Source organism: Advenella kashmirensis WT001, from assembly GCF_000219915.2.
Taxonomy (GTDB): domain Bacteria; phylum Pseudomonadota; class Gammaproteobacteria; order Burkholderiales; family Burkholderiaceae_B; genus Advenella; species Advenella kashmirensis.
Genome location: NC_017964.1, coordinates 979,248 through 1,094,590, shown reverse-complemented (window position 1 = coordinate 1,094,590; position 115,343 = coordinate 979,248). Strand labels below are relative to the sequence as shown.

Genomic DNA, 115,343 nt, shown 5'->3' with positions numbered 1-115,343 from the left:
CGGTGCAACTCCAGATCGGGCTGTTCGACCGCCAGATCCGCCTCGTCGGGCAGGCCGGCGGCTTCATCATTTGCTGTGTACTTGGCAATATTCCAGGCAGCCTGGACCGTTTCGCGAATGGCCGCGGCCGACAGGTCGGAGGTAGAGGCCGAGCCACGGGCATTGCCGGCGTACACGGTTACGCCCAGCGAGCGGTCCTGCGTTTTTTCAACGGTTTCAATATTGCCCTTGCGCACCGAGACAGACAAACCGCCTGATTCGGACACTTCGGCAGCAGCATCGCTGGCGCCCTGTTTTTTGGCATGGGACAGCGCCAGTTGGACAAGTTCTTCGAAGTCGGGTTGAGTATGGGGCATGGAGGATTTCGGATTCAATCGGGAATTCATTATGACGGCTTCACATTAGGCGGTTATCATACTGACATATTAACCATTTTATTGATAGCGATGTATGCAGAATGCAGATCAGAGCGATGACGGACCGCTTTACGACCGTCCCAGCAAATCCCAGGTAAAGCGCGAACTGCTTGCCATACTGGAGCTGGGCAAGCAGGTGGTGGAACTGCCGCTGGAGAAAGTCAAGCAACTGGATCTGGACGAAAAAACGTTTGAAGCCATTCGCATGGCGCAAAAAACCACCGGGCGCGAAGGCCGGCGCAGGCAGATTCATTATGTCGGCAAACTGCTGCGCACCGCCGATACCGCCGCCATTGCAAAAAAAATGGACGAATGGGAAAACGGCTCGCGCGAACAGACCGCAAACATGCACCGCATGGAAACGCTGCGCGATCGCTTGATTGATGAAGACGAGGCGCTGACCCGCCTGCTCAATGACTATCCTCAAGCCGACGCCCAGGCCCTGCGCACCCTGATTCGCGGCGCACGCCGCGAGCGCGATCAGAACGCTGCGCTGGCAGCCGGACACGAACCGCAGCGCAAACACTATCGGGCGCTGTTTCAGGCCATCAAGCTGTTGCTGACCAAGGAATGAATCGAATGGAACAATTACTGGACTGCGTGCAAATTGAACACGGCAGCGACAAGACTGCTGCGCCCACTCATTCGGTTATCTGGATGCATGGGCTGGGCGCCGACGCCAATGATTTTGTGCCGGTCATCCCCGAACTGCGTCTGCCCGCAGACAGACGCATCCGTTTTGTGTTTCCCAATGCGCCGGTACGCCCCGTTACGATCAATAATCAGATGCCAATGCGCGCCTGGTATGACATCATTGCGCTGAGTAATGTCAGCCGTGATGTCGACGAGACCGGACTGCGCGGTTCCCAGGCTGCCATTGAAGCGTTGATTAACCGGGAAAACGAGCGCGGCGTGCCAACTGAAAACATTATTCTTGCCGGTTTTTCCCAAGGCTGCGCGATGGCCTATCAAACCGGCTTGCGCTCGCAAAAAAAACTGGCCGGACTGATCTGCCTGTCGGGCTATCTGCCCATGGCGGACAAAACCGTCGCAGAGCATAACACCGCAAATCTGGACATGCCAATCTTCATTGCGCATGGCACCTATGACCCGGTCGTCGATATCCGCTTTGCCCAGCAAACGCGCGAGTGGCTGCTGGCGAACAACTACAGCAATACCGAATGGCGTACCTACCCCATGGCACACTCGGTCAATCTGGATGAGATCAACGATATCTCGGCATTTCTGCAAAAAATCACGCAATAGTATTCTTGCCCGCTGCAGGCCGCCGCACATTTCCTGCAGGAAAAAAATTGCCGTCAATAAATTTTATTGACGGCAATGAGAAACAATAGGAGCGCGCCCTTTTATCCGGCGGACCATTGTCTGGTTCAAAGATCATTTCAATTGTCATGGCCAAAACGGCCAACAGTTGCCGCCGGCAACATGGGGCGCCATTTCTCTTCGAAGCCCACCGAGACCGCCTGCCACTGGTCTGCAGCCGCGAACAATGACCACTACATATACACCCCAGGCCAGGATCAGGCCGATTCCGCCATGGTCAGCGGCAGCCAGACTCGACGCATCGACGGATCTTCCGCATCTTCTTCGTTAATGAAACCCAGGGAGGTCATCAAATGCAGCATGGGCCGGTTGCTTGAGAGTACCACGCCCTCAAGATAGCTCAGTTGCTGCTGGCGGGCAGCCATGATGAGCGCTTCCATGAGGCTGCTTCCGAGACCGCGTTTTTGCCATTGGTCGCTGATGACCAGAGCATATTCCGCGCCCACGCCGTCAGCATTGCGCAGGTAATGCGCCAGGCCGATAATGATCTCCTGCGGTAAACCACGGTTGGCAGGATTGGGGATTTGCGTGGTCGCCACCAGGGCAAGTTCGCGATGATAGTCCACATACGTATAGCGGGTGAGCATCTTGGGCGTGAGTTCACGCATCATGGACACAAAACGCATATAGCGTGATTTTTCAGAAAGTCCGCGAATGAATTCCTGCAACGCATCGGCATCCTCGGGGCGGATGGGGCGCAATATCCAGGGCGAACCATCTGTAAAAACACGATTCTGAACCAAATGCGTCGGGTACGGATAAATGGCCATATGACTGAAGCCGGTTTTCTGCGGGATCAACGCAGGCAGCGACTTGGCCAGACGGATGCGGATTTCGCGGACATGCAGGTCGCGATAGCCAAGGATGATCGGATCCAGCTCCATGGCCTCAATGGCCGGCAACTCGCTGACCATTTCGCTGATCGTTTCCAGCAACCCCTGCAACTTGCGCAGGATCTGCGGCTCGACATAGGACTGCAGCTCCTGACGCCAGACCCGGCTGCGCTCGATCAGCTTGCCTGCCAGGTTCAGATTCAACGGCGGCAGATCCACGCCCCGATCCGAGGCGGAAAAGCGAACCATATGCCCGCCCTCTCCGAACCAGATCCACGGCCCGAAAACCGGATCGCACCTGACGCGGATCATAACGGAAGGCACATCATCCAGTGAACTGAAGCGCTCATCTTCTTCGTCGCGTTCCCAACGCACATCCGGATGAAAGCATTCGACCAGATCAATGCATTGCTGGCGGGTAAGCTCGCCTGCTGCAACACTGCCTGCCGCCTCCAGAATCGCGCGCGCCTGCTCGAGTTCAGCCGGCCGCTGCCCGGAATGCACATAACGGGTTTGCTGCAACAGTTGCTGGTTATAGTGATAAGAAGTGAGCGACAAAACGGCACTAAGCGCTGTTTCAGGCGTGCGAAAGGCGGGCATGCCCGCCTGATCAAGCAAGCGGCGCAAAGGGCGCATTTTTGCTTCCCCCAGCAGGCAGGTCACAATCGGCTTCTTCGCGCCAGGTGCAAATGCAGCCAGCGCCTTGACCACTTGCTGCATATCGCAAAACTCGTCCGGCGCCAGAATGACCATGACGGCATCCACCTGACTATCTGCTATCAGGCACTGCAAGCCATCGATCAGCGCTTCGGGCGTCAGGGGAACATAAGGTATGACCGGATTATCAACCAGCGTACTGACGCCAAAAATTTCACTCAGACACTTGACCGTGCCCTGCGTAAGCGGCGCCATCGACATGGAACTGTCCGCAGGTATCGCATCCTGCACCAATTGCGCCGAAGCGCGACCATTGGCAAGCATGGCAATTTTGCCACCTCGGGGCCTTCTGGCATACGACATGGCCTTGATGGCCGCAAACAGTTCGACAAAATAATTCACGCGGATCGCGCCCGCGCGCCTGAGCGCGGCATCCAGCACCACGTCGCTCCCGGATAAATCCGGGTCGGCCCGACCGGCACGCAATACGATCACCGGCTTGACGCTGGAAGCGGCTCGCAATGCACTAATCAGCTCCCGGCCCGAAGTGAGCTTGTCCAGGTACAACGCAATACTGTCCGTGCGGGGATCGGTTGCCAGGTATTCGACCAGCTCCGGCAGATCGACATCGGTCACTTCCCCCAGTGATACGGCAGCCGACAGTCCGAGATTGACATCTTCGGCCCAGTCGATGATCGAACGCAACAGCATTCGCGATTGTGATATCACGGCAATCCGACCTGCGCGTGGCTGCATCTGTGCCAGGCTCAGGTTCAGATTCAAATGCGGGCGATAAATACCGAAGGCGCGTGGCCCCAGCAGCATGACTCCATGTTCCCGGCACCAATCCTGGATCAAATCACGAGTGTCCTGCGGCGCCTGATCAACTACCTGGCCGGGCAACAACAGAACAGCGCGCGGGGGTGCCACCGCCATCTGCTGCAAAACGGCACCCAACAATCCGGACCGGACACATATCACAGCAAGATCACGGCCGGGCGTCATCGTCCAATGCCGCAATTGCTGCTGCGCCGAGCTCAGGTCGTCTGGCAGTGGCAACAGATCGGTGGAAGCTTTCAGGTAGGCGGGAACCTGTGCGAAAACAGCAAGCTCAGTGTCCGCTATGACGCAGAGCGAGCGTGGTTCAAAAAATGCCGCGAGTCGGTGACGCAACATACATCCTCTTGGGGTTGAATGATTTGAACGGGCCAGATCTTTTTATATAAACAGCTGATTCGTTTGCTCTGGTCATTCATAACATTTTAAACTGACTCTCTTCTGATTTATCCAATTGCCGAGCAATCACAATGAATACGTCCCAATCTGCCCGACAGCAGTTCGCACCCGGTTCGCGCCCTCTCCTACCGGCTATCTTCACCTGGGAGGTGCACGCACCGCCCTGTTTTCGTGGGCCTTCGCCCGCCATCACAACGGCACATTCGTGCTGCGCGTCGAAGATACCGACGTGCAGCGCTCTACGCCGGAAGCGGTGCAGGCCATTCTGGACGGCATGAAATGGCTGTCACTGGATGCAGACGAAGGTCCCTTCTATCAGATGCAGCGAATCGATCGCTATAAGCAGGTGCTGGCATCCATGCTGGAAGCAGGCACGGCCTACTACTGCTACAGTAGCCCGGAAGAAGTAGAACGCATGCGTGAAACGGCCAAGGCGCAGGGACGCAAGCCAAAATATGACGGCACCTGGCGGCCGGAGCCAGGCAAAACCCTGCCGCCCGTGCCGGAAGACCGCAAGCCGGTTGTCAGGTTCCGCAATCCACTTGAAGGCGCAGTGACCTGGAACGACATGCTCAAAGGTCCCATTTCAATCGACAATGCCGAGCTTGACGATCTGATCATTGCCCGCCCCGACGGTACGCCGACCTACAATTTCTGTGTGGTGGTAGACGATCACGACATGCAAATTACTCATGTGATCCGTGGAGATGACCATGTCAACAACACGCCCCGCCAGATCAATATTCTGAAAGCGCTGGGCGCCACGGTACCTGAGTATGGACATCTGCCGATGATTCTTGGCCTGATGGCCAGAAACTGTCCAAGCGCCACGGTGCAGTCAGCGTCATGGAATACGATGTGCAGGGCTATCTTCCCGAAGCCATGATCAATTATCTGGCCAGATTGGGCTGGAGTCATGGGGACCAGGAACTGTTCACACGCGATCAGTTCGTGCAGTGGTTCGATACGCGCAATCTTTCAAAATCTGCCGCGCAATGGGATCCTAAAAAACTCAATTGGGTAAATGCGCACTACATCAGGGAACTGACCGATGACGCATTGGTCGCCCATGTTGCGCCGCGCATTGCCGCTCGTGGCGGCAACACTGCCGGCCTGGATCTGGTCGCCATTTTGAATCTGTTCCGCGATCGGGCAGAGACACTTGAACAACTGGCCGATAACGCGATGCTCTTTTGCGCCCCGTATCAGCCGGCAGATCCACAACTTGCCGCGACCGTGCTGACCGAAGAGGCACGTGCAACGCTGAAGAAATTCGCCGCAGCAGCTGCCGCGCTGGAGTCATGGGATGCACCTGCACTGGCCGCACTGGTCAAACAGTTTCTGGCCGACAACAGCTTGAAAATGCCGCAACTTGGTATCCCATTGCGGGTTGCCGTCACAGGCCAAAAACAAACGCCCGCCATTGACGCGGTCCTGGCCATTCTGGGTCGCGATCTCGTTCTACAACGGCTCGATAAAGTTTAACGTTCGCTGCAAACCTGGCAGATTGATGTGATGCCAAAAGAAAAAAACGCTGCTTCATTTGCAGCGTTTTTCTTTTAAGCGCGCATCTTGTTGCGAAAATGTTGGTTTTTAACAAAACCGCTCACAACACATAAGCCGATGCTTTTACTGTTTGAGCAAAGCCGTGTCGGGCAAGCGCGCAAGCAGTTGAATGCAGCGAGACCAATTGGGATAATCGAGCGTATCCAAACAACACGCAAGCGACGCCGGTTTACATGCCATGCGTTTTTTAAATTTACACGAACGGCGCAAAGCGTTGCAAACACTGGCTTTGCGAAACACGGCATGAATTTTAAACAAGCAGAATGGCGACGATGCACCATCCGGGATCCACCGATCATGCACTTGCGATTGCAATTAAAAAACACAGTTGAAATGGATATCTGCAATTTGAAAAATCACTGCGCATGCTCAAGATGAAAATTTCAGGTGAATACAAAACACCCGATCAATCGCCCCGAGAGCTTAATAAATTGAGTTAAGCCAATAATATCAATAAGAAATTCTTTCGTTATACGACGTTATGCGTTACCCTTACGCTTATGATGGAATTTGAATTCATTTCATCAGATCCATTTGAGATGTTTCGCACACAGCGTGGGGAACATATCAAATGGTAGTTAAGCCAAGCTCTTTCGTTGCTTGTCTTGAATTATATCTACGTAGATGTATTTTAAATTTGTGATTAGGACCCTTTCTAAGGAGCAATATCATGCTACTACCGCCAAGAAAGCTGTAAAGAAAGCTGCAGCAAAACCTGCAGCCAAGAAAGCAGTTGCCAAAAAGGCCCCTGCCAAAGAAAGCAGTTGTGAAGAAAACACCTGCCAAAAAAGTCGTTGCTAAAAAAAGCAGTCGCTAAAAAAACAGTTGCCAAAAAAGCACCAGCCAAAAAGGCAGTTGCCAAGAAAGCCGTAGCTAAAAAGACAGTCGCTAAAAAAGCACCTGCCAAAAAAGCCGTTGCCAAGAAAGCCGTTGCTAAAAAAGCACCTGCCAAGAAAGCGGTTGCTAAAAAGGCCGTAGCTAAAAAAGCACCAGCCAAGAAAGCCATTGCTAAAAAAGCCGTAGCTAAAAAAGCACCGGCCAAAAAAGTTGTTGCCAAAAAGGCGCCTGCCAAGACAGTAGCGAAAAAGGCACCTGCAAAAAAGCCGGTCGCTAGGAAGGCACCTGCTGCCAAAAAGCCCGTCGTGAAAAAAGCGCCGGCTGCCCCAGTAGCAGAAACAGTGTCCGCCGATGATGCAAAAACCGCAAGCAATACGTCTGCAGCATGGCCATTCCCAACGGGTGGTCGTCCTTAAGACGCGGCACCAGTCCGGTTATAATGATGTTGCCCTCTCGGACAGCACATTGATATCCGTAACGCAGGGAGTCCCGGTGACCCCCTGCGTCGCCGCTTCGATCAAGTTCGAATGTTTTGATCGAAGCGGGCCGCAGCAGTATTGATCAAGCCGTCCGGCCTTTGGTTGGGCGGTTTTTTATTTTGTCGGGCCCGTAAATCATGATCTCTTCCATACTCACTTTTCTGATCTCGACAGTATTTTCGCTGCTGATTTCCGTATTCCTGCTCAGAGCCTGGATGTACTGGGTACGAATTCATCCGTTCACCCCGTACGCGCGCCTGATCAATAACATCACCGATTGGGCTGTCGTCCCCTTGCGCACGATCCTGCCCACGGGGAACAAGATCGATAGCGCCTCTTTACTCATGGCGTTTATTTGCGCCGCGGTGGAACTGCTGCTGATGATGTCGGTTAGCGGTTTTGGATTTGCAGACGGACTGTTACTGCGCCTGCCGGTTGTTGCCCTGCTGATGACTGTGAAATGGGCGCTGAGCCTGGCCACCATGGCTACTGTATTTTTCAGGCGATCCTGTCCTGGATCAACCCCATGCAGCCGGTGATGCCGGTGCTCAACACGCTGCTGGCCCCGCTGCTTGATCCGATTCGCCGCTTTATGCCCCGCACGGGAATGATCGATTTCTCACCCCTGGTGCTGATTCTTATTCTGCAGGTATTACAAATCGCACTTGCCAGCCTGATGCCTTTTTAAGCTCTATTTGGCCACACTATACACTGCCAGCCCAGTTAAATTGGGCTGGCATTTTTTTATCAGCCTGCATTCGCAGGCAGTTGCAGGCCGTAATTGGCCTGCAGCAAGCCCGAAATCTCATCCCGTGACGGACTGTGATTTTGCGGCCCCTGGGAGGCGATTTTGATGGCGCCCATAATGCCACCCAGTTTGCAGGCGTCTTCAAATGACCAGCCCTGTGTCAGTCCATACAGCAAGCCGCCCCGATGCGCGTCGCCACATCCCGTAGGGTCGTTCACGGCGACAGCCTTGCAAGGCGCAATGGCGCGCCGGCTGCCGTTTTCGTACAGCGTCGCCCCTTCTGCGCCGCGCGTCACAATGATGGCTCGCAGCCCGTCAGCCAGCTCATCGATCGATTTTTCCATGCGCTGCTCTACCACGGATGCTTCATAGTCGTTGAAGGTCCAGACATCTGCCAACGCATGCATGTCTTCAAGATCCTGGCGATCAAACAGGGGCATGGCCTGACCCAGATCGAAAATAAACGGAATCTTTGCAGCATGCATGGCACGGGCATGCTTGAACATCCCGTCCTTGGCGTCGGGAGCAACAATACCCCAGGCCGCAGACTCGCCGCTTACATCGTTTTCAGTGGAGCGCGTCATGGCCCCCGGGTGGAAAGCTGCGATCTGATTACCATCCAGATCGGTAGTGATATGGCATTGTGGCGTGAACATATCATCGAGCACACGCACCAGACGGGTCTCAATGCCTTGGCTGCTCATGCGCGCCAGATAGTCGCTTGCATCCGGCCCCACAGTGGCCACAGGCACCGGGTTGCCGCCAAGCAGTCTGAGGTTGTAGGCAATATTGCCCGCGCAACCGCCAAATTCCTTACGCATCGTGGGTACAAAGAAGGACACGCTCAGTGACTTGATATTGCCCGGCAGGATATGATCCTTGAAATGACCCTCAAAGGTCGTGATGGTGTCAAAGGCCACCGAACCGCAAATAAGAACTGCATTATTCATTGAAAAACCTTCAGGGATAAAACAAACTTAATTCGAAACCGGCCACGTCTGTACGACTGACCTGTATCGGTAAATTAATGGAGATCTCGTCATTTGGCTGGAAAGCGCGCTTTTGCGCGTCGGGCAACAAATACTCTTGCGGTTTAATAATGCGGCGGGCAGAAACGGATTCGGACGCATCTTTCAGACTGAGCACCAGCGACGGTAACGGCTGGGCGATCGTATCGTTATTTTTGATGACGGCATGCAGGCTGAAAGCGCGGGTCTCGGGCGCAGGCGACGGCGTATTCACCTGGCGCAAGGCCGGCTTCAGAATGGCCAGATGTCGCACGGAGCGCGTATAACCGACCTGACAGCCAACAAAACTGCACAGCTGTACCAGTTTGGGTCGCAAGGTTGGCGCTACGCTGACGATCTGATTACGAAAGACAATGGCGCCCTGGCCGAACAGAACAATGAGAGCAAACAATACGGCCAGAAACCAGATCAGACCACTGCCGCTGCTGCGCTCAGGATCATCGTATTCCGTGTCGCGCTGAACGCGACGGCGATACTGCCCTTCCACATGTACCTGGGACGATGCGCCCCGCTGGTCCTGATAATAGGCGCCGCTACCCGACAGGCTGGGCGCGCCCACGACAAAGCGCTCGCCCGCTCCCCGGTCTGTGTCCTGAGCCCTGCGTATTTGCGGCGCCGGCCCGTCGTCTTCCAATTCCCTATGGTCCTGGTCATCCTCATCGTCCAGCGTCGGCTCAATCGCTCGATCCATGCGTGGATCCGCTGCAGCTGCACGATATCGCCCCGCCGACTCAGGCAATTTATCCGGGCGATCGCCGGCGCGCGCGGGATTATGATATACCGGTCCTGACTCAGAACGGACAGCGAACGCATCCGCGTCCGTCTTGTCAGCCTGCAATACCGGAAAATCGGGATCATCATCCACTGCGTGATCAAAAGCATTGAAAACAGTGGAGCAAACGCCGCAACGCACCTTGCCGTTACGCACATTCAGCTGCGCCGGCGTCACATCAAAGCTGGTACTGCAATCTGGGCAACGCGTTTTCATACAAGTCTCTCAGGTCTTCTTGCGGGTGCCGGCCAGGCATACCCAGCCCTCATGGCTGCGCCACACCGACATGTCGATCCAAGGCGCATAGGCTGCGGCAACTTCTTGCGCCTGGCGCTCCAGAACACCCGACAGAATAAGCCGGCCAGCTGGTGCCACGCGGCCGCACAGCATGGGCGCAAGCACTTTCAATGGATTTGACAGAATATTGGCTACCACCACATCAAAGGTGCCAGCCGCAGCCCATCGGGCAGGCAGGCGGCGACCTGCACCCTGTTGTTCTGGGCATTGTACTCAGTAGACTGCACTGCCTGCTCATCGATATCGACGCCGACAACATCGCGGGCGCCAAGTTTGGCTGCAATAATGGCAAGAATCCCGGAACCGCAACCGTAATCGAGCACCGTTTGCTGATTCTGCAGATTGGCGGCAAGCCACTGCGCGCACAAATGCGTGGTTGGGTGACTGCCGGTGCCAAACGCCAGCCCCGGATCCAGTTCAATCAGAATGGGATTGCCCTTTCCATCGGCACTGGGCACCTGGGGATTTTCACGGTGCCAGCTGGGTACGATCCAGATCTGATCGGTAATGCTGATAGGTTCAAACTGCGATTGCGTCAGCCTCACCCAATCGGTGTCTGCAACTTCACGCAGCACGGCCGAATCGGAGTAGTCTTCGCCGCTCTGCTGCTCAAGCGCTTCCAGCAACGTTTCAGGTGCTATGTCGTCAGGCAGCAGGGCAACAACACGATTGTGATGCCAGGCCTGAACATCGGGCTCTCCACCCGGCTCTCCGAAAAGCGGCGTTTCGCGCTCGGTACCCGAATCGGCGTCCTCGACAGACACCGACAGCACGCCAAGTTCGAGCAATATGTCCGACAGCGCTTCCGCCCGGTCTTCCGAGCATGATAAAACAAGTTCCCGCATGGCCTATCCTCTTGCGTCATTGCGAAAAAAGGTCCGAAGACCTTTTCTGCTGACTCGATTATTTTGCTCGCTGTTCGAGTTTGTGTTCCAGATAATGGATACTGGTTCCACCCTCGGCAAAACGTGCATCGGTCATGAGTTCGCGATGCAGTGGGATGTTGGTCTGAATACCTTCCACGACCATTTCAGACAGAGCCAGGTTCATGCGGGCGATGGCCTGCTCACGCGTGTCGCCGAAAGTAATGAGCTTGGCGATCATAGAGTCATAGTTGGGAGGCACCCGATAGCCATTGAATACATGCGAATCGATACGAATGCCCGGGCCACCGGCCACATGCCAGTTGGTGATCAGACCTGGCGATGGCATGAAGGTATACGGATCTTCGGCATTGATACGACACTCGATGGCATGCCCTTTAAAGGTAATGTCACGCTGGCGCAGCTTGAACGGTTCGCCCGCAGCGATAAAGATCTGCTGCTGTACCAGGTCGATGCCGGTGATGCATTCGGTGATGGTGTGCTCAACCTGAATGCGGGTATTCATTTCAATGAAATAGAATTCGTCGTTTTCGTACAGGAACTCGAAGGTGCCAGCACCGCGATAACCCATTTTGCGGCAGGCTTCGGCGCAGCGCTCGCCTATGCGCTCGATCAGCTTGCGCGGAATGCCGGGGGCCGGCGCCTCTTCAATCACTTTCTGGTGGCGACGCTGCATGGAGCAATCGCGCTCGCCCAGCCAGACGGCGTCTTTTTTGCCGTCTGCAAGGATCTGGATCTCAACGTGACGTGGATTTTCAAGATATTTTTCCATGTACACTTCGGGATTATTGAATGCTGCCTGCGCTTCCGCCTTGGTCAGATTCACCGCGCTCACCAGGCCGCTTCAGTGTGGACCACGCGCATGCCGCGCCCGCCACCGCCACCAGCGGCCTTGATGATGACCGGATAGCCCACCTTGCGTGCCGTTTCCAGCAGGAAGGCCGGATCGTCGGGCAACGCGCCTTCGGAGCCTGGCACCACCGGTACGCCAGCGGCGATCATGGCCTGCTTGGCGCTGACCTTGTCACCCATGACGCGGATGGTTTCCGGACGAGGACCAATGAACACAAAGCCGGAGCGCTCCACACGTTCGGCGAAATCGGCGTTTTCTGCCAGGAAACCATAGCCTGGGTGAATCGCCTCGGCATCGGTGACTTCTGCAGCAGAAATAATGGCCGGCATATGCAGATAACTCTGCTGGGCCGGCGCTGGGCCGATACATACCGACTCGTCGGCCAGGCGTACGTATTTGGCATCACGGTCGGCCTCAGAGTGCACGACCACCGTTTTGATACCCAGTTCGCGGCAGGCGCGCTGGATACGCAGGGCAATTTCACCCCGGTTTGCAATCAGGATTTTTTCAAACATACTCACGCAATCACGAAAAGTGGTTGGCCAAACTCAACGGGTTCGCCATTTTCAACCAGGATTTCCCGAATCACACCGGATTTATCCGCTTCGATTTCATTGAGCAGTTTCATGGCTTCAATAATGCACAGCGCATCGCCTTCGGCAACCGTGGCGCCCACTTCAACGAATGGGGGCGAACTGGGGTTGGGCGCGCGGTAAAAAGTGCCGACATGGGTGACTTGACAATATGGCCGGTAGGCGCTGCCGGTGCGGCAGGAGCAGCGGCGGCGCCTGCCGCGGGAGCTGCGGCGGCGACAGGTGCCGGCTGTGGCTGAGCCGGAGCTACCGGTTGCAGAGTCTGGGAGAACTTGACAATGCGGACCTTGCCTTCACCTTCGGTGATTTCAAGTTCTGCGATGCCAGATTCGGCAACCAGATCTATTAACGTTTTCAGTTTTCTGAGATCCATATTAATTCCATGCTTCAAGTTGATTGTCAGACAGACACCGTTTTCCGGGCCTGTTTAAAATGATGTTTTATCGCGTATTGCAAGGCTGCCATGTAACCATCGGCCCCAAGCCCGCAGATGACGCCAACGGCCTTGTCTGCCAGATAGGAGTGATGCCGGAAAGATTCGCGCTGATGTACATTGGAAATATGTACCTCTATGAACGGAATGGCCACGGCGCCGAGGGCATCGCGCAAGGCGACACTGGTATGGGTGTACGCTGCGGCATTGATGACGATGAACGCGGTATTGTTACGCGCGGACTGGATTTTTTCGACCAGCTCGCCTTCGTGGTTGCTTTGGAAGCATTCGCATTGCACACCGGCTTCGCTTGCGGCAAGCATTAATGCTTCGTGAATGTCCTGAAGTGTCTGCCGACCGTAGACATCCGGTTCGCGCGTACCCAGCAGATTCAGATTAGGACCATTAAGAACCAGTACCTTTTGCGTCATTGAGCGCCAGTCTATAAGCAAATAAACTCGTATTTAACGGCAATTTCATGCTTTTGTCTATTAAAATCTACCAATCTGTCAGTCTTGGCGCCGCCTCAGGCATGCTGGCGCGCGAATGCAGCCAGCCCATCCATCTCAATTTCACCCAGGATCGTGGCCAGCGGTCTGGCCTTGCCGTCCAGTACCAGTGTAAATGGCAGCCCGCCCTTGGCGTTGCCCAGCTTGCGCATTAGCGCGATCTTACCTGCACCTGCCGTCAGTAACGGGTAAGATACCGGCGTTTTACGCGCAAACGCTTCAATATTGGCAACAGTATCAAGTCCGAGACCCACGACACTGACCGATGGCTGTTTTTTATGCAATGCGTCCAGCGCGGGCATTTCCCGGATACACGGGGCACACCACGAGGCCCAGAAATTGACAATGGCCAGCCGGCCATCTATTGCCTCACGCAACGATACGGCCGCGCCACTCAGATCGGGCAATGACAGGTCCAGCAGCTCATTGAGTGCCGCCCTGTCCACGATCGACACGTCCTCATTCAGCTTCGCGCCGGCCCGCGCCGGTCGGGTCATTAACAAAAAGGGCAGGACCAGGCCCGCCCCAACTAACTGTCTACGATTCATCCTGTATTACTCATTCTGTTTTAAACGTTGTATGAAAATAACAGCACGGCTGGGCAGGAACGGGACTAGCCACGGGTTCCGGCACTCGAAACCATGTACGCTATAACAACTGCTATATGACATACGTATTGCTAATTCTACCTACTGAGCGACGCAATTGCCGCGATGTGACTGATTCCGCTTAAAATACCGCTCAGGAGAAATTTATGCATTTACATATCTTGGGCATTTGCGGCACTTTCATGGGCGGTCTGGCCCTGATTGCACGCGCAGCCGGACATCAAGTCACAGGCTGCGATAGCGGCGTGTACCCTCCCATGAGCACACAGTTGCAGGAACAGGGTATCGAATTGATCGAAGGATTCGATGCCGCCCAGACTCGCCTTAAACCCGATCTGTTTGTGATCGGCAACGTCGTTACGCGTGGCAACCCCCTGATGGAAGCCATTCTTGACCAGGGGCTGCCGTATGTGTCAGGTCCTCAATGGCTGGGAGATCACGTCCTGCAACATCAGCACGTGCTTGCCGTAGCAGGCACGCATGGCAAGACGACCACCAGCTCCATGCTGGCCTGGATCCTGCAGGATGCGGGACTGGAACCCAACTTTCTGATTGGCGGCATTGCCACCAACCTAGGCATTTCAGCGCGTTACAATCAGGCGCAACGCTATTTTGTCATCGAGGCCGACGAATACGATACGGCTTTTTTCGACAAGCGTTCAAAATTTGTGCACTACCATGCCCGCACGGCAATCCTGAATAACCTTGAATACGATCACGCAGATATCTTCCCTGATCTTGCTGCCATCGAAACGCAATTTCATCATCTGGTCAGGACCGTACCGCAAAGCGGCTGCATTATTCACCCGCCACAGGATCAGGCGCTCTCACGGGTAATACAGCGCGGCTGCTGGTCACAACAGGATCAGTTCGGCCCGGGTGGGCGCTGGACCTTCGACGCGGAACAGGCCGACATGGGCAGTTTCACTGTCCTGCATGACGGCCAACCCCAGGGACAGGTCAACTGGACGCTCACGGGCGCGCACAATGCCAATAATGCCTTGGCTGCCATTGCCGCTGCCAGCCATGTCAATGTGTCAGCGGCCACCGCCATTGCCGCGCTGTCTCGGTTTTCCGGCATCCGCCGTCGTATGGAACTGCGCGGCACCGTTAATGGAATCCAGGTTTTTGACGATTTTGCCCATCATCCCACCGCCATTCAAACAACGCTGGACGGCTTGCGCAAGCAAGTTGGATCGCGCCGCATTCTTGCCGTACTCGAACCCCGTTCCAACACCATGAAACTGGGCACGATGGCTGCCAGACTGCCGCAGGCCCTGGCTCTGGCCGACCGTATTTACTGTTTCGGTGCCAGAACCGGCAAGCATGCGCTCGGCTGGGACCCGGCCAACGTCTTTGCCGACAGCCCCGTACCCGCCCAGGCTACGACGATCTGGACTTGCTGGTTCAGGACGTCAGCCGGCAGGCACAGCCCGATGACGTGATTCTGGTCATGAGCAATGGCGGCTTTGGCGGCATCCACGAAAAACTGCTGCAGGCACTGCAACAGACGGCCACGCAAACTGTCTCATGATTCTCTATCTGCACGGCTTTCGTTCGTCTTCTCTTTCCGCCAAATCGCAGCAATTGCAACAAGCGATGGCTGCCGCCGGTCGCTCGCAGGAACTGGCGGCGCCCGATTTGCCGGATGATCCGCAAGCCGCCATTGCATTGGCCATGGCGCATGCAAAGCAGCTGTGCCCGTCTGGTAATATGCAGGACCTGACAGTGATCGGTTCCTCGCTTGGCGGCTACTACGCCACCTGGCTCAAGGAGGAATTGAACTGCAAGGCAGTCCTGATAAATCCGGCCATATACGCAGTACGTGACCTGTCCACGCAACTGGGCCACACCACCAAATTTCACAGTGATGCGTCTTTTTCATTTACGGCGGCGTCCGTACGGGCGCTGGCCAGTCTGTATCGTCCCGTTCTGACCAACATGCAGCGCTATTATCTGCTTGCCTGCACTGACGACGAAGTGCTGGACTGGCAGGAAATGACTCATCGCTACGATGGCGCACGCCTCACACTGATACAGGGAGGGGATCACGCATTTTCCATGTTTGAACGCTACCTTCCTGCCATTCTCGATTTCACCGCCTCCAAGTAGGAACTCATATTCATGTACGTGGTTTTTGAAGACGACGGCAGCTTCAAGGCTGAAAAAATTCATTCCGAAGCCGATTCGACGCTACAGGTCGAATCGGCCAGCGGTAAACGCAGCAAAATCAAGCGCAACGCAGTCATCTTTACCTTCGATGGCATTGAACCACAGGCCATGCTCGAACAGGCACGGGCGATGAGCGAAGAGCTTGATCTGCAATTTCTGTGGGAATGCGCACCGCAAGATGAATTTTCAGCCCAGGATCTGGCTCGCGATTATGTCGGACACGAACCGTCCATTTCCGAGAAAACGGCCATTCTGTTGCGCCTGCATAGTGCACCTGCCTACTTTCATCGCAAGGGCAAGGGCCATTACAAGGCAGCGCCGGCTGACATTTTGCAGGCAGCGCTGGCGGCACTGGAAAAGAAACAGCGTCAGGCCGAGCAGCAACAGGCCTGGACCGATGCCATGCTGGCCGGCGCACTGCCCGAAGAGCTACGCGAAGCCGCGCGTACATTCCTGATTCGCCCGGACAAAAACACACTGCAGTGGAAAGCGTTTGAGAAGGCGCTGGCCGAAAGCGGCAAGACCGCTGAAACCCTGTTGCTGGAGCTGGGCGTCTATCCGCATGCGCTGGCCGTGCATATGGATAGATTTCTCAAGCAGCACTTCCCCAAGGGAACGGCTGTGCCCGAGCTGGACATCCCGCCCATACCCGAGTTGCCAGCCAGCGACGTCGTGGCCTACTCCATTGACGACATCAGCACGACAGAGATTGACGATGCGCTGTCGGCAACGCATATTGAAGGCGATCTGTACCGGATTGGCGTGCATATTGCCGCCCCGGCACTGGTGGTTACGCGGGATTCGGATCTGGACAAACTGGCTCGCAGTCGCATGTCCACGCTTTACATGCCCGGCGATAAAATTCCCATGCAAAGCGATACGCTGATCAGCATGTTCTCGCTGGATGCCGGCAAGCAGGTGCCTGCCCTGTCCCTGTACATCACAGCCAATGTCGCCACCGGCGAAATCCAGGAAACCGTCACGCGTGCCGAAACCATCACGATTTGCGAAAATCTGCGCATCGACGATTTGGTGGCGCAGGTAACCCGCGAGGCGCTCGAGGAGCAGACTGCCGCCCTTCCCTACGCCGAGTTATTCCGGCCGCTCTGGAAGCTGGGACAGCACCTGAAGACAGCGCGCGAACAGGTACGCGGCAAACCGGAAAACAACAACCGCACGGAATACACGTTTCGTCTGCACGGGCCGGCCGATGATCCCGATTCAGTCATTGAACTTATCCCGCGACAACGCAATGCGCCGCTTGATCAAATTGTGGCCGAGTATATGATTCTGGCCAACACACAGTGGGGCGGATATCTGAATGAGCACGGCTTGCCCGGCATATATCGCTCCCAACAGATGGGGCGGGCGCGCATGTCCACCCATCCATTGCCGCACGAATCTATCGGCGTACCCCAGTATGCATGGACCACATCGCCACTGCGGCGTTATGTCGATCTGGTGAACCAGCGGCAGATTCTTGCCGCAGCCGAACACGGCGTGTCTGCACGCCTGGTGGCGCCGTTCAAACCCAAGGACGCCGATCTGTACGCCATCATCGGCGCCTTCGATTCCCAATACATGCTCTGGCACGAATTCCAGAGCCGGCTTGAGCGCTACTGGTGCCTGCGCTGGCTCACCCAGCAGTCACGCACGCGGTTGCACGGCAGTTTCATCCGCGACAACCTGGTTCGTCTTGAAGAAATTCCGCTGGTAATCGAAGTCAATGGGTACCCGAGCTTGAACGCAATGATCGCGTTGCCATTAATGTACGCGGCACCGATGAGCTGTCACTGCACATTGACGCCGAATATGCCGGGCTCGCCCAACCAGACGTAGAGGCAACTGCATCATGAACACGCCACGCAAATTCGCCGTTCTTGGCAACCCGATCAAACATAGTCTGTCGCCGCGCCTGCACGCCCTGTTTGCCCAGCAGACAGGCCTGCTGATCGAGTACAGCAAGCAATGTGTAGAACCGGCGCATTTTTGCGACCACGTCAAGCAATTCTTTGCCTCCGGCGGCAGTGGCCTGAACATTACACTGCCCTTCAAGGAGCAAGCCTACGCATTGGCGCAATCCCGCATCTCCAACCGGGCCAGGGCTGCCGGTTCGGCCAATACATTGTGGCAGGAAAACGGCGAAATACACGCCTGCAATACCGATGGCGTCGGGTTGGTCAATGACATGCTGCGCCAGCACATCATACTGCGTGACAGTCGTGTTCTCTTGATCGGCGCCGGCGGAGCAACGCGCGGCGTCATGCCGGCGCTATTGCAAGCCGGATGCGCCCATCTGCATATTGTCAACCGCACCGAAGAAAAAGCCCATGTGCTGGCCGCACAGGCTGTGGCGCTAGCGGACCGGCAAACACAGGTAACGGCGTCGGCTTTTTCCACACTGCAGGGCTCCTGGGACATTATCGTGAATGCCACTGCCAGCAGTCTGTCGGGCCAGATACTACCCCTGGCTGACAGCCTGTTTCGCACTGACAGCGTAGCCTACGACATGCTCTACACCACAGACGGCGACACGCCATTTCTGCAGCAGGCACGCAACGCCGGCGCCACCCATACCTCAGACGGCCTGGGTATGTTGGTCTACCAGGGTGCCGAGAGCTTTCGCATCTGGAACCAGATTGAGCCCGACGCGGCGCCAATTCTCACAGCGCTGCGCACGGAACTGACGAGGTCAATCTGATGCTCGAAGCAGTCGGACGTATTGCCAGCGAGATCGTGATCGCCATCGCCGAACGTGTGCGCGCGCAGTCGATAGCACGTTCAATGATTGATCTGGTTGCCCTGCTGATCGCAGTCATTATGCTGTATCAGATTTATCTGTTCGCCTGGGTACTCTGGTACAGCGTCTTCAATCCCGGCGGCAGTGCCTATATGCGCGAACAGGCCAGCCGTCTGGCGGCCCTGGATCCGCCCGTGAGTATTCAATATGAGTGGACACCCTACGAGGCCATCAGCCGGCCCTGAAAAAGGCAGTCATAGCCGCCGAAGATGCACGCTTTACAGAGCACGGCGGCGTAGAATGGGAGGCCATCCGCAAGGCCTGGCGCTACAACGAACGCCAGGAGGAAGCCGGTCGCAACCGCCGTCGCGGGGGCTCCACGCTTACGCAGCAACTTGCCAAGAACCTGTTTCTATCGGCTGATCGAACCTATATTCGCAAGGGTCAGGAACTGGTCATTGCCTATATGATAGAAGCGGTCATGTCCAAGCGGCGAATCCTGGAACTGTATCTGAATGTTGTGGAATACGGCAACGGCATCTTCGGCGCCCAGGCTGCCGCCCGCCACTATTTCAACGTGGATGCAGCGCGCCTGTCCACGTATCAGGCCGCGCGCCTGGCCGCCATTCTGCCAAATCCAAGGGTCTATGGAAAGAACATGCAATCGCGCTATGTGCAATCGCGCGGCCGGACAATTTCTGCCCGCATGCGTAATGCCGAGCTGCCTGATTAAATCATGACGTCAACTGACCATGTGTGCCTGCATCACACCTGCAATAATGGTATCCCCGGTTATCAACCCGTTACCTTATCCCTCGACAATCGACGTTAAAATGCAGGAGAAAGAGATTCGGAATGCGCATGACCAGGCAGCCATGCACGCCGAATCAGGAGCATTTGCACGGTGTGCAACAGGACTCACAAATTTATTGGGCATAAGCTGTTATGCTGGATCAGGCCTGCAAACAACAGTAAAATCAACGCTTCTGAGGCCAGCCGCAACACTGCTGCGTCTGACTGGACACTAACAAGACACATGCGCACAGCAAGAAAATATCTAGGGACAGAAATCTACCGCTCCACCGTGGCTGTACTGGTGGCGCTCGTGGGTTTGTTCACCTTTTTTGCCTGATTGACGAACTGGACAGCATCAGCGATCAGTTTCCGTTGCTCTCGCTGTTGTATCTGCAAGTATTGCAATTGCCAACGCGTTTGTATGATCTGTTGCCCATCGGCCTGCTGATCGGGTCGGTGCTGGCGCTGGCCAGTCTGGCACAGCGCAACGAATTGGTGATACTGCGCGTTTCAGGCGTCAGCAGCATTTCCTTGCTGCTTATGCTCTGGACTATTACCATTCCGCTCATGGTGGGCGCATTCGTCCTGTCGGAATTTGTCACGCCGCGCGCCGAACTCATGACCAGTGAAGCCAGCCTGAAGTATCTGGGCAAAGCCAGCGGCGGACAGATGAACTCGGGCCACTGGTTCCGTGAGCCGGATGAAGAAGGCAATATCCGCACCATCAACATTGCACGACTACGCGACCAGGGCAGTGTCGAGGACATCCGCATCATTACCTATAATGCGACCGAGAGCCGGTTTATTTCTCTTGATCACGCCAAAACGGGGCATTTCAGCAAGAACACGCTCACCCTGACCGATGTGGTGCACATCACCAGTCTGATCGATGCCAAATCCGCCCTGGCGGACCCGAATAAGCCGGTTGCCGATGTCGCCAGGCGCTCGGTATTGCCAACACTGGAACTTACAACCACGCTGACGCCTAATCGCCTGCTTGCCGGTCAGATGCAACCAGACCGTATGTCGACCGTTTCGCTGCTTGATTACATTTCATATCTGGAAGAGAACAAGCTGCAAACCAACCGCCAGGTTGTCGCGCTGTGGCGCAAACTGAGCTATCCATTCACGCTGCTGGTCATGATTACCATTGCCGCGCCTATCGGATTTATGCAAACCCGCAAGGGCGGTGTAGGCGGCAAAGTGTTCCTGGGTATTTTACTGGGCGTTGCGTTCTATATGATCAACCAGCTTGCACTGAACGTAGGCATGTTGAAGAATCTGCCGCCATGGCTTACGGCGCTCATGCCCAACACGATCGCCATGCTGATCGCCATGCTTGCGCTCTATCTTATGGAAGCCAGGCGGACCCCGCGTATGCAGCGTGCACCACTTTCAGGGAAGGCTGTAACGTAATGAATATCTGGGCTGTAGGAGATTTACAGGGGTGTTGTGGTGCACTGGACGAATTGCTCGACCATCCATTGATTCAGGAAGATGCCGATTGCCGATTCTGGTTTGCCGGCGATCTGATCAATCGCGGACCCCAGTCATTACGTACCTTAAAGCGCATTATCAAACTGGGTGACCGCGCTGTCAGTATTCTGGGCAACCATGATCTGCATATGCTCGCTGTACATGCCGGCATACGCAATGAAAACAAATCGGATACGTTCGATGCGATCCTCAAGGACAAGCATGCCGATGAGTTGATTGACTGGCTGCGGCATCGCCCGCTGGCTCATTACGAAGCCGGGCATTTGATGGTCCATGCAGGCGTCATGGCCAAATGGGATCTGGACAAGACCCTGGCGCTGGCCGAAGAGGCGCATCAGGCGCTGATCAGCGACAAATGGAAAAAAAACCTGCAGAAAATGTATGGGAATGAGCCCGTTCAGTGGAAGGACAAGCTATCGGGTGCAAAACGGCTGCGGGTGATTATCAATGCCTTTACCCGCATGCGACTATGCACGATGCAAGGTGAAATGGATTTTGCATCCAAAGATGCACCCGACAGCCATCCGGGGCTCGTACCCTGGTTTGATGTACCTGACCGAAAAACAGCCGATATCCCCATAATCTTCGGCCATTGGTCAACATTGGGCTTACTGATTCGCAAGAATCTGCTGGCCCTGGATACCGGCTGCGTATGGGGCGGAAAACTGACTGCGCTTCGCCTGAGCGATCGCAAGCTCATCCAGATAGATTGCAAACAGCACGGCAGGTAATCAACGACCCCGCAAACGCGGCGGCGCTACCCGAGCCGACACGGTTCGGGCTATCCTCTTTTGCCCAAACCGATATATCTGTTCAGTCCTGAACTACCCTGGCCCGAATGGCATCACGCACCTGTGCCGCCAGCTCGGCGCGGCCCAGCGCTGAAGGCTGGCCATTTTGCGTAACCGCTGGCAGGCAATAAACTTCTACGCAGACATGGCTTGCGCTGAGCAGAACCCAGATATTGCCGATCAACGTCTGGTCGCCAATAAAAGCCATTTTCCCGCTGCGCTGACCTTCATACCAGAACACCAATGCGACCGGCTGAATTGCCACCTGGGCACGCATGCAGGCTCGAACAGACTAGTACTAAATGGCTTGACATCCAGGCCATCGGAGGTGGTGCCTTCGGGAAACAAGCCAACGCAGATATTGCGCTCGAACAGCCGCTTCATACTCTCGCTGACACGACTGATGGCCTGGCGCTGCCCCCTTTCGATAAACACCGTGCCCACCCTGGCCACCAGCCAGCCGATTACCGGCCATCTGCGAATTTCCTGTTTGGCAATAAATGACGTAGCCCGCCAGCTGTTCAGAATAAAAATATCAATCCACGACACGTGATTGGCAACCCACAGGACCGGCCCGCTCATGATCGGCGTGCCGTGACGCACCACTTTGACGCCACAAACCAGCATCAGGCAGCACGACCAGGCTTTGGTCACCGCATCCTGCACCGGCCGGTTCATGAACGGCAAGGCGATAGCGGCGGTCAGCAGTCCCGAGAGCAACAACAGAATCAGAAAGATCGCCCTGACAACAAACCGTAAATACGCGATCACACAGACTCCCATACGCTGCGACCACTGACCAGGGTCATGACAATCTTGCCGGGAAGTTCGTAACCGACAAACGGCGTGTGTGCACTTTGGCTCAGCAACGTGTCGCGACCGACTGTCCAGGCAGCGTCGGCATCCGCAATCGCGATATCGGCGGGCGCGCCTACAGACAGCGTACCGCAGCCCGGCAACGACGGCGCACCGGCCTTCAGAATAGCGGCAGGTCCGGTCGTAATGAGTCCCAGCGCCTGCACCAGCGACAGCTTTTCTTCCTGCGCCCATTTAACCACCAGAGAGAACAGCAACTCTACGCCCGTTGCCCCGGGCTCTGCCTCTGCAAACGGCATCAGCTTGCCATCGTCGTCTACTGGCGTGTGATCAGAGCAGACGGCATCAATCGTTCCGTCGGCAAGCCCGGCGCGAATTGCATCGCGATCACGCTGGCCGCGCAAAGGCGGATCCAGCCGATAATTGCTGTCGAAGAAACCAATATCCAGGTCTGTCAGATGCAAGTGGTTGAGCGACACATCGCAGGTCACAGGCAGGCCCTGTGCCTTGGCCTGACGCACCAGTGCAATCCCGGCCGCGCTGGACAGGCGGCAGATATGCAGACGCGTACCCGTGACTTTTTGCAATTCGAACAGGGTATGCAGCGCAATGGTTTCTGCCTGCTCCGGTACGCCGACCAGCCCCAGCCGCGATGCAAAGGGCCCGCTGGCCGCCACGCCCTTGGACAGGGAGGCCTCCAGCGGCGTGAGCCACAAGGTATAGCCATAGGTTTTGGCGTACTGCATGCTGCGCAGCAGGACACCGGTATCGATCAACGGCAGTGAGGCCTGGGAAAAGGCAATGCAACCGGCTTCGGTCAGCTCGGCCATTTCGGTAATGATTTTGCCTTCCAGGCGATTGGTCATTGCGCCCAGGGGATACAGGTTGGCCTGATGCAATTGGCGGGCGCGATGTTTAAGCATTTCGACCAGGCCGGGTTCGTCCAGTGCCGGTTCGGTATCGGGCGGCAACACCAGGCTGGTCACCCCGCCGGCAAGCGCCGCCTGCATCTCCGACTCCAGCGTTGCCCGATGTTCAAAGCCGGGTTCGCGCAAGCGAACTGCCAGATCGATCAGACCCGGAATGACCAGCTTACCGGTAGCATCGATGGTGCGTGCCGATTCAAATCCATCCGGCTCCTGCCCCATGCCAACGATGCGTCCGGCTGCGATATAAAGATTACCGGTCTGGTCTGTACCGGAAGCCGGGTCAAGCAGCCGGCCACCTTTAATTACTATTTTCACTGAGAAGCTCCAGCTACGATGCTCATGACTGCCATTCTTACAGCAATCCCGAACGTTACCTGATTGAGAATAACCGCCTGTGGTCCGTCAGCGACGGCGGAATCAATTTCAACCCCGCGATTCATGGGGCCCGGGTGCATGACGATGGCATCCGGCTTGGCATAAGCCAGCTTTTCGTGCGTCAGCCCGTAATGCTTGAAATATTCCTGTGAAGACGGCAGCAACGCACCCTTCATGCGCTCATTCTGCAAACGCAGCACCATGACCACATCTACATCCCGCAGGCCTTCGCGCATATCGGTGAACACCTTGACGCCCATTTGTTCAAGCCCGCCCGGCAGCAGCGTGAGCGGACCGATGGCGCGCACTTCGGCTGCGCCAGTGTGGTCAGTGCATGTATGTCGGACCGTGCGACCCGGGAATGCAAAATATCGCCCACGATGGCCACCGTCAGTCCGGAAAAATCCTTCTTGAAATGACGGATGGTGTACATATCCAGCAAGCCTTGCGTGGGATGCGCATGGCGCCCGTCCCCGGCATTGATAACGTGGATATGGGGCTCGACGTTGCGGGCAATAAGATAAGGGGCGCCGCTGGCTTCATGCCGCACGACAAAAATATCGGCCTGCATGGCCGTCAGATTGCTGATGGTATCGAGCAGCGACTCGCCTTTGGCGGTAGACGATACGTTGATGTTCAGGTTATAGACATCCGCCGAGAGCCGTTTGGCGGCTATTTCAAATGTGGTACGGGTGCGGGTGGAGTTCTCAAAAAACAGATTGAAGACGCTTTTGCCGCGCAGCAACGGCACCTTTTTGATGTCGCGCTCAGCCATGGGCACGAATGTCTGGGCCGTGTCCAGGATGTGGGTCAGAATGTCGCGCGGCAGCCCCTCGGTAGATAGCAGATGAGTCAGCTCGCCATGCCGGTTCAATTGCGGGTTAAACATAGCGGGACTCCTCTTCCATGGTCAGGGTAAAACGTGAATCATCATCGGCAGCCAGAACATAATTGCTGCCGCGCGGCAACGGCAGAACGCCGCCGCAGATGTCGGGCGCAATGGGCAGTTCGCGACCGCCCCGGTCGATCAGCACACCCAGACGAACCGAAGCGGGCCGGCCATAATCGTACAGTTCATTGAGCGCCGCGCGAATCGTGCGGCCGGTAAAGAGGATATCGTCGATGAGAAAAATGTGCGCGCCTTCGACTTCGAACGGCACGTGACTTGGCTGGGTTTGCGAATGCAGCCCGATTCGGCTGAAGTCGTCGCGATGCAGACTGGTATTGAGGGTGCCCGGCTGATTGGGCAAATTCAGATCCGCGCAGAGTCGCCGTGCCAGCCAGGCGCCCCCTGAATAAATACCCACTAGATATGTATTGGCCGGATCGGTGCCCTGGAGCTTTTCGCTCAGGGCGTTTTTCAGATGCGCGTAAAGTTCTTCGGCGCTGGGCAGGCTGCCTGTCATGGTTTTCCTATCCTGTTAGCAAAGGTGCCGTTATCAAAAGTGCCGTTATTTTAAGCTATCCAGATAGCGTTGAAGAATAACTGCGGCTGCCACGGCATCATCTTCTTCATTGTTGCCAAGAAGTTCCTGCGCTTCCATGCTTGAACCGCGTTCGTCCACCAGCTCGACGTGCAAGCCGAAACGGCCGTGCAGCTGGTTGGCAAAGCGTCGGGCAAATTTGGAAGCCGGCTGTTCGTCGCCGGCGCTGGTAAGCGGCAGTCCCACCACCACCCTTTCGGGTTGCCATTCATGCAGCAGCGCAGCAATGCGGGCAAAGCGGCCATCGCGCGTGACCTCGCGGATAATGCACAAAGGGCGCGCCTGTCGCGTCAAGGTATTGCCCAGGGCCACGCCGGTTTTTTTCATGCCGGCATCAAACGCCAGCAGGGTTTCTTCAGGCATGGCCGGCATCACCGGACAATGCAGCAGGTTCGATGCCAAGCAGCGCCAGCGCCGCCGTGTAACGGTCAGCAGCTCGCTTGTTGAAAATGATATTACGGTCTGCGCTGACATTAAGCCAGGTATTGGCGGCGATTTCCTGTTCCAGCTGACCCGCAGACCAGCCGGCATAACCCAGCGTAATAAAGATTTGCTGCGGCCCTTCGCCTCGTGCCAGATCTTCCAGCACGTCACGCGACGTTGTAAGCGCCATGTCGCCAAGCACGACACTGGAACGGTAATGGCCAGCCGGGTGGTGCAGGACGAACCCACGATCGGTCTGGACAGGCCCGCCATAAAAAACGGTCTGCGCAGCCAGGTCGGCATTCACTTCCAGTTCCAGGCGCTCCAGCAGCTGTTCCACCGACAGATCGGTAGGCCGGTTCAGCAACAGGCCCAGCGCACCGTCTTCGGAATGTTCACACACATATACCACGCCACCTTCGAAAATATCGGCTGTCTGAGAAGGCATGGCCATGAGGAACTGGTTCGCCATACTGACAAATTCAGATTCTTTTTTGTCTTCGTGTTCGGTCATGGTCCTTCCTTTTTAGGATGCGCGTCAGATTTCCATCATTTCAAAGTCTTCCTTGCGCGCACCGCATTCAGGACAGACCCAGTTGGGGGGAACGTCTTCCCATTTGGTACCCGGCGCAATTCCTTCTTCAGGAACGCCGGTTTCCTCATCATAAACCCAACCACAAATTAAACACATCCAGGTACGCATAATACGGTTATTTCCTAACATTCAAATGTAACTTCACGAATCGGATGGAATCGGCCCATCGGGCTTGTTCCCGAAAACATGCCTGCGCACGCTTTAGTACCCATTTTAATTTAAAATGATACCTTTGGCCCGTTTTCCCAAAAACCGCGCCGTGCTTTTTTTATGCACCGGCAACTTTCACCGCTTTTGTTTTTTGCTTAGTACGCCTCGTGTCCCCTGATCATGCCCTGCAGTGCTGTTTTTCAACCATCTGGATCCAACCGGACGTTCCGGGCTCGTCGGCGATGTTCTGACCGCCACGCACTTTGATTGCCAGGCGGTCACCGCGCTCACTGCCATCACGGTGCAAGACACCGGTGTCATAGAGGAAATCCATCCCGTTTCCGACGAAATTCTGGACAATCAGGCTCGCTGCCTGCTCGAAGACATTCCGGTGCATGCCATCCGTGCCGGCGGGCTGTACAGCCCGGACCATGTCAGTATCATTGCGCAGATCGCCGCCGACTATGATAGTGTCCCGCTGGTTCTGTATCTTGGGCCGCAATACGCGTCGGTGATCGAAGACAGCTCCGATGACGAGATCGAGGCCCTGCTGCAGGCAACCTGGGAAACCCTTATACCGCAAGCCAGCTGCGTTGTCGTCGATTGCAGTTACCTGAATTTATGGGCGCCGGAAGACGATCATAACGACGAGAACCCGATCCCGGTGGTGCTCGAAGCCATTCTGGCGGCAGGCGCAAAATCCTGCCTGGCGCTGTTTTGCCCTTCGCCAGACGACGCCCATCAGCATGTTTTGCTCGAAGGCGGCGATCGCAGCCATGCTTTTGGTTTTTTTCCGCTAGCCGGACAATCTGAAGCGGGTGATATGATCAGTGCCGCCCTGGCCTGCGAACTGTCGCGGGGCCAGACCATGCCCCAAGCCTGCGAGCATGCCATTACTTACGCGCACAAGGCACTTGCTGACGGGCGCAAGCTGGGCATGAGCAAGCTGGTAGCACAACGACTGCAGAAGCCCTGATCCGCTGCCTGATACAGCCTTGCGGACAACCGCGAGCGCTTTCTCGCTATACTTCTATTGATATCTGTACTTATTCAGGCATAACAGCGCAATGACAGCAAACACCTTTCCGTCCGGTCTATACGGCATTACGCCCGAATGGCATGATGCCCAGCGCCTGCAGCAGGCCGTTGCGCTGGCCTGCGAAGGCGGCATGCGGGTGCTGCAGTGGCGCCAGAAAACCATGCCGCCAGCGCAGGCGCGCGGCGTGGCGGCATCTGTGCGCGACATCTGCCGTGACGCAGGCGTGCTGTTTATCGTCAATGATGACTGGCAACTGGCATTGGAACTGGGTGCCGACGGCGTTCATCTGGGTAAAAACGATGACGCCATCACGACCGTTCGCGCACAGCTGCAACAACGGCACCAGGCGCCTTTGCTGATCGGCGTCTCTTGCTATGACAGTCTGGCGCTGGCCGCTAGCGCCTTGCAAGCGCAGGCCGATTACATTGCCTTTGGCGCACTTTTTCCCTCCATGGTCAAACCCGATGCAGTTCGTGCACCCCTGTCGCTGTTTCAGGCAGTCGAAAAACCGTCAGGTACCCAGCGCATGCCGGCACTGGTGGGGATTGGCGGAATCAACAGGCAAAATGCCCATCTGGCGGTAGAAGCCGGCGCCGATAGTATCGCAGTCATCACCGGTTTATTCGGTGAGCCGGACATCCGCAAAGCCGCCGCCTACTACGCCTCGCTGTTTGACCCGCGCCCGTCGCCGTCGTCATAATTGCTTTTCCCCGCCCGGTCATGTCAGCAGCGCCGCCGGCTACGTGCCCGCAACAAGCCCTGACTGAACCGGCCTCTTTTCACTTATTTTCAGATAAAAAATTCATTATGTCCCAGAACGAAGTTCTCTTTAAACGCGCCCTTCAATCCATTCCTGGTGGTGTCAATTCGCCGGTGCGAGCATTCCGCTCGGTAGGCGGCACGCCCCGCTTCATCAGCAAGGCAAAAGACGCTTATATCTGGGATGCCGATGGCAAACAGTATATTGATTACCTGGGGTCCTGGGGGCCGGCCATTGTCGGCCATGCGCATCCCGAAGTGGTTCAGGCCGTGCAGCGGGCAGCAGAATCAGGCCTGTCTTTCGGTGCGCCGACCGAGGCCGAATCTTTGCTGGCCGAAGCGATTATTGCGCGCATCCCGTCCATTGAAAAGGTCCGTCTGGTCAGTTCAGGTACAGAAGCCACCATGAGTGCCATCCGCCTGGCCCGTGGCGCCACTGGCCGCAATAAGATCATCAAATTCGAAGGCTGTTACCATGGCCATGCCGATAGCCTGCTGGTCAAAGCCGGCTCGGGCCTGCTGACCTTCGGCAACCCGACCTCTGCCGGCGTCCCTGCAGAATTCGTTGCGCATACATTGGTGCTGGACTATAACGATCTGGACGCAGTCAAGGCCGCATTTGCCGAATTCGGTGCCGATATTGCCTGCATTATTGTTGAACCGATAGCCGGTAATATGAACTTGATCAAGCCGGTAGAAGGGTTCCTGGCCGGCCTGCGCGCATTGTGCTCCGAATATGGCGCACTGCTGATTTTCGACGAAGTGATGACGGGCTTTCGCGCCGGCCCACAAGGTGTACAGGGCCTGTCGGGCGTCACGCCCGATCTGACCACGCTGGCAAAAGTCATTGGCGGGGGCATGCCCGTAGGCGCCTTTGGCGGTCGCGCCGACATCATGGACCAGATTGCACCGCTGGGGCCGGTTTATCAGGCGGGCACGCTTTCGGGCAATCCTGTGTCCGTTGCCGCCGGCCTTATCACACTTGAAATACTGTCGCGCCCCGGCTTCTATGAGCACCTGCAGACACAATCTGCCAAACTGGTTGCCGGCCTGCAGGACAAGGCCCGTGCCGCAGGCGTCGCCTTCTGCGCCGACTCGGTGGGCGGCATGTTCGGCCTGTATTTCCGCGAAACCGTTCCCACTACCTTCGCAGAGGTGTCCGACATCAACCATGAGGCCTTCAAGGTCTTTTTCCATGGCATGCTGGACAATGGCGTTCATCTGGCGCCATCGGCGTTTGAAGCCGGTTTTGTCTCGGCCATGCATAGCGACGAGATTCTGGAAAAAACACTGGACGCCGCCGGCCGCGCATTCGCACTACTGTAATAATAACCGGCACCCGATCGCCTGTGCGCCCTGCGCTATCGATCCGGTGCCGATGCCCGGCAGCATCTGCTGCCATGGCCTTGCGCCGGAGAAACGCTATAACAGGCCGTGTAAGAATTTTTTTCCAGATATCCCGGTTTTCTCAATGTGAAATAAAAAAGACGCTACACTCAGGGTTATCCATAATATGTTAAAGGTGTTGAAGCTGTATGGCTGTAAACTTAAATATACCTGACGAATCAGCTATTTATCCGGTAGCAGGGGTTGAAATTGGCATTGCACAAGCCGGGATCAAAAAGCCCGGCCGTGATGACCTCACATTATTCAAATTCACGCCAGGCACCTCTGTAGCCGGCGTTTTCACGCGCAATCGTTTCAGAGCGGCCCCGGTGCAGATCTGCGAATCTCGCCTGGCCAAGAGCAATGCCATGCGTGCCCTGGTTATCAATACCGGCAATGCCAATGCCGGCACCGGCGCCGATGGTCTGGAACGCGCCTTTGAGACCTGCCGTGTGCTGTCCAAGGAACTGGGCTTGCTGGAAGAAGAAATCCTGCCTTTTTCTACAGGCGTGATTCTTGAACCACTTCCGGTCGACAAAATTACGGCAGCATTGCCTCAATGCATCCGGTCCCTGGAAAAAAATGCCTGGCTCAAGGCTGCACACAGCATCATGACCACCGATACCCTGCCAAGATCTGCTCCAGGCAGCTGACACTGGATGGCGTAAAGTGAGCATTACCGGCATCAGCAAAGGTGCCGGCATGATCCGCCCGAATATGGCCACCATGCTGGGTTTTGTCGCAACCGACGCGGAAATCGCTCCGGCGCTGCTCAAGGAACTGGTCAAGGATATTGCCAACCGTTCTTTTAACCGTATCACGGTAGACGGCGACACCTCCACCAACGATTCATTCATCGTAATTGCCACCGGTCAAAGCGGCATACAGGTACAGGACACGCAAAGTCCGCATTACCAGACCATCAAGGCTGAGTTGATTGAAGTTGCCCGCGAGCTGGCCCAAAAAATCGTACGTGATGCCGAAGGCGCCACCAAATTCATCACCATCCAGGTCGAAGAGGCAGAAAGCAGCCAGACTGCGCTGAAAATTGCCTACGCGATTGCACACTCCCCGCTGGTCAAAACCGCTTTCTACGCATCCGATCCGAACCTGGGCCGCATTCTGGCCGCCATTGGTTACGCCGGTGTTGATGACCTGAATGTAACAGCCCTGCGCTTGTGGCTTGACGATGTGCTGGTTGCCACTGGGGGCGGCCGTAACCCTGACTATCTGGAAGAAGATGGCCAGCGCGTCATGCAGCAACCCGAGATTCTGGTGCGGGTAGCACTGGGTCGCGGCAATATATCGGAAACGGTATACAGTTGCGACTTCTCACATGAGTACGTCAGCATCAACGCCGACTACCGTTCCTGAGATAACACCTGGCTTGCGGCTGCGCAGCCAGGCCTGGCATGATCTTCACTGGTTGACGCATGCGCCGGATCTGCTGGCGCCGGCTGCCGGTCTGCCACTGGCAAGCTGGCCAGCCACTGCGCTGTGCGAGATTGACCGCTGGCTGGCGCACGAAGGCCAGCAAGACAATGCGTCCACGACCCTGACCAGCGACTTCAGTGCACCGTATCGCCGGCTTGGGCTCTATGCCGAAGCCCTGTTGCGTACCGCCCTGCAGCACGCCGCCAGCATTGAACTGCTGCGCACCATACACCTATCCATATCACCGCTACCCAGCGCCAAGGCGGCGCCCGGCAAACCATTGGCGAGCTGGACTACATCTGGCGCGATCAAAGCAACCACAAGGTGTGGCACTGGGAACTGGCCGTCAAATATTATCTTTATGTGCCGCAGGCAGCCGGACCCCGGACGCCGATCGTTTGATAGGCCTGCAACAGCGCGATACGCTGGCCCGCAAAACCACGAAATTGCGTGATCAGCAACTGCCGCTGTCCGGCCTGCCTGAGGTCACACAGCAATTGGGCGTCTGCGTCGATAGCGCCGCAGCCTATATGAAGGGCTGGCTGTTCTACCCCTTGCAGGGCGAGCGCTGGGACGATTACGTCCTGGCCGAACCGACCACCCGGGCAATGCTCAACCCGCAGCATTCAAGGGGCTGGTGGCTGACGCAAGCCGATTTTGCGCAGCGCCTCGCACGGTCGATCAGGACAGACGCAGGGGCCGGTGAACTGCGCTGGCGCATTCTATCGCGCATGCAATGGCTCTCGCCGCAACAGGCCGATGTCGCCGACACACTTGAGGCAGCGGCCCTTCTGGCACAACTTGAATCGTGGTTCGGTTCAGGCGCGGCCGTCACCGGACCGCGACCCGGACTATTGATCGTCGCACTGGCGCCCTCGGGCGTCGCTGCCCCCTTAAGCGCCGTCAGCGCACAGGCAATGGCTACTGCGGCGCCGGCATCTGGCGCAACTGTACCCGCGACCGGGCAACCGCTGCCGACCGCTTCAGGCCAAGTATACACGGAGGTGCACCGCGGCTTTGTGGTCGCCGACGATTGGGTCGACGCAGTATTGTGATGGCCTTGTCGTTGACTTGTGTCGGCACAAATACCACATTTTTTCCGGTTTCGCCCCCTCCCTGACAGGTTTTCCTGAAACAAGCGATTGATTCTTTTGACTTTTTATGAGTTTTCGCAGTAGAATGATGGGCTTAGCGTTTAAATATGCTAATTCCAATTTATTTTTAGAGGTTAACCCATATGTACGCGGTCATAAAAACCGGAGGCAAGCAGTATCGTGTTGCCGAAGGTCAAAAACTCAAGGTAGAACAGATACCAGCAGACATCGGGCAAGAAATCTCGCTAGACCAGGTTCTGTCAGTAGGCGAAGGTGAAACACTCAAAGTGGGTGCTCCCCTTGTCGAAGGCGCTGTGGTTAAAGCCAAAGTTCTTGCACATGGACGTCACGACAAGGTGAAAATTTTCAAAATGCGCCGTCGCAAGCATTATCAGCGGCACCAGGCCATCGCCAGAATTACACCCAAATCGTCATCGAAGCAATCTCTGCTTGATCCGTTCGTTAACAGCACAACAGGAGCTTAAACATGGCACAGAAAAAGGGCGGCGGCTCAACCCGCAACGGCCGCGACTCGGAATCCAAACGACTGGGCGTAAAAGCCTTTGGCGGTGAAGTTATTCCAGCCGGTTCAATCATTGTTCGTCAGCGTGGCACACGTTTTCACCCGGGAACCAACGTTGGTATCGGTAAAGACCACACTCTGTACGCACTGGTAGACGGCAGTGTTTCCTTTTCACATAAAGGCGCACTCAACAAGCATACCGTTTCCGTAACAAAGGTAGACTAAACCTTTCCCCGGACATCATGCAGTGCCGTTCACTTGTCGCCAGGTGAACGGCATTTTTTATTCCGCGACGCACTCTGATATGATCAGACCTGCCCGCGTGAATGATAATAAAAGCACTTACACGGCGACTCCATTTATTATTACAGGCCACAGGAATCCATCATGAAATTCGTTGACGAAGCGACGATCGAAGTCATTGCCGGCAAGGGCGGCAACGGGGCGGCGAGTTTTCGTCGCGAAAAATTCATCCCCAAGGGCGGCCCCGATGGCGGCGATGGCGGACGAGGCGGCAGCATTTACGCGATTGCCGACAGAAATATCAACACCCTGATTGACTTTCGCTATGCCCGCCTGCATCGCGGCAAGAATGGCGAAAACGGCCGCGGCTCAGACCAATACGGCGCCGCTGCAGTCGATATCACACTGCGCGTCCCGGTCGGCACAGTCATCTATGACGCCGAAACCAACGAACAATTATTTGACCTGAATCATCATCAGATGCAGGTCACGCTGGCTGCCGGCGGCCAGGGCGGCATGGGCAACCTGCACTTCAAGTCCAGCGTCAACCGTGCGCCGCGCCAGTTCACCTATGGCAAGGAAGGCGAACAGCGCAAACTGCGTCTGGAACTCAAGGTGCTGGCCGATGTCGGGCTGCTGGGCATGCCCAACGCCGGCAAATCCACGCTCATCACGCGTATCTCCAACGCCAAGCCCAAGATTGCAGACTACCCTTTCACCACCCTGCATCCGAATCTGGGCGTGGTGCGAACCTCGCCCTCACGCAGTTTTGTCGTCGCCGATATTCCCGGGCTGATCGAAGGCGCCTCCGAAGGGGCCGGACTGGGCCATCTTTTCCTGCGTCACCTGTCGCGCACTCGCGTCTTGCTGCATCTGGTGGACGTTGCCGGCCTGGATCCGGACCAGGATCCAGTGCAAGTCGCTGCCCATAATGTGCGCGCCATTGCCGAAGAACTGCGCAAGTATGATGCCGAACTGCATGCCAAGCCTCGCTGGCTGGTGCTGAACAAGCTGGATATGGTCAACGATCCGCAAGACATACAGCAACGACTGTGCAAGGAACTGCAATGGGACGGACCGGTCTTCGCCATTTCGGCCCTGTCGGGCGATGGCACCCAGGCATTGATCTGGGCACTGCAGGATTATCTGGACGCAGAAAAACGCCGCGAAATGGCCGAACAGGACAAGGCGGCCGAGGCCTATGTACCGGAAGATCCGCGCTTTGACGAATCCCGTCGCAACCTGAACGACGTCGAAAAATAACGGTTCTGCGCCCTATTACTCTTTCGTTTCCCTCTTCTGGATTTTTTGCAACATGAGCGATTTCGTTTCTTCAGTGGCCACGGCAAGGCGTATCGTCGTCAAAGTGGGCTCATCCCTGCTTACCAACAATGGTCAGGGCCTGGACCCGCAGGCCATCGGAGAATGGTCATCGCAAATCGCCACCCTGTGTCGCCAGAACAAGCAAGTGATTCTGGTGTCCAGCGGCGCCATTGCCGAAGGCATGGCGCGCCTGAAGTGGAAAACCCGTCCCAAAGCCATGAGCGAGCTGCAGGCTGCTGCCGCGGTGGGCCAGATGGGTCTGATCCAGGCCTATGAATCAGCTTTCGCTGCGCACAATATGCGCGCGGCGCAAATCCTGCTGACCCACGAAGATTTGACCGATCGCCTGCGCTATCTGAATGCGCGCTCGACCATCTTTAAACTGCTCGAACTGGGTGTGATCCCGATCGTCAATGAAAACGATACGGTGGTCACGGACGAAATCCGCCTGGGGGACAACGACACGCTGGGCGCCGTAGTCAGCAATCTGATCGAAGCGGACGCGCTGATCATTCTGACGGATCAGCGCGGGCTATACGACAGCGACCCGCGTAACAACCCCGACGCCCGCTTTATCCATCTGGCCACGGCCGGTGATCCGGCGCTGCAGAAAATGGCCGGGGGTGCCGGCAGCCATATCGGCACTGGCGGCATGCTGACCAAGGTTCTGGCCGCTCAACGGGCCGCCAGTAGCGGCGCTACCACCATTATCGCGTCCGGCCGCGAGGAGCGCGTCCTGGAGCGACTGGGCCAGGGCGAAGCCATCGGCACCGAATTGCGTGCCTCGCCGTCTTTGCGCTCTGCACGCAAGCAATGGATGGCCGACCATTTGCGCCTGCCCGGCAAGCTGGTGCTGGACGAAGGTGCATGCAAAGCGCTGGTCGACCAGGGTAAAAGCCTGCTGGCTGTCGGCGTGACCGATGTCATCGGTGAATTTGAGCGCGGCGATGTCGTGGCCTGCACCGATCAGCAGCATCGTGAAATTGCGCGCGGACTCACCAATTATTCTTCGGCCGAAACCCGCCGGATCATGCGACACCCGACCCGTGAAATCGAAAGCATTCTTGGCAATTGCCGCGACGAAGAACTGATCCACCGCAATAACATGGTGCTCGTTCACCCGCCGCAAAATACCACTTCCGATGCTTCCCAAATTTAAAGATCAGCTACAGCGTTGGCAGGGCAACGACAGCGAAAAGGCAGACCGCCACGCTGCGGCCTGTCATTTACCACTTGCAAGCGCCGCGCTTGTAAATTACCTAGGGGCCCCGTCGGTGCAGAGAGTCAGTCCGGCATCACATGAACCTGCTTTCTGCCGGTAACGGCCTTGTACTGACGCAGGCCTATTGCGAAACACACGAGCACAGCAGCCGCAGCGAATGCCCCTGCCAGCCGCAGATTGGCTGACAGCCCAAGCCAATCGACCATCTGACCGCCCAGCCAGGCTCCCAGCGCAATACCGACATTGAAAGCGCCCACGTACAGTGCGGTGGCCGCTTCTACAGCGCCTGCTGCAACTTTCATCATCCAGGTCATCAGACCCACCGACACACCGCCATAAGCCAGTCCCCAAAACAGTAGCGTCATGCCGCCCCCCATTGGAGAGCCCCCGACAAGCAGAAACAGAACCGGCGTAAGCAACAGTCCCAGCGCGATCGCCAGCAGCGTCTGCTCCGTATAGCGAGCAGCAAGAATGCCCATCAGAAAATTGCCGACAATGCCCGCCATACCGTAAGCAAATAGCAATCCTCCAAGCCATTGCACATCAAAACCCGAAACAGACAGCAACAAGGGGCGCACGAACGTAAAGGCCATGAAGTGACTGGCCACCAATAGCAGCGTTAAAACCAGGCCAACTTGCAATTGACGATTAGCAAGCTGCACGCCAAACTGACGCACCGATGCCGAACCGGCCACCGGCAATGCGGGAATGACCACAAGATGCAGCGCCAGCACGAGCCCGCTTAGCACTGCCATGCCACCAAAAGCCCAGCGCCAGCCCCACATCTGGCCGACCAGTGCGCCTAGCGGCACACCCAGCACAGATGCCGCAGCAACCCCGCCAAAGATGATTGAGGTCGCCAACCCGACTGCATGTTCAGCCACAAGCCGACGTGCCAGGCCGGCAGCAATGGCCCAGATGCCACCTATACAGAAACCGACCAGAATGCGGGCTGCCAGCATCCACGACATGCTGGGGGCCAGCGCCCCTGCAATATTGGCAATCACCAGCAAAGCCAGCAACCCGCACAATATCCGGCGCCGATCCGTACCGCCGGCCGCCATGACCACCAGCGGCGCAAATAGCGCGGCCAGCAGTGCGGGCAGCGAAATCATTAAGCCGGCTGTTCCGGCAGAGGTATCCAGCGTCTGGGCAATCGGCGTCAGCAAGCCGACCGGCAGCATCTCGGTCGTCACCACGCTGAAGGTCGCAAGGCCTACAGCGACGACTGCCAGCCAGGGATGCCGGGCACCCGCGGGTGAAGAAAAAGTTGGCGAGGCGTTCATATTATTAATCCTTGAATAGGTATAAAAATTCCTGCTGTCACTACGCGACTTCGGATGCGGACAGGCACAGACCAGATGCGCGCAGTCGCAGATACCCCAGAAGCGACAGCAACAACACAAAAAACCCAGCACCCAGCGCAACCGCAAAACCGGCCAAAGCGTCTGCTGCATCCACCACCTGCCCCGAAGCAACCGCGCCAAACGCTACGCCCACATTCAGGCCCGCCAGCAGCCAAGTCATTCCTTCTGTCAGTTGATGCTCCGGTACCAGACGCTCCACCAGCGTCATCGCCACAATCATCGTTGGCGCGAAGAACAAGCCAGCTACCAATACCGTCGTGGCCAGTGCGAAAATACTGTCAGCCAGCATCAGGGGAAGCGTGGTTATGGCCGTTGCCAGCCCGCCCAGCAGCAATAAGCGATGCAAGGGAGTTGTCAATTTCATTGCGCCAAAAAGCAGGCCCGCCAGAAACGATCCGACAGCATAAGCTGCCAGTACCAGGCTGGCCGCCGCCGGTTGCCCCAACTGCTCGGAGAGGGCCACACTCACGATGTCCACGGTGCCGACGACAATGCCCATTGCCACCATCAGCAGCGCCAACAGGCGCACATTGGCCAACCGGATGACCGACCCTGCGCCATCTGTGTCTGACCGCAGTTGAACCTGCGGTTCTGTACCATGCTGGAGGGTCAGCGCCCCTATGCCAAGGACAAGCAGCACGAGCGCTGCCAAGGGGCCTGCCTGGGGAAACGCCGTTACCGATAATCCAACCGACAACGCAGGCCCGATAATATAGGTGGCTTCATCAAGCACCGTCTCCAGGGAATAGGCGGCGCTTAATTGAGGCTTACCGCGATAAATCGCCGTCCATCGCGCCCGCAACATCGCCGAAATACTGGGCATGAAGCCGGACAGCAAGGCACCAGCGAACAAAATCCAGTCCGGTGCCGACCAACGGGATGCGGCAAGCAAAACCAGCATGCCAATAGCACTGATCATTGTCGCTGCGGGCAACATCCGGCTTTGTCCGTGGCGGTCTACCAGGCGAGAAATCTGTGGCGACAACAATGCGTAGGTCAATACGAACGTAGCAGACACGGCACCTGCCAAGGCATAGCTGGTACGCAGTTGCGATAGCATGGTGATGATGCCGATTCCAGTCATGGGCAGCGCAATACGCGCCAGCAGGCCTGCCAAAGCGAAGTGCGTGGCGCCAGGCGCAGCGAACAGTTCTCGATACGGATTAACCATTTCATTCCCCAGAGTGCGACCTGCTTGCCATGACAGCATTGCACGGTGATAATACATACAACACGTATGAATAGAATTATATATTCATACGCCGTGAATGTAAATAATCATACGAAGCGTATGAAAGGAGATACACAAATGGTCCGTCGAACCCGCGCCGAAACGGAAGAAACGCGCGCTATGCTGCTGACGACGGCAAGAAAGGTTTTCACAGAGCGTGGCTTTGCCGACACGTCGATGGACGAGCTCACGGCGCAGGCAAACCTGACCCGCGGCGCACTCTATCATCATTTTGGCGACAAAAAAGGGTTACTCGCAGCAGTGGTGGAACAGATCGATGCCGAGACCGATGCCCGCCTGCGAGTCATTTCTGAGTCGGCCCAGGACCCATGGGAAGGATTTAACAATCGCTGCCGCGCCTATCTGGAAATGGCGCTGGAGCCCGAAATGCAGCGCATTGTGCTGCGCGATGCCAAAGCGGTGCTGGGTGGCCCTTCGCCTGACTCGCGCCGCCATTGTCTGAACACGATGCAGCAATTGATCGAAAACCTGATGCAAAGGGAGCTTGTGGTCAAAACCGACCCGGCAGTGCTGACTGCACTCATTTACGGCGGCCTAGCCGAAGCTGCCGTCTGGATCGCACAAGCCGAGGACGGCCAGGGGCGATTAAAGCAGGCCAAGGACACCTTGCAATTGCTGCTTCAAGGCCTGTTGATCAGGCATAGCCCAACAACACCCAATATAGTGCACCGGGAAGATTCATATTCCGATACCGATATTAGTGTCCTATTACTGACCTGATATGACTGACGTTATATCATGGACGTGATATAGCATATTTGATACCAAGAAAGTAATTGCTCTTTGATGATAGATCGAAAAAATGTGAATTTGACGCTATCGGCGCCGCCAAACATAAAGAATCGAAAATTTCGACGAAAAATTCGTCAAAAAGTGATAATTGTTAAAGCAAAGCGTGGAAACCCGGCTATTATTGAAAATTGTTATTTACTACTTGTAACATTTTTGGTCTCTCTGATATGGCTACTCGAAAACATTATGAATCCCTGCCCGACCTGCGCGCAGCGGCAAAACTGGGCACCTTCGCCGAGCGGCTGCACTTTCTTCGCAAAATTCATCACGGCATGAATCAAAACGAACTGGCGCTGGAACTCGGTGTGTCCCAAAGCACGATCGCCAATTATGAAATGGGGAATCGTAAAGTCAGCCCGTCTGCGCAAATTGTCAGCCGGCTGGCTGTATTCTTTGGCGTCAATTCCGATTGGCTGATCAACGGCACATTGCCCATTCTTCCCGAAAAAAGTTTCGTTCCTCCGGAAGTGGCCGCCCGCGACGCCTTATTCAAATCACTGACACAAAAGGAAACGGCTGCGCTTATTGCCCTTACCGGCAAACAGCGCAAAGAGCTGACAGCGCACATCAAGTCATACTTGAAAAATGCCTGATCAGCCCGGCTGATTTGCTGCCCGGAACCCACAAAAAAGCCGTGTGCGTTATACATTGCACACGGCTTTTACCGTTTTTGCAGGACCTGTTAACTAAAGTCCTTGCCCTGCTCCGATACGCTCATCGCATGCATCAATCATCATTGATCGCGGCATGACGGCCAGAGCACGCTGTCGTCATCTTTATTAAACGATTGCTGCAGCGTCGGGCACCTTGCTGGCATCATGAAAGTCTACTGACGGATTCACTACCGGCTTGATAAAACCGGTACGAATCAGATAATCGCCAAAACCTTCCTGATCCTGCCGTCCGGCAGCCCAATGACCGATCTGTTCATCCAGGATGTCCAGAATCTGTTCTTCGGTAATATTTTCCTTGTATAGCCTTGGAATACGAGTTCCTACGCGATTGCCTCCCAGGTGCAGGTTATAGCGCCCGACCGCCTTACCGACCAGTCCCACCTCGGCAAGCATGGCTCTGCCACAGCCATTCGGACAGCCCGTCACGCGCGTGACAATAAAGTCATCCTGCAAGCCATGCCGCGCCATGATGGCATCCATCTTGTCAATAAAAGACGGCAGGAAGCGCTCAGCCTCTGCCATGGCCAGCGGACAGGTGGGCAAGGCCACACAAGCCATTGAATTTTCCCGCTGGACAGTTACGTTGTCGTTGATCAGGCCATGGTCGCGGGCCAGTTTTTCTATCACGTCCTTGTCTGCCGCATCCACGTTGGCCACGATCAGATTCTGGTTCGCCGTCAGACGAAAATCACCTTTGTGAATTTTCGCAATCTCACGCAAGCCGGTTTTCAGCGGCCGGCCAGGATAGTCCAGTACGCGTCCGTTTTCAATGAACAGCGTCAGATGCCATTTTTTATCAATGCCGTGAACCCAGCCGATCCTGTCTCCTCTATCGGTAAATTCATAGGGGCGGATCGGCTCAAAAGCAAAGCCCATGCGTTGCTCCACTTGCTCCTTGAATGCCTCCAGACCCACACGCAAAATCGTGTAGCGTGTTTTGGCCGCTTTCCGGTCGCTGCGATTACCCAGGTCGCGTTGCGCCATTACGACCGCTGCGGCGGTGTCCAGCGTTTTCTCCAGGGGAATGAAACCGAACTCATACGCCGTGGTGGGAAAGGTCGCGGTGTTGCCGTGCTCCATGGACAGACCACCACCGATCAGCACATTGAATCCGATCAGGCTGCCTGCCTGCTCTATCGCAACGAAATTCAGATCATTGGCATGCAAGTCCACATCGTTCTGCGGCGGTATGATCACCGTAGTTTTGAATTTGCGCGGCAGATAGCTTTTACCCAGAATCGGCTCAAGGGTATCGGTATCGGTGCTTTGCACTTTTTCATCCATCCAGCCAGATTTCCGCGTAAGCCTGGGTCTTGGGCAGCAGATGCTCGGAAATTTTCTTGGCCCATTCCCAGGCTTGTACATGCAGCTCGGACTCTACCGGATTGGACGTACACAGCACATTGCGATTGACATCGCCCGCCGTGGCGATCGAATCCAGGCCCAATTGATGCAGCCACTGGTGTACCGGACGAATATTCTGCTTTAATACGCCGTGATACTGAAAGGTCTGGCGATTGGTAATGCGGATGCTGCCATACATTGTATGACTGGCGGCAAACTCGTCAATGCCCAGCCACTGGGCCGGGGTAATGACACCGCCGGGCATCCGGCAGCGCAGCATCACGTTTTTCAGCGGTTCCAGTTTCTGCTCTACGCGTTCGGCGCGAATATCACGATCATCCTGCTCATACATGCCGTGAAACCGGATCAGGTTGAAATTATCGCCGCGAAAGCCGCCGCTCAACGGATCCTGGAGATCCTCGACGATGGTGCCGCGCAGGTATTTGCTGTTGCTTTTCAGACGTTCGTTATCCGACAGCTTGCCTGCCGGTGCCTTGATGTCACTCATGATCATTCCTCAATATACGTCGCGTTGATAGCGATGCGACTCGCGCAACTCATCCAGATAGGCATCGGCATCGTCAGCACTGAGCCCGCCCTCGCTGGCGATCACCTCAAGCAGAGCCGCTTCAACGTCTTTGGCCATACGACTGGCGTCACCGCACACATAAAGATGCGCGCCCTTCTGCAACCACTGCCACAGCTGCGTACCCTCCTGCAGCAACTTGTGCTGGACGTAAATTTTTTCCTGCTGATCGCGCGACCATGCAAAACTGTAGTGCGACAAACGTTCTGATTTGGCCAGTTGCTGCCATTCGAGCTGATAAAGAAAATCATCCTTGAAAGACTGGTTGCCAAAAACAAGCCAGTTGGCCCCTTCCTGGTCTTCGGCATCGCGTTTTTGCATAAAGGCGCGAAACGGTGCGATGCCGGTACCGGCTCCGATCATGATAATGGGCGTTTGCGCATCCTGTGGCAGGCGAAAGTGCGCTGATGGTTCAATAAAAATATCCACTTCATCGCCAGCTTCCAGACGACGATTCAGGTAACCGGAAGCTCCACCCTGATACTGTACCGTATCCTGCTCATACTCCACCAGGGCTACAGTGATATGCACTTCCTCACCCACCTCTTCCTGCGCCGAGGCAATGGAATACAGGCGCGGGGTAAGCGGTCGCAGCAAATCAGATAACTGCTGGGCGGTAAGCACCTGCGGCACCCTTCTGAGCACCACATCTATAGGCGTATCGGCGATATAGTCCTGCAGCGCCTTGGTGTCGGCAATCAGTTCCAGAAGACCTGGGTCCTGGGTAATTTGTGCATATCCCTTCACAAAGGCAGGCGTGTTCTGAGTAATTTCCAGATGATGAATCAGTGCATAACGAATGCCCACCTGGGTTTTGCCGTCAGACAGGGTCACATTGGCGGCGCCATCGACACCGGTCGAGGACAAAATGGAATCGGCCAGCGCCGGGTCATTGCGAAACCAGACTCCCAGCGCATCGCCAGGCTGATAACGAATGCCGGAGTCGCCCAGATCAAATTCCAGATGCCGTACATCCTTGAGCGAATCGCGACTGGTGATTTTCTGGTTGGTCAATATGGTGGCGGTAAACGGTTTTTCGCGCGTGTAAATTTGCGCATGCACCTGCGGTTCATTGACCAGGGCACTGACACTGCCGGTTGTCGACGTGGCGGTCGTATTGCGGCTTTCGTGTTCGATCAGCCAGGCTACTGTTTTTTCAACCCACTGATCAGCCGTTGCCTGGTAATCCAGGTCGCAGTCTACACGTTCAAATAGACGCTGTGCGCCCAGTTGCTCCAGACGCGAATCGAAGTCCTTGCCCGCCTGGCAAAAATCAGGATAGGAACTGTCGCCCAGCCCCAGCACCGCAAACTGCAGGGACTTGACCTCAGGCGGCTTTTTGCCGAACAGAGCCTTGTGCAATGTTAGTGCTTCTTCTGGCGGTTCGCCATCACCCTGGGTGGAGGCGACAATCAGGACAAGCCGCTCTGAAGCGAGTTGCCGGCTTTTGTAATCGCCCGCATTTTTCAGTACCGATGCCACTCCGGCAGCCTTCAGTTTATCCTGCAAAGACTGGGCCACCCGGCGCGCATTGCCGGTCTGGGACGCCGATAATATCAGCACCGGACTGGCCTGCTCCGGCGTGCCCGGCGCAGCGGCTGCACCGGCGCTTACGGCAACAGGCGCATCCATCTGCTGGCTGCGTGCCCACAGATAGCCGGACAGCCATGCTGTCTGCAACGGATTTAACCCCGAAAGGTTTTTCTGCAATTCAGATAGCGTATCCGAATTGATCGGCAACCCCGATAGTGGTGGATAACTCATTTGTCTGATTTCCCTGCTTACGGACAATACTCACCCAGTAGAAGCTGGTCATCAGACCCGTGTCCTGGGCGGCTTGTCGCTCGTTGTTTACTATTTATGTGGACTATTTACTATTTATACGGGTTTCATCCTAGCAACGATTGCGCAGTGCACGAACAACAGATATGTCATTTCAACATTACCTCTATCTATATAAGCCTGCAGGGTATGTGGTACCTTCTTATTACTGGAAGATCTAAGCTACAAGCAGATATATATTTTTCGATTATTTGTAAAAACACTACGATTACAGTTGTAATAACCATATAACCGCTCTTCTTTCACATTTGGCCCGAAACATCATGCAGACCTTTCCCTTATTTGCCAATCTCACAGGACGCCCCGTACTGGTGATTGGCGGTGGCACGGTGGCCGAGCGCAAGGCTCACGCCCTGCTTGATGCCGGTGCCAGGTACACCTGGCCGCCCCGGAGCTGACACCACAACTGAAATTATGGGCAGAACAGGGCAAAATAATATTGCGCGGGCAACAGTTCGAAGCCAGCTGGCTTGACGAGGTATTCCTGGTTGTGGCGGCTACCGACGATGCCGTAGTCAACCAGGCCGTCTCGGATGCCGCCCAAGCGCGTAAAAAGCTGGTTAACGTCGTGGACAACCCAGAACTGTGTTCATATATCGTTCCTTCGATCATCGACCGTTCTCCGGTACAAATTGCCATTAGCAGCAATGGCACTGCCCCGGTGCTTATCCGACAATTGCGCCAGCAACTGGAAACGCTGATTCCTCAGCAGTTCGGCAATATGGCACAAATAGCCGGACGCTGGCGCGGCAAAGTCAAGCAACAGCTGGGCTCGCTTACGGAACGACGACGCTTCTGGGAAATGCTATTCAGCAGTCGCTTTGCCGAGGCCGCGCAGTCCGGCGACACGGCAGGTGCCGAAGCGTTGCTGCAGGCACAACTGGCCAGCGGCGTACCGCAACAGGGCGAAGTCACACTGGTGGGCGCCGGCCCGGGCGATCCCGGGCTGCTGACCCTGAACGCCCTGCAAGCCATCCAGCAGGCCGATATTGTCTTTCATGACGCACTGATTTCAGATGAAATCATGGCACTGATCCGTCGCGATGCCGAGCGGGTGCCGGTTGGCAAACGTGGCGGCTATCACTCGGTGCCACAGGAGCAGATTAATGAGCTGCTGATCAGCCACGCCAGAAAAGGCCTGCGCGTGGTTCGGCTCAAGGGCGGTGACCCCTTTATTTTCGGACGTGGCGGCGAAGAGATGCAGGCAGTCACGGATCAGGGGATCGCCTGTCGGGTGGTCCCGGGTATCACTGCCGCACTGGGGGCCTCTGCCTATGCCGGCATTCCGCTGACCCATCGCGACCATTCGCAATCGGTTCTGTTTGTTACCGGCCACACCTGTCGCAACGAAAATGCAATTGACTGGGATACCCTGGCTCGACCACGCCAGACCATAGTGGTCTACATGGGCACCGTCAATGCCGCAAGAATTACCCGCGAACTGACACAGCGCGGCCGCCCCGCCGACACACCGATTGCCGTGGTCAGCCATGCCACACGTCCTTCACAAAAAGTGTACATCGGCACATTGGCCGATTTAAACGACCTGGCCTCGCAGGCCGCCGCGCCGGCCCTGTTCATCATAGGGGAAGTCGCTGCAGTACAGCATGAATCCCGGCTTTCAGACGCCAACAGCCTGCGCGGCGACATAAATACGGTTATTGCAAACGCCGCCTGAACATGTTGCGCAGCAACAGTAAACATCGCAGCTGCGTGCAGCATGCCGGCGGCGCTTGTCCGGCAACCCATTTCAATTGCTTGCGTAATTGCTGGATCCATCGGATTTACTTGTCTGGATCCGCATAAGCTCCTATACTTCCCAGTTCAAGCAGGGGTACTGCGCCTTTGGCGTGGTTGAGAGAGTCCCTTTGTACCAGTACGGATAATGCCGATGCTGGGAGATCATTCGTCTACACGAAGGCTGTCCCGTATTCGGCTCCAATTTCAATTGTTTTGGAGCAAACATGAGTGCAAACCCAAAATTCCTGGCCGCCACGGCGCAGGTCGATTCCGCCGCCATTCAGGCGCTTCCCCAGTCACGCAAAATTTATGAACAGGGTTCTCGCCCGGACATTCGCGTGCCATTTCGTGAAATTAGTCAGGATGACACGCCTACGCTTTTTGGCGGGGAATCCAATCCGCCGCTGACCGTGTACGATGCCAGCGGCCCGTATACCGATCCTACGGTGAATATTGATATCCGCAAGGGCTGCCCGAGGTTCGGCGCGCCTGGATCGACGAACGGCAGGATACAGAAGTGCTGTCCGGCCCCAGTAGTGTCTATGGGCAGGAACGCTTGACCGATCCGGCCCTGACTGCCATGCGATTCGAACTGCAGCGCCCGCCCCGGCGTGCATTGGCAGGCCGCAACGTGAGCCAGATGCACTACGCGCGCAAAGGCATTATCACACCGGAGATGGAGTTTGTAGCCATCCGCGAAAACATGCGGATCGAGCAGTACATCGAAAGTGTGCGTCAAAGCGGACCAGACGGTGCAAAACTGGCCGCACGCATTCTGCGCCAGCATCCAGGGCAGTCCTTTGGGGCTTCCATTCCCAAGAAAATCACCCCCGAATTCGTGCGGGATGAAATCGCGCGCGGGCGCGCCATTATTCCGGCAAACATCAATCATCCGGAAATTGAGCCCATGGCCATCGGCCGCAATTTCCTGGTCAAGATCAATGCCAATATCGGTAACTCAGCGCTTGGCTCAAGCATCAATGAAGAAGTGGAGAAAATGACCTGGGCCATCCGCTGGGGTGGCGATACGGTCATGGATTTATCTACCGGCAAGCATATCCATGAAACCCGCGAATGGATCATCCGCAACTCACCGGTTCCCATCGGGACCGTGCCGATTTATCAGGCTCTGGAAAAAGTTGATGGCAAAGCCGAAGAACTGACCTGGGAAATTTTCCGGGACACGCTGATCGAACAGGCAGAACAAGGCGTGGACTATTTCACCATTCATGCGGGCGTGCGCCTGCCATTCATTCCCATGACAGCCGATCGCATGACCGGTATCGTGTCGCGGGGTGGTTCCATTATGGCCAAATGGTGTCTTGCCCACCACGAGGAAAGCTTCCTGTATACGCACTTTGAAGATATTTGCGACATCATGAAAGCCTACGATGTCAGCTTCTCACTGGGCGATGGACTGCGACCCGGTTCCGGTTACGACGCCAATGACGAAGCCCAGTTTGCCGAACTCAAAACGCTGGGCGAACTGACCAAGGTGGCGTGGAAGCACGATGTCCAGGTCATGATCGAAGGCCCGGGCCATGTGCCCATGCATTTGATCAAGGAAAACATGGATCTGCAGCTGGAACACTGTGATGAGGCGCCCTTCTATACCCTGGGCCCGTTGACTACCGATATCGCCCCCGGCTACGATCATATTACGTCCGGCATTGGCGCTGCGCTGATCGGATGGTATGGAACAGCCATGTTGTGCTACGTTACCCCGAAAGAACACCTGGGGCTGCCCAACAAAAAAGACGTGAAGGACGGCATTATCACCTATAAAATTGCCGCGCATGCTGCCGATCTGGCCAAAGGTCATCCCGGCTCGGCCATCCGTGATAATGCACTGTCCAAAGCCCGCTTTGAGTTCCGCTGGGATGATCAGTTCAATCTTGGCCTGGACCCGGATACTGCCAAGGAATTTCACGACGAGACGCTACCAAAGGACTCGATGAAAGTGGCTCACTTCTGTTCGATGTGCGGACCGCATTTCTGCAGCATGAAGATTACCCAGGATGTACGTGAATATGCCCAGAAGCAGGGACTGTCGGCTGATAAGGCGCTGCATCAGGGCATGCAGGAAAAATCGATCGAGTTCATGAAAAAAGGCGCCGAGCTGTATCACAAAACCTGATGGCAAGCAGCCGCAAAAGCGTGCTACCCAATCCAACAGTACGAGGTTGGGTTGGTAGTATGTGTCGTGCAGTGTACGTATGCCTGTTGTGATGCTGTCGGTAAAACTACCTGCGCAGATAATTGACAGCCAGGGAGATATTTTGTAAATTAAAACCTGAAACAGGTGGCGTCCTAGCCCACCGGTCCCTGATCAATAAGCTGGTGTGCTATAGGCTAGCAACACCAGCACTATACCGATCAGGATAAGTTGTAATACGATTCGCTTCATCGTATCCTCCTTATCAGGCAGGGCCCGGCTTCGGTCGGGCCCTTTTACCGTCTGCGCTGACCATCAGCACAGCGCAGATATTCTGCATTTATCGGAGGCATGTTCAGACCGGGTTTGATTCAAATGATCGCTTCGTAATCGCCGACAGTTCCATTCATATTGACGATCTGCGGGCGAGCTTCGCCTCTTTACCTTATTGACTTCAACTACATCGCTTTATTTTCAGTATCTGTAATGCAGGACGGTATGTTTATCTGAAAAAATGAGCATCGTAATCAAGGTCTCTTTGTACCCTCGGAAAATACTAGGTTGACATACGAAACACGATTAAGTAAATTGAAACCTGAAACCGGTGGGGGCTAGCCCACCGGTTCCTGATCAATAAGCTGGCGCGCTATACGCTAGCAACACCAGCGATATACCGATCAGGATAAGATGTAATACGATATGCTTCATCGTATCCTCCTTATCAGGCAGGGCCCGGCTTCGGTCGGGCCCTTTTACCGTCTGTACCAACCATCAGCACAGCGCAGATATTGTGCATTTATCGGAGGCGTGTTCAGACCGGGTTTGATTCAAATGATCTCTTCGTAATCACCGATAGTTTCGCTTTTTAGGTCGGCACGGGCCTCATTTCTTCATTTCTTCATTTCTTCATTTCTTCATTTCTTCATTTCTTCATTTCTTCATTTCTTCATTTCTTCATTTCTTCATTTCTTTTGATTCTTTGACTTGTTGACTTCTGCTGCATCGCGGTGTTTTTCTATCTGCAATGCAAACCGATACGTTTACTGAGTGGAATGAACACGACAGTTCAGTCAAAAGCACATGTTTACCCTCGGAAAATACTAGGTTGACATACGAAACACGATTAAGTAAATTAAAACCTGAAACCGGTGGGGGGGTGCCCCACCGGTTCCTGATCAATAAGCTGGCGCGCTATACACTAGCAACACCAGCGATATACCGATCAGGATAAGTTGTAATACGATTCGTTTCATCGTATCCTCCTTATCAGGCAGGGCCCGGCTTCGGTCGGGCCCTTTTACCGTCTGCACTGACCATCAGCACAGCGCAGATATTCTGCATTTATCGCGGGGGTGTTCAGACCGGGTTTGACTCAAATGATCACTTGGGAATTCCCGTTGATCTGTGCCAGCAACATCAACACTGATATCTAAAATACGCACTAAATGTCTGCATCAGCAATGACAGCAGAGCGCACAGCAGCACGGTTTATTCGCGGCAATATCCACAGATTGGCACGTAAGGGCGTCCTGCGTGTGCAGTGCTTATTATTGTTCCCGTCTCGCTGCATGCGAGCACGCACTATTTTGAAATAGGAGACATTCGAAGCGCCTGATTCACAGCCATGCCGCTTGAACGGTCATCGCGTCAGGCATGCCTTGCGCCGCACATTTTGCTTGCGCCGGGGCCGCTACCCGATGCGCCACCGCCCTGCCGATAATCAGCAACGCGGGGCTGCCCAATCCAGCTGCGTTAATGTCTGCCGACATGGTTTGCAGTGTCGTAAACAGACTGCGTTCATTCCGACAGGTCACGCGCTCGACCACAGCGACCGGCAGATCACAGGCAAAACCGGCCTGCAACATATCCTGTTGCAGTTGTTCCTTTCGACTCATGCCCATATAACAGACCAGTGTAAGCTCACTCTGCGCCAGAGCCCGCCAGTCGGGCGCAGCGCCATCGGCGGTATGGGCAGTCACAAAAACCACGCCGCGCGCAATCGCGCGATGAGTCAAGGGCAGGCCCAACGCGCTGGCCGCAGCCAGGCCGGCTGTCATGCCGCCGACCGCTTCGGCGGCAATTCCCTGTTCGGCAAGCCACGCCAGCTCTTCGCCGCCACGACCGAAAATAAAAGGATCTCCGCCCTTGACTCTGGCTACCTGCAGGCCTGCCCGGGCATAGCGCGCCATCAGGCGCAAAATAAAATTTTGCGACGTGGACGGACAGCCCCCACGCTTGCCTACCGGCACGATGCGCACATGGGTGGGGGCCAACGCCAGAATATCCTCGCTGATCAGATCGTCTACCAGCCAGACATCGGCGCCTTGCAATATCCGATAGGCCTTTAGTGTAAGTAACTCTGCATCGCCCGGGCCGGCGCCGACCAGCCAGACCTTGCCGGTGGCCGCGTCGTTGGCTGAAATCCGCTTTATTGTATTTGTCATAATGCCTCCGTACCGGCATACCGGTTGATCATTTGATTGATTTGCACGATACAGGACCCACACCCTGTACCGCAATTGAGGTGCTGCTTGAGCGCAGGCAAATCCATGCCGCTGCGAATACCGTCTGCGATCTGCATATCTGTCACGCCATTACAGGCGCACACCATGCGTGCCCGTGATTTCATTTGTGATTTGCCCAGTAGCACCGGCAGCAGTGGTTCGGGCCGCACCCCCGTATCGGCCCAGTCGTTCAGGGCATCCTCTGCATTCAGGACAGAGCCTGCCAGGCAATAGACGACCACCCGGCCGTCGATACAGCGTACCCGCCGATAGATGCCTCGCGCAGGATCGTCGAATGCCACATCCGTATCGGCAATCCCCAGATCCACCAGCAGCTGTTCCAGTCGCGCCCGTTCGGGTACGGCTCTGGCGGCCAGGCGCAGGCGCAACCCACCTCCACCGGTAGCCACGGGCACGGCAATGGCGTAATCAAATTCATTTAGCCAGCCCGACAGGGTACGCTGCAGGGCGACTGCATCGCCACGTAGCCATACTACCGCCTGCCACTGCGGTTGGTACAGTTCAACGCCAACGACGCAGTGCTTGAGCTCAGGCTGCCCTGAATCCGGATCGGTTGCGCCATGGGTCAGCCCGTTGATACCGACTCCGGCCATAAAACGACTGCCCCAGTGCATCGGCACAAAGGCGCAACCGGGTTTTAGCGTGTCGTCGGCTTGCGCCGGCAGCACCAGATGGGTACGCCGCGATTTGATTGTTACCAGGGCCTGGCTGCCGATGCGATAACGCACCATATCGGACGGATGCAGATGAATCACGGGCTCTTCCACGTGACCAATCAGTGTCTGCGACAAGCCGGTACGGGTCATGGTATGCCAGTGATCACGCAGGCGCTGTCGTCAGTCGCAGCGGGTAATGGGCGGAGATATTTTCGACCGGCGCAACATAGCCCACATCGGCGAAGCGGGCCCGCCCATTTGCCGTCGCAAAAACATTATCGGCATACAGACGGACGGTACCCGTTTTCACGAACGGCCACTGCACCGGGCCAAGCTGCTCCAGCAAAGCAAAACTGACTGCGCTGTAGTCCAGATCTCGACCAGCAGTCAGCGCCGCATGCTCGGCGAAAATTTGTGCTTCGTCAGCATAATTGAAAAGGGCCTCCTTGGCCGGTGCAATCTGACGGGCCACGCGCTTAGCCACCTGTTGCACAATTTTCCAGTCTGCCAGCGCGTCGCCGGGCGCCGAAATGGCAGCCCGTACACGGCTGATCCGGCGCTCCGAATTGGTGACCGTGCCTTCTTTTTCAGGCCAGGTCGCAGCCGGCATAATGAGATCGGCGTAGGCCAGCGTTTCCGAATCGGCATACGCTTCCTGCACAATCACAAAGTCTGCATTCTGCATCGCCTTGCGCACCCTGGCCTGATCGGGCATAGACTGTGCCGGGTTCGTGGCTGCGATCCAAAGCACCCGAAGCCGTTTTTCCAGCAAGGCATCAAACATGGCTATGGCTGGATATCCTGGTGCCGCCGGTAAACTATCGGTCCCCCACAAGGTGGCAACCTCCTGACGATGCGTTGCATTCATCGGATCACGATGTCCTGGCAACAGGGTCGCCATGGCGCCGGCTTCGCGCCCGCCCATGGCATTGGGCTGACCTGTCAGCGAAAATGGACCTGTGCCCGGTCGGCCGATATGACCGGTAGCCAGATGCAAGTGAATCAACGACATGTTCTTGGCCGTACCACTGCTGGATTGATTCAGGCCCATGGTGTACATCGACAATGTGGCGGCGCTTTGGGCAAACCATCTGGCCGCAGTCACAATATCGGCGGCGGTAACACCACACACCTGCTCCGCTGCTGCGGGCGTAAAGTCCCGAATGCGATCCTTCAGCGCCGGGAAACCTTCCGTGTAGCGTGCGATATAGTCATCGTCTATCAGGTTTTCCCACACCATGACATTGAGCATCGCGTGAAACAGTGCCACGTCTGCACCCGGCGTCACCGCCAGGTGCAGGTCGGCCGCCTGTGCCGTGTCCGTATTACGCGGGTCGATCACAATAATTTTCATATGCGGGCGTGCCTGCCGTGCCTGCATCAGTCGCCGAAACAACACCGGGTGCGCATAGGCCATATTCGAGCCGGCAATCAGAACCGTGTCGGCCAGCGCGATGTCCTCATAGCTTGCCGGTGGCGCGTCGGCGCCAAGCGTCATTTTGTATCCGGTCACGGCACTGGACATGCACAACCGCGAGTTGGTGTCGATGTTATTAGTCCCGACCAGCACACGGGCCATTTTGTTGAAGATGGCGTAATCTTCGGTCAGCAGCTGACCCGACAAATAAAAACCCATGGCCTGCGGGCCAGCTTCACGCACAGTGCTGCTGATCACCTTTGCCGCAACGTCAAAGGCCTCGGACATATTGATCTCACGGTAGTTGCCCGTCTGCCTGTCGCGCAGACGCGCATGCAATACCCTTGTCGTATCCCGTCGTATCGTGCCGGGCAGCGCCATGCCTTTGCTGCACAGCAGTCCCGCGCTGGATGGATGATCCATATCTCCTTCCACAGACAATACATGCTCCCCCTTGCTGTGAATGCGTACGCCGCAGCCGGTGCCGCAATAGCAGCAAATCGAACGGGTAACGCGTATCTCATCTGTCATATTCTGAACCAGCTGGATGGGCACCGGGGCATTCATGGCTACTGTCCTTCACCCAGATCCAGGCAGACCCGGTCCTGATCGATTTTGACGGCAATTGTCCTGACACATCCCTCGTCCGGTGCCTGCACTTGTCCCGTGGGCAGATCAATGACCATGCCATGCAGCGGGCAGGTAACCGAGGCGCCATGCACCAGTCCCGCCGACAGGGGACCGCCTTTATGAGGGCATTTATCGACGATGGCATAGACAGCGCCTTCGCCGCTACGGAACACCGCAATGTCGTCAAGGCCGTGACGGCGAATCACACGCGCGCCGCGTGCGGGAATCTCGTTAGTGGCGCACACAGGCGTCCATTTTTCACAGACTTTCATCGTGTCCTCACACATTCAGGGTTTCAAGTTCGGGCGCCGCAATCCGCTTCTCTACACGGTCCTGCCAGGGGTCCTGTTCGAAGGACAACGCAAAGCGCAGCCGCTCATACAGCGCCGCGCGATTCGCGGCGTTGCTGATAACCTGCTCTTTTGCATGTTCCAGCCCAACCCGCGCCAGATAATGAACGGTGCGTTCCAGGTAATAGGCCTCTTCACGATACAGCTGCAAAAAAGCCCCGCAGTATTGCAGCACGTCTTCCTGTGTTTCGACCTTGACAAAGAACTGCGCAACTTCCGTTTTGATGCCGCCATTGCCGCCGACATAGATTTCCCAGCCGGAATCGACCGCGATAATGCCCACATCCTTGATTCCCGATTCGGAACAATTGCGTGGACAGCCGGACACGGCGAGCTTCACCTTGTGCGGGCTCCACATGCCGACCAAATCCTTTTCAAGTGCAATACCCATGCCGGTGGAGTCCTGTGTCCCAAAGCGACAGAATTCGCTGCCTACGCAGGTCTTCACGGTGCGCAGGCTCTTGCCATAGGCATGACCTGACGGCATATCCAGATCCTTCCAGACACTGGTCAAATCTTCCTTGCGCACGCCAAGCAAATCAATCCGCTGCCCGCCGGTCACCTTGACCATGGGAATGGCGTATTTATCTGCCACATCTGCAATTCTTCTGAGCTCTGCCGGATTGGTTACCCCGCCCCAGATGCGCGGCACAACGGAATAGGTGCCGTCTTTCTGAATATTGGCATGCATGCGTTCGTTCACCAGGCGCGAGGCGCCATCATCAACGGCCTCGCCTGGCCAGGTGGATCGCAGATAGTAGTTGAGCGCAGGCCGGCATGTTGCGCAGCCATCAGGTGTTCGCCATTCCATAAAATGCATGGCGTCTGCAATGGTGGTCAGATGTTGCTGGCGAATCACTTTGCGCGCCTGTCCGTGCGTTACATCGGTGCAGCCACAAATGGGTCGTGCCGATTTTGGCTTTACATCGGCAGCGCCACCGACACAATTGATCAGGATCTGCTCGACCAGCCCGGTGCATGACCCGCAGGAACTGGCAGCCTTGGTATGTTTTCTGATGTCATCAACGGTAAACAGGCCCTGTTCGCGAATCGCCTTGACGATGGTACTCTTGCACACCCCATTACACCCGCATACCTCGGCGGTATCGGGCATGCCCGCCACCTTGTTCTCGCCGGCGTGCCCGGTATCGCCCACCGCCCCTTCGCCAAACATTAACTGGTCGCGAATTTCATGAATTGATCTGCCTTCGCGAATCAAGCGGAAATACCAGGCACCATCTGCCGTATCGCCATAAAGGCAGGCGCCCACCAGCTTGTTGTCCTGCACCACCAGTTTTTTATATACGCCGCCTTCAGGATCGGCCAATGTAATGCAATCGGTTTTGGCATCGCCCATAAAATCGCCGGCAGAAAATACATCAATACCAGTCACTTTCAATTTAGTGGAGGTCACACTGCCTTCATAACGGGCAATGCCATACATGGCCAGGTGATTGGCCGCCACCTTGGCCTGTTCAAAGAGCGGCGCAACCAGACCGTAAGCAGTGCCGCGATGGCTCACACACTCGCCCACCGCGTAAATACTCGGATCATATGTCTGCATGGTGTCGCTGACCACAATCCCGCGATCAACATGTAACCCGGCGTTGGCAGCCAGTGCCACGTTGGGACGAATACCCACAGCCATGACCACCAGATCGGCGGGCATTTCATGGCCGTTGGCAAAACGGATCGCCCCGACCCGTCCATGGCCATCATCGATGATTTCGCTGGTTTGATGTGCCATCAAAAATTGCAGGCCACGTGCTTCCAAACTGGTGCGCAGCATGTTGGCTGCCTGTTCATCAAGCTGGCGATCCAGCAGCGTGTCACCCAGATGCACCACGGTGACCGCCATGCCACGCACGGCCAGGCCATTGGCCGCCTCCAGTCCCAGCAGACCGCCGCCAATGACCACCGCATGGCGCCGCAAGCCTGCCGCTTCGATCATCAGGTTCACATCGTTGATATCACGGAACGTTACGACGCCATCCAGCGTATTGCCGGGCACCGGCAGGATAAACGGATTGGAGCCTGTGGCCAGCAGTAGCCGATCGTAAGGAACCACTGTGCCATCTGCGGTATGCACCTGTCGACGTACCCGGTCAATGGTGGTGACCGACTGGTTCATCAACAAATTGATATTATTGTTGTCATACCAGGACTGATCGTTCAGGATAATATCCTGGATAGTCTGTTCGCCCGTCAATACGGGTGACAACAGAATCCGGTTGTAATTGGGATAGCTTCGCTGCCAATAATGGTAATGTCATACAGCTGATCGTCCAGTTTGAGCAACTCTTCGATGGTGCGAACTCCCGCCATCCCATTGCCGATCAGTACCAGTTTACGTTTTTTCATGATATTGCCTGTATTCATTTGTGATTGATCCCGGGGTCTAAGCGACAATTGCACTGTCCTGTTCCAGCGCGGCCTGTTCGGCCTGCTCGGCGTCAACCAGCGCAAGACGGGTGCCCTGCTCAGGATTCGAATAGCGTTGATGTAAAAATTTCATCACTGCAGCGCGGTATTGCAGATAGCGCGGATCGGCAGCCAGTGCTACACGGTCACGACGGGCCGGCAGCTGGATCGCCAGGATCTGGCCTATCGTGGCAGCCGGCCCGTTGGTCAGCATCACAATCCGGTCCGACAGAAGCACGGCTTCGTCCACATCGTGCGTCACCATCACGACCGTGCTTTGCGTGCGCTTGACGATGCGCAACAGGGCATCCTGCAAATGCGCGCGTGTCAGCGCATCCAGGGCGCCAAAGGCTCATCCATCAGCAACACCTTGGGTTCGATGGCCAGCGCCCGCGCGATCCCTACCCGCTGCTTCATGCCGCCTGATATTTCACGGGGATACTTGCTGCTGGCATGGGCCAGATCTACCAGTTCCAGTGCCGCCGCAGTGCGCTCACGCAGGCGCGCTTTGGTTTCGCTGGCGCCGAAAACGCGTTCCACCGCCAGATAGACATTCTGAAAACAGGTGTACCACGGCAGCAGCGAATGATTCTGAAACACCATGGCCCGATCGGGCCCCGGTCCGGCTATTTCGCGCTGATCACAAATAAGCACGCCGCTGCTGGGCTTGTTCAAGCCGGCAATGAGATTGAGCAGCGTGGATTTGCCACAACCCGAATGCCCGATCAGAGAGACAAACTCTCCCTTGCGGATCGCCAGATTAATATTGTTCAGCGCCGTGAACGGCCCATGAGCAGTATCGAAAACCTGACTGACCGATTCAACTGCAACATACTTTTCCATGCGTTACTCCTCGGTAAAGGCAAAGCGTCTGGCCACAGCCAGCAAAGCGGCATCAAGCAGCAGGCCGACCAGGCCGATAATGAAAATGGCGATAATGATGTGCTGCACATTCAGGTTGTTCCATTCATCCCAAAGCCAGAAGCCGATACCGGTGCCGCCGGTCAGCATCTCTGCGGCCACGATCACCAGCCAGGCGGTCCCGATAGACAGGCGTACACCTGTCAGCACATAAGGCAGAACCGAGGGCAGAAGAATACTGGTAAGCACTTTGCGTTCAGACAGATTCAGCACCCTGGCAATGTTCAGATAGTCGGCAGGCACCCGCGCTACCCCGTCTGCCGTATTGATGATCATCGGCCAGATGGAGCAGATGAAGATGGCCCAGATGGCTGCCGGCTCGGCGGCCTGAACATCAACAATCCCAGCGGCAACCAGGCCAAGGGCGAGACAGGGCGTAGCAGGCTGATCACCGGCGCCGTCATTTTGCGTATCGGCGCATAGCGACCGATAATGAATCCCGCCGGAATACCGACCAGCGCCGCCAGGCCAAACCCAACCCCGACCCGCCACAACGAAGCCAGCACGTTCCAGCCGATACCTACATCATTCGGGCCGTTGCGATAGAACGGATCCTGGAATAACGTGACCGCGGCCATCAAGGTGGCCAAGGGCGTGGGGATGCCGGCGATTTTTCCGGCAACCATCTCCCAGACAATGACAACTGCCATCAGCCCGATGAGCGGATAGCCCAGCCTGGTCAGCCATGCCATGACAGGCCAGTCGGTCCATGGCTGCGTAGTTACTGCTTTAGTTGCTGTGTTCATCTGTTTCTCCCGCAATTACACATGAACGGCAAAGCTGTCGGCATAGGCCGCCGGATCGCTGCCATCCCAAAGCACGCCATCGATCAGCGTCGAAGAACGGTTTTCGCTGGCCGGCAACGGCGTGCCACTGGCCTGGGCGGCCGCCTTGTAGATGTCGATACGATTGATTTTTTTTGCCACAGCCAGATAGTCGGGATGCGATTTGAGCAAGCCCCAGCGCTTTTGCTGGGTCAGGAACCACATGCCATCACTCAGATAAGGAAAGGTTGCTGCCCCGTTGCCATAAAACCGCATGGGATGCGCGCTGTCTGCAATCTTGCCGATGCCGTTGTCGTACTTGCCCAGCATGCGGCCGATAATCACATCGGCCTGCGTGTTGACATAGGACTTGGCGGCAATCACCTTGGCCGTTTGCTCAATATTGGCCGGCGAGCTGTCGATCCACCGGCCGGCTTCAAGAATGGCTGCCGTCACAGCCCTGGCGGTATTGGGATACTGGTCTGCAAACCGGGCCGTGGTACCCAGCACTTTTTCCGGATGATCCTGCCAAATTTCCTGTGTAGTCACGGCGGTAAAGCCAATTTTATCGATCACCGCCCGCGCGTTCCATGGTTCACCCACGCAGTACCCATCCATATTGCCGATCATCATATTGGCCACCATTTGCGGCGGTGGCACGGTAATGACACGAACATCGTTAAATGGATGAATATCATGCGCAGCCAGCCAATAATAAAGCCACATGGCATGCGTGCTGGTGGGAAAGGTTTGTGCGAAGGTCAGTTGCCGATCCAGCGTTGCCATGGCTTTTTTCAGTGATGCGCCGTCTGATACGCCGCGCTCGTGCAATGCCTTGGCAAGCGTAATGCCCTGCCCGTTCTGATTCAGCCCCATGAGCACGGCCATGTCGGTTTGCGGACCACCAATCCCCACCTGCAGGCCGTAAATCATGCCGTACAATGCATGCGCGCAGTCCAGATTGCCATTGATGAGCTTGTCACGCACGGCGGCCCAGGACGCTTCCTTGCTCGGAATAATCTTTATTCCGTATTTTTTGTCGATGCCCAGCTCGGCCGCCATGATCACCGAGGCGCAGTCGGTCAGGGGAATGAAGCCGATCCTGACCTCGGTCTTTTCCGGTGCGTCCGACCCGGCGGCCCAGGCGCCATGGCGCAAAAAGGGATCTGCCAGGCCAAGTGCACCCATGCCTGCAGCCGAGCGCGCCACTGACAGCATCCATTGCCGCCGATACACGCTGCCCGGCGCAATGGCGTCCTGTGCCGCCTGCTTGCGGGAACGAACCCCGTCCGAATTGCCTGTTGCGTCCGTTTTCTTCCGACTGTTCATCATTACCCCAAAATAAAAAGCGTCCTGCGGATACGTTTTAAAAACGTACCTGCAGGACGCCGTTGTCCTGAATGCTGTCATTGCTGATGACGACCGCCATTGGTCCTCACGAAAACCTAAGCAAGTTGCATGCCAGTTTACCGTCCATAGAGTGACAGAATGCGTTGACTAACTGCGGTAACGAGTGTTTTTGACTGCGACCGGGCTGGGCGAGCGCGCGGGCGCCATTGAGAGTAAGCAATTGAATGATGCAGCGCACAACATCGGTGCATGTCTCGCTTGCCGTCGCCGATCCGCCACATCGCCGGGAGCGGGACGCACTCAAAACGAGCATCACCGGCGGTACAGTCGACAAAAAGCGGCACGCCTTTTGCTTTGTATGTACCAAGAGGAAAGAAAAATGCTGAATGTGATGTTGATCCGTGATGAACAGAACGATACCCTGCGCGACAAGCTGCAGGCTGCCGGCATTCACGTCGTGGCCGAATTATCGCCGCTGGCCGATTTTGCTGCTGCGCTGGCGGGTATCAAACCCGACGTCGTACTGGTCAGCGCAGATGCCTCGTGTCGCGATACGCTCGAAGGCCTCTGCATGCGCTCACATGACAGTGCATTGCCGGTGGTCATGTTTACCAATGACAATGATCGCAGCTTCATGCAGGCCTCGATCAGGGCCGGCGTTGCCGCTTATGTCGTAGGCGAAGTTCCTGCGGCCCGCCTGCTCTCGTTGCTGGACGTGGCCATCGAACGCTTCTCGCTTGAACAGGCGCGCCGCCTGGAGCTTGATGACACCAGGCAACGACTGGCTGAACGCCAGGATGTTGAAAAAGCCAAAGGCATTTTGATGAAAATGCATGGCGTGGACGAAGACCAGGCCTACCAGATGCTGCGCAAAAAGGCCATGCAGACTCAGCGTCGGATCGGCCAGATCGCAGCGGCATTGATCGAGGCGCATACTTTTCTGTAGGCCATATTGATGCAGGCTATATGGGTGCAAACCATAGCCGCTTGCTGCAGGACGCATCTGCGGCTGCCCGCTGCACAATTGACCTAGACAGGCAACTGACCCGTCGTTACCTGCTTTTGCAACTGGGAAAACGAACAGATATGACCTGCCAGCGCGCTGGCCATGACCGTGGCCGGGCTACCCAGCCAAACCTTGCCCGGGCCGGAACGTCCCGGAAAATTGCGATTGATCGCGCTGATGGTAATCTGGTCGGTGTCGGTCGACGAACCAGGTCCGCAGTTGGCGCAGGCCCCGCAGGACGGTTGCAATATTGTTGCGCCCATGCGTTCGAATACCTGGTCATAGCCTTGTTGCACGCAATAGTCGCGGACCGCCGTGGTGCCATACTGCAAATACAGTTGCACATGGGGCGCCACATGCAGGCCTTGCTGCAACCCCCAGGCCAATACGGCGTGATACTGATCGAAATCTTCGCGCTTTCCGGCAGTACAGGAGCCGCCATAGGCGATGTCTATGGCAATCGTTTCTCCCAAAGAAGCCACCGGCCGCCCGTTGCCCGGATCGCCGGGAGCTGCCACCAGCACATCCAGCGCTGAACAATCCACTGTAATCTGTTGTTCATAGCTGGCGCCCGGGTCACTATGCATCCAGTCAGCCAGCTCAAAGTCCACGCCCCGGCGTTCCTTCAGAAACTGCACGGTTCGGGCATCGGGAGCAACAATGCCGGTAAAGCCACCCAGCTCCGCACACATATTGGTCAGCGTCGCCCGTTCATCCACCGACAGGTCGTCGATGACTTCGCCAGTGAATTCGAACACCCTGCCCACGCCCTTGCCGGCACGAATTTGCGGCAGCGCCAGCAGATGCAGGACGATGTCCTTGGCCGCCACGCCTGCCGGCAGGGTGCCCTGCAGTCGCACCAGAATGCAAGGCGGCATCGTAATGCGGACGGCACCGGTCATAAAGGCATTGGCCATATCGGTTGTGCCCACCCCGAAGGCGACACAACCCAGAGCTCCGCTATGCGGGGTATGTGAGTCTGTGCCGACCACCACTTGTCCGGGAAGGGCATAATGTTCGGCCATCATTGCATGTGAAATACCGGCTACGTTGCTGCCGTCATCCTGCAGGGCTTCGCCCTCAGTCAGCGTGCGATGCCAACGCAGGCCGGTTGCTTTCACAAAATCGCGATGAGCCTGACACATGCGCAGCATGTTCGGCACCAGCCCCTGGCGCAAATGCGCGGGACTCTCGTGCATGTAGGACGTGTGGTCCTCGAAGGCAATCACTTTTTCAGTATCAAACAATTGCAACGGCGCGGTATAGGTCTGGTACAGCATATGTGCCGCCATGCCGGTGTAATACTCGTGGATGAAACGCCAGTCGGCACGCAGAAAGATACCTGTGCCTGGCGTCAGATCGGTACCAGTCTGCTCCGTGCGCAAAACATGCCGGGCAATAATTTTTTCAAACAGCGTCTGCGGCTTGTCACTGTCGGCAACGGTCTGCGGACGACTTCTGGCAAGATAGCGTTTGCCATAATTGAGCAGTCCGCCGCTGCGCAAAATGGCCTGGGTCAGTACATCGCGCTCTTGCAGGACCTGTTCAAGCGTAATGCTTTGGCCGGCTCGCAACTGCGCCAGCAGGGCAAAATTGGTGGACGTCAGCAATCCGATATTGTCGGCATTCTGCCGATAGATCCGCTCAAAGCTGCGCGCAAACACCAGGCGCACGCCGGCATGCTTTTCAGCTGCCGGGCTATGCTCGCGCGACGATCCCTTGCCATAACGGTTGCCCGCCACGACCACCTGTATACCAGCCTGCCTGACTGCATGCCTGGCAATAGGCGTGCGCCCGCCAGCCTGTACCCCGGTATAGGCAAACCCGCCAAGCTTGTCGTCATAGTGCGACATGATGGCTACCGGCGTGATTTCATCGGTAGAAATATCGTCCCGCAACGCGATATCGACGTGGGCCGGGGGCAATACGGGTGCATCCGGATGCAGACAGGCTTCAATCACCTGCGGGTCGTTGGCAAGATACAGAAAGCGATCAAAGGCGAGAGAGGCGATCGTGGACTCATTCATCACTGCAATTTCCTGAGGGTTACGCACTATTATTGTCAAAGTCCATTATCGCGCATCGCGCGGGCAATGTGAGGCCGATCGCGCGACCGCTGCCGCTTTTGTCCCTTGTTCAGGGGCGACTGGGGGTGAAGTCGTCAGCGCTTTTTTTTCAATTGCAATAGACCCCATATTGGCCGCGCGCGCGCAGCAGGTAGAATACAAAAGGTCATAGAACCGGATTGACCGCTTTATGATGTCTTACATGATGGATTACATTATCTGCACTGCCGCCGCCCCTGAGGAAAGTCATGCATTTTTACAATCTGCTGTTCGATATACCCATCTTTCTGGTCTGGGCCCTGTGCATTGTTTTTTTTCTTGCTCTGTCCGGCCTCATCGTCCTGATTATTCGCCGGCAGCGCAGCAATAGCACGTCCCCGCGCAGCAGCGCCCTGAGCCATACGCTTATTTCAGGTCTGCTGGTGCCCATTGGCCTGAATATGGCGTTCATGGCCAGTGACGTATGGAAGGAAAATGAGAAAGGCCAGGCGGCCACAGAGCAGGAGGCTGGTGCAGTTCACGATGCGCTCAGGGTGCTCAAGCATATGCCTGAGCAGATCAATACAGACTTGCGCGCCCGCCTGCTGACCTATGTGAATGCTGCCGTTCAGGATGAATGGCCACGCATGGGACGCGACCAGCTCAGCGAGCAGACCGAATCGGCGCTGGATGTCCTGACCATTAATGCGGCAAAAACCGCCATCGAGGTCCGCGATGACCCCTATGTCAGTTCACAAATGGCGCTGGTCAGTACGTATCTGAAACAGGTCCGGGAAGCCCGTGACGAGCGGCTCAATGTGGCCACTTATCACATCAATATGCAGAAATGGCTGGTGCTGCTGATTCTTCTGAGCGTCTGCATGTATGTGATATACGATATTCATTATCACACCCGTCATGAGCTGCGCAAAGCCGTCGTGCTTATTTCACTAAGTTTCGCCAGCATCTCGTTCCTCATTCTGGTCAACGACCGGCCCTTTACCGGCAAGAACATCATCGAACCTGAGCGTCTGCGGCAAATCCAAAAAGATGCAGTTTCAGTAAACCGAATACGGCACCCAGAAAAACCCCCTACAATTAAAATGACTCAATCCCTTCAACCAACCGGAACAAGAGATAACGTGGACAACGCAAGCACAGACAGAAATGAAATGCAGCAGGACATCCGCCTGCTGGGCAGGATCCTTGGGGCCGCCATTCGTGAATCGGAAGGCCAGCCGATTTTTGACGTCATTGAGACTGTGCGCCGCGCTGCGGTACGCTTCAAGCGAGAAGGCCTCCAGCAGGAACGCGATACGATGATCGAGAAGCTGACGGCCTTGTCCGATGACCAGGCCAATACTCTGTCGCGTGCCTTCAGTTATTTCCTGCACCTGGCCAATCTGGCTGAAGACCGCGATCAGCAAAAGCGCCAGCGCCGCCGGTTGCTCAGCAGCAACGACGCCCAGATCGGCACCCTGGGACACACGCTGACAGAACTGGAACGCCATGGTGTGCAGCGCGGTCAGGTTCGCGAATTTCTGGCAAAAACCATGATTGTCCCGGTGCTGACAGCTCACCCGACGGAAGTACAACGCAAAAGCACGCTGGATCTGCATCGACACATCAGCCAGTGCCTGGTGGCCATCGACAGTCGCCTGACCGAAGAAGAAAGCCATCAACTGGCGCTGGAGCTGACCGGCTATATCAAAACGCTCTGGCTGACGCGCATGCTGCGCTTTAACAAGCTGACGGTCAATGACGAAATTGAAAATGCAGTCGCCTATTTCAGCACGACCTTTCTGAAAGCCATTCCTAACCTGTACACCACATTTGCTCGCAGTCTGGGTGCGCAACCGGACAATGCGGCGCTGATGCCTACCTTCCTGAAAATGGGTTCCTGGATTGGCGGCGATCGCGACGGCAATCCCAACGTGAACGCCGACACCCTCACACATGCGATGAACCGCCATGCCACCACGCTGTTCGAATATTACCTAGCGCAGGTGCATCTGCTGGGCTCCGAACTGTCGCTAAGCACCTCGCTAACGCAGGTCACGCCAGAACTGGCCAGCCTGTCGGAGGCCAGCCCGGATCAGTCACGCCACCGCCTGGATGAGCCCTATCGCCGCGCACTGATCGGCGTGTACGCGCGCCTGGCGGCAACGGCAAAACAGCTGACTGATCATGACCTGGCTCTGCGCAATACAGTACCGGCCGATCCCTATGATGATCCAGCCGCATTTGCGGCAGACCTGGCGGTCATTGCCCGATCGCTCTGCGACAACCATGCCGGCGCGTGGTGCCCTTGCGTTTGCAGGAGCTGCAACAGGCGGTGGCCGTGTTTGGATTTCACCTGGCTGCGCTTGATCTGCGGCAAAGCTCGGACGTACACGAGCGCATTCTGACCGAACTGTATCAGCGTGCAGCGATCAAGCATAACGGCAAGCCGGTCCAGTATGACCAGCTGGATGAAGAACAGAAAATCGCTGTGTTGCTGGCCGAACTGGACGATAGTCGCCCCCTGGTTTCGCCCTGGCAGCAGTACAGTGAAGAAACCCGCAAGGAACTGGCCATTTTGCAGGCTGCCGCTTCTGTACGGCGCCATTACGGGAACAATGCGATTACCCAGTATATTGTGTCCCATACCGAAACGCTCAGTGATCTGCTGGAAGTGCTGGTACTGCAGCAGGAAACCGGGCTGATCTCGCAACAGCGTGACGATGCGGGCCAGCGCATGCCTGTGGCGCCAGGCGATGGCCTGATTGTGGTTCCGCTTTTTGAAACCATCCCCGATCTGGAGGCCGGCCCGGCCATCATGGACCGCTGGCTGTCGCTGCCCCCGGTGCGCGAGCGCGTCACCCATGCCCAGGACGATATCCAGGAAGTCATGCTGGGCTATTCGGACAGCAATAAGGATGGCGGTTACCTGACCTCCAACTGGTCTTTATATAACGCCGAATTGCAATTGCTTGAGGTATTCCGTCGCCATGACGTACGTCTGCGGCTGTTTCACGGCCGCGGCGGTTCTGTCGGCCGTGGCGGCGGCTCCAGCTTCGATGCGATCCTGGCGCAACCGCCCGGTACGGTCGACGGCCAAATCCGGCTGACTGAACAGGGCGAGGTGATCCAGAGCAAATACAAAAATGCCGAAAGCGGACGCATCAATCTGGAACTGCTTGTTTCGGCAACGCTACTGAGCAGCCTGGCGCCGCACGAGGAAACGCGCAAGGATGCCGACACAATGCGGCGCTATACGCAGACCATGGCCTGGCTCTCGGATACCGCCCAGCATGCCTACCGCCGGCTGGTGTATGACACCCCGGGCTTTGTTGATTATTTTTTTGCCGCCACGCCCATCAATGAAATTGCAGGCTTAAATATCGGCTCGCGCCCTGCCTCGCGCAAAAAGGGACAGCGCATCGAAGATCTGCGCGCCATCCCCTGGGGCTTTTCCTGGGCGCAATGCCGGTTGATGATCACCGGCTGGTATGGCGTGGGCACGGCAATCGACACATTCATCCGCCTGGGCACCGGCACGGACGACGGCAGCACGCAGCAATCACGTACGCAATTGCTGCGTGACATGGCCGAGCACTGGCCGTTTTTCCAGACCGTGCTGTCCAATATGGAAATGGTCCTGGCCAAAACCGATATGGACATCGGACGCCAGTACAGCGAACTGGTTGCCGACGAACAGATACGCCGCAGCATTTTCGGGATGATCGAACAGGAATTCGGATTAACGCGTGATGCGCTGTTTGCCATCAAACAGCAGGATTTGCTGGCGGACAACCCCACCCTGAAGGCCGCCCTGCAGGAGCGCTTTGCCTATACCGACCCGTTGAATTATCTGCAGGTCGAGGTCATCCGGCGCCAGCGTGCATTGGAAGATGCCCAGGAAGAGCCGTCCAAGCTCGAACAAATGCGCAGCCAGCGCACCATCCATCTGACCATCAACGGCATTGCCACCGGCCTGCGCAATTCGGGTTAGCCCAGACAGGCGGCAGGCGCGACGGTGCCGCCGCTTGGCCTGCCTGGATGGGGATTGCTACAGCACTTTGGTAAACAGGCTACGGCGGCTGATAACTTTGCCGGCCACCATGAACACGCCGTCACCGGTATAGTGCAGTGTTTCCGGTGTGCCGGCCGAGCGGCGACATGCGCCTTCACAATCTCGAAGACGAAGTAATTGTATTTGTCGACCAGCACGTCGTCATGCAGTTTGCATTCAAACGCGGCATGGCATTGCTCGATAATCGGCGCGCTTACCCATTCTGCCGGGCTGGCGGTCAGGCCAAATTCGGCAAATTTGTCCACCGCGCTGCCACTGCAATTGCCAATGCGGCAGACAATATCAGTGAGTACAGTGGTAGGCAGGTTGATAACGCATTCCCCGCTCTTTCTGATCATATCGAAACTGTGATTGCCCGATGAAATCATGCAACCGAACAATGAGGGCGCAAATTCCAGAATGCAATGCCAGCCCATGGTCATGATATTGTCGCGCCCCTGCCAGTGCGAAGAGACCAGCACGATGGGTCCCGGTTCCAGGTAACGTCGCGCCTGGCTCACCGGAAAGTCCCTTTTGCGAGGTTTGCCCAGCCGCGTGTTGGCTGAGGGGCGATCATGCAAGCGGTCACCGGCTTCCCGTGCCGCCAGATCGGCGCGCTTGTCGCTGCGCCCGGTCCGATCTGCGTCCCGCCTGCCTGGCCGGGGCTTTGTCTTGCTATCGGCTTTTCCGCTATCTGCTGCTTTGTCTGCCTTTGTCATACGTGTCTCTCCTGGTTTGTGAATACAACAGGAAAAAATGCGCAACAACAGTGACTGCCGGTACAAAGAATAACGGCCGGATAAACCGGCCGCATGGGTGCTTCACTTTATTTTATCAGTTGACTGATGTCGCGCACTGCGCCGCGATCGGCCGAAGTGGCCATCGCGGCATAGGCTTTGAGCGCCTGCGATACATAACGCTCACGATGTACCGGATGCCAGGCGCTTTGGCCGCGATTTTCCATCTCTGCACGACGACGCGTCAGTTCGGTTTCATCCACCGCCAGGTTGATTGTGCGGTTTGGAATATCGATCTCGATCACGTCATCATCATGTACCAGGCCTATGGTGCCGCCTTCTGCCGCTTCCGGAGAAGCATGGCCGATCACCAGGCCTGAAGAACCGCCCGAGAAACGACCGTCGGTGAGCAACGCCGCCTTGGCACCCAGTCCCTTGGATTTGAGGTAAGACGTGGGGTACAGCATTTCCTGCATGCCCGGGCCCCCTTTTGGTCCTTCGTAGCGAATAATGACAACGTGACCTTCCCTGACCTTGCCGCCCAGGATGCCTTCGGTCGCATCTTCCTGGCTTTCGAACACAATGGCCCGGCCGGTAAACTTCAGGATACTTTCATCCACACCGGCAGTTTTGACAATACAGCCGTTTTCCGCCAGGTTACCGTACAGCACCGCCAGACCGCCATCCTGCGAATAGGCATGAGCTTTGTCGCGGATACAGCCTTCGGCGCGATCCAGATCCAGTTCGGCAAACTGCCGGTCCTGGCTGAAGGCCACCTGAGTGGGCACCCCGCCGGGAGAGGCTTTGAAGAATGTCTTGACCTCGTCCGTGGCATGGCCGCTGTTGATATCCCACTGTTCAATGGCTTTGCCCAGCGTCCCGCTATGCGCATTACCAGCGTTTAAGTCCAGCAGGCCTGCGCGACTGAGTTCGCCCAGAATGGCGATCACGCCGCCGGCGCGATGCACGTCTTCGATATGAAACTTATTGGTCGCAGGCGCCACTTTGCAGACACATGGTACATGACGCGATATGCGGTCAATGTCGGCCATGGTGAAATCAACGCCCGCTTCCTGGGCCGCAGCCAGCAAATGCAGCACGGTGTTGGTAGAACCGCCCATGGCCACATCCAGTGTCATGGCGTTTTCAAAGGCAGCCTTGGTCGCGATGGAGCGCGGCAACACAGAGGCATCGTCCTGTTCGTAATAGCGCTTGCACAGTTCAACCACCAGATGGCCGGCACGTTCAAAAAGCGCGCGACGGCGGGCATGGGTAGCCACGATCGTGCCATTGCCCGGCAGGGACAGGCCCAGCACTTCGGTCAGGCAGTTCATGGAATTGGCCGTGAACATGCCGGAACAGGAGCCGCAAGTGGGGCATGCGTTGCGTTCAATTTCTTCGGTTTCGGCGTCCGATACGGTCGGATCGCCCGCCTTGATCATGGCGTCGACCAGATCCAGCTTGATCACCTTGTTGGTTTCCGGGGCAAGCACTTTCCCGGCCTCCATCGGACCGCCAGAAACAAAGACCACCGGAATGTTCAGCCGCATGGCAGCCATAAGCATACCCGGGGTGATCTTGTCGCAGTTGGAAATACAGACCATGGCATCGGCGCAATGCGCGTTGACCATATATTCGACCGAATCGGCAATCAGTTCGCGCGAGGGCAGCGAATACAGCATGCCGCCGTGCCCCATGGCAATACCATCGTCAACCGCAATCGTATTGAATTCCTTGGCCACACCACCGGCCGCCTCAATTTGCCGCGCAACCAGCTGCCCCATGTCCTTCAGGTGCACGTGCCCCGGAACAAACTGGGTAAAAGAGTTAACCACGGCAACGATCGGCTTGCCGAAATCGCCGTCTTTCATGCCTGTGGCGCGCCACAAGGCACGCGCACCGGCCATATTACGACCGTGGGTCGAGGTTTTGGAACGATATTGGGGCATTTCTGACTACTTCCTGGAAAAAACGGGGGGAACCTTGTAATTTACACCACATGCTGCAGAAAGTCTTTCAAACGCTGGCTTGGCGGTGAAGACAGCAGCTCTGCCGGTTTGCCGTCGTGGGCAATTTTGCCGTTATCAATAAAAAGCAGGCGACTACCGACCTTCCTGGCGAAATCCATTTCGTGCGTCACCACCACCATCGTCATACCCTCTTCGGCCAGATCCTTCATCACTTTGAGCACCTCATGGCGCAACTCCGGATCCAGTGCCGAGGTCGGCTCGTCAAACAGCATCAGTAGCGGCCTGACCGCCAGCGAACGGGCAATGGCCACCCGCTGCTGCTGGCCGCCGGACAGCTCGCTCGGATAATGATTCATTCTCTCGGCCAGCCCGACCTTATCGAGCAGCGCGATGGCTTCGGTGCGCGCCTGTTGCTTTGACACGCCGCGCGACTCCAGCGGACCGAACATGACATTTTCCAGCGCGGTCAGTTGCGGGAAGAGGTTGAACTGCTGAAACACCATGCCCGCTTCGCGACGCAACTCGCGCACCTCGGCCTGGGTGCCGCGCACACTGAGCTCGCCCACCCGGATATCGCCTTCCTGGATGGTTTCCAGGGCATTGATGCAGCGCAGAAAGGTGGATTTTCCCGAACCCGAGGCCCGACCACCACTACCACTTCACCTTTTTCAATGCTCAGGCTGATGTCATTCAAAATCGTATTGTCGCCAAATTTTTTGACGACATTTTCAAAGGTAACCATACTCATACGTTACGCATCCTGTGTTCCATGATTTTCAGAGCCAGTGCAATCAGGCCGTTCAGAATCAGGTAAATGACGGCGACAGCGCCCCAGATTTCCACCGCACGAAAGTTGGCGGCCATGATTTCCTGTCCCTGGCGGGTCAGCTCGGCCACGCCAATAACGATAAAGAGCGATGAGTCCTTCAGGCTGATAATGCACTGATTGCCCAACGCGGGGATCATCCGACGAAACGCCACCGGCCAGATAATCTTGAGCAGAATCCTGTGAAAGGACAGACCCATCGACTGCCCGGCCTCGAACAGGCCCTTGGGCACCGACTGCAGCGCGCCGCGCACAATTTCGGCAATATACGCCCCGGAATTGATGATCAAGGTAGCAATGGCGGCCGACATGCCGTCCACGCGCAGGTCCATAAGCAAGGGCAGGGCAAAATAAATGAACATGACCTGCACCACGATGGGCGTGCCTCGCACCACCAGCACATAGAGCTGGGCAATCAGGCTCAGAAGCGGGCCAAGAATGCCGGCAACCGGATTGCGGCGAATGGTTTCGGCGCAAAACAGGGACGGAATGTAGGCCCTGATCACGCCCGTAATGGCCCCGAGCAGCACCCCGCCAAAAAGCCCCCAGAATGTAATCTTGATGGTGACCCAGGTACCTGCCATGAGGCTGGGCAACGCGTCCTGGACAACGGAAAAGTCAAAATCCATGTGTGAATCCTGTTTGAATATTGTGACCGCAAAAAGCAAAATCCGGTGACTGTATCCGCATGGAGACAATCACCGGATCGCTATTTCCGGCGATGCAGCACCCACGATGTATGGTCATACACGGGGAGCGCAGGCAATTACTTCACCGCCTGACCAAACCATTTGGTATAGATTTTGTCGTATTCGCCATTTTCTTTCAGTTTCTTAAGTGACGCGTTAACTTTCTCGATCAGGTCGCTGCCCTTGGGAAAAGCAATGCCATAGAAGTCGCCGCTTTGTACGGAGCCGGTTACCACGACTTTGCCCTTGCCGCCGGTATTGGCGTAATACTGTACATTGGGGGTATCGTGCACGACCGCATCGACACGGCCGGTGGCCAGATCAAGAAATGCGTTGTCGATATTGGGGAACAGTTTGACCTTGGCATCCGGCACTTCCTTTTTCAGGAAATCGACCGTCGCGGTTCCCGTTTTTGCCGCCACGTCCTTGCCGGCCAGATCCTTGGCTGTCTTGATCGTGTCCTTGTTCTTGACCGATGTCAGGATGGCAATACCGCTCTCGTAATAAGGATCAGAGAAATCGATGACCTTTTTGCGCTCATCCTTGATGGTGATGCCCGCGAGCGCCACGTCTATATTCTTGGTCTGCAGACCGGGAATGATGCCATTAAAATCCATGGGCTGCAGGCGGTATTTGACGCCCATGTCCTTGGCCAGCGCGTCCCACAATTCAACGTCAAAACCCACATATTTGCCGTCCTGCTTGAATTCGAAGGGCACAAAAGCGGTATCGGTGGCAACCACAAGCTCTTTGTCCTGTGCTTGGGCAACGGTAGTTACCGGCACAGCCAACGTGATGGCAAATCCCAGTAAGGCTGCTTTCAGTTTGCTCTTGATCATCTTGAACCTCAAAAAAATTATTTTTAAATTCAGGCCGTACGCCGCTGCGCTGGCCGTGAACACGGTTTTACCAGACAACTATAACCCAATTTTTTATCAGGCGCGCGCAGGCAGATTCGCGACTCAGGTAAACCCTGAGCGGCAGAATCAAGACCAATAAGCAGAATGGAGCTACCGATGCGCGGATGGCATCGGCCCGGATCAACGGTCGCGTTCGGTAGCGAATGTACAAAACGCCAGCAACGATTCGCGGAATTCGGAATCAGGGAACGCCTGCAGCGCAGCGCGGGCTCGTTCAGCCTCTTCGCGGGCCACCTGCCGGGTGTACTCCAGGGCATCGGTGTCGTTGATGGCGCGGGCCACCTCGGCAAAATCGGCCTCGCCGGTTTCAATCGCCTTGTGGATGAGGGAACGCTGCTGCGGCGTTCCCACCTGCATAACGCGGATCAGCGGCAGTGTCGGTTTGCCCTCGCGCAGATCATCACCGACGTTTTTACCCAGCGATTCGACGTCGCCAGTGTAATCGAGCACGTCGTCAATCAACTGAAACGCCGTGCCCACGTAGCGACCATAGTCGGCCGCCGCAGTTTCCTGCGCCGGCGTGGCCCCGGCCAGCAAGGCGCCGGTCTGCATGGCGGCCTCAAAAAGCTTGGCCGTTTTGTAGCGGATAACCTGGAGGTAGCGTTCGACAGAGACGTCCGGGTCGTGCACGTTGAGCAACTGCAGTACTTCGCCTTCGGCGATCACGGTGGTTGCGGCGGATAGCACTTGCATGATTCGCATGGAATCGAGCTCGACCATCATTTCGAATGACCGGGAATACAGATAGTCGCCCACCAGCACGCTGGCGGCATTGCCGAATACGGCGTTGGCCGTATCGCGGCCGCGGCGCAGATCGGACTCATCAACGACATCATCATGCAGTAGCGTGGACGTGTGGATAAACTCTACCACCGCAGCCAGCGTGTGGTGAGCCAGCCCCTGATAGCCAAAGGCACGGGCTGCCATGAGCACCAATGCAGGTCGCATGCGTTTGCCGCCTGCCCCGATGATATATTCACCGATGGTGCGGATAAGAACAACGTCAGAGTCGAGTTTCTTGCGGATTACGCCATCCACGGCGCGCATATCATCGTTGATGGGACGGATAATCTCTGGGAGGTTCAAGGCAGATCCTGAAGCAGAAAAGGGAATTAACTCACGGCAAGCTGTGATTATATTCCAGCCCGCAACAAGAAACAGACAAAGGCCTTTTTTTGATGATAATGTATGCATTTTGACCGCTATTGACCACATAGGACCCGCAAGTGAGCAGCCCCGATTCCCGTCCCGACCTCTCCTCCCTGATCGAACGTGCCGACCAGGTCCTGCGCCAGCTGGCCGCCTGGCTGCCGCCGGCGCCCCCGCCGATAGACTGGAGCGCCCACGCTTTTCGCTGGCGACGCAAGGGATCAACCGGCTGGCTTGAAGCGGTCAAGCATATTTCCACTATCCATAAGGATGACCTGCTGCATATCGAACGCCAGCGGGACACCATTGATCGCAATACGCGTCATTTTCTGCAGCAGAAACCGGCCAATAATGTGCTGATGACCGGCGCCCGCGGCACCGGCAAAAGTTCTCTGGTCAAGGCCATGCTGGCCGAATACGCGCCGCAGGGCCTGCGTCTGGTGGAAATGGACAAATCCGACCTGGCCGACCTGACCGATCTGGTCGATATTGTTGCCGGCCGACCGGAAAGATTCATCATTTTCTGTGACGACCTGTCGTTCGAAGAAGGGGAAGCCGGCTACAAGGCCCTCAAATCAGTGCTGGATGGCTCCATTGCCTCGGCGGGCGATAATGTGCTCATTTATGCAACATCCAACCGCCGGCATCTGATGCCTGAGTATATGAACGAAAACCTGTCCACCAAACACCAGTCCGACGGAGAAATCCACCCCGGTGAAACCGTGGAGGAAAAGATTTCGCTGTCCGAGCGCTTTGGTATCTGGCTGTCGTTCTACCCGTTCCGCCAGGATGACTACCTGGATATTGTCGCGCACTGGCTGCGCGAATTGGGCTGCCCGCCTGAGTCGATCGCTGCAAGCCGGACCGAGGCCCTGCAATGGACACTGGAGCGCGGCTCGCGCTCCGGCCGTGTGGCCCGGCATTTTGCCCGCGACTGGGCGGCCAGACAGATGACTGCAGCAGCCGACGCGCAGGCTGACAGCGGAGCCGCCCAATGAACGCGACAAAACCGTATATCAAAGTCGTGGTAGGCGTTATCCTGAATGAGCAAACCGGAGAAATCCTGCTGGGCCAGCGCCCCAAAGGCAAGCCCTGGGAAGACTGGTGGGAGTTTCCCGGAGGCAAAATCGAAGACGGTGAATCCCAGAAGCAGGCGCTGGTGCGCGAACTCAAGGAAGAACTCGGTATAGACGTGCATGCCTGCACGCCATGGGTCACATTTACCTATGAATACCCGAAAACCATTGTCAATCTGGCCTTCTGGCGGGTGACCGGCTGGGAAGGCACGCCCAGATCGCTGGAAGAGCAGCAACTGGCCTGGACGACACCCGCAGATGCGGGCAAGCTGGGCGAGTTGCTGCCGGCCTCCCTGCCCCGCTGCGCTGGCTGGCCCTGCCGGAACACTATGCCATTTCGAATATTCAAACGCCTGAGAATGGCCAAGCATGGCTGGCCGGCTTGCAACAGCAACTGGACAATGGCTTGCGGCTGGTGCAATTGCGTGAACCGGGCTGGCCCGACGGTCCGGCGGCAGCCAATCTGAAAGCCATCTTCGAACGCGCCATTGAGTGCTGTCATGCGGCCGGTGCCCGGGTGCTGGTCAACAGCGTGCATCCCAAAGCCTGGTGGAAGCTGGCAGACGGGGTGCAATTGAGAGCGCAGGACGCCCTGCTCGCAGAGGCCCGTCCACTGCCAGAGGAAAAGTATCTTGTCGGCGTCTCGGCACACAATACCGCCGATGCGCTGTATGCCCAGGTCCTGGGTGCAGATTTTGTGCTGCTGGGGCACGTACTGGAAACGCCGTCTCATCCGGATCAGCCACCGCTGGGCTGGGATGGTTTTGCCAGCATCGCAGGCGAAGCGGGCCTGCCGGTGTATGCCATCGGCGGTCAATCGGCAGCGACGCTGAACGTGGCGCGTGAACACGGTGCGCATGGCATTGCCGCCATTCGAGGCCTGGCCGGCTGATGGGCCGTAGCTGACCGGCTGACGGCCTCGTTGATGATCTACTCATGGGCGGATACGGATCCGCTCAATGATCAGCTAAAGAACCCGTAAAGTTTCGCCGGCCAACCATTGCCCTGTCCCCTTTGCCATGCAAGGCGCGCAACGCGCAGTAGCGGGAAATAAAAAAGCCTGTATGATTTTGTTCATACAGGCCTGGCACCGGCATTGAGCCGTGGTGCGATTTAATCACAGTTGCCGTTGAACAACGCTTCCTTGTTACTGGAGGATGCCTGACGCACGAAACAGCCCGGGGCCACATCATGCGTGAGCCATACGTTGCCGCCCACCACAGCACCCTTGCCAATGGTCACCCGACCCAACACCGTTGCGCCGGCATATATGACGACATCATCCTCAACAATCGGATGACGGGCAATACCCTTGCTCAGATCGCCGTTGCTGTCGGTTGGAAAACTCTTGGCGCCCAGGGTCACGTTCTGATACAGCCGCACCCGTTCGCCGATAATCGCGGTTTCCCCAATGACCACGCCGGTGCCATGATCAATAAAGAACCCGGCGCCAATTTGCGCCCCCGGGTGAATGTCAATGCCGGTCTGGCCATGCGCCAGCTCGGCGGCAATGCGCGCCACCAGCGGTACCCCTAGCGTATACAGGCAATGGGCCAGCCGATGGTAGACCATGGCCAGCACCCCGGGATAGCACAACAACACTTCATCCACACTCTTGGCGGCCGGGTCACCGGAATAGGCTGCATAGACATCGGTATCCAGCAAGCTGCGTACACCGGGCAACTTGCGTGCAAATTCCCGCACAATCCCGACTGCCTTCTCTTCCAGTTCTGCCGGATCAGTGACGTCGTTGCGATGCTGGTGACGCACTTCAAGCCGCACCTGGGTCAACAGTGTGTTCAGCGCAACGCCAATGGTGTGGCCGACATAGAAATCTTCATTTTCCTGCAATAAATCGTTCGGCCCCAGGCGCATCGGAAACAGCGCGCCGATGACCAGCTCCAATGCCCCGTTGATGGTATGCGGCGACGGCAGATGGCGTCCGCCCATTTCCTTCAGGCGGTTCTGGTCTGCGCGCCATTTGAAGCGTGCTTCGCGCAGCCCCATCACGATTTCATCAAGCGGGAAAGTCTGGGGATTGACCGAGGAAGACTCACATTTGTAAATTGGCATAGCAGTAGAACCTGTATGAAAGCTGCGATAAAACAGCAATAAGAATATAACTATTTTTACCACACAATTTAGATCGCGCCGGAAGAACCTTGTGGCATCAGGCATTTACGATCACATCATCAACCCTGACGATTTATCCGATAGGCCCGACATCGCCGGGTGCTGCCAACAGTCAGGCGCCGGTCGATGGCAGAAGCCGATCCTGGATTGCACCAGCGCGTCCCTGGCTGTCGTCGTGACGCCCGATTGCCTTTATGGCGCCGCGCTGGCCTGCAGCGCCTGTTTGTCCCAGCCCCCGCCAAGCGCGGCAATCAACTGCACGCTGGCCTGCAAGCGCTGGCTTTCCAGTTGCAGCGCAGTCTGCTCTGCCGAGTAGGCGGTTGACTGTACCTGCACGACGCTCAAATAATCGACCAGTCCGGCCAGATACTGGTTCTGAGTAATGGCCAGCGACTGGCGAGCGGCGGTGAGTGCGCGCATCTGTGCCGCCTGCTGTCGTTCCAGTACCCGCAGCGTACTGATGGCGTCTTCCACTTCCTGCAGTCCGGTCAGCACGGTTTGACGATAGGTTGCCACTTCGGCACGATAGGATGCCCTGGAGGCATCTACCGCCCCGGCGCGCGCCCCGCCATCGAGCACAGTCATGGCCAGCGCCGGGCCAAGCGACCAGAACTGCAATGGCGATGCCAGCCACTGCGCCAGTGTGGCCGTGGTATTGCCAACAGAACCACCCAAGGTCAGATCAGGAAACCAGGCCGCCTGGGCCACGCCAATCTGCGCGTTGGCTGCTGCCACCCGTCTTTCAGCGGCGACGATGTCGGGACGCCGCAATAGCAGCGTAGAGGGCACATCCACCGGAATCGAAGGAAAATTCACATCGTAGGCTTTCGCTTCGATGGCAAACGAAGCAGGCGGCTGACCGACCAGCACGGCAATGGCATGTTCCAGCACATTGCGATCCGCTTCAATGGCAATGGCCGAGGCGCGCGCACTCTCCAGTTGCGCCTGGGCGCTGACCACATCGGCACGGGCAGCCACACCCTGCTCGTAACGGTTCTGGTTAATCTGTACCGAGCGCTCGTAAGCGCGCACATTGGCCTGCAGCAGGCGCTTGCGTTCGTCGAGCATGCGCAGGGCAAAATACTGCTGAGCCAGGGTCGATTGCATGCTCAGACGCGCGGCAGCCACATCAGCCCTGCTGGCCTGCTCATCGCTGCTGCTGCTCTCATACTGCCGGCGCAGTTTGCCCCATAAATCAGCTTCCCATTGCAGGGATAAGGAGCCGTTCACCGAGTTGCCGATGCCGGTGGCTGATCTGGCCCGGTCGCCCGACAGACTAAAGCCGACCGTGGGAAAAAAGGACGAGCGTGACTGCGCAGTTGCTGCCACCGCCTGATCGTAACGCGCCACGGCCTGGGCCAGCGTCTGATTGGACACATTCAGGCGCCCGATCAATTCGTTGAGCAGTGGGTCCTGATAACGCTGCCACCAGCTATCGCTGGCTAGCGGTGCGCCCGGCCGGGCCTGCACCCATCCCTGGGCAGATTTGAAACTGCCCCGGTGTCCTGCTGCGGGACAACATAATCAGGGCCCACCGCACACGCAGCCAGCAAAAGCAGCGCCGCCGCCGCGGTGCCCAGGCGCAGCGATTTGAACAGAAGGCCCTCGACGTAGCTGATATTTTTCATAAAAAACAATTCAAAATTCACGATGGTTATTGGCCCCGATGCGGTGCGATATCACTGCCATCGGCAGGGGTGCTTTTGTTTTTGCGGCGTCGCTCAAAAGTATGACGCAACCGGTCAAGGTAAATATACACGACCGGTGTGGTAAACAGCGTGAGGATCTGGCTCAGGACGAGGCCTCCCACGATTGCGACACCCAGCGGTTGGCGCATTTCCACACCGGCGCCCGTGGCCAGAATCAACGGCAGTGCCCCGAACAGGCCGCCATGGTGGTCATCATAATGGGCCTGAAGCGGACAATGCAGGCGTCATAAATGGCCTCTTCCGGCGGGATGTTTTTTTTCGCGTTCCTGTGCCAGCGCGAAATCCACCATGATGATGGCGTTTTTCTTGACGATACCGATAAGCAGAAAAACGCCGATCAGGGCGATGACGGTAAATTCCATGTCGACCATCAACAAGGCCAGCAGCGCGCCCACGCCGGCAGACGGCAGGGTCGACAAAATGGTAAGCGGATGCATGTAGCTTTCGTACAGCATGCCCAGAATCAGATACATCACCACCAGCGCCCCCAGAATCAGCAGAGGCTGCCGGGACGACGATTCCTGAAATAGCTGTGCATTGCCGCCAAATCCGGCCTGAATCTCATTGGCCGGCAGGCCAATGCGCGCGACGGCATTTTCAATGGCGGCGCTGGCCTGTTCAAGCGACACGCCTTCGGCCAGTGAAAAAGATACGGAGTCCGAAGCCATCAGCCCTGATGAGACACCGATAGGGGCGAGGTGCCGATCTTGAACGAAGCAAAGGCCGACAGCGGCACCAGCTTGCCGTCCGACGCAATAATCTGCACGGTTTTGAGTACTTCGGGATCCTGGGCATATTTGACATCAATACCCATGACAACCTGGTATTGATTGAGCGCACTATAAATGGTGGAAACCTGGCGCTGACTGAACAAATTATTCAACACACCGGCAATCGTAGACATCTCCACATTCAGACGCGTCGCACTCTCGCGGTTGATGATCAATTCGACGCGCCGCCCTTTTTCCTCGGCTTCGGACTGGACATCCACCAGCTCGGGCAGCGTCGCCATGGCTTGCCGCACTTGCGGTACCCATTTGCGCAGCGTCTCCAGATCGCCCGACAATAGATCATACTGATACGATCCGGCTGAATCTCCGCCCCGGCCGGCGCGAATATCCTGTTGTGGCACCAGCGACAGCCTTGCCCCCGGGATTGTCGGCAAAGACTTTCTCATGTCATTGATAATCTCCGTGGCCGATTGTGTCCGCTCGGCGAACGGCTTGAGCTGAATCAGAAAGAAACTGCTGTTGCTGCCGCCGCGCCCGCCCGAATAACCCGAGACGGTGTCGACATTGGGGTTTTGTACAATCGCCTTGCGAAAGGCTTCCAGCTTGGGCACGGCAGCGGCAAAAGAAGTGCCCTGGTCCGCCCGGAAAAAACCCTGGATCATGCCGGTGTCCTGTTCAGGGAAGAACCCTTTGGGGACGGCAATATACAGATAGACGTTCAGGACCACGGTGGCCAGCAGTGTGAGCAAGGTCAGAAAGCGAAAGCGAATGGCAAAACGCAGCATGCGGCCGTAACCACTGACAAGCCGATCAAAAAACGCATCCCATATCCGCTGCACACGGCTCTTGCGACGCTTCGGCTCATGTCGCAGCAGTTGTGCGCACATCATGGGCGTGAGCGTGAGCGAAACAATCAGCGATATGCCGATGGCCACTGACAGCGTCATGGCGAACTCAAGAAACAGCCTGCCGATCAATCCGCCCATAAACAGCAGGGGTATAAATACCGCGACCAGTGACACACTCATGCTGACAACCGTGAACCCCACTTCGCGTGCGCCCAGCAGTGCGGCGCGCATGGGATGCATGCCACGCTCAATGTAACGCATGACATTTTCCAACACGACGATAGAGTCATCCACCACAAAACCGGTAGCCACAATCAGCGCCATCAGCGAAATCGTATTGAGCGAGTAACCCAGGAAATACATGACGATGAACGTGCCAAGCAGCGATATGGGTACCGAGATGGCGGGTATCAGGGTGGCGCGGATCCTTTGCAGAAACAGCATGACCACCACGATCACCAGCAACACCGCAATCACCAGGGTAAGCTCGGCTTCGTGCAGCGCGGCCCGAATACTGGGGGTGCGATCCTGCGCCACATCCAGTCTGACCTGCGGCGGTAGTAGCTCGGCAAGGTCCGGCAGCATCTCTTTGACCGAGTCAACCGTCTGGATGATATTGGCATCGGCCTGACGGCGCACCAGTAGTACCACCGCCTGCTCGGTATTGTAAAACCCCCTGTTGTACAGACTCTCGGTCGAATCGTAGACATGGGCAACATCGCGCAGACGGACAGCGCTGCCGTTATTCCAGGCCACAATCAGGTTTTCAAAATCCCGGGCATAGCGCAATTGCCCATTGGTCGCCAGTTGCCACTGGTATTCGTTATTGTCCAGAAACCCCTTGGGCCGGACTGAATTGGTTGCAGCCAGCGCGTTGCGCACGGTATCCAGCGACACGCCCATGTTGTTGAGCATATTTGGGTTCAAATCCACGCGTACGGCCGGCAGGGAGCTGCCCCCTACGGTGACCTCCCCCACCCCGCGCACCTGCGCCAGTTTTTGCGCCAGGATCGTGGAAGCCAGGTCATATAATTCGCCCTGGCCAAGCAGGTCCGAAGTCAGGGCCAGCACCATGACCGGTGTCGAGGACGGGTTCACATTACGGTAAGTGGGCGGCTGCTTCATGCTGCTGGGCAGCAGCGGCCGGGCCGCGTTGATGGCCGCCTGAACCTCGCGGGCAGCCGTGTGCACGTCCTTGTCCAGGTCGAATATCATGAAAATGGAGGTGGACCCCTCCGAACTGCTGGACTGCATCAGGTCTATGCCGGCAATATTGCCCAGCGAGCGTTCCAGCGGCGTGGCCACGCTGGAGGCCATGGTTTCCGGACTGGCACCCGATAATGACGCGCGCACCACAATCACCGGCGAGTCCAGCGTAGGCAAGGGTGAGACCGGCATCAGGAAAAAGGCGACCATACCCATCACCGCAACCGCCAGCGCCAGGAGTGACGTTGCTACCGGCCTAAGGATGAACGGGCGGGACAAACTCATATTTCTGCCTGCGCTGCCACATCAGATGGCTTGGGTTTTTTAACCAGCCGATCAAACATGAGGTAAATGACCGGAGTAGTAAACAGGGTCAGCAACTGGCTGCAGATCAGCCCCCCACCATGGTCAGCCCCAGCGGCTGCCGCAATTCGGCGCCGGTACCCGTAGAGAACATCAGTGGAATCGCGCCGAACAGCGCCGCCAGCGTGGTCATCAGGATCGGTCGAAAGCGCAGCAACGCGGCCTGATGAATCGCCTTGACTGGCGGCAAGCCCTGGTGGCGCTCGGCATCCAACGCAAAGTCGATCATCATGATGGCATTCTTCTTGACGATACCGATCAGCAGAATAATCCCGATAATGCCGATCATGTCCAGCTCGTTGCCCGAGAGCATGAGCGCCAGCAGCGCCCCTACTGCAGCCGAGGGAAGCGTTGACAGAATGGTCACCGGATGGATATAGCTTTCGTAAAGTACGCCGAGCACAATATACATGGTGAAGATCGCTGCCAGCAGCAGCCAGAGCGTACTGGACAGTGAAGATTCAAACGCCTGCGCCGCCCCCTGGAAACGCATTTCCACGGTCGGCGGCAAAGCGATATCAGCCTTGATCTGGTTAACGCGCTGCACCGCTTCCGACAGCGACGCCCCCGGCGCAAGGTTGAAAGACACCAGCGCGGAGGGGAACTGATCGACCCGCATGATCTCCAGCAACTCCTGACCGAGCACGATCTGCGCCAGTTGCGTCAGGGCAATCGGCGCGCCGTCGGCGGTCTTGATATACACGTGTTCAAGGTCTGCAGGATTATCGCGGAAATGTTCGGCGACTTCCATCACCACCCGGTATTGCGCAGACTGGGTAAAGATCGTGGAAACCAGGCGCTGACCAAAGGCGTTGTACAGGGCATCATCAATCTGCGTCATGGTAATGCCATAGCGCGCCGCGGCATCCCGGTCCACTTTGACCAGGGTCTGCAGGCCATTGAACTGAAAATTGTCCGTCACGCCGGCCAGGGTCTTGTCGGCCGCCAGATGTTCAACGAATACAGGAACCCATTCGCGCAACTGCTCGGCATCCAGGCTGGACAGACTCAATTGGTATTGCGTGCGCGACACCCTGGCATCAATGGTCAGGTCCTGTGAGGACTGCAGATATACTTTCATGCCCTGGACCGTCGACGCCCGTTCTTGCAGCCGTTGCATTACCTCTGTGATATTTTCACGATAGGCGGTGGGCTTGAGTTCAACCTGCATCCGTCCGGTATTAAGGGTGGCGTTAGAGCCATCCACACCGATGAACGACGACACCGAAGCGATCGCCGGATCGGCCTTGATTGCCCGGGCAATCTGCACCTGGCGCTCGGACATCATTTTGAAGGAGGTCGATTGCGGCGCTTCGGTAATGATCTGAATCATGCCGGTATCCTGCTGAGGAAAGAACCCCTTGGGTATCCACAGATACAGCAGGACCGTTAGCACAAAAGTAGCCAGCGCCACCAGCAGCGTCAGCGTCTGGTGCCGCAGCACCACGGTGAGCATGCGATCGTAGCCATGAATAATACGGTCAATGGCCTGACCCATTGTGCGATGCATGCGATTGCCCTCGTACGCCGACTCGGGCTTGAGCATGCGGGCGCACATCATCGGCGTCAGCGTCAGAGATATGATAAGTGAAATAATAATGGCGGTGGCCAGCGTAATGGCAAATTCGCTGAACAGCCGGCCGATCACATCGCCCATGAAAAGCAACGGAATCAGCACGGCAATCAGCGAGACGGTCAGCGATATCAGGGTAAAGCCGATCTCAGCAGCCCCCTTGAGCGCCGCCTGCATGGGGGTTTCGCCATCCTCAATGTGACGGGCGATATTCTCGATCATGACAATGGCATCATCCACCACGAAGCCGGTGGCAATGGTCAGCGCCATCAACGTCAGATTGTTCAGGCTGAAGCCCAGCAGATACATGACCCCGAAGGTGCCGATAATGGACAACGGCACCACAATAGAAGGAATCACGGTGGCGCTGAAACTGCGCAAAAAAGCATAGGTCACCACGATCACCAGCAGGATCGCCATCAGCATTTCATTTTGTACGTGGCTGATGGACTCACGAATGGTCTCGGTGCGATCAGCCACCATATCCACCTGCAGCGAGGCCGGCAACGCCTGGCGCAACTGCGGTAAAATTTTCTTCACATTGTCAACGACATCAATCACATTGGCGCCGGGTTGACGCTGGATATTGAGCAAAATGGCAGGTTCATCGTTAAGCCACGCGGCCTGCCGCACATCCTCGGCCGACTCGATCGTATTGGCCACATCCTTCAGGCGCAAGGGTGCGCCGTTGTTATAGGCAAGGATCAGGTTGTTGTATTCGGCAGCGGTTTTAACCTGGCTATTGGCGTAAATGGTCGTGCCCCGGCGCGGACCATCAATGTTGCCGGTGGGCTGGTTAACATTAGCCGCGGTAATGGCGCTGCGTACATCGCTTAAGGCCAGGCCGTTGGCGGCCAGGGCCGTGGGGTTCACCTGGATGCGCAATGCCGGCCGCTGCCCGCCTGCGATACTGACCAGCCCAACGCCCGATATCTGCGACAGTTTCTGCGCCATGCGGGTCTCGACCAGATCGCGTGCCTCATGCAAGGGCATGTTTTCCGACGAGATGGCCAGCGTGACTACGGGCCGGTCTGCCGGGTTGACCTTGTTGTACACCGGTGGCATAGGCATATCCGAAGGCAGCAGGTTCGATGCGGCGTTGATCGCCGCCTGCACTTCCTGTTCGGCCACGCTCATTTGCACATCCAGCCCGAATTGCAGTGTAACCACCGAGGCGCCGCCCGAGCTGGACGACGTCATCTGCAACAACCCTGGCATCTGGCCAAACTGGCGCTCCAGCGGCGAGGTCACCAGCGAAGCCATGGTGTCCGGCCCGGCGCCCGGATACAAAGACACAACCTGAATAGTCGGATAGTCGACCTCAGGCAGGGCAGAGACTGGCAGCAGACGATAGGCCACCAGTCCGCTCAGAAATATGGCAATCATCGCCAGCGTTGTCGCCACCGGCTTCAGGATGAACGTGCGCGAGATGTTCACTTGACGATCTCGACTTTGGCCCCGTTGCGGAGGCGATCTACACCTTCGGAAACCACCTGCTCGCCTTCGGTCAAGCCCTTGATAATCTGGGTATAGCCGCTATCGACAACGCCCAGTTCGATCTGGCGGGTCTCTACCGTATTGTCTTTTTTCACTACATATACATAAGGGCCACGCGAACTGTTCTGAATGGCATCGGACATAACCACCAACGCATCGGACACCTCGCGCACCTTCAATTCCGTATTCACAAACTGGTTTGGGAACAGCGTTTCGTCTTCATTGGCGAAGGTGGCCTTGAGCCTGACCGTGCCGGTTGTCGTATCCACTGCGTTATCCATGGAGGCAAGTTCGCCTTCGGCCAGTTGCACCTTGTTATCTCGATCACGCAAAATGACCTTGAGCTTCTCGCCTTTGTAGAGCGGGCCGGCCACATCAGGCAACCAGGACTCCGGGATGGAAAACACCACCGCAATGGGCTGGACCTGGGTAATCGTGACGATGCCATCAGTGGATCCCGCAGACACCAGGTTGCCCACATCTACTGTACGCAGGCCCAGACGACCACTGATGGGCGCGCGCACTTTGGTATAGGTCAGCGATAAACGGGCATCATCCACGGCAGCTTTATAGTTTTGCGCCTGTCCCTCATACTGACGCACCAGAGACTGCTGCGTATCGACCTGCTGGCGGGCTATCGAATCCTGTTTGAACAGGGTCTGATAGCGTTGCAGATCCCGTTTGGCATTGGCAAGCAGCGCGGCATTCTGCGCCTGCGTGCCCAGCGCCTGCTGCAGCGCCACTTCGAACGAGCGCGGATCTATCTGCACCAGCAGATCGCCTTCTTTGACCTTCTGGCCTTCGGTAAAGAGAATTTTCTGAATCGGGCCGTCCACCCGGCTGCGCACCGTCACTGTATTGAATGCAGTGACCGTTCCCAGGCCGCTGACACTGACGGTCAGCGCTTTTTTCATGGCTGGAACAACGCTGACCGGTGTGGCGACGCCTGCTGGGCCGTTGCGCCCACCTCTTGTCCCGCCACGCGCACCCTGTGCCGGTGTCGCTGTCGCCGACGCGCGCCCAGCCGCTGCTTTGTCTGCCGATTCCTGAGTGGTGCTGCGCTGCCAATAGTAATAGCCGCCACCAGCAAGCAAGAAGATAATAATCAGGAGCAGCAGTTTACGGGACTTTCTATGGGTGCTTGTGGGAGCCGACATGGGTGTGACAACGCTTCTTATTCATGAAGCCCCTATTTTTACCTATTTACCTTTGCAGGACATCTCTTTTGCCGGCACCTGTAATAAATCGCAACAGACCAGTTGTAACAGAAAGGGGCATGCAATCACGTCCTGGCGCGGCAACCGCCGCATTCAAACATTGCAGAACGACATTTTGAATGCCGTCGGCGTTGTGATCAGTTGCGTTTTGTATTGATTGTCCAATTCGGAAAACCGCACCCATACCACATATTTGTTGGCGCTGATTTCCGGATAGATCAGACGTTCGCCCGATACCCAAACGCGCACCATCTGATAAATCTTACCGCCAAGCATTTCCTGAAATACGCCACCTTCCTGCGTGCTGGCATCGACCGGACTACCCGATTCACGCAGCATTTTCAGAACGACGCTGACGCCGTCAAACAGCGGCATAAAGGGCTCGACCCATTGGGTGATTGCACGCTGGCGATTTTCTTCGGCCGACAATTGCCAGGCATGATAGGACGGAATATCGATCTGCGAAGTGCCGCCGGGCACTGCAAACCGGTTCTTCAGGCTCATGAGCCATTCGTTTTCACGCGCCGCCTGGCCAATGCGCCCCTTGCCCATGAGGGCGGCCGACACGCGATTCAAATCGGCAATGGCCGAATCGAGCGCATTCAGATCAATGTTCGGATGATGGCGGTAGTTTTCAAGGTTGGCTTTCTGCCGGTCAATATCCTGCAGGATGCCCGAGCGCACTTCCGCTCGATCGCAGGTATCCATAATTTCAAACAGCAAGGACAAAGCCACATGCTGATGCATGGGACTGGTACCACTGATAAATGCAAACAATCGCTTGAACAGATATTCAAGTCGCATCAGGGATCGGATACGCTCATTGATGGGATATTCGTATAAAACCAATTGACTGACCCTTTTGTTTTTTTGATATCACATTAAGCAGGCGCTACATGCCTGCTCACTGTTGCGGTGGATGAGGCGCTAGCGCATTCCTGGCGCAGCCGTGCTGCGGCGGCAGATGCCCACGCTTGCCGTCCTGCTATTGTGCATTCTGTTGCCCGATCAACTGCAGCCAGCTCTCGTGCACCTGCCGGACCCGCTCCTCGAGCATGACAAGTGTAATACCGATACCGTTGAAAATCACATCATCGGCTGCGGCCAGCCGTTGCTGGCGCGACGCCTGGGTACTCATGATTTCCGTGACGGCCTGTACCGAAAGACCACTGCGTGCCTGCACGCGCGCAATCTGTTCCGTTTCTTCACAGTCTACCACACAGATCCGGTCCATTATCGGGCGATATCTGGCCAGCGACTCAACCAGCAGCGGAATATCGTAGACCAGATAAAGGCCGGTAGCCGCCGCAGCCGCCGCCTGCATAGCCTGACCGATAAGCGGATGCAATATTTGTTCAAGCTGGCGGCGTTTATCAACATCCTGGAAAACCTGCTGGCGCATATAACTGCGATCCATCGCACCGTCCACCTGCACTGCCCTGCTCCCAAATGTCCGGGCGATGGCAGGCATGGCCTGGCCGCCGGGCTGAGTCAGGGATCGCGACAGTGCATCGGCGTCAATCACGCTGGCGCCCCAGGCAACCAGCAATTGCGCCACGGTGGATTTACCCGAGCCGATCCCCCTGTCAGACCTATCTTGTACAACGCCAACTCCCGTGAAAAACAAGGCCGGGCGCGCAGCGCCTGGCCTGATCATGCAATATGTGCTGCCGTTTTCTGCCCGCAGGCAGTCGCAGGACACATGCACCGCCAGCGCACCCAGAGCCAGACAGGGCCAAAAGCAATTGTCCGCAGGCGCGCACCGGTCATGCATCGTATCATCAGAATGTACACCAGTCCTGCGAAACTGGCCACAAATAACACGACAGGTAATTGATTGTAAGGAAACCAAATCGTCAGCACGGCAATCAGCTTAAGGTCGCCTGCAGCCAGTCCTGCTCTGCCACCACCGGCTTGAACGAACATGCAAAACAGGGCGACCATCGCCGCGCCGACAAAAGCCGGCAGCGCAAAATGCGGCGGCGGCATGTGCGGCAGGCCGGCCGCCAGTGCGAACAAGCCGACTACAAGCAGCACAACCAGCAAGTAATCGGGCAACAGGCGCATCTGTATATCGGCCAGGGTCAGCAACGCCAGCAGATAAAAGAACACCAGCCAGTGCTGTGTCTGGCCATGGACAAGCAGGTGCAGAAAAACCGGCACCGCGACGCCGACCATAAGCAGGCGCATGCACACAAAAGCCTTGTTGCCCGCCACAATACAGTCCGCCACGGCAGCACGGCCATAGCGCCAGCGCAAAATGGCGCACAGCAACGCATACGCAGGCCAAAGGCTAAGCGCCACCAGAACGCTGAACAGAAATTGATTCATACGGCAGTTGCGCCCGGTCGCTGTTCAAGAACAGCACAAGACTGCGATATGCAGGAGGCAGTTGCACCCAACGGGCCACCACCACAAGACTAGCGGCGATCCGCAGCGCACGATTAACCGAGTGTCGCCACCACGCACTTGCCCTGTTCGGATACGAGCGGGCTCAACAGGAGCGGTGACAACCTGGCCTGCTCCTTCATTCGTGATGGGGTCAGCCCCTTCGGAAATCCGATGGTTTGGTCCGAACCGGTGGCCTGGCCGGACATGGATAGCATCGTGGTAATATGCCGCTAGTTCGGTATCCGTCCAGCCCTGTGGTGGCGTCACCCTGGCTTTACCTCGAACCGGGCCTTCGGTCCCGTTTAATAGGAAAAAAACTGTCATGCCTTCTGTTCCATTCCGTTTTGCGCCGGCACTGCTGTCGGCTTCCCTTCTGGTCATGCTTGCAGGCTGCAGCAGCCCGTCGCAACAGGCAAGCGTCGATACCGCGGCAACTGAGCGCGAGGCAAGGCCAATACCTGCTTATAAACCTGCTTATAATGGCGGCGGACAGATCCAGATTCCCTTTGGCACTTCGGAGCCCACACAGGCCGAGCTTCGTGCCGAACGTCAGCGGCAGTCTACGACCCGGGGGCTGATTCCGGAAGGCAGAACCTATCTAGGCTCCATCCCCTGCGAAACGGCAACGTGTACAGTACAACGCGTCACCCTCACACTGCTGCCCGACGGCCGCTGGCGCCGGATATCGCAGCCACTGGTTCCCGCCGGTTCTGCGCGGACAGATGCCGGCTGCTGGCGATCAGAACCCGGCACACGCCCGTTAATTCACTTGTTACCGGCCAGCGGCAGTAGCAGCGGTGCCAATGTGGCTTCGTTCAGTATGCAAAGCCCCGCCGTGCTCAATGTACAGGCACTTGGGGCCAAAACCCTGACCAGACGCTATACACTCAACATACAGGCCGATACGGAATCGACCAGCGCATTGCAGAACGACACCTCGTTTTTCTGTCCGGCGCGATAATGACCCTGTTGTAACCGCCTGGCACAGGCCGTAAATGGCGTGTGCTCTCACGACTCAAACCTGATGATGGTCAGAAATATGTGGATTCAGGCGGGTAAATACCTGTCGCGCAAGCTCTGTGGCGTTGCGTACATTCATTTTGCGAAAAATTCGGGCCCGGTGCGCTTCTATGGTCCGTTGCGACACGCCCAGCTCGGCGGCCGCAACCTTATTCGGCAAGCCGCGGGTGATAAAAAAGAAAACCTCTTTTTCTCGCGGCGTCAGGCACTGTATGAGGACATCCAGCCCCGGCATGTTTTCCACTGTTCCCATCTTGATTCCTCGTATTGCTTGTGAAGAAGGGATAAATTATAGTGATCATGCCTGTGGCTCAGAACTATCAGTATTGACAGTCTATGGTTGATATGCGAATTCCAGGTTATCAATCAGGCGGGTTGCCCCCAGTTTGGCTGCGGTCAGTACGACCAGCGGCTCGTTGGCAATAATCTCCTGCTCCGACGGCGGGTTCAGATCGTGCTGGCGACGTACCGACACATAATCCACCTCCCATCCTCGGTCAGCCAGCCTTTTGCGACCGAATGCTTCCAGAGATTCCACAGAAGCATTGCCTGCCTGCAACTGGTCGCGCACCGCCTGCAGCGTCTGATACAGCACCGGCGCTTCAGCGCGTTCACTGTCAGACAGAAAACGATTGCGTGACGACAAGGCCAGCCCGCTGTCCTCACGTACGGTTTCATGGGCATAAATGGTGACTGGCAACTGGAACTGGCGGCACATTTTGCGCACAATCATCAATTGCTGGTAGTCTTTTTTACCGAATACGGCCACCTTGGGCTGCACACAGGAAAACAGCTTGAGCACGACGGTCGATACGCCGGTAAAAAAACCCGGGCGGAATTCGCCCTCCAGAATATTGCCCAGGCCGTCGGGTGGCTGCACCTTGAAGCTTTGCGGCTCCGGATACATTTCCTTGACCGCAGGCGCGAACAGGACATAGACATCCCGCCGCTCTTCCAGCTTGCGAATATCTTCTTCCAGGGTGCGCGGGTATTTGTCGAAATCTTCATTGGGCCCAAACTGCAGGGGATTGACAAAAATACTGGCCACAACCGGATCGCCATGCTGGCGGGCCATTTTCATCAGGGCCAGGTGACCCTCATGCAGATTTCCCATGGTAGGAACAAAAGAGGCGCGTAACTGGCCGCGCATCTGGTCTCTGAGTTCTTCAATGGTATGTACGACTTTCAATCTTGTTCCTTTGGCAGGTCAGGCCACGGCCTGGCTGCTGTATGAGAGGCGAATATAAATAGGGGCGTAGGGTTCTGCCTGCGTGATTTCCAGTAGTGTTTCGCGGGCCAGCTCCAGCATGGCCAGGAAATGCACCACCACGACAGCCGCCGGCTCGCCCGCTTCCACCCGTTCAAGAAACAGGTCCCGAAACTCCATGAAACGCACGTCCGACAGGCGACGCAGAATATGGGTCATGTGATCGCGCACCGACAGCTGTTCGCGTGTAATGTGATGATGCGCGTTCAGCTTGGCCCGTTTCATAATGTCCAGCCAGGCCAGGCGCAGATCTTCGGCATTCACCTCGGGCAGCGCCCGCTCGGTACTCAGATCCATATAGGCGCGGGCGCGCTCAAAGTCGCGACCCAGCTGCGGCAGTTCATTGAGCTTGGCGGCAGCCAGTTTCATCTGCTCGTACTCCAGCAGGCGACGAACCAGCTCAGCACGCGGATCTTCCACCTCTTCGCCGGTATCTGATTTCTTGACCGGCAGCAACATGCGCGACTTGATCTCGATCAGCAGTGCCGCCATGAGCAGATACTCGCCAGCCAGTTCCAGATTGTGCTGGCGAATCTGATCCACATAGTTCAGATACTGCCGGGTCACTTCCGACATGGGAATATCCAGCACATTGAAGTTCTGCTTGCGGATCAGATACAGCAACAGGTCCAGCGGCCCCTCGAAGGCCTCCAGAAAGACCTCCAGCGCGTCTGGCGGGATGTACAGATCCTGCGGAATATTAAATAGCGGCTCGCCGTACAGGCGAGCCAGTGCGACCGAATCAATGGTGTCGGGTGTGGAATCCACTTCAGGAGAGACCAGCGCGTTGAGCTGATCGGCAGGCACCGTCATTCGGCTGTTCAGCTATTGTTCGAATATACGTAGGGCTTCTGGGGCACTTTGGCCTTTTTGAACCCTTCAAGCAGGTCGGCATCCAGTGTTTTATCCCACAGGAGTCCGCGACCCTGCCGCTGCCGCTCTTCAGTGCCAGGATGTTCGTCCTTGAACTGTTTGATGAACTTGGTGATATCGGATTCGAAATTTTCTGCCATGATTTTGTAACCGTTGGTGTAAATAGCCGTAAACGGCTGCGTGGTGCCGCCATTTTACACCGGAATCCAGACCGGCATCCCGGCCCGGGCATTAGTGCAGAATCTGATCCAGGAAATGACGCGTGCGTTCGTTCTGTGGGTGATCAAAAAACGCATCCGGCGTGTTCTGCTCCACAATGCTGCCCTGGTCCATGAACACCACGCGATCGGCCACCTTGCGTGCAAAACCCATCTCATGCGTGACGCATAACATGGTCACACCCGACTCCTCGGCAAGATTGACCATCACGTCCAGTACCTCCTTGACCATTTCCGGATCCAGCGCAGAGGTTGGCTCATCAAACAGCAGCACCTTGGGATTCATACACAGCGAACGGGCGATGGCAACCCGCTGCTGCTGCCCTCCTGACAGCTGGCCGGGGAACTTGCCGGCCTGGTCCGGTATGCGCACGCGCTCAAGATACTGCATGGCGCTGTCCCGGGCCTGTTGCTGCGACTGCTTCAGGACCCATATAGGTCCCAGCGTCAGGTTTTCTAATACGGTCAGATGCGGGAACAGATTAAAGTGCTGAAATACCATACCCACATTCTTGCGCACCTGTTCGATTTTTTTCAGATTATCGGTCAGCTCTGTACCATCAACAATGATCTTGCCTTCCTGGTGGGACTCCAGCGCATTGATGCAGCGTATCAGGGTAGATTTGCCTGAACCCGATGGCCCACAGATCACGATACGCTCACCTGTGGCAACAGCCAGATTGATGTCGCGCAGGACATGAAACTGACCGTACCACTTGTTGACGTTTTCCATAAGGATGATAGTTTCTGACACAAATAAACTCCAGAGTCTGGCGGCTAACGCGAATATCCCGTATCCAGCTGTGTTTCAAGCCGTTTTGAATAGCGGGACATGGCAAAGCAAAACAGGAAATAGATCAGGGAAATGAACAAATAGGCTTCAATACTGAACCCCCGCCACACCGGGTCCGACAACGACGCCTTAGCCGACAGCGTCAGATCGTAAATACCGATAACGACCACCAGCGACGTATCCTTGAACAGGGCGATGAAGATGCTCACCAGTGGCGGGATCACGATCCGCAGCGCCTGCGGCAATACAATTTTGCGCATGGTCTGCCAATAGTTCAATCCGATAGACTGGGCTCCTTCGAGCTGCCCCGGGGGATTGCCTGCAGTCCGCCCCGCACGGTCTCTGCCACATAGGCAGAGGCGAACATAATGATGGCGATCTGCGCCCGCAACAGCTTGTCAAAAGACATCCCTTCAGGCAGAAACAGCGGCAACATGACAGACGACATAAACAGCAGGCTGATCAGCGGCACGCCACGGATGATCTCAATATAGACGACGCACAACGCCTTGATAACCGGCATATCCGAACGCCGCCCCAGCGCGAGCACCACGCCGATAGGAAAGGCGAAGGCAATACCAAAGGTCGACAGGATCAGCGTGAGCGGCAGGCCGCCCCAACGGGTATTTTCTACATAAGTGAGGCCAGCAAAGCCGCCCACATCAGGCAGGCAACCACCGCCAGCCCGGCAGTCCAGATGACAAACAGCCACATATTCCAGAAGCGGCGCATCGCACTGCAGACAATGACCGTCAACAGCACCAGCGTGGCCAGCAAGGGGCGCCACTGCTCGTCATAAGGATAGGTGCCGAACAGAATAAGTCGATACTTCTCCCGAATAAAGGCCCAACAGGCGCCGCCAGGGCCTGCGCGGCATTCCTGGGCGTTACTGGCGGTGAAATTGGCTTTGAGCAGGGCCCATTCGACAAGAGGCGGCAGCCCCATCAGCAACAGCCACACGATAAGTATGGTGATCAGGATATTGAGCGGCGAGGAAAACAGACGCATTCGCAACCAGCCGATAACACCGCTTTTTCCCTTGGGCGGCGGCAATGCCGCTGCCACATCCGGCTCTGCAGTCGTGATATTCATGGCTATCGCTCCACCAGCGCAATACGCCGGTTATACCAGTTCATGAACAGGGAAATGGACAGGCTGACGGTCAGATAAGCCGCCATGACAATGAGGATCCCCTCTATGGCCTGCCCTGTCTGGTTCAGCGTTGTATTGATGATAGAAACGATATCCGGATAGCCGATAGCCACCGCCAGCGAACTGTTTTTCATCAGGTTCAGGTAAGTGCTGGTCAGCGGTGGAACCATGATCCGCAGCGCCTGCGGCAACACTACCAGCCGCAGTGCGCGCCGACGGCTCAGCCCCACAGAGCCGGCCGCTTCCCACTGGCCGCCTGGCACTGCCTGTATCCCGGAACGCACAATTTCTGCAACAAAGGCCGAGGTATAGATCACCAGGCCGCTTAGCAGCGCAGTCAACTCCGGTGAAATACTGGCGCCTCCGGCAAAGTTGAACCCCTTGAGCTCAGGAATGCTGAAGGCCAGTTGCCCGCCACCGAAAAAAAATCCGGCCACCGGCAACAGGATAAAAAGCGCAAGCCCTATCGGCCACAGCGCCGTTTGAGTGCCTGTCTGGATTTGCCTGCGGCGCACATACCGACCCGCCGCCAGAGTCAGCAACAGCGCCACCACGGCGCCGACCACGATCCACGTCAGGCTCTCGCCTTGCGCGGCGGGGAAGCGCAGGCCCCGGTTCGACAGAAATACGCCAGGCACCGGATGCATGGCCTGGCGTGGACCGGGCAAGGTCTCCACGATCAGCGCGTACCAGAAAAAAAGCTGAATCAACAACGGAATATTGCGCAGCACCTCAACATAGACAGCAGCCAGCTTTGCGATCAGCCAGTTTTTTGATAACCGGGCAACGCCGACCACCACGCCCAGGAGCGTGGCCAGCACGATGCCTGCAAGGGAGACATAAAGGGTATTGAGCAGGCCCACCAGAATGGCGCGCCAATACGTATCGGTCGGCGAATAATCAATAAGCGACTCGCCGATGGCAAACCCGGCCTCGCGTCCCAGGAAATCAAAGCCGCTGCGAATATTGCGCACTTGCAGATTATGCATGGTATTGGAAACCAGATACCAGACGCCGACGGCCACCAGTCCGAGCACGATCACCTGATAGACGATCGAGCGAAATGTTGGATCACTCCAGGAAAAGGCCAGGCCTTTGGATTTGTTTTTCTTCATGCGTTACAGTGTCAATCGAAGCCAGCATCAGCCGGCTCCGGTTCCTGCGATCAGGTGCGAATCAAAAGGTCGAAACAACATCGTACCTGTTTTTGGCGTTCAGCGAACCGGCATGGCGTAAAGAATGCCACCATTGTGCCAAGTATTGTTCAGGCCGCGTTCCAGTTTAAGCGCGCTGTCGGCCCCCACATTGCGGGCAAAGCTCTCGCCATAATTGCCCACCGTTTTAATGATGTTGTAGGCCCATTTTTCATCGACGCCAAGATTTTTGCCCATGCCAGGGCTGGTGCCCAGAATCCGCTGGATATTGGGATTGGGCGATTTGGTCATCTCGTCCACATTCTTGGACGTAATGCCATATTCTTCGGCTTCGATCATGGCATTCAAGGTCCAGCGGATCACGTTGAACCACTGCTCATCGCCCTGGCGCACCATCGGCCCCAGCGGCTCCTTGGAGAAATTCTCTGGCAGGATCTCGTATTCATCGGGTTTTTCCATCGTGGTCCGCACCGAGGCCAGACCGGACTTGTCGGTCGTCAGCGCATCGCAGCGTCCCGAGGCGAAAGTGCGAATCACTTCGTCAAACTTGTCGATAACAACGGGCTTGAACTCCAGCTTATTGCTACGGAACCAGTCGGTCAGATTCAACTCGGTAGTCGTGCCCGGTTGCACACAAATGGTCGCGCCGTTCAATTCCTTGGCGCTTTTGACGCCCAGGTCTTTTTTGACCATGATGCCCTGGCTGTCATAAAAATTAACGCCTACCCCCATCAGGCCCAGGGTGGTATCGCGGGTCAGGGTTTGCGTGGTGTTGCGTGTGAGCACGTCGATCTCTCCCGATTGCAGTGCCGTAAAGCGCTGCTGGGTACTGAGGGGCGTGAGTTTTATTTTACTGGCGTCGTTGAACATGGTGATCGCAATCGCCTTGCACAAATCGACATCCAGCCAGATGCCTCTCCCTTGCTGTCTATGATGGAAAACCCCGGGATACCGGTGCTGATACCGCACTGAACAAAGCCCTTGGCCTTGACGGCATCGAATGTCTTGCCGGCCTTTGCTGGCGTTGCGATGACTGTAAAAGCGCCTGCAGCCAGCAATGCCGCTGTCCTGATCATTTTCATATTCATCCCCTGGTTAGGAAACCGTTTCCCGTTGATAAAGCCGCCGTGTACTTGATGGGAAAAGGCTACTGTCGATTTTTTTATCTGACGGTTTTGTCTTGCGGTATCCTAGATGATCCATTCGTGCATTGACAATCGTAAATACCCTAATGCGTCGGCAATTACTCTAAAATGCGCATTAACAGAACCGAATTTCAAGTAACCGGATCCACATGATTCAATTCCAGCATGTCTTCAAATCTTACGGACAGGGCGCGAATATCCTGGCTGATATCAATTTCAGTATTGCGCCGGGCGAATTCGTCTTCGTCTCCGGCCCGTCCGGTGCGGGTAAATCCACGCTGCTCAAGCTGATCGGCGGACTGGAAGCGCCGACGCGCGGTTCCATTATCGTCAAGGGCCAGCGTATGGACCAGATCGGTCACCGCGCCAGACCCTACCTGCGTCGCGCCGTTGGCGTCATCCTGCAAAACATGCACCTGCTGTATGACAGGACTGCTTTCGAAAACGTCATGCTGCCACTTGCGGTCATGGGCCTGAGCTCGGACAAGGCGGCCGCGCGCGCACGTGCCGCAATCGAAAAGGTGGGACTGTCCGGTAAGGAAAAACTTAACCCAATCGCGCTATCCGGCGGCGAACAGCAGCGCCTGGCCATTGCCCGCGCGATCGTCAACAAACCGGCCATTCTGATCGCTGACGAACCCACGGCCAACCTGGATCAGGCCAGCGCCCAGAAAATTCTTGAAGTCTTCCGTGACTTCAATCGCGTCGGCGTGACCACGCTGATTGCTTCACATGATCTGGAACTGCTGCGCCGGCACGCCAACCGCACCTTGCTGATCGAGCCGGGCCGCTTCAAGGATCTGGGAACACACGCATGAAAACCTGGATAAGACATCATTTTTACGCCATGCACATCGCCATCCGGCGACTGCTGGCCACGCCATTTTCATCACTGACCAACATCGCCGTCATCGCCCTTGTGCTGGCGCTGCCGCTGCTGGCCAGTTCCATTCTGGTATCCATGGAACCGGTTGCGCGCAATGTCTCGGTCAACCCTGCCATCACCCTGTTCATGAAAGCAGAGGTACCATTGGCGGAAACACGCGAGCTGGGCGAGCAATTGCAGCAGGAAAATCAGGCTTATATAGAAAAACTGGAAGTGATCGACAAAAACGACGCGCTCGCAGGATTGCGGGCGTCGGAATCCTGGTCCAACGCCCTGAAGGTGCTGCCGCGCAATCCCCTGCCCAATTCGATCGTGGTAACTATCAAGGCGACTAACGATCAGGCCAGCAAAGCCCAGGAACTGGCGCAGGCATGGAGCAGCCTCCCCAATGTAGACACGGTGCAGTTCGACAGCGCCTGGGTTCAGAAGCTGGACGCCATTCTTTCCTTTACCCGCGGCGTCCTGCTACTGCTGGCCATCGGTGTGGCCGTGGTGGTCGTGGGTACGGTATTTAACACCGTGCGCATGCAGGCCCTGGTGCAACGGGAAGAAATTGCCGTCGCGCGCCTGGTCGGCGCCACCGAGTCATTCGTGCGCCGTCCGTTTTTGTATCTGGGCGCCCTCACCGGCCTGGTTGCCGGCGTTTTATCGCTTTTGCTTACCACATTCGGCCTGGCTTCGCTCAATGGCGCCATCGCCCGGCTCTCGCAGAGCTATGGTACGGATTTCGTCATCCGGCTACCCGATGTCACCTGGCTGGCCACCGCCATTGTACTGGTAATGATTGTCGCCGCGCTGGCGGCCCAATGGTCCATGACCCGGCATTCACGTTTCTGATCTATGTCATTTGCCAGTACCGTCATTGATTGGCAGCGTGAACGCGGCAGGCACGACCTGCCGTGGCAGGGTAGTCGCGATCCCTATCGCGTCTGGCTCTCGGAGATCATGCTGCAGCAGACGCAGGTGGCGACGGTTATTCCGTACTACGCCCGCTTCCTGTCCCGGTTTCCCACACTCAAGGCATTAGCCCGGGCCAGCCAGGAAGAGGTTATGCCCTATTGGGCGGGGCTGGGCTACTATGCCAGGGCGCGCAATCTGCATCGCTGCGCCAGGGTCGTCATGAATGACTGGCATGGCGCTTTCCCGGAAAACGCCCAGGATATTGCCAAGCTACCGGGCATCGGACCGTCCACGGCCAACGCCATTGCCGCTTTCTGCTACAACGCACGCCAGCCTATCCTGGACGGCAATGTCAAACGTGTTTTTTGCCGCTATTATGGCATTGAAGGCGATACGCAGAAGAAGGCGACCGAAAGCGTCTTGTGGGAACGGGCCTGGCAGCATCTTGAGCGCGCCCCGGACACTGTCGATATGGCAGCCTACACGCAAGGCCTGATGGACCTGGGCGCAACCCTTTGTACACGCAGCAGGCCCGCCTGTGAGCGATGTCCGCTGGCTGCCGATTGCGTGGCCCGGCGCGAGGGTCGGCAAGCGCAACTGCCCACGGCACGCCAGCGCAAGACGGTCCCGCAACGTCAGGTGTGTGTATTGATTCTGGAGCACAATGATCAAATCCTGTTGTATCGTCGCGCGGACAAAGGCATCTGGGGAGGGTTGCTGACGCTACCTGAATTTGTCGACCACCAAGCCTGCGCCAACTATCTGCAGCAGACACTCGGCGAGCATGCGTTGCCCGTACGCCTGGCGGCATTTGAACATGTATTTACCCATTTTCGACTGCATATCGAACCGGCGCTGCTGCATGCGGCTGAGCAACCCGTCGTGCTGCCACCCGCGGGCGATGATGCCGGCCAGCCGGGCCGCTGGCAATGGGTTGCACTGGACGCGCTACCCGATGCGGCGCTGCCTGCGCCTTGCGCAAACTGCTCACGGGTTATTTTGACGAACACAGCAGTCACGCAACCCACACGCCCCGCCTGTTCTGACTCGACTGCAGGCTGGCAGCCCGCAGCGCGCCCGCGATGATTATTCCTCGGCACGCGCCGACTTGCGGCTGGGGACGTAATTGGAAATGCTCATGAGCAAACCGCAGGCAAAACCCAGTGTCACCAGCGCCGTACCGCCGTAGCTCATGAAAGGCAGCGGCACACCCACCACTGGCAGAATGCCCATGACCATTCCCATGTTCACGAACACATACATGAACAGCATCATGGTCATGGCACCTGCCAGCAAACGGCCGAACTGCGTGCGGGCCCGGATGGTGATCAGAAAACCGCGCAACAGCAACAAGGTGTACAGCAGCAACAGGGTCACGCCGCCATAAAGCCCGAACTCTTCGGCAAAGACGGCGAAGATAAAGTCAGTGGTCCGCTCGGGAATAAAATCAAGATGCGTCTGGGTGCCCAGCATATAGCCCTTGCCATATAAGCCGCCCGAACCGATTGCAATCATGCCCTGGATGGTATGAAAGCCCTTGCCCAGTGGATCGCTGCCCGGATCCAGCAACGTGCATACTCGATGCTTTTGGTATTCGTGCAGAACAACCCAGTCAAAATCCGGACCACACAGCACCGGCTCGTAATACAGGATCAGGCTGATGGTCACCACACCCAGCACAAACACCGGCACAATCAGCTTGAATGACAAGCCGGCAAAATAGATGATGAAAAAACCGGTGCTCAGCACCAGCAGCGCGGTCCCCAGATCAGGCTGCCGAATGATGAGCATAAACGGCACCAGCAGCAACACACCGGCAATCAGAAAATCCACCACCCGCAGCTCGGAGCGGTGTTTATCGAAATACCAGGCAAGCATCAAGGCACGATGATTTTCATCATTTCCGATGGCTGAATGACCGTCACACCGATGTTGAGCCATCGCGTTGCACCCTTGTTGGTAATGCCAACCAGCAACACCGCGATCAGCATCAGTACGCCAACGACATACAGCGGAATGGCGAACTTCATGATGCGTGACGGTGGAATTAACGCGACAAACCACATGACAAAAAAAGCCAGCAGAAAATTGCGCGCCTGGCTGGCAAAACGCCAATCGGTTCCGCCAACAGCAGAGTGCATCACCGTCATGCCCAACAGGCAGAAAATGACCAGAATCAGCAGCAGCGGCCAGTCAAAGGCGCGGAAAGCCCGCAGAATCCAATCCATCAACTTATTCATTATTCCGCCTTTGTTCGGCGCCATTGCCGCCACCGCCATTGCCTACCGGTGCAAGAATGTCGGGCAGATGTTCCGGTGCCTTGTCTTCGGGATTGGCCGGCACTTCTTGCGGCACCATCACATCGGGTGACGTATCTTCGGCAGGTTCGTCGCCGTCCAGCTCCAGTACGGGTACGGAATCGACCTGAGCCGAGCGGGTTGGCGAGAGCCAGTAATCAAAGACCTTGCGTGCAATGGGCGCAGCAACGCTGGCGCCCCAGCCACCATTTTCGACAATCAGCGCCACGGCGATTTTCGGCTCCTTGGCCGGCGCAAAACCCATATATAGCGCGTGATCCCACAAGTTGCGCTTCAGATTGCGCGAATTGTATTTTGACCCCTTCAGGCTGAACACCTGTGCAGTACCGGTTTTGCCGGCCGACTCATAAGCGGCGTCGGCGAAACTGCGTTTGGCCGTTCCGCGGCGGGTCACATCGACCAGCGCATCCTTGACCAGCCGAATGGACGCCGGGCTGACCGCGATCTGATAGTCGGGCTGCTTGACCGTGGGCGTGCGTGTCTTGCTGATGGTATTTTCCATTTCACTGACCAGATGCGGGCGAATATATTTGCCGTCCGCCGCCAACGTAGACGTTGCCTGCGCCAGTTGCATGATGGTAAATGAATTATATCCCTGGCCCACCGCCACCGAAATCGTCTCGCCGGGAATCCAGCGCTGTTGGCGCGGGTCCTTAAAAGCCTTCTTCTTCCATTCGCGCGAGGGCAGAATGCCGATTTTCTCGTAGTTCAGATCAATCCCGGTCTTGCGCCCGAATCCGAACATCAGGGAAAAGTCATGCAGCGCATCCACGCCGATCAACGGGCCCAAACTAAAGAAATAGGTATCGGAAGACACGACCAGCGCCCGATGCATATTGGTCGGCCCATAGGCCGCACCACCCGCATTGCGAAACCGCTGGTTGCCGTATTCGAAATAACCGGGATCGGGAATGCGGGCATTCGGATCGCGCACACCCAGCTTGAGCGCCGCCAGCGCCACAAACGGTTTGTACGTGGACCCGATAGGAAACGTGCCCGACACCGGACGATCAATCAGGGGATGCTCGGGCGAATCGGCCAGCCTGCGCCAGTTTTCCACATCAATGCCGTCAATGAACAGATTCGGATCATACGACGGGGCCGACACATAGGCCAGCACCTGTCCGTTGCGCGGATCGATGGCAACCAGCGCACCGCGTTCGGGTACACCTTCCTTGACAAAGCCTTTGCTGTATAGGTCTTCGACCATTTTCTGCAGACCAAGGTCAATTGACAGATGCAGCGTATCTCCCGGTATCGGATCAATGCGCTTCAAGACCTGCACCGGCTTGCCCGATGCCGCCACTTCTACTTCTTCCCAGCCGGTCTTGCCATGAAGCACCGCTTCGTAACTGGCTTCAATCCCTTTTTTGCCGATGACATCGGTGCCACGATAGTTACCCTCGACGCCATCGCGCTCCAGACGCTCCTGATCTTTCTCGGAAATGCGGCCGACATAGCCCACGACGTGCGCGGCCGATTCGCCCTGGGGATACTCGCGCACCCAGCGGGCACGCAGATTGACATCCGGAAAACGAAAGGAATGGGCAGCAAAAATGGCCGCTTCATCATCGGTCAGATTACCGCGCAGCATGACCGACGCATAGCGAGTAGTCTGCCCCATACGCCGCTTGAAGCGGCGGATATCCAGGGGCGTTAGCGGAATAACCTTGCTGATCTGGCTGATCAGTTCGTCCATATTTTGTACCTGGGCCGGTACGATTTCCAGCGTATAGTCCCGATAGCTGCGCGCCAGCACCGTCCCATTGCGATCAACGATATCGCCACGACGCGGAGCGATAGGCACCAGTGCAATACGGTTGCGATCGGCGCGTTCGGCCAGCCCCTGGTAGCGTTCAACCTGAAGTACCCACAGCCGGTCAATCAGCAGCCCGAAGCAACCGAGCACGAACACCAAGGCTACCAGTACGCGCAACCGGATTTTCTTTTTTTGTATGGTGGAACGCTTGCGGAATTCGAACATAGCCCGGTTCCAGTCAGTTCAGCGTTTCGTTATCGTCTACCGGCCGTAGCGGCAGCTTGAGAATCAGATCAGCCACCACCACATCACACCTGTAATCAATCCCGACAGCAGCCAGGTCCAGCCGCCCCAGGCGCCTGCAGCCACGCATTCAGCAAATGACCGGGAAAGGGGGCCAGAAAAAAGACGGGAAGCATCTGCAACATCTGGCTGATAAAACCGAACTGCACCATCCTGCGCCGAAACACCAGGCGCCGAAGATCACCAGCACATAGCTGAGCGCGTGCTCGCCCATGACATTGACATCATGCACGTCCATCAGTAAACCGAAGATCAGGGCGCTGGTCAGACCGACCCCGCGCACCTGTTGTACGCACCAGAAGGCCAGCACCAGGATCAGAATATCGGGCGCCCCCTCCCATTCGCGCCAGGGCAGCAGCGAGGCCAGCCAGGTCAGCACGATCGTGATCCAGGCGTAAATGGGGCTTGAACCATAGAAGTAATTGGTCCGTTGCAGTGGCTCAAGCGAGGTCAGGCTACGTTTGACCATCTCAGTTCACCCTGCCTGGCACGGCGCTGTGCGAGGTATCGGTCAGCGATGCCGGGATATCGGGCAGATTGTCTGTAGGGACCAGCAGCACGAGAAAGTGACGATAGCGCTCGGGATGCGCCGATGGTACGGCACGTGCACGCATAAAGCCTTCTGCTGAGTTATTGTCCACTGCCGCAATTTTTCCGACCGACAGGCCTTGCGGGTAGATGCCGCCAATACCGCTGGTCACCAGATCGTCTCCAGGACGAATATCGGCGCCCAGCCCCAGATAGCGCACATCCAGCCGGCCTGTCTGTCCCGAGCCGAATGCAATGACCCGCAAGCCGTTGCGCAGCACCATCACGGGGACAGAAATTTTATTATCGGTAATCAGGGTTGCCTCGGAGGTCATGGGGGTCACGCGCCGGATCTGGCCGACCACCCCACCCTCGTCAATGACCGGCATGCCCGGGCGAATCCCGTCATTGCTGCCCTTGGTAAGCACCAGGGTCTGGTTCAGCGGATTGACCGAGGTATACAGAATTTCTACCGCTACCGAAGGTGTCTGCACCGTTGTCTTGACAGCGAGGAGGCGTCGCAACTGGGCGTTTTCTGCCGCCATCTGCGCAGCGTGCGTCGACAACTGGGCCAGTTCGATACGTTGCCGCTGAACCGCCGCGCTTTCCTGTTTGGCAATGGTAATGGCATTGGACCAGTCGTACACCTGCGTGACCGCATCGCGCGGCCACATCGCGGTTTTCTGGAACGGATAAAGCATCACGGACACCACTCTGCGCACCGGCTCGATATAGCGGGTTTGCGAGTCAGCGATCATCAGGCCCACGCAAAAAATAGCCAGAAAAAAAAGTCTGACCTCTGCAGCTGGCCCGTGAGTGAAAAAACGTAATGAACTGTTTTGCTGCATAGGGCAACCGTAAACGGGAACGGAACGATCAGGAAGACAACAGCAGAATAGGATGCAACGCAGTGCGCTACATCCCTCAGACGGTGTTAGTCGTCAATAAAAATCTGGCCGAGCTTGTCAATATGTTCCAGCGCTTCGCCACACCCGCGCACCACGCAAGTCAGCGGATCATCGGCAACCACCACCGGAATGCCGGTTTCTTCCTGAAGCAGACGATCCAGATCCTTAAGCAGCGCACCGCCACCGGTCAGGGCGATACCCTTGTCGGTAATGTCGGCGCCCAGCTCGGGCGGGGTCTGTTCCAGCGCGATTTTTACAGCGGATACGATCTGGTTCAGCGGCTCGGTAAGGGCTTCGAGAATTTCGTTGGAGGACACGGTAAAGCTGCGCGGCACACCTTCAGACAGATTGCGACCCTTGACTTCCATTTCCCGCACTTCGGTGCCGGGAAACGCAGAGCCAATCGTTTTCTTGATTGCTTCGGCAGTGGGCTCGCCAATCAGCATGCCATAGTTACGGCGGATATAGTTCATGATGGCTTCATCGAACTTGTCGCCGCCAACGCGCACTGATCCCTTGTACACCATGCCGCCAAGCGAAATGACCGCCACTTCGGTGGTGCCGCCGCCGATATCGACGACCATCGAACCGCTGGCATCGGACACATTCAGGCCGGCGCCAATAGCTGCCGCCATGGGTTCTTCAACCAGGAATACCTGACGGCGCGCTGCACCCTGGCCGATTCGCGAATAACCCGGCGTTCCACCTGGGTCGAACCGCAAGGCACGCACACGATGATGCGCGGGCTCATGGTAAACAGACTGCGCGGATGCACAATGCGAATGAACTGGCGCAACATCTGTTCGGTTACCGAATAGTCGGCGATCACGCCATCTTTCATGGGCCGGATGGCCTCGATATTGCCGGGCACCCGGCCCAGCATCTGCTTGGCGGCATGACCGACGGCCTGAATGATCTGGCGACCGTTGGAACCGCCTTCGGTGCGAATGGCGACAACCGAAGGCTCATCAAGCACAATGCCTTTGCCACGCACATAGATCAGGGTGTTGGCCGTACCCAGGTCAATGGCCATATCGGTGGATAAAAAACTTCTTAGAAATCCGAACATAATCGCTCAGTTTAAAAATAGGGTCAGAGGAAGGTTTTGCGGAGCGCAAAAGGGCTCAACACACGGGTTTGAACGAGTGAACACGTAATCATAACGTATAATTACTTTTCGATCGCGTGATTTACTGTTTTTGCAGACTGTTTTTCCCAAACCGCTGACTATTTTCAGACAACCTTCACGCGATGTATCCGGCGACTCAATTAATTTCTGAAAAACAAGCGTTTATGGCCCTTACCGAAAACGATGTGAACCGCATTGCCCGCCTCTCCCGGCTCGAACTGGATCCGGCAGAACAGGCGCAGGCGCTCACCGATCTGAACAGCATTCTTGGTCTTATTGAAAAGCTTCAGGCTGTGGACACCCAGGGGGTTGAACCACTGGCCCATCCGCTGTCGGCCATCCAGGACATTGCCCTGCGTCTGCGCGAAGACGCCGTCACCGAAACTCCCTCCGAAACCACCCGTTCCCGCCTTATGGCCAACGCCCCGGCCCAGGAAGACGGTCTGTTTCTAGTTCCCAAAGTAATCGAGTAACCCATGACCGACATTTCCAGTTTCAGTCTGTCCGGACTGCGCCAGGCGCTGGACGGCAAACAGGTCAGTGCCGTCGAACTTGCCGAAGCCGCGCTCAATCGCGCCGGCCAGCACGCCAGCCTGAATGCATTTTTGCATATTGATCCCGAACTGACGCTCGCCCAGGCACGTGCCGCCGACGAGCGCATCGCCCGTGGCGATACCCACGCCCTTACCGGCATTCCGATAGCCCACAAGGACGTATTTGTGACACGCCAGTGGCGCACCACGGCCGGCAGCCTGATGCTCAAGGATTATGTCAGCCCGTTTGACGCCACCGTCGTTACGCAGCTGGCCAACGCCGGCGCGGTCAATATCGGCAAGCTCAATTGCGATGAATTTGCCATGGGTTCCGGTAACGAAAACTCGGCTTTCGGCGTTTGCCGCAATCCCTGGGATCCGCAGGCAGTGCCCGGTGGTTCGTCGGGCGGTTCGGCAGCAGCCGTGGCGGCCGGCATCGTGCCAATTTCCACCGGCACCGACACCGGCGGCTCTGTGCGCCAGCCTGCGGCCCTTTGCGGCATCAGCGGCATCAAGCCCACTTATGGCACGGTCTCGCGGTTCGGCATGGTTGCGTTTGGCTCCAGCCTGGATCAGGCAGGCCCGCTGGCCCGCCACGCCAAAGACCTGGTCACCATACTGGACACCATCAGCGGCTTCGACCCCATGGATTCCACCAGCCTGCAAGACTGCCTGGGTACGCCCAATGTGGTGGGCCGTGTGCAGCAGGCCTTTGACAAAGCCAGCGCCGGCTACCGCGAAAGCGGCGCCCGGCCGCTGCAGGGCTTGCGCATCGGCGTGCCGCGCGAGTATTTCGGCGCCGGCCTCAACAGTGAGGTGGCCACTGCCGTTGAAGCCGCACTGGTCGAGCTTGAAAAGCTCGGCGCGGTCAGGGTAGACATTTCCCTGCCCAACACTGAGCTGGCCATTCCTGCCTATTATGTCATCGCTCCTGCCGAAGCATCCAGCAACCTGTCGCGCTACGACGGCGTGCGCTATGGGCATCGCGCCTCGGCCTATCGCAATATCGATGAAATGATCAGCCGCTCCCGCGCCGAAGGCTTCGGCGCCGAAGTGCAGCGACGCATTCTTATCGGCTCATACGTACTGTCTCAGGCTACTACGATGCTTATTACCTGCAGGCGCAACGCATTCGCCGCCTGATCGTGGATGATTTTCACCAGGCGCTTACCACCCAGTGCGACATCATTGTCGGGCCGGTTACCCCCGATGTTGCCAAGAATATTGGCGACAATAACGAGGATCCGACGGCAGACTGGCTGGCCGACATCTATACTCTGGGCGTGAGCCTGGCCGGCCTGCCGGCCATGTCTGTCCCTTGCGGTTTCGGTCGCAACGGCACCCGCCCGGTCGGCCTGCATATTATTGGCAATTATTTTGACGAAGGTCGCCTGCTGGCCGTAGCCGACTGCTTCCAGCAGCACACAGACTGGCACACACGCACACCGGATATCCAATCATGAAGTGGGAAATCGTTATCGGACTGGAAACCCATACCCAGTTATCTACCCAATCGAAAATTTTTTCGGGCAGCAGCACGGCCTTTGGCGCGGCGCCCAACACCCAGGCCAACTGCGTTGATCTGGCCCTGCCCGGCAGCCTGCCGGTCATGAACCGCGGCGCCGTAGATCGCGCCATCCGCTTCGGCCTGGCAGTCGGCGGCACGGTATCGCCCCGCTCCATCTTTGCACGCAAAAACTATTTTTACCCCGATCTGCCGAAAAACTACCAAATTACCCAATTTGAAATTCCGGTCGTCGTGGGCGGCAAAATCCGCTTTTTTGTTGGCGATGAAGAAAAAACCGTTAATCTGACGCGCGCGCATCTGGAAGAAGATGCCGGCAAATCGCTGCACGACACCTTCAAGGGTCCGCAGGGCGAGCCGGCCACAGGCATCGATCTGAACCGCACGGGTACGCCGTTGCTGGAAATCGTCACAGAGCCGGAAATGCGTTCCGCCGCCGAAGCGGTCGAATATGCAAAAACCCTGCACGGCCTGGTGGTCTGGCTGGGCATATGCGACGGCAATATGCAGGAAGGCTCGTTCCGTTGCGACGCCAACGTCTCGGTGCGGCCGGTTGGACAGAAGGAATTCGGCACACGTACCGAAATCAAAAACGTCAACTCGTTCCGCTTCCTGGAGCGCGCCATCCTGTTTGAGGCCCGCCGGCAGATCGACGTACTGGAAGATGGCGGCACCATCATCCAGGAAACCCGACTGTACGATGACGTGAATGATGAGACACGCAGCATGCGGACCAAGGAAGACGCCCACGACTATCGTTATTTTCCTGACCCGGACCTGCCTCCACTGATGATCAGCAACGAATGGATCGAACAGGTCCGCGCCGACATGCCCGAGTTGCCCGTCGTGCGACGCGAACGCTACGAAACCCAACTGGGTCTGCCGGCTTACGACGCAGCACAGCTGACCGTCACGCGCGGCGTATCCGACTTTTTCGAAGAGACCATGTCCCGCCTGCCTGCCGAACAGGCCAAGCTGGCGTCAAACTGGATCATGGGGGAACTGGCCGCATCCCTGAACCGGGAAGAACGCGAGATTGCCGACAGCCCGGTCACGCCTGAAGATCTGGCCAGACTGATTCAGCGGATTGCCGACGGCACACTGTCCAACAAGGCCGGTCGCGAGGTGTTTGCCGCCATGTGGGCAGGTGAACATGAGCGCGATGTCGATACCATTATCGAGGCGCGCGGGCTCAAACAAGTGAGCGATGCCGGCGCCATCGGCACACTGATTGACGACGTGCTTGCCGCCCATCCGGCTATCGTTGAAGAGTACCGCGCCGGCAAACAGAAAGCCTTCAATTCATTGGTCGGTCAGGTTATGAAAGCCGGCAAGGGCAAAGTCAATCCGGCCCAGGTCAACCAGTTGCTCAAGGAAAAACTGGGCTGACCGTTGCCGGATCTGCTGCAGTCCGGTTACCCGACCGACCACTGCAGCAGCTATCTATTGAAACCGCCGGAGAAACCCCCGGCGGCTTAGCCTTCTCACAAATTACCGCGACACTCAGGCGGCAATCCCGTATTTGTTCCGGTAGGCCGACACGGCTTCCTGATGCTGGGCAAATGTAGCATCCTCATCAAGCAATTGCATGATATCGTCCAGCGATGCGATGCTGATGACCGGCATCCCGTATTTCTGCTGCACGTCCTGTACCGCAGAATGGCTGATAACGCATCATCGGCGCCGGCGCGCTCCATCCGGTCAAGCGCAATCAGCACGGCTGCGGGCGTGGCACCGGCCGCGCGAATAATATCCACTGATTCGCGTACCGATGTACCGGCAGTAATCACATCATCAATGATCACGACACGTCCCTGCAGCGGCGCTCCCACCAGCGTGCCGCCTTCGCCATGGGCCTTGGCTTCCTTGCGATTGAAGGCAAACGGCACATCTGCCGGCTGGGAGCCCTGACTGGCCAGGGCGATGGCCGTGGCCGCCGCCAGTGGAATCCCCTTGTAGGCAGGACCAAACAGCATATCGAAGCCCTGCCCGGAATCGAGCAATGCCTGCGCATAGAAGCGCCCAAGCTCACCGACCGATCTGCCGGTATTGAACAGGCCGGCGTTGAAGAAATAGGGACTAAGGCGCCCGGACTTTACTTTGAACTGGCCAAAGCGCAAGACCCCTTCCTGCGAGGCGAATCGGACAAAATCAAGACGGTTCTGAGAAGACATGATGTTCCTGCTGAGATATCGATATGTTGTAGACCCCGCAATGATAAAGCAAGCGCGCCTTACGACGCCATGGCGGCAGAGAAAAAATCAATAAAGCTGCGCACTTTGCCGGTCTGGTACTGGCGGCTGATATAGCTGGCGAAAATATCCAGCGGCGGGCTGTCATGATCAGGCAGCAGGCGCAACAGCCGCCCCTGGCGAAGATCATCCTCTATCAGCCAGGCGGGCAGCATGGCAATGCCCATGCCTGCCAATACCAACTCACGGCTTAATGTCGTGTCATTTACCTTCATCAGGCCATGTAGCCGGAACTTGATCATGCCTGCAGGCCCCTGCAGCAGATAATCATTGCGATCACGATAGTTGGGCATGACCGCGCCGTACCGTTCCAGATCCTGGACTGACTGCGGTTTGCCCATACGGCTGATGTAGTCCGGACTGGACACCAGCACCAGCCGAACCGTTCCGATCCTGCGCACAATCAAATGCGGTTCCGGATCATGCGTGACCCGAATCGCCAGATCCATTCCGGCCTGGGCAAGTTCGATCTTGCTGTTGGTCAGGTGAAGATCCAGCACTACCCGGGGATAGCGCTTCTGATATTGCACCAGCAACTGGGCAATACGGTTGCTGGCAAACCACACCGGCACCGTGACTCGCAGCACGCCACTGGGCTCACCCTGGCGATCACCCAGCGCGGCTTCGGCCTGATCCAGCACATCCAGCGCATCAACACATTTGTCATAGTACAGCTGACCAGCCTCGGTCAGGCTCAGCCTGCGGCTGGTGCGATGCAACAGGCGTGCCCCCACCTGCTGCTCCAGATGCACAACATGCTTGCTGGCCATGGGATTGGATATCCCCAGATGGCGGGCTGCAGCCACAAAACTGCCGGCACGCACCACTTCACAGAACACCTTGATACTCAGTAGCGTATCCATACGAAAACTCCCTCATATCCGGGCAATTGCCATCGGGCGGTGATAATTGCACTTTTACGTCGCAAATATGCTGCACTTATCATTTCCTTATAAGAAATGGTCTATTAATAATATCAGTATATATTTCCTGATTAAATACGATTACACTGTTTCGTACCTTATCCGATACGGTAGCTGCCCTGTGAGTTCATTGTTCAATTGTGATTTTTTGCAATTACCGATACAGTCATATCAGGCATCCGCCGTATCGATTATTTACCTGACTTAAGGATTAATCATGAAAACAGACCATCTGGTTCCCTACGCCCTTGCCCTGCTTCGTATCGTTTCCGGCTACACTTTGCTGCTGCATGGTACCGCGAAATACTTCCATGTTCCTCATATTGCAATGTTCGACAATCTGCAGGCATTGTCCATGGTCGGCGTTGCCGGCATGATTGAACTGGTTGCGGGGGTTTTGCTTATTCTTGGTCTGTTCACCCGTTCCGCTGCGTTTATCGCTTCGGGCATGACTGCGGTTGCTATTTCTACGCCCATGCGCCTCAGGGTAATGGCTTGTTCCCACTCATGAATGGCGGCGAGCCTGCTGTGCTTTACTGCTTCATCTTTCTGTTTATCGCTGCGGCCGGCCTGGCACCTTCAGCATCGATAGCAGCCGCAAGGCCTAAGCGGTCTTTCGGCCCATACGCCCGGGCGCAGCCGGTTCCCGACTGCGCCAAGCCTGCCAGATCGTCAATGACCATCAGCGCGCAGGCAACCACCATCGCCCCTGCAAGGGTAGTACTCTCGGTTTCTCTTTCCACTTTTGATTTTATCGCCCAGCCAGTCGGGCGTATACACGCGCGGCCATATCCGGTCCGATCCAATGCAGGAAGTTATTGCGCACAACGCCGATGACCGCTCTGCTCGCCTATCCATTTAAGCTTACGGAGATGATGATGACAATGCCTGTTTATTTTATTTCGCACGGTGGCGGCCCCTGGCCCTGGTTGATGAATGGAAACCCATGTACACCAAGTTGCATGAATCGCTGCAACACCTGCCGGCACAGTTGCCGGCAACGCCAAAGGCTGTGTTGATGGTATCGGCCCACTGGATTACAGATGAAATCACCGTGAGTACCGCCGCACAACCGGGCATGCTATACGATTACTATGGCTTTCCCGAGCATACCTATTCGGTGCAATATCCTGCACCAGGCGATCCGGCACTGGCCGCACGCGTGCAGGCTTTACTGCAGGCAGGCGGCATCGCCGTCGCACAGGACGCCGAGCGGGGCTTCGATCATGGCGCATTCGTACCCATGGCTGTTGCCTTTCCCAAGGCCAATATTCCCATGGTGCAACTTTCCATCCGCAAGGATTATGATCCTGCATTTCATCTGCAATTGGGTCAGTTGCTGGCGCCGCTCAGGGAGGAAGGCGTGCTGATTATCGGCAGCGGCCTGAGCTATCACAATCTGCGCCTTCTGGATGAGCGTGGCGCGCAGCCATCTGCACAGTTTGACGCCTGGTTGCAGCAGACCGTCGTGTACAGTCATCCCGAGCAACGCGCAACTGGCCTGCTGCATTGGGAACAGGCCCCCTCGGCCAGGTTGGCTCACGCCCACGAAGACCATCTGATTCCCCTGATGGTCGCCGTCGGCGCCGCGCAACAGGATCCGGCCACGCTGTCATACCACGAAGCACATGCCTTTGGTTCGATCACTGCGTCCAGCTTCCGCTTCAGCCAGACAGCCGCTTAACGCACAGGCTGCGTGGCCGGCAACGGCATGCAGCCCGGGCCGCCCATGCCCTGCAAGCGTTCCCGGCAAAGGCTAAGCCTGGGTTTGGAATCAGACACCCCGCGCTCCTGACCGGTAATGGCAATAGACCATTTTCCGGTCAATGCGCAAGGTCAGGCGGCAATCGCTTGCCAAATGCCCTGCCGATCTCCACAATACGGGTTTGCCCGAGCGAACGCCCCTGACATGACACCGCGACAAAAAGGCCTCACCAGCGCGCACATCGCCGCCGTTTTTTTCGGACTCACCGGCGTATTGGGCCACGTGATACACGCCAGCCCCATGACCATTACATTCGGTCGGGCCCTGTTCGCCGTGCTGGCGCTGTATGCCGTTGCTATGTTTCTTAAAGCCTCAATCGTGCGTGGCCTTGATCGCCGCAGCTACGTATCCCTGCTTTGCTCCGGACTGGCATTGACCATTCACTGGGTCACATTTTTCATGGCCGTCAAAACCGGCGGCATTGCCATCGCCACCTTGGGTTTTGCCAGCTTTCCCGCCTTTATTACGCTACTGGAGCGACTGGTGCTCAAGGACCAGGTCAATCTCATGGACTGGCTCCTGGTGGTCTTGGTGATCAGCGGGCTGATTCTGGTAACGCCGGCCATAGACCTGAACAACGCAGGCACCATCGGTTTGTTCTGGGGCGTGATCTCCGCCATTACCTTTGCCGCGCTTGCCCTTATCAACCGCACACTTGGCCGGCTCAACGCCATCCAGATTGCCTTCTGGCAGAACATGGTCGTGCTGGTTCTGTGTCTGCCACTGGGGCTGGGTGGTATGGCCATGCTGTCCGATAGCAGCCTGCTGTGGCTAATCGTACTGGGCGTGATCTGTACAGCACTCTCGCATTTTCTGTTTGTCCATAGCCTGCGCAGCATTCCCGCCCGCAGTGCCGGTCTTATCATTGCGCTTGAACCCGTTTATGCCATCGCCTTTGCCATGGTATTGTTCAACGAACAGCCCACGCTGAAAATGGCGCTGGGTGCTGTACTGATCATTACCGCGGCAGTATGGCCACGCAAGCAGACGGGGCACGCGGCCTGATCAGCGATTGTGGCGATCCCCCCTCAGGCGCTACAATAAGGCTCGCGCTGATTCATCAAAAAGGATTCCCCGTGCTTCGTGTTACCTCACTCAACGTCAACGGCCTGCGTTCCGCCTTCCGCAAGGGGCTGGCTCAATGGATGGAAAATCATAATGCAGATGTCATCTGTCTGCAGGAAATCAAAATCCAGGACGCCGACCTCATCGACGAACTGCGTCACCCGCTCAATTACACTGGCTACTTCTGCCATGCAGAGAAAAAGGGCTACAGCGGCGTGGGCCTGTACCTGAAACACGACGCCAATGTCAGTGCCGGCATGGCCTGCGATGAATTCGATCGTGAAGGCAGGATCCTGCGCGCAGATTTCAAGGACCTGACCATCATCAGTGCCTATCTGCCATCGGGTTCCAGCGGAGACGAGCGGCAGGCTGCCAAGTTCCGTTTTCTGGAGCATTTCGGGCCCTGGTCGATGCCATGATGGAGGACCACCGGAAAACCGGCCATAACTACATTATCTGCGGCGACTGGAATATCGCCCACCGGGAAATTGACCTGAAGAACTGGAAAGGCAATCTTAAAAATTCCGGCTTTACGCCCGAAGAGCGCGCCTGGATTTCAGATGTGTTTGATCGCCGCGGCTTTGTGGACGTTTTTCGCAAAATCAACGAAGAACCGGACCAGTATACCTGGTGGAGTAATCGCGGCCAGGCCTGGGCAAAGAACGTAGGCTGGCGTATTGATTACCAGATCGCCACGCCAGGCATTGCCGACAAAGCCATCGCCACCTCCATATACAAGGACGAACGCTTCTCGGATCATGCGCCGCTGACCATTGATTACGACTGGAAGCTGGAGCCGGTAGCGCGTGGCTGAGCAACAAACCGGGAGCCGCCAAACCGGCAGCTCCCGTGAGGCCATTCACTAACGTTAATTTATCCGCCCCTATCTGACGGCCATCAATCCATATTGCGGACGCGATTGACGTCGCGTTGATTGACTCCGCCTGACTCATTACCCCAGGTATTGCGAATATAAGTGGCCGCAGCCGCTATTTCCAGGTCGTTGAGGAAATGACGGAACGGCGGCATGCCATAAGTCTGCGGGGTTTGGGCCGTCGTGGGCGTAAACCCGCCGTCCATGATCACACGCAACAGCCCCGTCACATCCCGCCCGCGCACCAGGCTATTGCCATCAAGCGCAGGCCACGCCTGTGCCACACCTTTGCCATCAGCCTGATGACAGGCAGCACAATACTGTCCATAGATTTCTTTGCCCATTGAATAAAGCGTATCGTTGACCTGGCCACTACGCTCGGTCTTCAGACCGACTGCAGGCAATGACTTCAGATAAACCGCAATATCGGAGACATCCTGCTGATTCAGATACTGAACCCCACGCAAGGCTTCGCTCATTGGGCCTACCACGGCGCCATGTGCGGATATTCCAGTCAAAAGCAGATGGGCAATGTCCTGAGCGCTCCATGCTCCCAGGCCCCCATCAATATCGCCGGTTAGCGCGGGCGCATACCATATGCCATCTGTCATTTTGCCACCCTGCAGGAAGCGGCTCTGGTCCAGGCCTCCCAGGCTGTTGCGCGGCGTGTGGCATTCGGCACAATGCGCTACGCCCTCCACCAAATGCCTGCCGCGCACCAGCGCGTCGTCCGACGGCTCAATACGTGCCACGGCATCAGCTGGCCGGAAATACAATGCCCGCCAGAACGCCAGCAAAAAACGCATATTGAACGGTTGCTGCAGTTCATGGGCGGGCGCCTGGCGATCGCTGGCCGGCAAGGTTTTCAGGTAACTGTAAATCGCATCAGTATCAGCGCGACTCAGATGCGAATAACTCTGGTAAGGAAAGGCCGGGTACAGCAATGAGCCGTCCGGCGCCTTGCCATTGTGCAGAGCGTGCCAGAAATCGTCGGCCGTCCAGTTGCCAATCCCATGTTGCGCATCAGGCGTAATATTCGGTGCGAAAAACGTACCAAAATCGGTCTTCAGGCCACTGCCGCCGGAAAACTCCGGTGTATCCACTGCCGTGTGGCACCCGACACAATTGCCGATCTGGGTCAGATATTTTCCCCGCGCAATCACCGCTGCCGGCGCGTCGCCCTCAGGCAGCGCCGATGTCACCAGCGGGCCGTCGCGCGAACCCAGCCAATACAGGCGCCGGCTACAACCAGGCCGATTACCACCAGGGCAGCAAGAATTCTTGAAAGCCATTTCATTGCTGCGCTCCCGACACGGTCTGAATCCCACAGGTCACCGGCGTTTTGGCCGTTTCATTAATGGTTCCCGGCAAACGGGGATCCTGGCTGGCCAGCCATGCCGAGACCGCCTGCACTTCGGCCGACGTCATTTTTCTGGCTATATCACCCATGCAATCGGGCTCCACCGAATGACGAATGCCATACTGCCAGGCCCCCATCTGCGCCGTAATATATTCGTTGGTCAGGCCGGTCAGGCCCGGAATGCCTGGCTGCATGCCCTTGAGGTTATCGCCGTGACAGGCCACACAGGCGGGGATCTCGCGCTCGGGGGCGCCGTGGCGAACCAGTTGTTCACCTTGCTGCAGAATGAGCGGCGATACGCGCGGCGGGGTCACTGTTTCGTACTCGGGAGTCTGCTTGCTGAACCAGACTGCAATTTCATATAAATACTCATCAGACAGAGTAACCAGCAGGCGCTTCATGGGCAGGTACTCACGACGCCCCTCGCGGAAACGCAGCAATTGCTGATACAAATACTGCACCGGCTTGCCGGAAATGCGGGGATAGAAGGCATCGGCCCCCTGCACCCCGGTGGCCCCATGACACATGGTACAGGCCGCCAACCTGGCTTCCAGAGAACCAGGTGCGCCCACCGGGATACGGTTTTCACCGTTGACCGGTTTAGCCGGTGCAGCGGGCGTTGCTTTGGGTGGTGTGGCAGGAACCTGCGCGTCGGGTATCTGCCCCGGGTCAGGTACGCTGCCGCGGGTTGTCGACATGCTGTTGGTTGGCTGGCCGCCCGCAGCGGGTTCCGGCTGGGCTGGCGTCTGCGCCATCGCCGACGATAGCATCAATATGCCGCACCATGGCATGGCCGCTTTTAGCACGCCTTTCAAACTCAATTTCATCATTCGTCTCGTTCAAGCGCCGCTCTCGGGCGCCGGTGCCGGATCTTTTTCCAGTGCCTTTATGCCGCTACGCATAAGCCACAGCACCAGCAACCCCGGCAATGCGATAAAGAAAGTAAATACAAAAAAAGCAGGCCAGCCATAGGCCTCTACAATCGGTGGGGTCAGCGGCCCGGCGACAAATACGCGGCCAACGGCCGACAAGGCGGACAACAGCGCAAACTGGCTGGCGGTAAATTGCACATGACATAGTGCCATCAACAGGGCAACAAACGCAGCCGTTCCCAGGCCGCCACAGAGATTTTCGAAACCGACACCCAGCGCCATCAAAGGCAGATTCTGCGGATTCAGTGCGATCACCGTATACATCAGATTGGACAGCGCCTGCAGCAGACCAAAAAGCATCAGGGAGCGGTACAGCCCCAGTTTGCCCATGATACCGCCGCCGATAAGGGCGCCAACAATGGTGGCCACCACCGCAAGAATTTTGTTGACGCTACCGACCACTTCCGGCGAGAACCCTGCGCCGCGAATCAAAAACGTCGTCGACAGCGCGCCTGCAAAGGCGTCGCCCAGCTTGTACAGCACAATCAGCGCCAGAATACTAATGGCGCCCTTGCGCGAAAAAAATTCCTGGAACGGGACGGTGAACGCGTCATACAAGGTACGCGGCGCAACGTTGGCCCCTGCCGCCTCGGGCTCGGGCGCCAGCCAGGTCAGCACTGCAGCGCCAAACATCAGCAGCCCCATGAAAATATACATGCCGCTCCAGCCCATCCAGACCGCAGCCAGCCAGATGGCCAACCCGCCCGACACAACCATGCCGATGCGATAACCCAGTGTCCGTATCGCCGCCCCCGCCGCGCGCTCCTCATGATGCAGTACATCTGCACTGTAGGCGTCAAAGGCAATATCCTGGGTTGCCGACAGAAATGCCACCAGCGTGGCCAGCGCTGCCAGCCAGAACAGCGAACGTGACGGATCCAGCAGGCCCATGCCGCAAATGGTCAGGCCCAGTAGGATCTGCGACAATGCCATCCAGCCGCGACGCCTTCCC

Annotated in this window: 75 protein-coding genes and 33 pseudogenes (2 of these 108 cut by a window edge); 44 read left to right on the top strand and 64 right to left on the bottom strand. The window is 56.7% G+C overall.

Annotated elements, in window-relative coordinates; genetic code table 11:
• Positions 1-356: pseudogene (gene pmbA / locus TKWG_RS05125) on the bottom strand (metalloprotease PmbA); it reaches 981 nt to the left of the window's first position.
• 94 nt (positions 357-450) lie between these two features.
• Between pmbA and yjgA the strand changes: the two are divergent.
• Positions 451-990, top strand: coding sequence for a ribosome biogenesis factor YjgA (gene yjgA, locus TKWG_RS05120; RefSeq protein ID WP_014749813.1), 540 nt, complete (start codon positions 451-453; stop codon positions 988-990).
• Positions 987-1,682 carry an alpha/beta hydrolase gene (locus TKWG_RS05115; RefSeq protein ID WP_041709049.1) on the top strand — a complete coding sequence of 232 codons (696 nt, stop codon included), beginning with the start codon at positions 987-989 and terminating at the stop codon, positions 1,680-1,682. Before yjgA ends, TKWG_RS05115 begins: the two co-directional genes overlap by 4 nt.
• 275 nt (positions 1,683-1,957) lie before the next feature.
• On the opposite strand, the gene TKWG_RS05110 is transcribed toward TKWG_RS05115, so the two are convergent.
• Complete coding sequence (locus tag TKWG_RS05110) at positions 1,958-4,426, bottom strand: bifunctional acetate--CoA ligase family protein/GNAT family N-acetyltransferase (protein WP_014749811.1); 2,469 nt, start codon at positions 4,424-4,426, stop codon at positions 1,958-1,960.
• Between the two features lie 145 nt (positions 4,427-4,571).
• Here TKWG_RS05110 and gltX point away from each other — a divergent pair.
• From gltX to TKWG_RS24580, 4 genes and pseudogenes are all read left to right on the top strand, one after another.
• Positions 4,572-5,971 (top strand): annotated as a pseudogene (gene gltX / locus TKWG_RS05105) (glutamate--tRNA ligase).
• Between the two features lie 705 nt (positions 5,972-6,676).
• Positions 6,677-7,305: pseudogene (locus TKWG_RS05095) on the top strand (histone H1-like DNA-binding protein).
• Positions 7,306-7,505: 200 nt separating this feature from the next.
• Entirely contained in the window at positions 7,506-7,907 is a 402-nt protein-coding gene (locus TKWG_RS05090; protein ID WP_014749808.1) for a YggT family protein, read from the top strand.
• The gene (locus TKWG_RS24580; protein WP_014749807.1) at positions 7,895-8,056 is read left to right on the top strand and encodes a YggT family protein; all 162 of its coding nucleotides are present in this window, start codon (positions 7,895-7,897) and stop codon (positions 8,054-8,056) included. The genes TKWG_RS05090 and TKWG_RS24580 overlap by 13 nt, the downstream gene beginning before the upstream one ends.
• Before the next feature lie 59 nt (positions 8,057-8,115).
• Here TKWG_RS24580 and TKWG_RS05085 read toward each other — a convergent pair whose 3' ends face one another.
• The 7 genes and pseudogenes from TKWG_RS05085 to TKWG_RS05055 form a co-directional block, all read right to left on the bottom strand.
• A complete protein-coding gene (locus tag TKWG_RS05085) occupies positions 8,116-9,066 on the bottom strand; it encodes a carbohydrate kinase family protein (protein WP_014749806.1) in 951 nt (316 codons plus the stop codon).
• A gap of 10 nt (positions 9,067-9,076) precedes the next feature.
• Entirely contained in the window at positions 9,077-10,132 is a 1,056-nt protein-coding gene (locus tag TKWG_RS21145; RefSeq protein WP_014749805.1) for a DUF3426 domain-containing protein, read from the bottom strand.
• 9 nt (positions 10,133-10,141) lie between these two features.
• Positions 10,142-11,058, bottom strand: a pseudogene (prmA, locus tag TKWG_RS05075) (50S ribosomal protein L11 methyltransferase).
• A gap of 58 nt (positions 11,059-11,116) precedes the next feature.
• Positions 11,117-12,465: pseudogene (accC, locus tag TKWG_RS05070) on the bottom strand (acetyl-CoA carboxylase biotin carboxylase subunit).
• A 2-nt stretch (positions 12,466-12,467) separates the two neighbouring features.
• Positions 12,468-12,916: pseudogene (accB, locus tag TKWG_RS05065) on the bottom strand (acetyl-CoA carboxylase biotin carboxyl carrier protein).
• Positions 12,917-12,942: 26 nt separating this feature from the next.
• Positions 12,943-13,407 (bottom strand): type II 3-dehydroquinate dehydratase, encoded by a 465-nt coding sequence (gene aroQ / locus TKWG_RS05060; protein WP_014749802.1) that lies wholly within the window; start codon positions 13,405-13,407, stop codon positions 12,943-12,945.
• Positions 13,408-13,502: 95 nt separating this feature from the next.
• Positions 13,503-14,033 carry a TlpA family protein disulfide reductase gene (locus tag TKWG_RS05055; protein ID WP_014749801.1) on the bottom strand — a complete coding sequence of 177 codons (531 nt, stop codon included), beginning with the start codon at positions 14,031-14,033 and terminating at the stop codon, positions 13,503-13,505.
• A gap of 206 nt (positions 14,034-14,239) precedes the next feature.
• On the opposite strand from TKWG_RS05055, the pseudogene mpl reads away from it, so the two are divergent.
• From mpl to TKWG_RS05020, 7 genes and pseudogenes are all read left to right on the top strand, one after another.
• A pseudogene (gene mpl, locus TKWG_RS05050) lies at positions 14,240-15,627 on the top strand (UDP-N-acetylmuramate:L-alanyl-gamma-D-glutamyl-meso-diaminopimelate ligase).
• Positions 15,624-16,205, top strand: coding sequence for a YqiA/YcfP family alpha/beta fold hydrolase (locus TKWG_RS05045; protein ID WP_014749798.1), 582 nt, complete (start codon positions 15,624-15,626; stop codon positions 16,203-16,205). Before mpl ends, TKWG_RS05045 begins: the two are co-directional and overlap by 4 nt.
• Positions 16,206-16,217: 12 nt before the next feature.
• Positions 16,218-18,104, top strand: a complete 1,887-nt coding sequence (locus TKWG_RS05040) for a ribonuclease catalytic domain-containing protein (RefSeq protein WP_014749797.1) — start codon at positions 16,218-16,220, stop codon at positions 18,102-18,104.
• A gap of 13 nt (positions 18,105-18,117) precedes the next feature.
• On the top strand, positions 18,118-18,966 hold the full coding sequence (gene aroE, locus TKWG_RS05035; RefSeq protein ID WP_014749796.1) for a shikimate dehydrogenase: 849 nt from the start codon (positions 18,118-18,120) through the stop codon (positions 18,964-18,966).
• A gap of 83 nt (positions 18,967-19,049) precedes the next feature.
• Positions 19,050-19,738, top strand: a pseudogene (gene mtgA, locus TKWG_RS05030) (monofunctional biosynthetic peptidoglycan transglycosylase).
• A gap of 303 nt (positions 19,739-20,041) precedes the next feature.
• A pseudogene (lptG, locus tag TKWG_RS05025) lies at positions 20,042-21,216 on the top strand (LPS export ABC transporter permease LptG).
• The gene (locus TKWG_RS05020) at positions 21,216-22,028 is read left to right on the top strand and encodes a symmetrical bis(5'-nucleosyl)-tetraphosphatase (RefSeq protein ID WP_014749794.1); all 813 of its coding nucleotides are present in this window, start codon (positions 21,216-21,218) and stop codon (positions 22,026-22,028) included. Before lptG ends, TKWG_RS05020 begins: the two are co-directional and overlap by 1 nt.
• 82 nt (positions 22,029-22,110) lie before the next feature.
• Here the strand turns inward: TKWG_RS05020 and TKWG_RS26410 are convergent, their stop codons facing one another.
• From TKWG_RS26410 to TKWG_RS04985, 8 genes and pseudogenes are all read right to left on the bottom strand, one after another.
• Positions 22,111-22,296: a hypothetical protein gene (locus tag TKWG_RS26410; protein ID WP_014749793.1), complete on the bottom strand. Its 186-nt coding sequence runs from the start codon at positions 22,294-22,296 to the stop codon at positions 22,111-22,113.
• The gene (locus tag TKWG_RS05015) at positions 22,269-22,859 is read right to left on the bottom strand and encodes a lysophospholipid acyltransferase family protein (RefSeq protein ID WP_014749792.1); all 591 of its coding nucleotides are present in this window, start codon (positions 22,857-22,859) and stop codon (positions 22,269-22,271) included. The genes TKWG_RS26410 and TKWG_RS05015 overlap by 28 nt, the downstream gene beginning before the upstream one ends.
• Positions 22,856-24,148 (bottom strand): dihydroorotase, encoded by a 1,293-nt coding sequence (locus TKWG_RS05010; protein ID WP_014749791.1) that lies wholly within the window; start codon positions 24,146-24,148, stop codon positions 22,856-22,858. The genes TKWG_RS05015 and TKWG_RS05010 overlap by 4 nt, the downstream gene beginning before the upstream one ends.
• Positions 24,145-25,097 (bottom strand): annotated as a pseudogene (locus TKWG_RS05005) (aspartate carbamoyltransferase catalytic subunit). Before TKWG_RS05005 ends, TKWG_RS05010 begins: the two are co-directional and overlap by 4 nt.
• The gene (gene pyrR / locus TKWG_RS05000; RefSeq protein ID WP_014749788.1) at positions 25,090-25,614 is read right to left on the bottom strand and encodes a bifunctional pyr operon transcriptional regulator/uracil phosphoribosyltransferase PyrR; all 525 of its coding nucleotides are present in this window, start codon (positions 25,612-25,614) and stop codon (positions 25,090-25,092) included. Before pyrR ends, TKWG_RS05005 begins: the two are co-directional and overlap by 8 nt.
• 45 nt (positions 25,615-25,659) lie before the next feature.
• Positions 25,660-26,055 (bottom strand): Holliday junction resolvase RuvX, encoded by a 396-nt coding sequence (gene ruvX, locus TKWG_RS04995; protein ID WP_014749787.1) that lies wholly within the window; start codon positions 26,053-26,055, stop codon positions 25,660-25,662.
• A complete protein-coding gene (locus TKWG_RS04990) occupies positions 26,048-26,629 on the bottom strand; it encodes a YqgE/AlgH family protein (RefSeq protein WP_014749786.1) in 582 nt (193 codons plus the stop codon). The genes ruvX and TKWG_RS04990 overlap by 8 nt, the downstream gene beginning before the upstream one ends.
• A 24-nt stretch (positions 26,630-26,653) precedes the next feature.
• Positions 26,654-26,818 (bottom strand): rubredoxin, encoded by a 165-nt coding sequence (locus TKWG_RS04985; RefSeq protein ID WP_014749785.1) that lies wholly within the window; start codon positions 26,816-26,818, stop codon positions 26,654-26,656.
• Positions 26,819-27,050: 232 nt separating this feature from the next.
• Between TKWG_RS04985 and thiD the strand changes: the two genes are divergently transcribed.
• From thiD to proB, 11 genes and pseudogenes are all read left to right on the top strand, one after another.
• The gene (gene thiD, locus TKWG_RS04980; protein ID WP_014749784.1) at positions 27,051-27,836 is read left to right on the top strand and encodes a bifunctional hydroxymethylpyrimidine kinase/phosphomethylpyrimidine kinase; all 786 of its coding nucleotides are present in this window, start codon (positions 27,051-27,053) and stop codon (positions 27,834-27,836) included.
• 91 nt (positions 27,837-27,927) lie between these two features.
• Positions 27,928-28,599: a thiamine phosphate synthase gene (gene thiE, locus TKWG_RS04975; RefSeq protein WP_014749783.1), complete on the top strand. Its 672-nt coding sequence runs from the start codon at positions 27,928-27,930 to the stop codon at positions 28,597-28,599.
• A gap of 107 nt (positions 28,600-28,706) precedes the next feature.
• Positions 28,707-29,984, top strand: a complete 1,278-nt coding sequence (hemL, locus tag TKWG_RS04970) for a glutamate-1-semialdehyde 2,1-aminomutase (protein ID WP_014749782.1) — start codon at positions 28,707-28,709, stop codon at positions 29,982-29,984.
• A gap of 209 nt (positions 29,985-30,193) precedes the next feature.
• Positions 30,194-31,418: pseudogene (gene argJ, locus TKWG_RS04965) on the top strand (bifunctional glutamate N-acetyltransferase/amino-acid acetyltransferase ArgJ).
• A pseudogene (locus TKWG_RS26890) lies at positions 31,381-31,686 on the top strand (DUF1853 family protein); the annotation flags it as partial. The pseudogenes argJ and TKWG_RS26890, both read left to right, overlap by 38 nt.
• Before the next feature lie 26 nt (positions 31,687-31,712).
• On the top strand, positions 31,713-31,880 hold the full coding sequence (locus TKWG_RS26885) for a DUF1853 family protein (protein ID WP_407636912.1): 168 nt from the start codon (positions 31,713-31,715) through the stop codon (positions 31,878-31,880).
• Positions 31,877-32,533: a DUF1853 family protein gene (locus TKWG_RS25815; protein WP_014749780.1), complete on the top strand. Its 657-nt coding sequence runs from the start codon at positions 31,877-31,879 to the stop codon at positions 32,531-32,533. The genes TKWG_RS26885 and TKWG_RS25815 overlap by 4 nt, the downstream gene beginning before the upstream one ends.
• A gap of 182 nt (positions 32,534-32,715) precedes the next feature.
• Positions 32,716-33,026, top strand: a pseudogene (gene rplU / locus TKWG_RS04950) (50S ribosomal protein L21).
• A gap of 33 nt (positions 33,027-33,059) precedes the next feature.
• Positions 33,060-33,320 carry a 50S ribosomal protein L27 gene (gene rpmA / locus TKWG_RS04945; protein WP_014749778.1) on the top strand — a complete coding sequence of 87 codons (261 nt, stop codon included), beginning with the start codon at positions 33,060-33,062 and terminating at the stop codon, positions 33,318-33,320.
• A gap of 162 nt (positions 33,321-33,482) precedes the next feature.
• Positions 33,483-34,601 carry a GTPase ObgE gene (gene obgE / locus TKWG_RS04940; protein WP_014749777.1) on the top strand — a complete coding sequence of 373 codons (1,119 nt, stop codon included), beginning with the start codon at positions 33,483-33,485 and terminating at the stop codon, positions 34,599-34,601.
• Between the two features lie 52 nt (positions 34,602-34,653).
• Positions 34,654-35,820, top strand: a complete 1,167-nt coding sequence (gene proB, locus TKWG_RS04935; protein ID WP_014749776.1) for a glutamate 5-kinase — start codon at positions 34,654-34,656, stop codon at positions 35,818-35,820.
• Between the two features lie 125 nt (positions 35,821-35,945).
• Here the strand turns inward: proB and TKWG_RS04930 are convergent, their stop codons facing one another.
• The gene (locus TKWG_RS04930) at positions 35,946-37,169 is read right to left on the bottom strand and encodes an MFS transporter (RefSeq protein WP_014749775.1); all 1,224 of its coding nucleotides are present in this window, start codon (positions 37,167-37,169) and stop codon (positions 35,946-35,948) included.
• A gap of 40 nt (positions 37,170-37,209) precedes the next feature.
• The gene (locus TKWG_RS04925) at positions 37,210-38,421 is read right to left on the bottom strand and encodes an MFS transporter (RefSeq protein ID WP_014749774.1); all 1,212 of its coding nucleotides are present in this window, start codon (positions 38,419-38,421) and stop codon (positions 37,210-37,212) included.
• 138 nt (positions 38,422-38,559) lie between these two features.
• Here TKWG_RS04925 and TKWG_RS04920 point away from each other — a divergent pair, with 138 nt between their 5' ends.
• Complete coding sequence (locus TKWG_RS04920; protein WP_014749773.1) at positions 38,560-39,222, top strand: TetR/AcrR family transcriptional regulator; 663 nt, start codon at positions 38,560-38,562, stop codon at positions 39,220-39,222.
• 239 nt (positions 39,223-39,461) lie between these two features.
• Entirely contained in the window at positions 39,462-39,887 is a 426-nt protein-coding gene (locus TKWG_RS21140) for a helix-turn-helix domain-containing protein (RefSeq protein WP_014749772.1), read from the top strand.
• A gap of 186 nt (positions 39,888-40,073) precedes the next feature.
• Here TKWG_RS21140 and TKWG_RS04910 read toward each other — a convergent pair whose 3' ends face one another.
• From TKWG_RS04910 to TKWG_RS04905, 3 genes are read right to left on the bottom strand one after another with little or no spacing between them, the layout of a single operon-like run.
• Positions 40,074-41,252: an NADPH-dependent assimilatory sulfite reductase hemoprotein subunit gene (locus TKWG_RS04910; protein ID WP_014749771.1), complete on the bottom strand. Its 1,179-nt coding sequence runs from the start codon at positions 41,250-41,252 to the stop codon at positions 40,074-40,076.
• On the bottom strand, positions 41,245-41,820 hold the full coding sequence (locus TKWG_RS27475; protein WP_014749770.1) for an assimilatory sulfite reductase (NADPH) hemoprotein subunit: 576 nt from the start codon (positions 41,818-41,820) through the stop codon (positions 41,245-41,247). The genes TKWG_RS04910 and TKWG_RS27475 overlap by 8 nt, the downstream gene beginning before the upstream one ends.
• 9 nt (positions 41,821-41,829) lie before the next feature.
• Positions 41,830-43,662, bottom strand: coding sequence for an assimilatory sulfite reductase (NADPH) flavoprotein subunit (locus tag TKWG_RS04905; RefSeq protein ID WP_014749769.1), 1,833 nt, complete (start codon positions 43,660-43,662; stop codon positions 41,830-41,832).
• Between the two features lie 341 nt (positions 43,663-44,003).
• Here TKWG_RS04905 and cysG point away from each other — a divergent pair.
• A pseudogene (cysG, locus tag TKWG_RS04900) lies at positions 44,004-45,418 on the top strand (siroheme synthase CysG).
• A gap of 286 nt (positions 45,419-45,704) precedes the next feature.
• A pseudogene (thiC, locus tag TKWG_RS04895) lies at positions 45,705-47,617 on the top strand (phosphomethylpyrimidine synthase ThiC).
• 1,634 nt (positions 47,618-49,251) lie between these two features.
• Here the strand turns inward: thiC and cobA are convergent.
• The 8 genes and pseudogenes from cobA to TKWG_RS04860 form a co-directional block, all read right to left on the bottom strand.
• Positions 49,252-50,079: a uroporphyrinogen-III C-methyltransferase gene (gene cobA / locus TKWG_RS04890; protein ID WP_014749764.1), complete on the bottom strand. Its 828-nt coding sequence runs from the start codon at positions 50,077-50,079 to the stop codon at positions 49,252-49,254.
• Positions 50,076-50,966: a molybdopterin dinucleotide binding domain-containing protein gene (locus tag TKWG_RS26880; protein ID WP_407636890.1), complete on the bottom strand. Its 891-nt coding sequence runs from the start codon at positions 50,964-50,966 to the stop codon at positions 50,076-50,078. Before TKWG_RS26880 ends, cobA begins: the two co-directional genes overlap by 4 nt.
• A 13-nt stretch (positions 50,967-50,979) precedes the next feature.
• Positions 50,980-52,800 (bottom strand): molybdopterin-dependent oxidoreductase, encoded by a 1,821-nt coding sequence (locus tag TKWG_RS04885; RefSeq protein WP_407636889.1) that lies wholly within the window; start codon positions 52,798-52,800, stop codon positions 50,980-50,982.
• Positions 52,801-52,802: 2 nt separating this feature from the next.
• Entirely contained in the window at positions 52,803-53,150 is a 348-nt protein-coding gene (gene nirD, locus TKWG_RS04880) for a nitrite reductase small subunit NirD (RefSeq protein ID WP_014749763.1), read from the bottom strand.
• Positions 53,143-55,574, bottom strand: a pseudogene (gene nirB / locus TKWG_RS04875) (nitrite reductase large subunit NirB). The gene nirD and the pseudogene nirB overlap by 8 nt, the downstream one beginning before the upstream one ends.
• Positions 55,575-55,611: 37 nt before the next feature.
• Positions 55,612-56,477, bottom strand: a pseudogene (locus TKWG_RS04870) (ABC transporter ATP-binding protein).
• A 3-nt stretch (positions 56,478-56,480) separates the two neighbouring features.
• Positions 56,481-57,205: pseudogene (gene ntrB, locus TKWG_RS22935) on the bottom strand (nitrate ABC transporter permease).
• Positions 57,206-57,316: 111 nt separating this feature from the next.
• A complete protein-coding gene (locus tag TKWG_RS04860; RefSeq protein WP_050981703.1) occupies positions 57,317-58,537 on the bottom strand; it encodes a CmpA/NrtA family ABC transporter substrate-binding protein in 1,221 nt (406 codons plus the stop codon).
• Positions 58,538-59,048: 511 nt separating this feature from the next.
• Between TKWG_RS04860 and TKWG_RS04855 the strand changes: the two genes are divergently transcribed.
• Positions 59,049-59,615 (top strand): ANTAR domain-containing response regulator, encoded by a 567-nt coding sequence (locus TKWG_RS04855; RefSeq protein ID WP_014749755.1) that lies wholly within the window; start codon positions 59,049-59,051, stop codon positions 59,613-59,615.
• A gap of 83 nt (positions 59,616-59,698) precedes the next feature.
• On the opposite strand, the gene TKWG_RS04850 is transcribed toward TKWG_RS04855, so the two are convergent.
• Entirely contained in the window at positions 59,699-61,702 is a 2,004-nt protein-coding gene (locus TKWG_RS04850) for an aconitase family protein (protein ID WP_014749754.1), read from the bottom strand.
• A 287-nt stretch (positions 61,703-61,989) separates the two neighbouring features.
• Here TKWG_RS04850 and TKWG_RS27470 point away from each other — a divergent pair.
• A pseudogene (locus TKWG_RS27470) lies at positions 61,990-62,739 on the top strand (bestrophin-like domain); the annotation flags it as partial.
• A 153-nt stretch (positions 62,740-62,892) separates the two neighbouring features.
• Positions 62,893-65,714 (top strand): annotated as a pseudogene (ppc, locus tag TKWG_RS04845) (phosphoenolpyruvate carboxylase).
• Here ppc and TKWG_RS04840 read toward each other — a convergent pair.
• The 6 genes and pseudogenes from TKWG_RS04840 to ispB form a co-directional block, all read right to left on the bottom strand.
• Complete coding sequence (locus TKWG_RS04840) at positions 65,711-66,493, bottom strand: flavin reductase family protein (RefSeq protein ID WP_014749753.1); 783 nt, start codon at positions 66,491-66,493, stop codon at positions 65,711-65,713. The pseudogene ppc and the gene TKWG_RS04840 sit on opposite strands and share 4 nt — an antisense overlap.
• A 107-nt stretch (positions 66,494-66,600) precedes the next feature.
• Entirely contained in the window at positions 66,601-68,460 is a 1,860-nt protein-coding gene (gene ilvD, locus TKWG_RS04835; protein WP_014749752.1) for a dihydroxy-acid dehydratase, read from the bottom strand.
• 41 nt (positions 68,461-68,501) lie between these two features.
• Positions 68,502-69,229, bottom strand: a pseudogene (gene glnQ, locus TKWG_RS04830) (glutamine ABC transporter ATP-binding protein GlnQ).
• Positions 69,226-69,936 (bottom strand): glutamine ABC transporter permease GlnP, encoded by a 711-nt coding sequence (gene glnP, locus TKWG_RS04825; RefSeq protein ID WP_014749750.1) that lies wholly within the window; start codon positions 69,934-69,936, stop codon positions 69,226-69,228. Before glnP ends, glnQ begins: the two are co-directional and overlap by 4 nt.
• Before the next feature lie 137 nt (positions 69,937-70,073).
• Positions 70,074-70,835, bottom strand: a complete 762-nt coding sequence (gene glnH, locus TKWG_RS04820) for a glutamine ABC transporter substrate-binding protein GlnH (protein ID WP_014749749.1) — start codon at positions 70,833-70,835, stop codon at positions 70,074-70,076.
• A gap of 201 nt (positions 70,836-71,036) precedes the next feature.
• Positions 71,037-72,002, bottom strand: coding sequence for an octaprenyl diphosphate synthase (ispB, locus tag TKWG_RS04815; protein WP_014749748.1), 966 nt, complete (start codon positions 72,000-72,002; stop codon positions 71,037-71,039).
• Between the two features lie 140 nt (positions 72,003-72,142).
• Here ispB and TKWG_RS04810 point away from each other — a divergent pair, with 140 nt between their 5' ends.
• Positions 72,143-73,063 carry an ATP-binding protein gene (locus TKWG_RS04810; protein WP_014749747.1) on the top strand — a complete coding sequence of 307 codons (921 nt, stop codon included), beginning with the start codon at positions 72,143-72,145 and terminating at the stop codon, positions 73,061-73,063.
• Positions 73,060-74,033 (top strand): annotated as a pseudogene (locus TKWG_RS04805) (Nudix family hydrolase). The gene TKWG_RS04810 and the pseudogene TKWG_RS04805 overlap by 4 nt, the downstream one beginning before the upstream one ends.
• A gap of 221 nt (positions 74,034-74,254) precedes the next feature.
• Here the strand turns inward: TKWG_RS04805 and epsC are convergent.
• From epsC to TKWG_RS04765, 8 genes and pseudogenes are all read right to left on the bottom strand, one after another.
• Positions 74,255-75,214: a serine O-acetyltransferase EpsC gene (epsC, locus tag TKWG_RS04800; protein WP_014749746.1), complete on the bottom strand. Its 960-nt coding sequence runs from the start codon at positions 75,212-75,214 to the stop codon at positions 74,255-74,257.
• A gap of 252 nt (positions 75,215-75,466) precedes the next feature.
• Positions 75,467-76,744, bottom strand: a complete 1,278-nt coding sequence (locus TKWG_RS04795; protein ID WP_014749745.1) for an efflux transporter outer membrane subunit — start codon at positions 76,742-76,744, stop codon at positions 75,467-75,469.
• Positions 76,745-76,928: 184 nt separating this feature from the next.
• Positions 76,929-80,053, bottom strand: a pseudogene (locus TKWG_RS04790) (efflux RND transporter permease subunit).
• A pseudogene (locus TKWG_RS04785) lies at positions 80,050-83,141 on the bottom strand (multidrug efflux RND transporter permease subunit). The pseudogenes TKWG_RS04790 and TKWG_RS04785 overlap by 4 nt, the downstream one beginning before the upstream one ends.
• A complete protein-coding gene (locus TKWG_RS04780) occupies positions 83,138-84,358 on the bottom strand; it encodes an MdtA/MuxA family multidrug efflux RND transporter periplasmic adaptor subunit (RefSeq protein WP_014749738.1) in 1,221 nt (406 codons plus the stop codon). Before TKWG_RS04780 ends, TKWG_RS04785 begins: the two are co-directional and overlap by 4 nt.
• Before the next feature lie 153 nt (positions 84,359-84,511).
• Positions 84,512-85,267: a cell division protein ZapD gene (gene zapD / locus TKWG_RS04775; RefSeq protein ID WP_014749737.1), complete on the bottom strand. Its 756-nt coding sequence runs from the start codon at positions 85,265-85,267 to the stop codon at positions 84,512-84,514.
• Positions 85,268-85,403: 136 nt separating this feature from the next.
• Positions 85,404-86,029: pseudogene (gene coaE, locus TKWG_RS04770) on the bottom strand (dephospho-CoA kinase).
• 42 nt (positions 86,030-86,071) lie between these two features.
• Positions 86,072-86,749, bottom strand: coding sequence for a prepilin peptidase (locus TKWG_RS04765; RefSeq protein ID WP_014749735.1), 678 nt, complete (start codon positions 86,747-86,749; stop codon positions 86,072-86,074).
• Between the two features lie 382 nt (positions 86,750-87,131).
• Here TKWG_RS04765 and TKWG_RS04760 point away from each other — a divergent pair, with 382 nt between their 5' ends.
• The gene (locus TKWG_RS04760; RefSeq protein ID WP_014749734.1) at positions 87,132-87,770 is read left to right on the top strand and encodes a hypothetical protein; all 639 of its coding nucleotides are present in this window, start codon (positions 87,132-87,134) and stop codon (positions 87,768-87,770) included.
• Between the two features lie 54 nt (positions 87,771-87,824).
• Here the strand turns inward: TKWG_RS04760 and TKWG_RS04755 are convergent, their stop codons facing one another.
• The 8 genes and pseudogenes from TKWG_RS04755 to TKWG_RS04720 all read right to left on the bottom strand — a co-directional run bounded on the left by TKWG_RS04755 (position 87,825) and on the right by TKWG_RS04720 (position 94,368).
• Positions 87,825-88,082, bottom strand: coding sequence for a response regulator transcription factor (locus TKWG_RS04755; protein WP_014749733.1), 258 nt, complete (start codon positions 88,080-88,082; stop codon positions 87,825-87,827).
• An 81-nt stretch (positions 88,083-88,163) separates the two neighbouring features.
• Positions 88,164-89,018, bottom strand: coding sequence for a pantoate--beta-alanine ligase (panC, locus tag TKWG_RS04750; protein ID WP_014749732.1), 855 nt, complete (start codon positions 89,016-89,018; stop codon positions 88,164-88,166).
• A gap of 18 nt (positions 89,019-89,036) precedes the next feature.
• Complete coding sequence (locus TKWG_RS04745; RefSeq protein WP_014749731.1) at positions 89,037-89,909, bottom strand: segregation and condensation protein A; 873 nt, start codon at positions 89,907-89,909, stop codon at positions 89,037-89,039.
• Positions 89,910-89,917: 8 nt separating this feature from the next.
• Positions 89,918-90,109, bottom strand: a complete 192-nt coding sequence (locus TKWG_RS04740; RefSeq protein ID WP_014749730.1) for a DUF3460 family protein — start codon at positions 90,107-90,109, stop codon at positions 89,918-89,920.
• Between the two features lie 91 nt (positions 90,110-90,200).
• On the bottom strand, positions 90,201-90,920 hold the full coding sequence (locus tag TKWG_RS04735; protein WP_050981530.1) for an amino acid ABC transporter ATP-binding protein: 720 nt from the start codon (positions 90,918-90,920) through the stop codon (positions 90,201-90,203).
• Between the two features lie 44 nt (positions 90,921-90,964).
• Positions 90,965-92,072, bottom strand: a pseudogene (locus tag TKWG_RS04730) (amino acid ABC transporter permease).
• 2 nt (positions 92,073-92,074) lie between these two features.
• Positions 92,075-93,247, bottom strand: coding sequence for an amino acid ABC transporter permease (locus TKWG_RS04725; protein WP_014749728.1), 1,173 nt, complete (start codon positions 93,245-93,247; stop codon positions 92,075-92,077).
• Between the two features lie 99 nt (positions 93,248-93,346).
• Positions 93,347-94,368: pseudogene (locus TKWG_RS04720) on the bottom strand (amino acid ABC transporter substrate-binding protein).
• A gap of 212 nt (positions 94,369-94,580) precedes the next feature.
• Between TKWG_RS04720 and TKWG_RS04715 the strand changes: the two are divergent.
• Genes TKWG_RS04715 through mutY form a run of 3 tightly spaced genes read left to right on the top strand, consistent with a single transcriptional unit; the run spans position 94,581 to position 97,303 of the window.
• Positions 94,581-95,249, top strand: a complete 669-nt coding sequence (locus TKWG_RS04715; protein ID WP_014749726.1) for a cell division ATP-binding protein FtsE — start codon at positions 94,581-94,583, stop codon at positions 95,247-95,249.
• Positions 95,246-96,154, top strand: a complete 909-nt coding sequence (locus TKWG_RS04710) for a cell division protein FtsX (protein ID WP_014749725.1) — start codon at positions 95,246-95,248, stop codon at positions 96,152-96,154. Before TKWG_RS04715 ends, TKWG_RS04710 begins: the two co-directional genes overlap by 4 nt.
• Before the next feature lie 3 nt (positions 96,155-96,157).
• Positions 96,158-97,303, top strand: a complete 1,146-nt coding sequence (mutY, locus tag TKWG_RS04705; RefSeq protein WP_014749724.1) for an A/G-specific adenine glycosylase — start codon at positions 96,158-96,160, stop codon at positions 97,301-97,303.
• Here mutY and rodA read toward each other — a convergent pair.
• The 6 genes and pseudogenes from rodA to TKWG_RS04680 form a co-directional block, all read right to left on the bottom strand.
• A pseudogene (gene rodA / locus TKWG_RS04700) lies at positions 97,304-98,457 on the bottom strand (rod shape-determining protein RodA). It abuts the gene before it with no gap.
• Complete coding sequence (gene mrdA, locus TKWG_RS04695) at positions 98,450-100,519, bottom strand: penicillin-binding protein 2 (RefSeq protein WP_014749721.1); 2,070 nt, start codon at positions 100,517-100,519, stop codon at positions 98,450-98,452. The pseudogene rodA and the gene mrdA overlap by 8 nt, the downstream one beginning before the upstream one ends.
• A 13-nt stretch (positions 100,520-100,532) precedes the next feature.
• The gene (locus TKWG_RS25810; RefSeq protein ID WP_264300276.1) at positions 100,533-100,667 is read right to left on the bottom strand and encodes a hypothetical protein; all 135 of its coding nucleotides are present in this window, start codon (positions 100,665-100,667) and stop codon (positions 100,533-100,535) included.
• On the bottom strand, positions 100,668-101,066 hold the full coding sequence (gene mreD / locus TKWG_RS04690) for a rod shape-determining protein MreD (RefSeq protein WP_014749720.1): 399 nt from the start codon (positions 101,064-101,066) through the stop codon (positions 100,668-100,670).
• A 1-nt stretch (position 101,067) separates the two neighbouring features.
• Positions 101,068-101,973: a rod shape-determining protein MreC gene (gene mreC, locus TKWG_RS04685; protein ID WP_014749719.1), complete on the bottom strand. Its 906-nt coding sequence runs from the start codon at positions 101,971-101,973 to the stop codon at positions 101,068-101,070.
• An 86-nt stretch (positions 101,974-102,059) separates the two neighbouring features.
• A pseudogene (locus TKWG_RS04680) lies at positions 102,060-103,102 on the bottom strand (rod shape-determining protein).
• 224 nt (positions 103,103-103,326) lie between these two features.
• Here TKWG_RS04680 and gatC point away from each other — a divergent pair.
• From gatC to gatB, 3 genes and pseudogenes are all read left to right on the top strand, one after another.
• Positions 103,327-103,635, top strand: a complete 309-nt coding sequence (gene gatC / locus TKWG_RS04675) for an Asp-tRNA(Asn)/Glu-tRNA(Gln) amidotransferase subunit GatC (protein ID WP_014749718.1) — start codon at positions 103,327-103,329, stop codon at positions 103,633-103,635.
• Between the two features lie 3 nt (positions 103,636-103,638).
• A pseudogene (gatA, locus tag TKWG_RS04670) lies at positions 103,639-105,158 on the top strand (Asp-tRNA(Asn)/Glu-tRNA(Gln) amidotransferase subunit GatA).
• Positions 105,155-106,609 carry an Asp-tRNA(Asn)/Glu-tRNA(Gln) amidotransferase subunit GatB gene (gene gatB / locus TKWG_RS04665; RefSeq protein ID WP_014749717.1) on the top strand — a complete coding sequence of 485 codons (1,455 nt, stop codon included), beginning with the start codon at positions 105,155-105,157 and terminating at the stop codon, positions 106,607-106,609. The pseudogene gatA and the gene gatB overlap by 4 nt, the downstream one beginning before the upstream one ends.
• A 114-nt stretch (positions 106,610-106,723) precedes the next feature.
• Here the strand turns inward: gatB and pyrE are convergent.
• Positions 106,724-107,394: pseudogene (pyrE, locus tag TKWG_RS04660) on the bottom strand (orotate phosphoribosyltransferase).
• Between the two features lie 59 nt (positions 107,395-107,453).
• On the bottom strand, positions 107,454-108,335 hold the full coding sequence (locus TKWG_RS04655; RefSeq protein WP_014749716.1) for a LysR family transcriptional regulator: 882 nt from the start codon (positions 108,333-108,335) through the stop codon (positions 107,454-107,456).
• Between the two features lie 277 nt (positions 108,336-108,612).
• Between TKWG_RS04655 and TKWG_RS23530 the strand changes: the two genes are divergently transcribed.
• The 4 genes and pseudogenes from TKWG_RS23530 (at position 108,613) to TKWG_RS04635 (ending at position 112,039) form a co-directional block, all read left to right on the top strand.
• Positions 108,613-108,906, top strand: coding sequence for a DoxX family protein (locus tag TKWG_RS23530; protein WP_014749715.1), 294 nt, complete (start codon positions 108,613-108,615; stop codon positions 108,904-108,906).
• A gap of 364 nt (positions 108,907-109,270) precedes the next feature.
• Positions 109,271-110,079 (top strand): annotated as a pseudogene (locus TKWG_RS04645) (DODA-type extradiol aromatic ring-opening family dioxygenase).
• A gap of 225 nt (positions 110,080-110,304) precedes the next feature.
• The gene (locus tag TKWG_RS04640; protein WP_014749713.1) at positions 110,305-111,165 is read left to right on the top strand and encodes a DMT family transporter; all 861 of its coding nucleotides are present in this window, start codon (positions 110,305-110,307) and stop codon (positions 111,163-111,165) included.
• Between the two features lie 71 nt (positions 111,166-111,236).
• Positions 111,237-112,039, top strand: a pseudogene (locus tag TKWG_RS04635) (exodeoxyribonuclease III).
• Positions 112,040-112,122: 83 nt separating this feature from the next.
• Here the strand turns inward: TKWG_RS04635 and TKWG_RS04630 are convergent.
• The 3 genes from TKWG_RS04630 to TKWG_RS04620 form a co-directional block, all read right to left on the bottom strand.
• Positions 112,123-113,301: a c-type cytochrome gene (locus TKWG_RS04630; RefSeq protein ID WP_238534313.1), complete on the bottom strand. Its 1,179-nt coding sequence runs from the start codon at positions 113,299-113,301 to the stop codon at positions 112,123-112,125.
• Positions 113,302-113,392: 91 nt separating this feature from the next.
• Positions 113,393-114,289 carry a c-type cytochrome gene (locus TKWG_RS04625; RefSeq protein WP_014749711.1) on the bottom strand — a complete coding sequence of 299 codons (897 nt, stop codon included), beginning with the start codon at positions 114,287-114,289 and terminating at the stop codon, positions 113,393-113,395.
• Between the two features lie 9 nt (positions 114,290-114,298).
• Positions 114,299-115,343, bottom strand: partial view of an AmpG family muropeptide MFS transporter gene (locus TKWG_RS04620; protein ID WP_014749710.1) — the 3' portion only. Its footprint extends 227 nt past the window's final position; the window shows 1,045 of its 1,272 coding nt (coding positions 228-1,272); its start codon lies beyond the right edge, outside the window — the gene reads right to left on this strand; it ends in the stop codon at positions 114,299-114,301.

Excerpts from the sequence above, each read along its gene's own strand:
- TKWG_RS04760 (WP_014749734.1), top strand. The coding sequence starts at position 87,132 with ATGCCTTCTGTTCCATTCCGTTTTGCGCCGGCACTGCTGTCGGCTTCC.
- TKWG_RS04985 (WP_014749785.1), bottom strand. The coding sequence starts at position 26,818 with ATGCGTACCTGGATGTGTTTAATTTGTGGTTGGGTTTATGATGAGGAA.
- TKWG_RS04715 (WP_014749726.1), top strand. The coding sequence starts at position 94,581 with ATGATTCAATTCCAGCATGTCTTCAAATCTTACGGACAGGGCGCGAAT.
- TKWG_RS04780 (WP_014749738.1), bottom strand. The coding sequence starts at position 84,358 with ATGTCGGCTCCCACAAGCACCCATAGAAAGTCCCGTAAACTGCTGCTC.
- TKWG_RS04840 (WP_014749753.1), bottom strand. The coding sequence starts at position 66,493 with ATGACAAAGGCAGACAAAGCAGCAGATAGCGGAAAAGCCGATAGCAAG.
- ruvX (WP_014749787.1), bottom strand. The coding sequence starts at position 26,055 with ATGCCTGAAGAAACCCTGCTGGCGTTTGATGCCGGCATGAAAAAAACC.
- epsC (WP_014749746.1), bottom strand. The coding sequence starts at position 75,214 with ATGCCAATTTACAAATGTGAGTCTTCCTCGGTCAATCCCCAGACTTTC.
- TKWG_RS04855 (WP_014749755.1), top strand. The coding sequence starts at position 59,049 with ATGCTGAATGTGATGTTGATCCGTGATGAACAGAACGATACCCTGCGC.
- TKWG_RS21145 (WP_014749805.1), bottom strand. The coding sequence starts at position 10,132 with ATGAAAACGCGTTGCCCAGATTGCAGTACCAGCTTTGATGTGACGCCG.
- TKWG_RS05040 (WP_014749797.1), top strand. The coding sequence starts at position 16,218 with ATGTACGTGGTTTTTGAAGACGACGGCAGCTTCAAGGCTGAAAAAATT.
- TKWG_RS04740 (WP_014749730.1), bottom strand. The coding sequence starts at position 90,109 with ATGGCAGAAAATTTCGAATCCGATATCACCAAGTTCATCAAACAGTTC.
- TKWG_RS04885 (WP_407636889.1), bottom strand. The coding sequence starts at position 52,800 with ATGAATGCCCCGGTGCCCATCCAGCTGGTTCAGAATATGACAGATGAG.
- TKWG_RS04850 (WP_014749754.1), bottom strand. The coding sequence starts at position 61,702 with ATGAATGAGTCCACGATCGCCTCTCTCGCCTTTGATCGCTTTCTGTAT.
- TKWG_RS04990 (WP_014749786.1), bottom strand. The coding sequence starts at position 26,629 with ATGACCGAACACGAAGACAAAAAAGAATCTGAATTTGTCAGTATGGCG.
- mreC (WP_014749719.1), bottom strand. The coding sequence starts at position 101,973 with ATGCAGCAAAACAGTTCATTACGTTTTTTCACTCACGGGCCAGCTGCA.
- TKWG_RS04860 (WP_050981703.1), bottom strand. The coding sequence starts at position 58,537 with ATGCTGTCAGTGGCGCGCTCGGCTGCAGGCATGGGTGCACTTGGCCTG.
- nirD (WP_014749763.1), bottom strand. The coding sequence starts at position 53,150 with ATGTGTGAGGACACGATGAAAGTCTGTGAAAAATGGACGCCTGTGTGC.
- TKWG_RS04655 (WP_014749716.1), bottom strand. The coding sequence starts at position 108,335 with ATGGATACGCTACTGAGTATCAAGGTGTTCTGTGAAGTGGTGCGTGCC.
- hemL (WP_014749782.1), top strand. The coding sequence starts at position 28,707 with ATGTCCCAGAACGAAGTTCTCTTTAAACGCGCCCTTCAATCCATTCCT.
- TKWG_RS23530 (WP_014749715.1), top strand. The coding sequence starts at position 108,613 with ATGAAAACAGACCATCTGGTTCCCTACGCCCTTGCCCTGCTTCGTATC.
- mreD (WP_014749720.1), bottom strand. The coding sequence starts at position 101,066 with ATGGTCAAACGTAGCCTGACCTCGCTTGAGCCACTGCAACGGACCAAT.
- glnH (WP_014749749.1), bottom strand. The coding sequence starts at position 70,835 with ATGATCAAGAGCAAACTGAAAGCAGCCTTACTGGGATTTGCCATCACG.
- TKWG_RS04925 (WP_014749774.1), bottom strand. The coding sequence starts at position 38,421 with ATGGTTAATCCGTATCGAGAACTGTTCGCTGCGCCTGGCGCCACGCAC.
- TKWG_RS05045 (WP_014749798.1), top strand. The coding sequence starts at position 15,624 with ATGATTCTCTATCTGCACGGCTTTCGTTCGTCTTCTCTTTCCGCCAAA.
- TKWG_RS05020 (WP_014749794.1), top strand. The coding sequence starts at position 21,216 with ATGAATATCTGGGCTGTAGGAGATTTACAGGGGTGTTGTGGTGCACTG.
- pyrR (WP_014749788.1), bottom strand. The coding sequence starts at position 25,614 with ATGACAGGCAGCCTGCCCAGCGCCGAAGAACTTTACGCGCATCTGAAA.
- TKWG_RS05110 (WP_014749811.1), bottom strand. The coding sequence starts at position 4,426 with ATGTTGCGTCACCGACTCGCGGCATTTTTTGAACCACGCTCGCTCTGC.
- TKWG_RS04920 (WP_014749773.1), top strand. The coding sequence starts at position 38,560 with ATGGTCCGTCGAACCCGCGCCGAAACGGAAGAAACGCGCGCTATGCTG.
- ilvD (WP_014749752.1), bottom strand. The coding sequence starts at position 68,460 with ATGCCCCAATATCGTTCCAAAACCTCGACCCACGGTCGTAATATGGCC.
- aroQ (WP_014749802.1), bottom strand. The coding sequence starts at position 13,407 with ATGACGCAAAAGGTACTGGTTCTTAATGGTCCTAATCTGAATCTGCTG.
- TKWG_RS04755 (WP_014749733.1), bottom strand. The coding sequence starts at position 88,082 with ATGGGAACAGTGGAAAACATGCCGGGGCTGGATGTCCTCATACAGTGC.
- mutY (WP_014749724.1), top strand. The coding sequence starts at position 96,158 with ATGTCATTTGCCAGTACCGTCATTGATTGGCAGCGTGAACGCGGCAGG.
- gatC (WP_014749718.1), top strand. The coding sequence starts at position 103,327 with ATGGCCCTTACCGAAAACGATGTGAACCGCATTGCCCGCCTCTCCCGG.
- TKWG_RS27475 (WP_014749770.1), bottom strand. The coding sequence starts at position 41,820 with ATGAGTGACATCAAGGCACCGGCAGGCAAGCTGTCGGATAACGAACGT.
- mrdA (WP_014749721.1), bottom strand. The coding sequence starts at position 100,519 with ATGTTCGAATTCCGCAAGCGTTCCACCATACAAAAAAAGAAAATCCGG.
- TKWG_RS05085 (WP_014749806.1), bottom strand. The coding sequence starts at position 9,066 with ATGAATAATGCAGTTCTTATTTGCGGTTCGGTGGCCTTTGACACCATC.
- proB (WP_014749776.1), top strand. The coding sequence starts at position 34,654 with ATGAGCGATTTCGTTTCTTCAGTGGCCACGGCAAGGCGTATCGTCGTC.
- TKWG_RS26880 (WP_407636890.1), bottom strand. The coding sequence starts at position 50,966 with ATGACCCGTACCGGCTTGTCGCAGACACTGATTGGTCACGTGGAAGAG.
- TKWG_RS04930 (WP_014749775.1), bottom strand. The coding sequence starts at position 37,169 with ATGAACGCCTCGCCAACTTTTTCTTCACCCGCGGGTGCCCGGCATCCC.
- TKWG_RS04735 (WP_050981530.1), bottom strand. The coding sequence starts at position 90,920 with ATGGAAAACGTCAACAAGTGGTACGGTCAGTTTCATGTCCTGCGCGAC.
- TKWG_RS25810 (WP_264300276.1), bottom strand. The coding sequence starts at position 100,667 with ATGCGTGGCTGCAGGCGCCTGGGGCGGCTGGACCTGGCTGCTGTCGGG.
- TKWG_RS04910 (WP_014749771.1), bottom strand. The coding sequence starts at position 41,252 with ATGGATGAAAAAGTGCAAAGCACCGATACCGATACCCTTGAGCCGATT.
- TKWG_RS05115 (WP_041709049.1), top strand. The coding sequence starts at position 987 with ATGAATCGAATGGAACAATTACTGGACTGCGTGCAAATTGAACACGGC.
- gatB (WP_014749717.1), top strand. The coding sequence starts at position 105,155 with ATGAAGTGGGAAATCGTTATCGGACTGGAAACCCATACCCAGTTATCT.
- TKWG_RS04710 (WP_014749725.1), top strand. The coding sequence starts at position 95,246 with ATGAAAACCTGGATAAGACATCATTTTTACGCCATGCACATCGCCATC.
- aroE (WP_014749796.1), top strand. The coding sequence starts at position 18,118 with ATGAACACGCCACGCAAATTCGCCGTTCTTGGCAACCCGATCAAACAT.
- TKWG_RS05055 (WP_014749801.1), bottom strand. The coding sequence starts at position 14,033 with ATGAATCGTAGACAGTTAGTTGGGGCGGGCCTGGTCCTGCCCTTTTTG.
- TKWG_RS04725 (WP_014749728.1), bottom strand. The coding sequence starts at position 93,247 with ATGAAGAAAAACAAATCCAAAGGCCTGGCCTTTTCCTGGAGTGATCCA.
- TKWG_RS04765 (WP_014749735.1), bottom strand. The coding sequence starts at position 86,749 with ATGAATCAATTTCTGTTCAGCGTTCTGGTGGCGCTTAGCCTTTGGCCT.
- glnP (WP_014749750.1), bottom strand. The coding sequence starts at position 69,936 with ATGGATTTTGACTTTTCCGTTGTCCAGGACGCGTTGCCCAGCCTCATG.
- TKWG_RS04745 (WP_014749731.1), bottom strand. The coding sequence starts at position 89,909 with ATGACGGTGCCTGCCGATCAGCTCAACGCGCTGGTCTCTCCTGAAGTG.
- TKWG_RS21140 (WP_014749772.1), top strand. The coding sequence starts at position 39,462 with ATGGCTACTCGAAAACATTATGAATCCCTGCCCGACCTGCGCGCAGCG.
- rpmA (WP_014749778.1), top strand. The coding sequence starts at position 33,060 with ATGGCACAGAAAAAGGGCGGCGGCTCAACCCGCAACGGCCGCGACTCG.
- obgE (WP_014749777.1), top strand. The coding sequence starts at position 33,483 with ATGAAATTCGTTGACGAAGCGACGATCGAAGTCATTGCCGGCAAGGGC.
- TKWG_RS04905 (WP_014749769.1), bottom strand. The coding sequence starts at position 43,662 with ATGAGTTATCCACCACTATCGGGGTTGCCGATCAATTCGGATACGCTA.
- TKWG_RS24580 (WP_014749807.1), top strand. The coding sequence starts at position 7,895 with ATGCAGCCGGTGATGCCGGTGCTCAACACGCTGCTGGCCCCGCTGCTT.
- thiE (WP_014749783.1), top strand. The coding sequence starts at position 27,928 with ATGACAGCAAACACCTTTCCGTCCGGTCTATACGGCATTACGCCCGAA.
- cobA (WP_014749764.1), bottom strand. The coding sequence starts at position 50,079 with ATGACAAATACAATAAAGCGGATTTCAGCCAACGACGCGGCCACCGGC.
- TKWG_RS04640 (WP_014749713.1), top strand. The coding sequence starts at position 110,305 with ATGACACCGCGACAAAAAGGCCTCACCAGCGCGCACATCGCCGCCGTT.
- TKWG_RS05090 (WP_014749808.1), top strand. The coding sequence starts at position 7,506 with ATGATCTCTTCCATACTCACTTTTCTGATCTCGACAGTATTTTCGCTG.
- TKWG_RS26410 (WP_014749793.1), bottom strand. The coding sequence starts at position 22,296 with ATGGCTTTTATTGGCGACCAGACGTTGATCGGCAATATCTGGGTTCTG.
- yjgA (WP_014749813.1), top strand. The coding sequence starts at position 451 with ATGCAGAATGCAGATCAGAGCGATGACGGACCGCTTTACGACCGTCCC.
- TKWG_RS04625 (WP_014749711.1), bottom strand. The coding sequence starts at position 114,289 with ATGATGAAATTGAGTTTGAAAGGCGTGCTAAAAGCGGCCATGCCATGG.